Source organism: Chitinophaga arvensicola (assembly GCF_900110835.1).
Taxonomy (GTDB): domain Bacteria; phylum Bacteroidota; class Bacteroidia; order Chitinophagales; family Chitinophagaceae; genus Chitinophaga; species Chitinophaga arvensicola.
The window spans coordinates 3,594,268-3,709,610 of the sequence record NZ_FOJG01000001.1; the positions used below are offsets into that span (position 1 = coordinate 3,594,268).

Annotated in this window: 93 protein-coding genes and 1 pseudogene (1 of these 94 running past the window's edge); 55 read left to right on the forward strand and 39 right to left on the reverse strand. The window is 47.4% G+C overall.

Annotation, left to right across the window (positions count from 1 at the left end):
- The 4 genes from glgB to BMW79_RS33885 form a co-directional block, all read left to right on the forward strand.
- Positions 1 to 570: the final stretch of a 1,4-alpha-glucan branching protein GlgB gene (gene glgB, locus BMW79_RS14900; RefSeq protein ID WP_089896029.1), read on the forward strand. Its footprint begins 1,392 nt before the window's first position; 570 of the gene's 1,962 nt are visible here — the last part of the coding sequence; the start codon falls outside the window, past its left edge; its stop codon occupies positions 568 to 570.
- Between the two features lie 319 nt (positions 571 to 889).
- On the forward strand, positions 890 to 1,801 hold the full coding sequence (locus BMW79_RS14905; protein WP_089896030.1) for a DUF4382 domain-containing protein: 912 nt from the start codon (positions 890 to 892) through the stop codon (positions 1,799 to 1,801).
- 176 nt (positions 1,802 to 1,977) lie between these two features.
- Complete coding sequence (locus tag BMW79_RS14910; RefSeq protein WP_089896031.1) at positions 1,978 to 2,577, forward strand: toxin-antitoxin system YwqK family antitoxin; 600 nt, start codon at positions 1,978 to 1,980, stop codon at positions 2,575 to 2,577.
- 146 nt (positions 2,578 to 2,723) lie between these two features.
- The gene (locus BMW79_RS33885) at positions 2,724 to 2,879 is read left to right on the forward strand and encodes a hypothetical protein (protein WP_177192175.1); all 156 of its coding nucleotides are present in this window, start codon (positions 2,724 to 2,726) and stop codon (positions 2,877 to 2,879) included.
- A gap of 339 nt (positions 2,880 to 3,218) precedes the next feature.
- On the opposite strand, the gene BMW79_RS14915 is transcribed toward BMW79_RS33885, so the two are convergent.
- Both BMW79_RS14915 and BMW79_RS14920 read right to left on the reverse strand, forming a co-directional pair.
- Entirely contained in the window at positions 3,219 to 5,615 is a 2,397-nt protein-coding gene (locus BMW79_RS14915) for a glycoside hydrolase family 31 protein (RefSeq protein WP_089896032.1), read from the reverse strand.
- Positions 5,616 to 5,872: 257 nt separating this feature from the next.
- Positions 5,873 to 7,075 carry a WD40/YVTN/BNR-like repeat-containing protein gene (locus tag BMW79_RS14920; RefSeq protein WP_089896033.1) on the reverse strand — a complete coding sequence of 401 codons (1,203 nt, stop codon included), beginning with the start codon at positions 7,073 to 7,075 and terminating at the stop codon, positions 5,873 to 5,875.
- 145 nt (positions 7,076 to 7,220) lie between these two features.
- On the opposite strand from BMW79_RS14920, the gene BMW79_RS14925 reads away from it, so the two are divergent.
- Together BMW79_RS14925 and BMW79_RS14930 are read left to right on the forward strand one after the other, a co-directional pair.
- On the forward strand, positions 7,221 to 10,322 hold the full coding sequence (locus BMW79_RS14925; RefSeq protein ID WP_089896034.1) for a ligand-binding sensor domain-containing protein: 3,102 nt from the start codon (positions 7,221 to 7,223) through the stop codon (positions 10,320 to 10,322).
- Between the two features lie 47 nt (positions 10,323 to 10,369).
- Positions 10,370 to 11,038: a response regulator transcription factor gene (locus tag BMW79_RS14930; RefSeq protein ID WP_079468073.1), complete on the forward strand. Its 669-nt coding sequence runs from the start codon at positions 10,370 to 10,372 to the stop codon at positions 11,036 to 11,038.
- Between the two features lie 302 nt (positions 11,039 to 11,340).
- Here the strand turns inward: BMW79_RS14930 and BMW79_RS33890 are convergent, their stop codons facing one another.
- Positions 11,341 to 11,490: a hypothetical protein gene (locus tag BMW79_RS33890; RefSeq protein ID WP_177192176.1), complete on the reverse strand. Its 150-nt coding sequence runs from the start codon at positions 11,488 to 11,490 to the stop codon at positions 11,341 to 11,343.
- A gap of 336 nt (positions 11,491 to 11,826) precedes the next feature.
- Here BMW79_RS33890 and BMW79_RS14935 point away from each other — a divergent pair, with 336 nt between their 5' ends.
- Genes BMW79_RS14935 through BMW79_RS14950 form a run of 4 tightly spaced genes read left to right on the forward strand, consistent with a single transcriptional unit; the run spans position 11,827 to position 17,574 of the window.
- Positions 11,827 to 13,734 carry a DNA topoisomerase IV subunit B gene (locus BMW79_RS14935; protein WP_089896035.1) on the forward strand — a complete coding sequence of 636 codons (1,908 nt, stop codon included), beginning with the start codon at positions 11,827 to 11,829 and terminating at the stop codon, positions 13,732 to 13,734.
- Positions 13,735 to 13,742: 8 nt separating this feature from the next.
- Positions 13,743 to 14,618, forward strand: a complete 876-nt coding sequence (locus BMW79_RS14940) for a DUF1835 domain-containing protein (RefSeq protein ID WP_089896036.1) — start codon at positions 13,743 to 13,745, stop codon at positions 14,616 to 14,618.
- Positions 14,615 to 15,019, forward strand: coding sequence for a hypothetical protein (locus tag BMW79_RS14945; protein ID WP_089896037.1), 405 nt, complete (start codon positions 14,615 to 14,617; stop codon positions 15,017 to 15,019). Before BMW79_RS14940 ends, BMW79_RS14945 begins: the two co-directional genes overlap by 4 nt.
- A gap of 17 nt (positions 15,020 to 15,036) precedes the next feature.
- The gene (locus tag BMW79_RS14950) at positions 15,037 to 17,574 is read left to right on the forward strand and encodes a DNA gyrase/topoisomerase IV subunit A (protein WP_407641630.1); all 2,538 of its coding nucleotides are present in this window, start codon (positions 15,037 to 15,039) and stop codon (positions 17,572 to 17,574) included.
- 71 nt (positions 17,575 to 17,645) lie between these two features.
- On the opposite strand, the gene BMW79_RS14955 is transcribed toward BMW79_RS14950, so the two are convergent.
- The 12 genes from BMW79_RS14955 to BMW79_RS15010 form a co-directional block, all read right to left on the reverse strand.
- The gene (locus BMW79_RS14955; protein WP_089896039.1) at positions 17,646 to 18,071 is read right to left on the reverse strand and encodes a hypothetical protein; all 426 of its coding nucleotides are present in this window, start codon (positions 18,069 to 18,071) and stop codon (positions 17,646 to 17,648) included.
- A gap of 10 nt (positions 18,072 to 18,081) precedes the next feature.
- A complete protein-coding gene (locus BMW79_RS14960; RefSeq protein WP_089896040.1) occupies positions 18,082 to 18,453 on the reverse strand; it encodes a VOC family protein in 372 nt (123 codons plus the stop codon).
- 91 nt (positions 18,454 to 18,544) lie between these two features.
- On the reverse strand, positions 18,545 to 18,928 hold the full coding sequence (locus BMW79_RS14965) for a cupin domain-containing protein (protein WP_089896041.1): 384 nt from the start codon (positions 18,926 to 18,928) through the stop codon (positions 18,545 to 18,547).
- Positions 18,929 to 18,933: 5 nt separating this feature from the next.
- Positions 18,934 to 19,911: a hypothetical protein gene (locus tag BMW79_RS14970; protein ID WP_089896042.1), complete on the reverse strand. Its 978-nt coding sequence runs from the start codon at positions 19,909 to 19,911 to the stop codon at positions 18,934 to 18,936.
- A gap of 26 nt (positions 19,912 to 19,937) precedes the next feature.
- A complete protein-coding gene (locus BMW79_RS14975) occupies positions 19,938 to 20,459 on the reverse strand; it encodes a D-glycero-alpha-D-manno-heptose-1,7-bisphosphate 7-phosphatase (protein ID WP_089896043.1) in 522 nt (173 codons plus the stop codon).
- Complete coding sequence (locus BMW79_RS14980) at positions 20,456 to 21,154, reverse strand: nucleotidyltransferase family protein (protein WP_089896044.1); 699 nt, start codon at positions 21,152 to 21,154, stop codon at positions 20,456 to 20,458. Before BMW79_RS14980 ends, BMW79_RS14975 begins: the two co-directional genes overlap by 4 nt.
- Complete coding sequence (locus tag BMW79_RS14985) at positions 21,151 to 21,729, reverse strand: D-sedoheptulose-7-phosphate isomerase (protein ID WP_089896045.1); 579 nt, start codon at positions 21,727 to 21,729, stop codon at positions 21,151 to 21,153. Before BMW79_RS14985 ends, BMW79_RS14980 begins: the two co-directional genes overlap by 4 nt.
- Positions 21,730 to 21,756: 27 nt before the next feature.
- Positions 21,757 to 22,782 (reverse strand): GHMP family kinase ATP-binding protein, encoded by a 1,026-nt coding sequence (locus BMW79_RS14990; protein ID WP_089896046.1) that lies wholly within the window; start codon positions 22,780 to 22,782, stop codon positions 21,757 to 21,759.
- Positions 22,783 to 22,850: 68 nt separating this feature from the next.
- Complete coding sequence (locus tag BMW79_RS14995) at positions 22,851 to 23,987, reverse strand: glycosyltransferase (RefSeq protein WP_089896047.1); 1,137 nt, start codon at positions 23,985 to 23,987, stop codon at positions 22,851 to 22,853.
- A gap of 31 nt (positions 23,988 to 24,018) precedes the next feature.
- The gene (locus BMW79_RS15000; RefSeq protein ID WP_089896049.1) at positions 24,019 to 25,017 is read right to left on the reverse strand and encodes a glycosyltransferase family 2 protein; all 999 of its coding nucleotides are present in this window, start codon (positions 25,015 to 25,017) and stop codon (positions 24,019 to 24,021) included.
- Between the two features lie 18 nt (positions 25,018 to 25,035).
- Entirely contained in the window at positions 25,036 to 25,572 is a 537-nt protein-coding gene (locus tag BMW79_RS15005) for a DUF4199 domain-containing protein (RefSeq protein WP_089896051.1), read from the reverse strand.
- A gap of 12 nt (positions 25,573 to 25,584) precedes the next feature.
- Entirely contained in the window at positions 25,585 to 26,850 is a 1,266-nt protein-coding gene (locus BMW79_RS15010) for a dihydroorotase (RefSeq protein ID WP_089896053.1), read from the reverse strand.
- A gap of 152 nt (positions 26,851 to 27,002) precedes the next feature.
- Here BMW79_RS15010 and BMW79_RS15015 point away from each other — a divergent pair, with 152 nt between their 5' ends.
- The 3 genes from BMW79_RS15015 (at position 27,003) to BMW79_RS15025 (ending at position 31,492) form a co-directional block, all read left to right on the forward strand.
- Complete coding sequence (locus BMW79_RS15015) at positions 27,003 to 27,950, forward strand: hypothetical protein (protein ID WP_089896054.1); 948 nt, start codon at positions 27,003 to 27,005, stop codon at positions 27,948 to 27,950.
- 29 nt (positions 27,951 to 27,979) lie between these two features.
- Positions 27,980 to 30,148, forward strand: coding sequence for a S9 family peptidase (locus tag BMW79_RS15020; RefSeq protein ID WP_177192177.1), 2,169 nt, complete (start codon positions 27,980 to 27,982; stop codon positions 30,146 to 30,148).
- Positions 30,149 to 30,262: 114 nt separating this feature from the next.
- Positions 30,263 to 31,492, forward strand: a complete 1,230-nt coding sequence (locus BMW79_RS15025; RefSeq protein WP_089896055.1) for an alkaline phosphatase family protein — start codon at positions 30,263 to 30,265, stop codon at positions 31,490 to 31,492.
- Between the two features lie 211 nt (positions 31,493 to 31,703).
- Here the strand turns inward: BMW79_RS15025 and BMW79_RS15030 are convergent, their stop codons facing one another.
- Positions 31,704 to 32,729 (reverse strand): LacI family DNA-binding transcriptional regulator, encoded by a 1,026-nt coding sequence (locus BMW79_RS15030; protein ID WP_089896057.1) that lies wholly within the window; start codon positions 32,727 to 32,729, stop codon positions 31,704 to 31,706.
- Positions 32,730 to 32,998: 269 nt separating this feature from the next.
- Here BMW79_RS15030 and BMW79_RS15035 point away from each other — a divergent pair, with 269 nt between their 5' ends.
- Complete coding sequence (locus BMW79_RS15035; protein ID WP_089896059.1) at positions 32,999 to 33,859, forward strand: OmpA/MotB family protein; 861 nt, start codon at positions 32,999 to 33,001, stop codon at positions 33,857 to 33,859.
- Positions 33,860 to 33,980: 121 nt separating this feature from the next.
- Positions 33,981 to 34,889: a DsbA family protein gene (locus tag BMW79_RS15040; protein ID WP_089896061.1), complete on the forward strand. Its 909-nt coding sequence runs from the start codon at positions 33,981 to 33,983 to the stop codon at positions 34,887 to 34,889.
- A 19-nt stretch (positions 34,890 to 34,908) separates the two neighbouring features.
- Here the strand turns inward: BMW79_RS15040 and BMW79_RS15045 are convergent, their stop codons facing one another.
- Complete coding sequence (locus BMW79_RS15045) at positions 34,909 to 37,611, reverse strand: TonB-dependent receptor domain-containing protein (RefSeq protein WP_089896063.1); 2,703 nt, start codon at positions 37,609 to 37,611, stop codon at positions 34,909 to 34,911.
- A gap of 228 nt (positions 37,612 to 37,839) precedes the next feature.
- Here BMW79_RS15045 and BMW79_RS15050 point away from each other — a divergent pair, with 228 nt between their 5' ends.
- Positions 37,840 to 38,352 carry a DinB family protein gene (locus BMW79_RS15050; RefSeq protein WP_089896065.1) on the forward strand — a complete coding sequence of 171 codons (513 nt, stop codon included), beginning with the start codon at positions 37,840 to 37,842 and terminating at the stop codon, positions 38,350 to 38,352.
- Positions 38,353 to 38,380: 28 nt separating this feature from the next.
- Here the strand turns inward: BMW79_RS15050 and egtD are convergent, their stop codons facing one another.
- Genes egtD through BMW79_RS15075 form a run of 5 tightly spaced genes read right to left on the reverse strand, consistent with a single transcriptional unit; the run spans position 38,381 to position 44,527 of the window.
- The gene (egtD, locus tag BMW79_RS15055; RefSeq protein ID WP_089896067.1) at positions 38,381 to 39,370 is read right to left on the reverse strand and encodes an L-histidine N(alpha)-methyltransferase; all 990 of its coding nucleotides are present in this window, start codon (positions 39,368 to 39,370) and stop codon (positions 38,381 to 38,383) included.
- Positions 39,371 to 39,420: 50 nt separating this feature from the next.
- The gene (gene egtB, locus BMW79_RS15060; protein ID WP_089896069.1) at positions 39,421 to 40,572 is read right to left on the reverse strand and encodes an ergothioneine biosynthesis protein EgtB; all 1,152 of its coding nucleotides are present in this window, start codon (positions 40,570 to 40,572) and stop codon (positions 39,421 to 39,423) included.
- A gap of 12 nt (positions 40,573 to 40,584) precedes the next feature.
- Entirely contained in the window at positions 40,585 to 42,153 is a 1,569-nt protein-coding gene (locus BMW79_RS15065) for an ABC transporter permease/substrate-binding protein (RefSeq protein WP_089896071.1), read from the reverse strand.
- A 9-nt stretch (positions 42,154 to 42,162) separates the two neighbouring features.
- Positions 42,163 to 43,104 carry an ABC transporter ATP-binding protein gene (locus tag BMW79_RS15070; RefSeq protein ID WP_089896072.1) on the reverse strand — a complete coding sequence of 314 codons (942 nt, stop codon included), beginning with the start codon at positions 43,102 to 43,104 and terminating at the stop codon, positions 42,163 to 42,165.
- A 34-nt stretch (positions 43,105 to 43,138) separates the two neighbouring features.
- Positions 43,139 to 44,527 carry a mercuric reductase gene (locus BMW79_RS15075; RefSeq protein WP_089896075.1) on the reverse strand — a complete coding sequence of 463 codons (1,389 nt, stop codon included), beginning with the start codon at positions 44,525 to 44,527 and terminating at the stop codon, positions 43,139 to 43,141.
- Between the two features lie 153 nt (positions 44,528 to 44,680).
- Between BMW79_RS15075 and dusB the strand changes: the two genes are divergently transcribed.
- Together dusB and BMW79_RS15085 are read left to right on the forward strand one after the other, a co-directional pair.
- The gene (dusB, locus tag BMW79_RS15080; protein WP_089896077.1) at positions 44,681 to 45,718 is read left to right on the forward strand and encodes a tRNA dihydrouridine synthase DusB; all 1,038 of its coding nucleotides are present in this window, start codon (positions 44,681 to 44,683) and stop codon (positions 45,716 to 45,718) included.
- 67 nt (positions 45,719 to 45,785) lie between these two features.
- Positions 45,786 to 46,385, forward strand: coding sequence for a nuclear transport factor 2 family protein (locus tag BMW79_RS15085; protein WP_089896079.1), 600 nt, complete (start codon positions 45,786 to 45,788; stop codon positions 46,383 to 46,385).
- A gap of 175 nt (positions 46,386 to 46,560) precedes the next feature.
- Here the strand turns inward: BMW79_RS15085 and fusA are convergent, their stop codons facing one another.
- Positions 46,561 to 48,636 (reverse strand): elongation factor G, encoded by a 2,076-nt coding sequence (gene fusA, locus BMW79_RS15090; RefSeq protein ID WP_089896081.1) that lies wholly within the window; start codon positions 48,634 to 48,636, stop codon positions 46,561 to 46,563.
- 651 nt (positions 48,637 to 49,287) lie between these two features.
- Between fusA and BMW79_RS15095 the strand changes: the two genes are divergently transcribed.
- From BMW79_RS15095 to BMW79_RS34390, 3 genes and pseudogenes are all read left to right on the forward strand, one after another.
- Positions 49,288 to 50,121, forward strand: a complete 834-nt coding sequence (locus BMW79_RS15095; protein ID WP_089896083.1) for an aldo/keto reductase — start codon at positions 49,288 to 49,290, stop codon at positions 50,119 to 50,121.
- A gap of 297 nt (positions 50,122 to 50,418) precedes the next feature.
- Positions 50,419 to 52,473 (forward strand): annotated as a pseudogene (locus BMW79_RS15100) (glycoside hydrolase family 2 TIM barrel-domain containing protein); the annotation flags it as partial.
- A complete protein-coding gene (locus tag BMW79_RS34390) occupies positions 52,474 to 52,854 on the forward strand; it encodes a hypothetical protein (RefSeq protein ID WP_407641631.1) in 381 nt (126 codons plus the stop codon).
- A gap of 27 nt (positions 52,855 to 52,881) precedes the next feature.
- On the opposite strand, the gene BMW79_RS15105 is transcribed toward BMW79_RS34390, so the two are convergent.
- The gene (locus tag BMW79_RS15105) at positions 52,882 to 54,000 is read right to left on the reverse strand and encodes an aminotransferase class V-fold PLP-dependent enzyme (protein WP_089896088.1); all 1,119 of its coding nucleotides are present in this window, start codon (positions 53,998 to 54,000) and stop codon (positions 52,882 to 52,884) included.
- Positions 54,001 to 54,131: 131 nt separating this feature from the next.
- On the opposite strand from BMW79_RS15105, the gene BMW79_RS15110 reads away from it, so the two are divergent.
- Complete coding sequence (locus tag BMW79_RS15110) at positions 54,132 to 56,279, forward strand: glycoside hydrolase family 3 N-terminal domain-containing protein (protein WP_089896092.1); 2,148 nt, start codon at positions 54,132 to 54,134, stop codon at positions 56,277 to 56,279.
- A 37-nt stretch (positions 56,280 to 56,316) separates the two neighbouring features.
- Here BMW79_RS15110 and BMW79_RS15115 read toward each other — a convergent pair whose 3' ends face one another.
- Both BMW79_RS15115 and BMW79_RS15120 read right to left on the reverse strand, forming a co-directional pair.
- On the reverse strand, positions 56,317 to 57,549 hold the full coding sequence (locus tag BMW79_RS15115) for a cation:proton antiporter (protein WP_089896094.1): 1,233 nt from the start codon (positions 57,547 to 57,549) through the stop codon (positions 56,317 to 56,319).
- 118 nt (positions 57,550 to 57,667) lie between these two features.
- Positions 57,668 to 58,012: a TfoX/Sxy family protein gene (locus BMW79_RS15120; RefSeq protein WP_089896096.1), complete on the reverse strand. Its 345-nt coding sequence runs from the start codon at positions 58,010 to 58,012 to the stop codon at positions 57,668 to 57,670.
- Positions 58,013 to 58,149: 137 nt separating this feature from the next.
- On the opposite strand from BMW79_RS15120, the gene BMW79_RS15125 reads away from it, so the two are divergent.
- Entirely contained in the window at positions 58,150 to 58,722 is a 573-nt protein-coding gene (locus tag BMW79_RS15125) for a Crp/Fnr family transcriptional regulator (protein WP_089896098.1), read from the forward strand.
- A gap of 70 nt (positions 58,723 to 58,792) precedes the next feature.
- Complete coding sequence (locus tag BMW79_RS15130) at positions 58,793 to 59,518, forward strand: SDR family oxidoreductase (RefSeq protein WP_089896100.1); 726 nt, start codon at positions 58,793 to 58,795, stop codon at positions 59,516 to 59,518.
- Here BMW79_RS15130 and BMW79_RS15135 read toward each other — a convergent pair.
- Together BMW79_RS15135 and BMW79_RS15140 are read right to left on the reverse strand one after the other, a co-directional pair.
- Entirely contained in the window at positions 59,515 to 60,753 is a 1,239-nt protein-coding gene (locus tag BMW79_RS15135) for a multidrug effflux MFS transporter (protein WP_245752499.1), read from the reverse strand. The two genes, BMW79_RS15130 and BMW79_RS15135, sit on opposite strands and share 4 nt — an antisense overlap.
- A 91-nt stretch (positions 60,754 to 60,844) precedes the next feature.
- Positions 60,845 to 63,703: a triple tyrosine motif-containing protein gene (locus BMW79_RS15140; RefSeq protein ID WP_089896103.1), complete on the reverse strand. Its 2,859-nt coding sequence runs from the start codon at positions 63,701 to 63,703 to the stop codon at positions 60,845 to 60,847.
- Between the two features lie 182 nt (positions 63,704 to 63,885).
- Here BMW79_RS15140 and BMW79_RS15145 point away from each other — a divergent pair, with 182 nt between their 5' ends.
- From BMW79_RS15145 to BMW79_RS15155, 3 genes are all read left to right on the forward strand, one after another.
- Positions 63,886 to 65,634, forward strand: coding sequence for a cellulase family glycosylhydrolase (locus BMW79_RS15145; RefSeq protein ID WP_089896105.1), 1,749 nt, complete (start codon positions 63,886 to 63,888; stop codon positions 65,632 to 65,634).
- A 181-nt stretch (positions 65,635 to 65,815) separates the two neighbouring features.
- The gene (locus BMW79_RS15150) at positions 65,816 to 67,033 is read left to right on the forward strand and encodes a family 16 glycosylhydrolase (RefSeq protein ID WP_089896902.1); all 1,218 of its coding nucleotides are present in this window, start codon (positions 65,816 to 65,818) and stop codon (positions 67,031 to 67,033) included.
- Between the two features lie 224 nt (positions 67,034 to 67,257).
- The gene (locus BMW79_RS15155; RefSeq protein ID WP_177192179.1) at positions 67,258 to 70,791 is read left to right on the forward strand and encodes a T9SS type B sorting domain-containing protein; all 3,534 of its coding nucleotides are present in this window, start codon (positions 67,258 to 67,260) and stop codon (positions 70,789 to 70,791) included.
- On the opposite strand, the gene BMW79_RS15160 is transcribed toward BMW79_RS15155, so the two are convergent.
- A complete protein-coding gene (locus BMW79_RS15160; protein ID WP_089896109.1) occupies positions 70,788 to 71,459 on the reverse strand; it encodes an MgtC/SapB family protein in 672 nt (223 codons plus the stop codon). The two genes, BMW79_RS15155 and BMW79_RS15160, sit on opposite strands and share 4 nt — an antisense overlap.
- A 95-nt stretch (positions 71,460 to 71,554) precedes the next feature.
- Here BMW79_RS15160 and BMW79_RS15165 point away from each other — a divergent pair, with 95 nt between their 5' ends.
- A complete protein-coding gene (locus BMW79_RS15165) occupies positions 71,555 to 72,466 on the forward strand; it encodes a BPSS1187 family protein (RefSeq protein WP_143059165.1) in 912 nt (303 codons plus the stop codon).
- A gap of 68 nt (positions 72,467 to 72,534) precedes the next feature.
- Here BMW79_RS15165 and BMW79_RS15170 read toward each other — a convergent pair whose 3' ends face one another.
- Positions 72,535 to 74,037, reverse strand: a complete 1,503-nt coding sequence (locus BMW79_RS15170; RefSeq protein WP_089896113.1) for a succinate CoA transferase — start codon at positions 74,035 to 74,037, stop codon at positions 72,535 to 72,537.
- A 176-nt stretch (positions 74,038 to 74,213) separates the two neighbouring features.
- Here BMW79_RS15170 and BMW79_RS15175 point away from each other — a divergent pair, with 176 nt between their 5' ends.
- The 3 genes from BMW79_RS15175 to BMW79_RS15185 all read left to right on the forward strand — a co-directional run bounded on the left by BMW79_RS15175 (position 74,214) and on the right by BMW79_RS15185 (position 77,344).
- Complete coding sequence (locus BMW79_RS15175; RefSeq protein WP_089896115.1) at positions 74,214 to 74,630, forward strand: hypothetical protein; 417 nt, start codon at positions 74,214 to 74,216, stop codon at positions 74,628 to 74,630.
- Between the two features lie 79 nt (positions 74,631 to 74,709).
- On the forward strand, positions 74,710 to 76,131 hold the full coding sequence (locus BMW79_RS15180) for a DNA/RNA non-specific endonuclease (RefSeq protein ID WP_089896117.1): 1,422 nt from the start codon (positions 74,710 to 74,712) through the stop codon (positions 76,129 to 76,131).
- Between the two features lie 403 nt (positions 76,132 to 76,534).
- The gene (locus BMW79_RS15185) at positions 76,535 to 77,344 is read left to right on the forward strand and encodes a glycosyltransferase family 2 protein (RefSeq protein WP_089896119.1); all 810 of its coding nucleotides are present in this window, start codon (positions 76,535 to 76,537) and stop codon (positions 77,342 to 77,344) included.
- Positions 77,345 to 77,431: 87 nt separating this feature from the next.
- Here BMW79_RS15185 and BMW79_RS15190 read toward each other — a convergent pair whose 3' ends face one another.
- The 5 genes from BMW79_RS15190 to BMW79_RS15210 form a co-directional block, all read right to left on the reverse strand.
- The gene (locus tag BMW79_RS15190) at positions 77,432 to 80,071 is read right to left on the reverse strand and encodes a right-handed parallel beta-helix repeat-containing protein (RefSeq protein ID WP_089896121.1); all 2,640 of its coding nucleotides are present in this window, start codon (positions 80,069 to 80,071) and stop codon (positions 77,432 to 77,434) included.
- Positions 80,072 to 80,227: 156 nt separating this feature from the next.
- Positions 80,228 to 82,048 carry an ABC transporter ATP-binding protein gene (locus BMW79_RS15195; protein WP_089896123.1) on the reverse strand — a complete coding sequence of 607 codons (1,821 nt, stop codon included), beginning with the start codon at positions 82,046 to 82,048 and terminating at the stop codon, positions 80,228 to 80,230.
- Between the two features lie 246 nt (positions 82,049 to 82,294).
- A complete protein-coding gene (locus BMW79_RS15200) occupies positions 82,295 to 83,833 on the reverse strand; it encodes a sulfatase family protein (protein ID WP_089896125.1) in 1,539 nt (512 codons plus the stop codon).
- Positions 83,834 to 83,860: 27 nt separating this feature from the next.
- The gene (locus BMW79_RS15205) at positions 83,861 to 85,324 is read right to left on the reverse strand and encodes a RagB/SusD family nutrient uptake outer membrane protein (protein WP_089896127.1); all 1,464 of its coding nucleotides are present in this window, start codon (positions 85,322 to 85,324) and stop codon (positions 83,861 to 83,863) included.
- Positions 85,325 to 85,344: 20 nt separating this feature from the next.
- Entirely contained in the window at positions 85,345 to 88,386 is a 3,042-nt protein-coding gene (locus BMW79_RS15210; protein WP_089896129.1) for a SusC/RagA family TonB-linked outer membrane protein, read from the reverse strand.
- Between the two features lie 358 nt (positions 88,387 to 88,744).
- Between BMW79_RS15210 and BMW79_RS15215 the strand changes: the two genes are divergently transcribed.
- The 4 genes from BMW79_RS15215 to BMW79_RS15230 all read left to right on the forward strand — a co-directional run bounded on the left by BMW79_RS15215 (position 88,745) and on the right by BMW79_RS15230 (position 90,483).
- On the forward strand, positions 88,745 to 89,203 hold the full coding sequence (locus BMW79_RS15215; protein WP_143059166.1) for a hypothetical protein: 459 nt from the start codon (positions 88,745 to 88,747) through the stop codon (positions 89,201 to 89,203).
- Positions 89,197 to 89,355 carry a CPCC family cysteine-rich protein gene (locus BMW79_RS34395; RefSeq protein WP_089896133.1) on the forward strand — a complete coding sequence of 53 codons (159 nt, stop codon included), beginning with the start codon at positions 89,197 to 89,199 and terminating at the stop codon, positions 89,353 to 89,355. Before BMW79_RS15215 ends, BMW79_RS34395 begins: the two co-directional genes overlap by 7 nt.
- Positions 89,356 to 89,465: 110 nt before the next feature.
- Positions 89,466 to 89,861: a hypothetical protein gene (locus BMW79_RS15225; RefSeq protein WP_089896135.1), complete on the forward strand. Its 396-nt coding sequence runs from the start codon at positions 89,466 to 89,468 to the stop codon at positions 89,859 to 89,861.
- Positions 89,862 to 89,913: 52 nt separating this feature from the next.
- Entirely contained in the window at positions 89,914 to 90,483 is a 570-nt protein-coding gene (locus BMW79_RS15230) for a hypothetical protein (RefSeq protein ID WP_089896137.1), read from the forward strand.
- 42 nt (positions 90,484 to 90,525) lie between these two features.
- Here BMW79_RS15230 and BMW79_RS15235 read toward each other — a convergent pair whose 3' ends face one another.
- On the reverse strand, positions 90,526 to 91,128 hold the full coding sequence (locus BMW79_RS15235; RefSeq protein WP_245752501.1) for a DUF1349 domain-containing protein: 603 nt from the start codon (positions 91,126 to 91,128) through the stop codon (positions 90,526 to 90,528).
- A gap of 131 nt (positions 91,129 to 91,259) precedes the next feature.
- Between BMW79_RS15235 and BMW79_RS15240 the strand changes: the two genes are divergently transcribed.
- The 4 genes from BMW79_RS15240 to BMW79_RS15255 all read left to right on the forward strand — a co-directional run bounded on the left by BMW79_RS15240 (position 91,260) and on the right by BMW79_RS15255 (position 94,956).
- Positions 91,260 to 91,919 carry a PIG-L deacetylase family protein gene (locus tag BMW79_RS15240; RefSeq protein WP_089896139.1) on the forward strand — a complete coding sequence of 220 codons (660 nt, stop codon included), beginning with the start codon at positions 91,260 to 91,262 and terminating at the stop codon, positions 91,917 to 91,919.
- On the forward strand, positions 91,916 to 93,061 hold the full coding sequence (locus BMW79_RS15245; RefSeq protein WP_089896141.1) for a glycosyltransferase family 4 protein: 1,146 nt from the start codon (positions 91,916 to 91,918) through the stop codon (positions 93,059 to 93,061). The genes BMW79_RS15240 and BMW79_RS15245 overlap by 4 nt, the downstream gene beginning before the upstream one ends.
- A gap of 2 nt (positions 93,062 to 93,063) precedes the next feature.
- Complete coding sequence (locus BMW79_RS15250) at positions 93,064 to 94,248, forward strand: glycoside hydrolase 100 family protein (protein ID WP_089896143.1); 1,185 nt, start codon at positions 93,064 to 93,066, stop codon at positions 94,246 to 94,248.
- 87 nt (positions 94,249 to 94,335) lie between these two features.
- The gene (locus BMW79_RS15255; protein ID WP_089896146.1) at positions 94,336 to 94,956 is read left to right on the forward strand and encodes a hypothetical protein; all 621 of its coding nucleotides are present in this window, start codon (positions 94,336 to 94,338) and stop codon (positions 94,954 to 94,956) included.
- Positions 94,957 to 95,000: 44 nt separating this feature from the next.
- Here the strand turns inward: BMW79_RS15255 and BMW79_RS15260 are convergent, their stop codons facing one another.
- On the reverse strand, positions 95,001 to 96,266 hold the full coding sequence (locus BMW79_RS15260) for a hypothetical protein (protein ID WP_245752503.1): 1,266 nt from the start codon (positions 96,264 to 96,266) through the stop codon (positions 95,001 to 95,003).
- 114 nt (positions 96,267 to 96,380) lie between these two features.
- Between BMW79_RS15260 and BMW79_RS15265 the strand changes: the two genes are divergently transcribed.
- Positions 96,381 to 96,929: a GNAT family N-acetyltransferase gene (locus BMW79_RS15265; RefSeq protein ID WP_089896148.1), complete on the forward strand. Its 549-nt coding sequence runs from the start codon at positions 96,381 to 96,383 to the stop codon at positions 96,927 to 96,929.
- 93 nt (positions 96,930 to 97,022) lie between these two features.
- On the opposite strand, the gene BMW79_RS34245 is transcribed toward BMW79_RS15265, so the two are convergent.
- Entirely contained in the window at positions 97,023 to 97,364 is a 342-nt protein-coding gene (locus tag BMW79_RS34245; protein ID WP_089896150.1) for a hypothetical protein, read from the reverse strand.
- 194 nt (positions 97,365 to 97,558) lie between these two features.
- Here BMW79_RS34245 and BMW79_RS15275 point away from each other — a divergent pair, with 194 nt between their 5' ends.
- The 15 genes from BMW79_RS15275 (at position 97,559) to BMW79_RS15345 (ending at position 114,488) form a co-directional block, all read left to right on the forward strand.
- Complete coding sequence (locus BMW79_RS15275; RefSeq protein ID WP_089896153.1) at positions 97,559 to 98,698, forward strand: NAD(P)/FAD-dependent oxidoreductase; 1,140 nt, start codon at positions 97,559 to 97,561, stop codon at positions 98,696 to 98,698.
- Complete coding sequence (locus BMW79_RS15280) at positions 98,689 to 99,399, forward strand: methyltransferase domain-containing protein (RefSeq protein WP_089896155.1); 711 nt, start codon at positions 98,689 to 98,691, stop codon at positions 99,397 to 99,399. The genes BMW79_RS15275 and BMW79_RS15280 overlap by 10 nt, the downstream gene beginning before the upstream one ends.
- Positions 99,396 to 100,448 carry a type III polyketide synthase gene (locus tag BMW79_RS15285; RefSeq protein ID WP_089896157.1) on the forward strand — a complete coding sequence of 351 codons (1,053 nt, stop codon included), beginning with the start codon at positions 99,396 to 99,398 and terminating at the stop codon, positions 100,446 to 100,448. Before BMW79_RS15280 ends, BMW79_RS15285 begins: the two co-directional genes overlap by 4 nt.
- Positions 100,442 to 101,218: an SDR family oxidoreductase gene (locus BMW79_RS15290; protein WP_089896159.1), complete on the forward strand. Its 777-nt coding sequence runs from the start codon at positions 100,442 to 100,444 to the stop codon at positions 101,216 to 101,218. Before BMW79_RS15285 ends, BMW79_RS15290 begins: the two co-directional genes overlap by 7 nt.
- Before the next feature lie 3 nt (positions 101,219 to 101,221).
- Positions 101,222 to 101,668: a 3-hydroxyacyl-ACP dehydratase FabZ family protein gene (locus BMW79_RS15295; protein ID WP_089896161.1), complete on the forward strand. Its 447-nt coding sequence runs from the start codon at positions 101,222 to 101,224 to the stop codon at positions 101,666 to 101,668.
- Entirely contained in the window at positions 101,661 to 102,932 is a 1,272-nt protein-coding gene (locus BMW79_RS15300) for a beta-ketoacyl-[acyl-carrier-protein] synthase family protein (RefSeq protein WP_089896163.1), read from the forward strand. The genes BMW79_RS15295 and BMW79_RS15300 overlap by 8 nt, the downstream gene beginning before the upstream one ends.
- A 10-nt stretch (positions 102,933 to 102,942) precedes the next feature.
- Positions 102,943 to 103,197 carry an acyl carrier protein gene (locus BMW79_RS15305; RefSeq protein ID WP_089896164.1) on the forward strand — a complete coding sequence of 85 codons (255 nt, stop codon included), beginning with the start codon at positions 102,943 to 102,945 and terminating at the stop codon, positions 103,195 to 103,197.
- Positions 103,194 to 103,736: a 4'-phosphopantetheinyl transferase family protein gene (locus tag BMW79_RS15310; RefSeq protein ID WP_089896166.1), complete on the forward strand. Its 543-nt coding sequence runs from the start codon at positions 103,194 to 103,196 to the stop codon at positions 103,734 to 103,736. Before BMW79_RS15305 ends, BMW79_RS15310 begins: the two co-directional genes overlap by 4 nt.
- Positions 103,737 to 103,994: 258 nt before the next feature.
- Positions 103,995 to 106,313, forward strand: a complete 2,319-nt coding sequence (locus BMW79_RS15315; RefSeq protein WP_089896167.1) for a PSD1 and planctomycete cytochrome C domain-containing protein — start codon at positions 103,995 to 103,997, stop codon at positions 106,311 to 106,313.
- An 11-nt stretch (positions 106,314 to 106,324) separates the two neighbouring features.
- A complete protein-coding gene (locus tag BMW79_RS15320; RefSeq protein ID WP_089896170.1) occupies positions 106,325 to 107,779 on the forward strand; it encodes a DUF1501 domain-containing protein in 1,455 nt (484 codons plus the stop codon).
- Positions 107,780 to 107,793: 14 nt separating this feature from the next.
- Positions 107,794 to 108,819, forward strand: coding sequence for an NHL repeat-containing protein (locus tag BMW79_RS15325; RefSeq protein ID WP_089896172.1), 1,026 nt, complete (start codon positions 107,794 to 107,796; stop codon positions 108,817 to 108,819).
- Complete coding sequence (locus tag BMW79_RS15330) at positions 108,819 to 110,993, forward strand: FN3 associated domain-containing protein (RefSeq protein ID WP_089896174.1); 2,175 nt, start codon at positions 108,819 to 108,821, stop codon at positions 110,991 to 110,993. The genes BMW79_RS15325 and BMW79_RS15330 overlap by 1 nt, the downstream gene beginning before the upstream one ends.
- 49 nt (positions 110,994 to 111,042) lie before the next feature.
- Positions 111,043 to 112,452: an aminotransferase-like domain-containing protein gene (locus tag BMW79_RS15335; protein ID WP_089896176.1), complete on the forward strand. Its 1,410-nt coding sequence runs from the start codon at positions 111,043 to 111,045 to the stop codon at positions 112,450 to 112,452.
- A gap of 90 nt (positions 112,453 to 112,542) precedes the next feature.
- Positions 112,543 to 112,992, forward strand: a complete 450-nt coding sequence (locus BMW79_RS15340; protein ID WP_089896178.1) for a hypothetical protein — start codon at positions 112,543 to 112,545, stop codon at positions 112,990 to 112,992.
- A 71-nt stretch (positions 112,993 to 113,063) separates the two neighbouring features.
- Positions 113,064 to 114,488, forward strand: coding sequence for a GDSL-type esterase/lipase family protein (locus BMW79_RS15345; protein ID WP_089896180.1), 1,425 nt, complete (start codon positions 113,064 to 113,066; stop codon positions 114,486 to 114,488).
- Positions 114,489 to 114,520: 32 nt separating this feature from the next.
- On the opposite strand, the gene BMW79_RS15350 is transcribed toward BMW79_RS15345, so the two are convergent.
- Positions 114,521 to 115,051, reverse strand: coding sequence for a hypothetical protein (locus BMW79_RS15350; protein WP_089896182.1), 531 nt, complete (start codon positions 115,049 to 115,051; stop codon positions 114,521 to 114,523).
- Between the last annotated feature and the right edge of the window lie 292 nt (positions 115,052 to 115,343).

Sequence of the window (115,343 nt, forward strand, 5' to 3'; positions counted from 1 at the left end):
CAACGATTTGCCAATCTGCGTTTGTTGTATAGTTATATGTATACCCATCCCGGTACCAAGTTGCTGTTTATGGGAGATGAGTTTGGGCAAACGTCCGAATGGAATTTCCGTGGGGAGCTGGACTGGCACCTCATGCAACATGCCACCCATAAGGGATTAAAGGCCTTTGTAAAAGATCTCAATGAATTTTATAAGGGTTCTACTGCGTTATATGAACAACAGTTTGATGCGGCAGGCTTTGAGTGGATTACTGTCAACGACTATGATAATTGTGTGCTGGCTTATGTGCGGAAGGGAAAAGCAGCGGGAGATATTTTGCTGGTAGTATTGAATATGACGCCGGTGGCCAGGGAGAACTACCTGGTAGGATTGCCGGTAGCCGGCCAATGGGAAGAAGTATTGAATAGTGATGCACCGGAATATTATGGAAGTGGAGTGGTGAACACCGGTATTATATCTACCGTAAAACAGACCTATAACGGTAGGGACTATACGATTTCCCTGCGTTTGCCGCCTTTGGGAGCTACCTTGTTAAAGCTCCGGCAACCAGATAGTAGTAAGCGCAGTTGACTTTTGACAGGAAAGGAATAGTTGATTTAAAATAAAAATTAAGGGAGATGTAAGCAGATATACCTGCTTTCATCTCCCTTAATTTTTTAACGTGAAAAAAAATAAGACATACAGTATCAAGATAATCAACGTCTTTAAAAAAGGTGCTTAAAAAATCCGTTTCCCGATTAAACCTTCCGGGTATTTCTCTATCTATTAACAGCCTGATCAAGATAACAATAAGGGGAGCGGGTGGTACGTTTTAAGTGGTATCGGAGATTCAACCAGGTCAGTTTCAAAAGTCCATATTTTTTATTTAGTTACATAAAACCGTTCTTTTATGAAAAACGTTCACCTCAAGCCGGGGCATGGTTTGGTGATGGCCGCACTAATGGCTGTTGCATTCCTGGGAGCCTGTAAAAAGGACAACTCCGCTTCCAATCAGCCGATACCGGAGAACAAACAAAAAGTAAGTCTTTATCTATCAGATGATCCGGGGTATTTCGACAAAGTATTACTGGACATCCGTAGCGTAGAAGTGCTGGTGGATACCTGTGGTAAAACGGATGATGAGAGCTGGTCCGACAGAGACCGTTGCTGGTGGGATGAAGACCACAGCCACGACCGGAACAGTGGCAAAGATACCTGCCAGTTATGGGATTCATTGGGTATCAAGCCGGGTGTGTACGATCTGCTGACGCTCCGTAACGGCGCAGATACATTACTGGCTGGTGGCGTTGTGAACAAGGGAACGATGGAGCGCATCCGTATCACCATCGGGGACAACAATTCCCTGGTAAAAGATGGCGTCACCTACCCGGTAAAATCAATTTCCGGACAATCTAAAATCATTGTAAGGGTGCGGCACTCAGAATGGGACGAATTGAGTAGCGACAACCTGCAGCTATGGCTGGACTTTGACGTGCAGCGTTCCATTATTAAGACCTGGAACGGAAAATTCATCCTGAAACCCTACATTAATGTATTTACCATTCTGAAAATGGGCAGTATTTCCGGCACAGTAACGCCATGGGATGCTTATCCGGTGATTTCCATCTATAACAATACTAATGACACGCTTTATGCACTGCCGTGGAGAAACGGAGATTTCAAGGTGCGTGGTTTAAAGGTGGGCGACAACTGGAACGTATTTGTAAATGCCTCCAATGGCTACCAGGACACCACGATTACCGGTGTGAAAGTAGAGCGGGGCAAGGATACCAAGGTGGGTAATATTAAGCTGCATAAGTAGCTCACATCATACAACTTTGATAACCCTTATTTGCTAATTTTTGGTTTAAAAGATTTGGGAAGATGAGGACGGTGTGAGCCGTTTTTGTCTTCCCAAATTATTTTCCTTCCTGGCAGAATAGGAAGAGAAGCAAAATTATATATGCAAAATATCTAAATTGTGTGAAAATAGGATCTATGAAAAGACTATTGTTTTTAAACTTCTTATTGCTATTGGTGTGGAGCCACAGTTTTTCCCAGGGGAAGCCCAATCAGCGTGATGGCCAAAACCGCAAGCAGGGGCGTTGGATAGAAGAGGTAGGAGAAGTGCGTGGAGAACCTGGTTATACCTGGGAAGGCGTTTATAAGAACGACCGTAAAGAAGGCGTCTGGAAAAAGACCTCCGCCATTGGTAATTTACTGGCAGAGGAAACTTACCGGAATAATGTGCTGGATGGATATTGCAAGTATTATTTTCCGAATGGAAAACTGAACGAAGAGGGGGCTTTCCTGGCAACAGAAATAGCGGGGCAGCGGGATACCATCCTGATAATAGATCCGGTAACGAATGCAGAAACGCCGACAGAGATTGTACGGTTGGGTAATTCTGTGCGTAACGGGGTATGGAAACTGTATGATGAGGAAACGGGAAAGATGGTAAAGGAATATTACAAACGCGGTGAAACCGTTACTGCTGGCGAAATTGGAGATACTACCACTGAGGCGGCGCCGGCAACCAGGCCCGCACCATTGCAATTGCCGCATGAAAATACCGGCAAGCATAAAAAGAAAGGTTGAGAAAATGAACAGGCTTCAAAGCTAAAATGAACAAAAAGATTTGTCCATTTTAGCTTTTTTTGTGTACTTTCATTAAAGGATGTGATCTTATAGAACCCGTAAGACGCCAATAATTTCTTATTGTAAAATCCTTTTAACTTGTTTGTATGAAAAGCCTTACTATCAACCACGCAGAAAATTCACAAGAATTACATGGAATGGACTATACCACGGACAAGATGGAAATCCTGTTCAGGGCTGTTTTTGTGTTCCTGGTATTTTGTGCGTTGACATCAATTATTTTCCTGTCTGTTTTCTATTAAGCATAAACAATCATATGGCGTTGTCGTCATCAACGAAGAAGGCTCAAAGATGATTAATTCATCTCTGAGCCTTCTCAATTTTGTACCTGTTTGCTAAATTGATTTTTTAAGATAAAACCTTTACCCAGTAGGGGTTTGGCAGAACAGGATCATTATTTTCCTTTCAAACTTTCTTAACTCAATGTTAATAAGTTATTCATTTTGTTCATTGTGCTTTGACATTTTGTACAATGATATTAAGCATCTAATTTTGATATCTCTAAAGTTGGCATAGGTTATGAAACCGGCGCGAGATCTCTATCTGAAGTGCCTTTTCTTTTTACCACTTTAGCAAATGCTTTACTTCATTATAATTTCTTCAAAGTTTCTTGGTACTACAAATGAAATAGTATTATCTGTTTGCAGATTGGCGGCAGTTAAGACGATTGCTTGTCCGTCTACCAGCAGGGTAGCAGGCTTGAACGGCAGTCCGTGTACTGTTACGCGGTAATTTTTATATGAAGATTCGTAGTTGACAAAAAACTGTTTTTTCAGATACAGTTGTTGTGCCGTAGACCGTTGCTTGAAGCGGATCACATTGTACTGGCCATTTTTGTAGCCATAATGATCACCGGCATCTTCATATAGCACGCTTTTCACTTCTTCTTCCCCGAAGTATACATGAAGCAGCATTTCCGTTACCGGTGTTTGCTGGGTGTATTGCATGGCAGGGTATTCCGGTAGCACGGCGCCGGCTTTTACAAACAGCGGCATTTCATCCAGCGGTGTTTTCACCGTAACGTTACTGGCGCCGGTAAATGCCTGGTCATTGAAGAAGTAGTACCATTTGCCTGCGGGCAGGTATACCGATTTTTCCTGCATGCCTTTTTCGCTCACGTGACTGATCAGCAGCGAATCGCCGAACATAAACTCGTGGTTACAGTTGTAGGTGGCAGGATCCTTCTGTGCCACAAAAGCCAATGGGCGCAACATAGGCGTACCATGTGCGGAATATTGCCAGAAGGTGGTATACAGGTAAGGCAGCAGTTTATATCTTAAGGTGATAAACTTATTGACTACTTTTTCATAATCGGCGCCAAAGCTCCATGGCTCCTGGTTAAAGCCGGTTTCATTACTGGCGGAATGGGTACGCATCAGCGGATGAAACACTGCCAGCTGGATCCAGCGGGTATAGAGTTCTCCGTCTGGTTCACCGATAAAGCCGCCGATATCGCTGCCGGTAAAGGAGATGCCGGAAACGGATAAGCGCTGGCATTGCACACTGGCCAGCCAGAGATGTTCCCAGCTGGATACGTTGTCGCCCGTCCATACAGAAGACCAGCGTTGTACACCGGAGTAGCAGGAGCGGGTGATGAGGAAAGAGCGTTGTGGCATCAGGTATTTTTTCATACCGGCAGCCGTGGCCTTACTCATCAGGTGACCATATACGTTGTGTGCCTTGCGGTGACTTACTTCTTCTCCATCATAATCGTGGCGCACATCTTCCGGGAAAGTACCCATTTCGAATACGGCTGGTTCGTTCATATCGTTCCACACGCCGCGAACGCCCGTTTCTGCCAGGCTTTTGCAAAGGCCGGCCCACCAATCGCGTACTTCGGGGTTGGTGAAATCGGGGAACACGCATTTACCCGGCCATACATCTCCTTCCATGAGCGCACCATCGGCACGTTTACAGAAGTAATTATTTTTGATGCCTTCCTGGTAAACGGCGTAATCGGTATCGACTTTAATACCCGGATCAATGATCACCACCACTTTAAATCCTTCTGCCGCCAGTTCCTTGATCAGGCCAGCCGGATCGGGGAACCATTCCTTGTTCCAGGTAAAGCAGCGGAAGCCTTCCATATAGTCGATGTCGAGATAGATCACATCGCAGGGGATCTGGCGTGTCCGGAATTCTTTAGCGATTTCCTTTACCCGGGTATCCGGATAATAGCTCCAGCGGCACTGGTGGTATCCCAAAGCCCAGAGGGGCGGGAGTTCCGGGGTACCGGTAATTTTTGTATAGGATTCAGCCACTTCCAGCAGGTCGGGGCCGTAAATAAAATAGTAGTTCATTTCACCGCCACGGGCCCAGAAACTGCATGCATCTTCCCTTTCCTTACCAAAATCGAAGATGGTGCGGAAGGTGTTGTCGAAGAAGATACCGTAGCCGATACCGTGATGCAGGCCATAGTAGAAGGGAATATTGCGGTACAAAGGATCGGTTCCTTTCTGATAACCGTAGGCATCTGTACCGTAGTTTTCGAGGCGTTTGCCCCGGAGGTTCAGTTCTGTCGGTTTATCCCCCAGACCGTAAAAGCATTCTCCTTCCTGTACTAACTTGCTGCAATACTGTATTTTACCACCTTTCAGCAGGTAGTGCTGCCAGTGATAACCCATTTCATCCTGGTTAATCACTTTGCCTTCCTTATCAGAAATAGTAATGCGGAGATTGTCGCGGGCAATAAATACCCGTAGTTCGTGGGTGTATATTTCAAAAGTTTCTTCCCATTCCTTAATGCCAAAAGCGATCGGTGATTCTTCGAGTGTATCGCTGGTTGCGTATGAAAAATCTCTCTGGAAAGAGCCTTCAGCTGCGTATCTGAAGCGGATGATCTTGTCGGCGATTACCCTCACCTCCAGGATTGTTTCCGTTGTATAAAAACAAAAATAATTTCCTTCCTTTTTCCATTCCCTGATGCTATCCGGGTAGTGTTTTGCGCCGTATTTACTTGACGAGGTTTCAACTTGCATAATCTCTTTTTCTGGATACATGGTAATACATTACCATGGTCTTAAATTACATAAAAATTCAGAGTACTTATAGTCCTTTTACGTTGGATGCTTGTTTTTCTGCGTTTACCCTTTAAAATAGCAGCTTTGCAAAAAATACCCGCTAATAAATAAATTACTTATTAACTTCATATCAATAAATTTACTTTTTGCTTTAACCTATTTTAGTGGGTGCACCTTTCCAGGAGCACCTTTTTGTTGGCCGTGAACTCATCCCCCTACTTTTCCTCCAACAGTCCTGTATTCACACCATGTGTTGCCGGGCCTTTGTGTTCCGGATCCAGTACAGCAATATTTTTACCTGCCAGGAATACGCGGTGTCCTTTTCTTGCTTTTACAGCCACGTTGAATCCGTTGCCGATTTTTTGCCAGTTCATGCCGCCGTCTATAGAAATATCCGTGCCGGAAGTACCGGTGGCGACCAGATGGCTGTTATTGATCCAGGCTACGCACGACTTGTAGCCGCCTGGCGGCGTAACCGGCGCAAACCAGTTGCGGCCTCCGTTGGTCGTTATCATACAGTTCCCTGCTCTGGCAGTGTCCTGTTTATAATCGCCTCCTACTGCGATACCTTGGCGGGTATCCAGGAAAGCGATGGAAAAAACACCCCTAGTTGCGCTGCCCTGCACCACAGGAATCGTATAGGCCTGCCAGTTATTTCCGTTTTTAAGCGTCTGTTTGTTGCTTTGTTGCTGACTATCGTTGTGCTTGCGCGAGCTACTTTTAAAAAGCCGGGCTACACTGCCGCCGGTCGCAAAATAAACGTTATTTCCGGGAAGTGCCACCACACTGGTACCGCTGGCGGCAAAAATGGCTTCTCCTTCGTTGGCATCGGGCAATGTTGAAATGGGGTCGGGTTCCCAGCTGCGGCCGCCGTTATGTGTGCGAATGACAGTAAATTGATGCGCCAGCGGGTCGCCGATAGCAATACCTTCTTTATCATTAAAAAACTGCATGGCGTCGAAGAAGATGCCCTGGCGGTCATCCCGGAATACCTGGGTCCAGGAAGTTCCCCCATCTACGGTTAAAAAAATCAGGGCAGGCTCCCCGGCGTTCAGTACAATGGCTTTACGCGCATCAAAAGCATAGAGAGAGCGCCAGTCGCAGCTATCGCAGCCGGGTACGATATGCCATTGCCAGTGTTCTCCGCCATCGGTACTGATACCCACCTGGCCACCGGTGCCGGAAGCCCATACAATATTATCTGTTACCGCGCTGAGTCCCCGGATACTTTTCACCGGGGTAACAGCAATTGTTCTTACTTCATAGGGCGCCGGCGGCTGTTGCGCTCCGGCCGGCAGAAAAAGAAATAACAATGCAGCGAAAAGCAGGTAGCAGATACCCCTGCGTCCGTTAGGGGCGAAAGGCCACTGCCATGTGTTTAAGGCGAACCGTACGATCGTTGCGTTGGCTGTTGTCATAGAGTATATTATTTAAATCCAATCTGTTATCAGCAAGAAAATTACAAAATTGCTACAAAGTGTGACACAGATTTATATATTTGCAAAATACCTAACCTGCTTACTCATTAACAATAATCAAGTGCATCAACCGCATCGCTTAAAAATGTTTATCCTATGCTGCATAACGGGATTGCTTCCCGGGTTGCTCCGTGCACAGGATAAGCCATACATTTTTGACAGCTACAGTGTTAATGAGGGACTTTCACAAAGCACCGTCTTTGATATTACCCGCGATGACCAGGGATTTATGTGGATTGCCACCCGCGATGGTGTAAACCGTTTCGATGGCTATACCTTTAATGAATACCGCTATAAACCCAGTTCGCTCTATAAAGCAGGAGAGGGCAAAGGGGAACTGGTTCCCAGGGGCTCTACCGGCAACCGCGCTGTGATCAACCGCTTCGATCTGAAAGGATACAAAGGTTTTTCTTTTTACAAAGATAGTCGCTCGCAACTGCTGCTCGCCCATAACAACGGCATCAGTGTATACGATAAATACCGGAACAATTTCGCCGGTGTGTTTGAAGATACGGTGTATGTAAATGCACAGGAGCGCGACAATAATGCGAAATTTATTATCCTGGGAGAAGATACCGCTGCCAACAACCTCTGGGTATGGCGGCCTATGAAAGGATTGTACGTACTGGATAATACCACCTATAATAAACGCCGGATCATTCTGTACCCGCCGCAGTTTACACAGAGAGGCATCCTGCCTACCGTAGCCATGAAAGATGGGAATACGATCTGGATGAACGGAGACCAGGGAGAACTGTACTCACTGAATATTAAAAACCTCCGGATCTCAACGTATTGTTTACCAGGTGTAGGCAGCAAACCATTACTCCGCAACCTGAACAAGGATTCCATGATCATTGTGAGTGCGGGGCATATTACCATCTTCAATAAACAACGTAATAAATTCAGTGACCTGGCCTTTGATATCAAGAATGAAAAGGGAGAACCTTTTATTCCTGCTGTGTCGGAAGTCGATCAGTTTGGCAATGTGTGGATAGGTGGCAGCGACGGTGTGATCATTTACAGTATTGCACGGAATGAGATTCTGCGGCATATTGTGAGCTTCAACACTTTTGAAACACGGTCATTCAATGATGTATCCTGTCTGTATCGCGACCAGTCCGACAATATGTGGGTAGGGACCGATGGAGATGGCATGAAAAAATATTCGCCTCACAAGAAAGTCTTTAACCTGTACCGGTCTCCCTATATTACCCACAACATGGTGCAGGCGGTTTACAAACATGACGATGGTAAACTGTATGTAGGGCTTATGCGGGACGGACTGAATATTTATGAAGACGGAGGCAAGTTCCTGGAGCGTATTTCGAATGAATTATATCCGGGAAAATTTCCGGGCAACGACCTTGGCGCCATTTGCCGGGAGAACGGCGACCAGCTCTGGCTTCATTTTGCAGGGATGCATATCGGGTTGTTCAATGTAGAAACGAAGTCATTCCTCGATCTGACGGGGAAAGTAACTGCGTTGGGTTTACCCACACAAAAGGATCCGTTTCCGTTCCTGTTCAAGCGTACCAATGGCCAGTTATATTTCAACTATGGCAGCTACCTGCTGATGTTTGATGACACCAATAAAGGCTACGATGTAGCGGTGGTGCATAATTTTACCGATGAAGTACTGACTACTTTTTATGAAGATTATATGGGTAACCAGTACGTGGGTACGAAATCAGGATTATATGCTAAAAGTGTAGCAGATTCCCGGTGGAAGAGTTACTATCTTCCTGCCGGCTCTACGGTAAAATCTATTAATAAGAATGCGCATAAAGAGTTGCTGGTGGCCACCAACAAGGGATTATTCATTATGGATGATGCCGGCAGAATCAAGCAGCATTACAATAGTTACGACAATCCCAAACTGATCAATGATTACATGTATGGGGTGTTGCTGGACGATAAAGACAGAATTTGGGTAAGCCACAATAAGGGGTTATCGCAGATTAATCCGTTAACAGGAGAGATCACCACGTACAACTATGAAGATGGATTGCAATCCAATGAGTTCAATACCGGTGCTTTTTACAAATCAATTGACGGGGAATTATTTTTCGGAGGGATCCGTGGCGTGAATGGTTTTTATCCGAAGAACTTCCGGGATAACCTGTCGAATGCCAAGGTGATTATCCGGAGGATGGAAGTGCTGGATAAGCCTTATGAATCAGATACGGCCATTTCCCTGCTGAAGAAAGTGGAACTGCCATATAACCAGAATACGATAGCGATAGAATTTGTGCCACTGGAATATACCAATCCGTTGAAGAACAAAGTGCAGTACAAGCTGGAAGGAGCGGATGAAGACTGGGTACAGGCGGGTACTTTCCGCATGGCGAGGTATACGAATCTACATCCCGGGAGTTATATTTTTAAACTGCGGGGATCGAATAATGATGATATCTGGAGTACGGCGCCTACCACGCTGGAGATCGTAATCCGGATTCCATTCTGGCAGTCGCTGTGGTTCCGCTTTTTGCTACTGTTGTTGTTGCTGGGTATTGCGTACTACTTCTCTACTTTATACCTGGATTATAAGATACGGCATGAGAAGCTGAAGCTGGAGAAAGAGCAGGCGGTAGACCAGGAGCGGGCGCGTATTTCAAGTGATATGCATGACGATCTTGGATCGGGATTATCGACCATCCGTTTATTGAGCGAGGTGGCGAAGCGTAAAATCCAGGATCCCACTCAGACGCGGGAAATAGAGCGTATTTCTGAAACGGCAGGAGAGATGGTAGACAAAATGAGTGAGATCATCTGGGCGATGAGTTCATCGAATGATTCGCTGGCTAACCTGATCGCCTATATGAGAAGTTTTGCGGCAGAGTTTTTAGAGCATGCGCATATTACACATCAGTTTTATATTCCGGAAACGATCCCTAATATCAAGCTGAGTGGGGGAACGAGAAGGAATATCTACCTGGCAGTGAAAGAATCGCTGCATAATGTGGTGAAGCATGCAAAGGCCACCGAGGTAATTGTAGAAGTAAAGATGCATAAGAATATGACGATCATGATAAAGGACAATGGAAAGGGATTTGACCAGGAGAAAGTAAGATTATTCGGAAATGGTTTAAAAAATATTCAAAAGAGGATGATATCTGTAGGGGGAAATGCGGATATCAGCTCGAACAATGGAACAATAGTTTTTCTCGATATCCCACTAAATTAACATACATTTGTTTTTAATAACATTTAAGTGTTATAATTCCTTTAAACATGACGGTATACTCAAAGAAGAAGTCCCAGGATAACATGGACACTATCACTATTGCGATAGTAGAAGATAATCATGATATCCGCACGGCTATGGAATTGCTGATTAATGGTTCTGACGGTTATGCCTGTGTTGGGACATTCAATAATGCTGAAACGGCGGTGGAGCAGATACCTCAGCTGATGCCCAATGTGGTGCTGATGGATTTTAACCTGCCGGGCGGCATGAATGGTATTGAATGTATTGCGCAGTTGAAACGGGAGCATCCCGATATGCAGTTTATGATGCTGACAGTATATGAAGATGATGATAAGATCTTTATGGCGCTGGAGGCCGGTGCGAGTGGTTATATTCTCAAGAAAACATCTCCCGGTGAATTACTCGAAGCGATCCGTGATCTGTATGATGGCGGTTCTCCGATGAGTTCGCAAATAGCCAGAAGGGTAGTGGCGTTTTTCCAGAAGCAGGCGAAACCAAATCCGGCGCTGGAAGCCCTGACTACGCGTGAGAAAGAAATCCTGGATCAATTATCCAAAGGATACCTGTACAAAGAAATTGCGAGCAATCTTTTTATCAGTATTGAAACGGTAAGACGTCACGTGCACAATATCTATGAGAAATTGCACGTACGCAGCCGTACAGATGCTGTCAACAAATATTACAACCGATAGTCAGATAATTCAGGGATTTTATTGTTTCATGTTATATGGAGCAACAAAATCCCTGAATGCTTTTATCAGCGGTGTCCGGCTTTAGGCTTGAACACCAGGTGTACAGACAATACCACAGCGGCAATCAACAGACAGGCGAGTTTAAATAATAAACCAGTTTTCATAGGATAGGGATTATACGGTTAATAGGTAATATGGTTAAGTCTGAGACATAACTCTCCCTGATGGCTATTGCCAGGCTGATGTGACCAGTTGTGAATATTGTAATAAAGCCGGTTGTTGTAATTATATAGATGTGTTGATCATCGCATCATCTGCCATGAATCAAATTTCCGGATAAGGCGCAGGAATTTATTTCCGATGCTGTTATCCTGTTCTTTTTTAATGAAGTAGGTTGCGACCAGCGCCACCAGAATAACTGCAGTAAGCAGTAAGAGAAATAGTATTTTCATAAGGACATAGGTTAGGATATCTCAAAAAAGTTGACTTATGTAAATATAACGATATTTTTGATATAAGGTTTCTTTCACATTAACTTTTTTTATACCATTTTCATGTGATCACCCCGAAAATACCCTTTACCACGCTTCCAGTCCTCGAAATATAAAATTTAACAGTCTTAATACATTGATAATAAATATTGTAAGCATAGTGTATAACTTATACTTGGGATGATTCCCTGAATCCTTTATTTTTGCCAGCAATCACTTTTTGCTAAAAGATTTAGTATCCTTGCAGAAGATTGAATTACCTACGAAACAATAGTATTTAGGAAATTATAATATATTATGGCAAACACGGACAAAACGGATAACAAAGATCTATTTGCTTCCTATACGGAAGACTCCATACGGTCGCTGGACTGGCGGGAGCATATCCGCCTCCGGCCTGGTATGTATATCGGTAAACTGGGAGATGGATCGAGTATGGATGATGGTATTTACATCCTGCTCAAAGAGGTAACGGATAACTGTATTGACGAGCATACCATGGGCTTTGGCAAACAGGTGGATATCAAGGTAACAGAACATCATGTCACGGTCCGGGATTTTGGTCGTGGTATTCCTTTGGGGAAAGTGGTGGATGTAGTGAGCAAGATCAATACCGGCGCCAAATACGACAGCAAGGCCTTTCAGAAGTCTGTAGGTTTGAACGGGGTGGGTACGAAGGCCGTAAACGCTTTGTCCAGCTATTTCAAAGTGCAATCAGTGCGTGATGGCCGCATGAAAGTGGCGGAGTTTGAAAGAGGCGTCTTAATAAAAGAGCATAAAGAAACGGCTACCACGGAACCTAATGGTACCCTGGTAACATTTACACCGGATGATACGGTATTTAAGAACTATCGTTTTATCCCGGAATTCCTGGAGAACCAGATCTGGAACTATTGCTTCCTGAATGCGGGCCTCACCGTCAGCTTCAACGGCAAAAAATATATCTCCAAGAATGGTTTGCTGGACCTGCTCCAACGCAAAACCAACGAAGAAGACCTGCGCTACCCTATCATTCACCTGAAGGGAGAAGATATTGAAGTGGCGATCACCCACGAAAGCCAGTATGGAGAAGAATACTATTCCTTTGTAAACGGTCAGCATACCACCCAGGGTGGTACGCACCTGGCGGCCTTCCGCGAGGCTTTTGTGAAAACGGTGCGCGACTTCTACAAGAAAGATTACGAAGCAACAGATATCCGTGCATCCATTTGCGCAGCGGTGTCTATCAGGGTACAGGAGCCGGTGTTTGAATCGCAGACAAAGACCAAACTGGGTTCCCAGGTGGTATTTGAAGGCGGTCCATCTGTAAAGGCGTTTGTACTGGAATTCCTTTCCAAGCACCTGGATGATTACCTGCACCGTAACCCGGCTATCGCCGAAGCGTTGAAGAAACGTATTGAGCAGAGTGAGCGTGAACGTAAAGAACTGGCAGGTATCAAGAAACTGGCCAACGAAAGAGCAAAGAAAGCGAACCTGCATAACCGCAAGCTGCGCGACTGCCGTCTGCACCTGAATGATGAACTGACCGGAAAAGACAAGGCAGAACAGGAAGCACGACGCTTGGATACCACCGTATTCATTACGGAAGGTGATTCCGCGAGCGGCTCCATCACCAAATCCCGCAATGTGGAAACACAGGCCGTGTTCAGTTTGCGTGGTAAACCGCTGAACAGTTTCGGTCTTACCAAGAAGGTGGTATACGAAAATGAAGAGTTCAATCTCCTGCAACATGCGCTGAATATCGAAGAAGGACTGGAAGGCCTGCGCTACAACAACATTGTGGTGGCTACCGATGCCGATGTGGATGGGATGCACATCCGTTTGCTGCTGCTGACTTTCTTCCTGCAGTTTTTCCCCGACCTGGTGAAAAACGGACACGTGTATATCCTGGAAACGCCGCTGTTCAGGGTACGTAACAAGCAGCAAACCATTTACTGCTATAACGAAGACGAGAAACAGAAAGCAGTAAAGAAACTGGGCAACAAACCGGAGATAACCCGGTTTAAAGGATTGGGAGAAATTTCCCCGGATGAGTTTGGCCGTTTTATCGGAGAAGATATCCGCATAGAGCCGATCATTTTATCGAAAGATATTCATATCCAGAAGTTACTGGAATACTATATGGGTAAAAACACCCAGACCCGCCAGGAGTTTATCATCAACAACCTGCGGTATGAAAAGGATTTAGTTGAAGAAACAGTATAGGAAGGCATATGGGCTTAATACACATTGTTTTTGGTCAGGCTTCAATCCCCGTGTTGGCAGAAGCGGTGGCGATGGATGAAAAAATGAGTGGAGAAATCCTTTGTTTTGAAGACGACCTGTCTGTAGGACCGTTATTTATCCTGGACACCCCTGAAGGCCGTAACGGCCGCCGGTTGTTCTGGCAACAGCTGGCCGGTATTGAACCGGTGGCGTCAGCCGCTGATGAAGAAGTACCAGTGGCGCCCGTGAATGAAGAAACGGATGATGCCGACCGTTTCAAATCCCTGAAAGTACAGTTAAAAGCAGATCCTGAACAGGAAGTCTGGATATGGGCCGGGCAGAATGCCCGCGACGTATGCGGTTACTACTGGCTGGTGAGTCAGCTGTATGATTTTGCAGGCCGCATTCATATCATCTATCTCAATAACCTGCCTTTCCTGAATGAGAAAGGCGCCGTATTTTATCCTACGCACCTGCACCAGATTCTGCCAAAGGAATTTCTGAAAGCAAAAAAGCTGGCGCGCGCTATTTCACTGGCAGAGTACGAGCTGGACGGAGATGAGTGGCATCGCCTGATGAATGAAAACGCTGGTATCCGTTTACTGGAAGGCGGTAAAAAGATAAAAGGAGAGCCTACTTTATTTTATGATAAGGAGCTGCAGGCACAGAGCGGAAAAGAATTTGTGAAAGCATGGAGAGTGGTGCAGCAGGTAACCGGTAAGCTGAAATACCCGGTGATGGACCAGTTCCTCGGATGGCGGCTGAAAGAGCTGATCCGCGAAGGTAAACTGGAGAGTAAAGGAGAGTTGAAAACGATCCGCGATTTTGAAGTAAAGCAACCGGGAGAAAATATCACCACCACTGAAAACCCCACTACCGTATGATCACCGTAACACCATTGGAGCTGATGGGCGCAGATGACCGGGGCAGCGGTTATTTCTGGAACTGCAACCGCACAGGCGATTTTCTCGTTTGCTACCGCAATGCCGGCAGCAGCAGCGGTCAGCATTACCATGAAGGCAAAAGCGACAACAAGAATCCGGAAGTCCTGTACCTGTTTACCGGCAAGGCCGCCATTCACTGGTGTCCGCTGGGTGGACAGGAAATTGTGACCACGGAAATAACAGCACCGGCAAGAGTAGAAGTGCCGGTGAACATATGGCATCAGTTAGTGGCAATCACGGATTGCTGCTTTATTGAGCTGAACTCCCTGGAAGATGTACAGCGTGATAGCATACGCATCTGGCGGGAGGATTTTGAAAAAATGATTAACGTAAAACCGTAAGTGTACTATACATGGACATGGAAAATAAAACACCAGACGAATCTCTGCACAATGTCATCCACGTGGGGGGCATGTATGAGAGCTGGTTCCTGGATTACGCCTCTTATGTGATCCTGGAGCGGGCGGTGCCCAGCGTGGAAGATGGGTTGAAACCCGTACAGCGTCGTATCCTGCACGCCATGAAAGAAATGGACGATGGCCGTTTTAATAAAGTGGCTAACGTTATCGGGCAAACGATGCAGTATCACCCACATGGAGATGCTTCTATCAGTGATGCCATTGTTAACCTCGGACAGAAAGACCTGCTTATTGAAACCCAGGGTAACTGGGGCGATGTGAGAACCGGTGATGACGCCGCAGCCGCCAGGTATATTGAGGCGCGCCTGTCGAAGTTTGCACTGGACGTGGCTTTCAATCCTAAAACAACTTCCTGGCAGCTCAGTTACGATGGCCGTAAGAACGAACCACTGGCTTTACCCATGAAGTTCCCGCTGCTGCTGGCACAGGGAGCGGAAGGTATCGCAGTAGGCTTGTCTACCAAAATATTACCGCATAATTTCTGCGAGCTGATAGATGCTTCCGTAAAATATCTGCGTGGTAAAAAGTTTGAACTGTTCCCGGACTTCGCTACCGGCGGTATGATCGATGTAGCCAACTACAATGATGGCAAACGCGGTGGTAAGGTAAGGGTACGGGCACATATTGAAGAGAAAGATAAAAAGACGCTGCTGATCAAGGATGTACCTTATGGTATCACCACTACGCAGCTGATGGAGTCGATCGTAAAAGCCAACGACAATAGTAAAATCAAGATCAAAAAGGTAGTGGATAACACCGCTGCAGAAGTAGAGATTGAAGTGCAACTGGCGCCCGGCATTTCTCCGGATATTACCATCGATGCCCTGTACGCCTTCACGGATTGCGAGATCTCTATTTCTCCGAATGCCTGCGTTATTGTAAGTGATAAACCGCAATTCCTCACCGCATCCGATCTGCTGAAAGCTTCTGCCGACTACACCAAAGACCTGCTGAAACAGGAACTGGAAATTAAGCTGGCGGAATTACAGGAGAAATGGCATTATACTTCCCTCGAAAAACTCTTCTTCGAAAAAGGGATCTATAAGGAACTGGAACAGAAGCATAAGGACTGGGAAACCGTACTGAATGCGATTGATAAAGGATTTACACCGTATAAGAAACAATTGAAACGCGAAATTACCCGCGAGGATATTGTGAAATTAACGGAGAAGCCTGTACGCCGTATTTACCGCCTGGATATCAATGAACTGAACGAACAGATCAAAGGTATTGAAGCGGATATCAAGGAAGTGAAAAACAACCTGGCCAACCTCACGGATTACACCGTAGCTTACTACGATAACCTGTTGAAGAAGTATGGCAAAGGCCGCGAGCGTAAAACCATTATCAAAACTTTTGATACCATCCAGGTGGCATCCGTAGCGATTGCCAACACCAAAATATATGTAAACCGTGCAGATGGTTTCATTGGTACTTCCCTGAAGAAAGATGAGTTTGTAGCAGATTGTTCTGATCTCGACAATATCATCATCTTCCGTCGCGATGGTAAAATGCTGGTGACAAAAGTAGCCGATAAAACCTTTGTGGGTAAGGATATTATTCACGTGGATATTTTCCGTAAGAATGATGAACGTACTACCTACAACATGATTTATGTGGAAGGTAAAACGGGTGTGAGCTATGCCAAACGTTTCAATGTAACGGGTGTTACCCGCGACAAGGAATACGACCTGGCGCATAAAGGTGAGAAAAATTCCAAAGTGCAGTATTTCTCTGCCAATCCAAACGGAGAAGCAGAAGTGGTGACGATCAAGCTGAGCCCGAACTGTAGCGCACGTAACAAGGAGTTTGACCTGTTCTTCGAAACCATTGCTATCAAAGGACGTAGTTCCATGGGTAACGTGGTGACCAAGTACCCGATCCGTGGCGTGAAATTCAAAGAGAAAGGCGTATCTACACTTGCCGGACAGAAGATCTGGTATGATACCGAAACCGGTCGTCTGAACACAGAAGAACGTGGTGTTTACATCGGTGCTTTTGAAGGAGAAGACAAGATCTTTGTCGCCTTTAAGAACGGTACCTATGAACTCACTAATTACGATCTCACCAATCGTTATGAATCCGGTGATGTGGTGTACATTGAGAAGTTTAATCCGGAAAAAACGGTGACGGCGATCTACTTTGATGCAGACAAGAAACAGTTTAACGTTAAACGTTTCCGCATTGAAACGCAAACGCTGAATAATAAATTCACTTTCATCAAGGAAGGAGCAGCCAATTACCTGGAAATGGTGACCACGCATACGCAGCCGATTGTATTGCTGAAAACGGGTAAGAAACGCAGTCCGGAAGAAGAGGAAATAGACCTCTCCGAATTTGTGGAAATAACCGGTTGGAAAGCAGTAGGAACAAGGATTGCGGGCGAAGACCTGATCAGTGCGGAATTGTTGTCTGAAGATGAAGATCCGGATCCGAATGAAGAAGGACCAGCAGGCGGACAGGGCGAATTGTTCTAGCCGGTTGTTTAAAACGATACCAAAAAAGCGGATAGCATATGCTATCCGCTTTTTTTATTTAAGAGAGATGATTATATTTTCCCTCCCATATTCCTGATCATTTTTTCAAGGAAGTTGATCGCAGCAAGATACTCTTCTGTGCTGATGCCTTCCATTACTTTTTCCTTGTTCTTCAATTGCAGCGCTTCAATGGCGATGTATTCCTGTTTCCCGGTATCAGTAAAGGAATAATGATTTGCGGAGAACTGTATCCAGTTACGGACGATCAGTGATTCCAGCAGTTCATCCAGTTCTTTTTCTGAGAGAAAGCGGTTTACCTGGTGGTAGTACAGCTCTTTACTGATTTTTCCGTGCGTATCTATATTTTTCAATACCTGCCAGTGAAACCTGTTGATCTGGTAGGTTTCAAAAGCATTATTGGTGAAATGTGTAATAAGGCTGTCCGCTTCTTTGAGATACCAGCCAATGGGAAGCTTTTCAGCTATTTCGGATTGCATGAGTGTTGTTTTAATCTTTGATGGGGGTGGTAATTTCAATCATAATGGCATCAAATGTAAAGTAGAAACCGAATGTTTTGCGCATGATCTGTGGCTCCTGGTCCAGTTGGATACCTCCGCTTTTCAGTCGCTCCCAGGTGGCTTTTACAGCAGCTTCATCTTCCAGGTAAAATCCGATATGGAAAGTATCCGGGTAGGTGTGGTTGCCTTTTTCGTTCATTTTCTGGTGCATCAGCACCAGGATGAATCCATCAGGACCGTGTAAAACGGACAGCGTATCGTTCAGCTTCGGATCCACACAGGTAAAGTCGAAATAGGTTTCGAATAAAGCGCGGGTGGAGGGGATGTCCTTTACAGAGAGGTTCAGGTGATTGAGTTGCATGATAAATGAATGTTCGCTCGTTTATGATGCAAAGGTAAAAGAATGATTGTTCTTTTAAGAAAAAAATTTAAAAAGCAGGTAAAAAAGTGGTTTATGCCGGTAAATCAGGAATAAAAACCGGGCTACTATTGGTATCGAAAGGCAGATAGATCCGTTCCCATTCGTTTCCATCAACAATTTCCCAGGTATGACCGGGGCCTTCGGTATCTTCGGCGATGAGGATAATACCTGGTTCGATAATAAAGGTATCGCCATTGGTAACGGCAAATTTCAGCGTCCCTTTGAGGGTTACCACGTACTGCCGCCTCGGGGCAGGATGCGGAACATTTTCGAGGGTACCGGTGCCGGTTTGTCCAAAGAAGTAACCGACTTCTATTTGCCGGTGGGTTTCAATTCTCCCGGTTTCAAAAGAACATTCTGTTTCATTGATATTGAATAGCCTGATAGCCCTGATGTAAGTTGATCCGTTATCCATATGCTTTATTGTTTCTTCTTTTGCGTTGCTGGCTTCTTCGGTGCTTGTTGTTCGTAGTCTTCGGCCGACTTCGGCTGGGTCATACTTTTCTTTTTCTGATCCAGTGGTTGGGGGGTAGGAGCGCCTTTTCCCATAGGAATGGCATCATGGAAGATCTTATTCACATGCATCCATTTACCCGCCAGCCATTTAAAGCCTTCGTAGTCCATATCGGATACGTAGGTGAATTTCTTCGCCGGCTCATTGGTTTCTGAAATGAGGTGATCATATACGATCATATTCAGCTCTTTGTTATAATTGAGCGTAGCGGTGCTTTCCTTCTTATATTCAATGATAAAGCGGTTGCGCGTGGGTTTGGGCGTACTGTCTTCTGCGAAGCTGAAAAATGGACCGCCAAACACCGGTGTGCCGTTTTTAAAGGTCAGCATTTCCACTATTTTCTTCTGACTGCGTGGGTTATTGGCGTCCCAGCCAAAGAGGGTATAAAACTCCTGGTTGAAGTAATGGCGGTGTACGATATTATAGTACAGGCAGCCATACCAGGACTTATTATCTGTAATGGTATCTGTATTGGTCATGTAGTCAGACGCATCGAACAGGGGGAATAGCTTGAGCTGTCCATCAGGCGTATTCATCTGGATAGCCCCAAAATGCCGGTAAAAGCCGTTTTCACGTTCCAGTGCCCAGGTGAAAATGCGGAAGGCGCTGTCCTGAGGGTATTGAATGGACACCGTTTTCAGGGAATCAAAGGAAAAACGGAAAGAGTATTTTGTTTTCAGCGTTCTGACCAGCAAGGGAATAAACTCATCTATGGCCCGTTCCCGGCCATCATCACCTTTACCGTTGAAGATGTCCTGGCTGAGCTGTTGCAGGGTATCCTGGCTGCTTTTCAGGTGTTTCAGCCCGGCAGCATCCGGTTGCTGGGCAAAAGCCAGCACAGAGATGATCATCAGGAAAAGTGACAGTAATGATTTTTTTACCATGTCTATTATACGGTTCCGGCTGTGAATTATTGTATAGCCTGTGCAAACTGCAGCAGGTTTTGATATCGCTGGTCAATCAGCGGATGCGGAAAAGCGGTTTCCGGACGGGTAGAAGGAATAAAGATCGTTTGCATGCCCAGGTTCTTTCCGAACTGCATATCGCTCAATGTATTGCCTACCATTACGGAGCTACTGAAATCGATATCCGGAAAATCCTGTTTTGCCTGCATCCCCATGCCAGTTGCCGGTTTTCGGCAAGGACTGCTGTTATCTACATCCGGGCAAAAATAAATGGCGTCAATTCTGCCGCCATGTCCTTCAATCTGTTGCTTCATCTGCGTATGTATTTCCTGCAAACCTGCTGTGGTAAGCAGGCCACGGCCAATACAGCGTTGATTGGTGATCACAATAATGCGGTCGAAACGTTTCGCCAGGATAGGCATTGCTGTCAACACCCCATCGCTGAATTGAAACATATCCGGTCGGAGTACATACCCATCACGGATTTCATCGTTGATTACACCATCTCTGTCGAGGAATAAGGTCATGATACCAGTACTTTTTTTGCTGCTTCGTAATCTTCCGGAATACCGATATCGATGAAATAGGTATCGCTGATATAGCCGTACAATTTTCCTGCGCGTACGCCTGGTTCCAGCACGGCTGTCTCAAAAGAAAATTTTTCCGGTAAAGCCAGGCTTTTCAGAAAGCCGGCAGAAGTGCGGTAAATACCTCCATTGATGAGGCCTTCTTCGCAGAATTGTTTTTCATGAAAAGCGGTGATGCGCTGTTCTGATTCATCCAGCTGGATGCTGCCATAGCGGTCGAACTGTTGCATCGGTTTTAAGGCCAGCGACAGCGGACTTTGATGTGCCTGGTGGAAGTTATTGAATGCGGCAAGATCCACATCAAAATAAGTATCCCCATTCACAATAAACACCTCGTTGCCCTTCAATGCCGGTAGTGCATGAAGAATACCGCCGCCGGTACCCAGAGGCTCCGGTTCTACGGTAAAGGATACACGTAAAGGCAGTTCTATGCTGTTACACCAGCTGATCACCTGCTCAGACAGATAACCCAGCGATAGCACTGCATGATGAATGCCTTGTTTATGCAGGTATTGCAGTAAGTAATACAGAAAAGGATGTTCGCCCAGCGGCGCCATGCATTTAGGCTTATCGGCCACTACACTTCTCAGACGTGTGCCGAGTCCACCGGCAAGTACGATACATTCACGTGTCATGCGCCAAACAGGTTGTTTTCCACTATTTCACAAATGATATGTCCTACGGTGATATGTGCTTCCTGTATGCGGGGCGTATCGGCAGATGGAATATTGATCAGGTAATCGCTGCCTTCTTTCATTTTGCCGCCGGTGCTGCCGGTCATGCTTACGATGATCATACCTTGCTCCCGGGCCACTTTCATGGCTTCGAGGATATTGGCGGAATTACCGGAAGTGGAAATAGCCACCAGTACATCGCCGGAACGACCAATACCCCTCAGGATGCGGGCATATACCTGGTCGTATCCATAGTCATTGCCAACTGCCGTCATATACGAGGTATTGCAGTGTAGTGCTTCCGCATACAGTGGGAGGCGGTCTTTATAAAACCGGCCGGAAAATTCTGCTGCGAGGTGCTGTGCATCTGCTGCACTCCCGCCGTTGCCGCAAAAGAGGATTTTATGATCTGTTTGCAGACTGTGGGTAATGGTATCTGCTACTATTTTAATCGTATTTAACAATGGTTCATCCTGGCAGATCGCTTCTTTGACGTTGATGCTTTCCCGGATTTTATTGACGATGAATTGTTTCATGTTGCAGGCTTTTTGATAGTTGTCCCCTTAAATACTCCACGTTTGAATACCGTGATTGGTAAAGGTATAGCGTTTTACATCGCCACCAAAACCGCTCAAGGCATCTACTACGGCAAAGCGGGTATTTTTAGGGCAATAGAAGATCATAAAACCACCGCCACCGGCGCCTGAAATCTTACCTCCGCTGGCGCCGGCTTTGCGGGCAGCTTCGTAAATTTCATCCAGTTGCGGGTTGGTGATACCCTTGGCCATTCTCTTTTTATGCTCAAAACCGTAATTCAGGATTTCACCGATTTTATCGATGGTACCCCGGAGCAATGCCTCCTTCATCATCACCGCCTGTTCTTTCAGTTGGTGCATGGCTTCGATGGAGTCATCTTTTTTATCGGTTACATTTTTTTGCTGTTCGGAAATAATGCTGGAAGATAAGCGGCTGGTAGAAGTATAAAACAATACCAGGTTATTTTCCAGTTCGTGCAGGTTTACTTCTTTGATGCGGAGCGGGTTTACAATTACTTTATCGCCTTTGTAAAACTCCATGAAATTTACACCACCAAACGTAGCGGCGTATTGGTCCTGTTTACCACCTGCCTGTTGAAGATCTTCCCTTTCAATGGAATAAGCCAGGTGCGCCAGGTCGTATTCTCCCAGCGGAAGTTTCAGCCATTCCGCAAAAGCGCCCAGTACAGCTACTACCAGGGTAGAAGAGGTACCCAGGCCAGATCCTGCGGGAGCATCCACAAAGGTGGTGAGTTTAAAACCGGTAGCCGGCAAGGTGCCATAATCTTTCTGTACCCGGTTGATCACGCCTTTCAGGATATCCAGTTTGCCATCTAACGGTAAGGGGTAAACGGCATCATACACGGCGCTTTCTCTTCTGTCGGCACATTCAAAAATAATCTGTCCGTTCTGCAGCGGCTCTATGGAGGCGCGTGCATACAGGGAGATAGTGGCATTGAGGATAGCGCCACCGTATAAATCCGAGTACGGACTTACATCTGTGCCACCACCGGCAAGGCCTATACGTAAAGGTGCTTTACTTCTGTAAATCATGCTAGCTTTCGTTTTAGCAGATGAATGATACGTCTGGTTTTATAACGCCAAACGGGAATGGTGTCGTGCTAATTGCCGGCAGCCAGTGTTTTTATTTCATTGGCAAGCCTGGACCAGGAGTATTGCAGCTTCTCTTTGCGGAGGGCTTCCACCATATCGGCCTCCCGGTTGTCAACGAAGTATTTTTCGATGGCAGCTGCAATAGAAGCCGGGTCGGGAGTTGCCTGAAAACCCACTACACCATCCGGCACCATTTCTACAAGTCCGCCTACATTGGTTACCACCATGGGTTTCTCAAAATGATAGGCGATCTGCGAAATGCCGCTCTGGGTAGCGCTTTTATAAGGCTGTACCACCAGGTCGGCGGCACAGAAGTAATTTTTTACGGCTTCGTTTGGAATGAAGTCGGTGTGCATCAGCACCCGGTCGCCCAGTTGCAGCGTTTGCAGCAGTTCCAGGTAAGGGGCGGCATCTTCATAATATTCACCCGCTACAATGGCGTGTACATCCAGTTTTTTCAGGCGTTCATCTGCCATGGCCTGTAATAACAGGTCCAGACCTTTGTACTGGCGGATGAAGCCAAAGAAAAGGATATATTTTTTATTTGGATCCAGCTTCAGTTGGGCACGGGCAGCGCTTTTGGTAATGAGCGCACCGTAGTTGTCGTAGATCGGGTGGGGGATGAGCGATGCTTTTTTATTGGGCTCAAACACCCGCAGATCATTGAGTACCGACTGGCTCATGGCTACAAAGGCATCCACCGGCTTCAGGAAATATTTTGTGAAAGCTACGTCACCGGGTCTTTTTTCATGCGGCACTACGTTGTCCAGTACGGCAATTACTTTGGTGTGCTTACGCTTGCCCAGCCGGAGGAGGGAGCCCAGCGCCGGTCCCATGATCGGGAGCCAGTATTTGGTGATGATGATATCCGGATTCATTTTCCGGATCTTTCTGCCTGTTACCAACCAGTTCAACGGGTTCACGGAATTAATGAGCCGTTTTATTTTCAGGTGGGTGGGCGCAGGATCGGTAGAGAACTGGCTTTTACCCGGGAAAAAGAGTTTGGGGTATTGAACAGTAAAGGTCCATATTTCCACCTCATCTGTTTGCTGGAGTTCTTCTGCCAGTCGCTCGTTATAAGCAGCCAGCCCACCCCGGAAGGGGTAGGCTGTACCTAAAATAAGTATTTTCTTCTTGTTAGCCATAGTGTCAGATTACGAATAGAGGATGAATGGATCAGCGTCTGCGGTCGTGACGGTATGCGAGCTGTAATTCATCTTCTGTCACGTTATTGGTATGGTCCATCCGTTCTTCTACCAGGTAGGAGTTACGTTCGGTGGCGTTACGGGTCACCAGTTCACCGATAAAGCCGGTCAGGAATAACTGGGAACCAATGATCATGCAGAGCAGTCCGAAATAGAATAACGGGCGGTCTGTCATGTTCACTTTATCAAAGAATATTTTTGCCAGCGCCAGGTAAGCGGCCACTACAAAACCTACAAAGAAGGAGAGGGAGCCGAGGGCGCCAAACAGGTGCATGGGGCGTTTGCCGAATTTGCCGATAAACATGATGGTCGCCAGATCGAGGAAGCCGTTGATAAAGCGTTCCAGTCCGAATTTGGTGACACCATATTTGCGGGCACGGTGTTCTACTACTTTTTCGCCGATTTTACGGAAGCCGTTCCATTTGGCGATAACAGGAATATAGCGGTGCATTTCACCGTATACTTCTATGGATTTTACCACCTTTTTACGATAGGCTTTCAAACCGCAGTTCATATCGTGCAGTTTTACGCCGCTCATACGGGTAGTGGTGTAGTTATATAATTTAGAAGGCAGGTTTTTGGTGAAGGCGTTATCGTAACGTTTCTTTTTCCAGCCGCTGACGAGGTCGAATTTTTCTTCCACGATCATACGGTACAGTTCAGGTATTTCGTCGGGACTGTCCTGCAGATCTGCGTCCATAGTGATGACCACATCGCCCTGTGCCGCATTGAAGCCTTCGTTGAGGGCCGCTGATTTGCCGTAGTTGCGCTGAAATTTGATCCCTTTGATATGGGGATTCTGTGCAGCCAGTTGCTGGATAACGGCCCAGGAATCGTCGGTACTGCCGTCATCCACCATCCATACCTCGTAGGTAAAATTGTGGGCGTCCATCACTTTCGCGATCCACGCGGCGAGTTCCGGTAAGGATTCTTCTTCGTTTTTTAAAGGAACGATTACGGATATGTTCATCTTAATAGAATAGTATAATTATTGTGCCCTTACAGGCGCTTTTTTACGGACAATCACTGCCAGTACAGCAGATACCATGAAAAATTTTATCAGGTTTCTCAGGTAATCGATGAAAGCAGAAGAGATGGTGACACGATAGTCTGCCTCTTTCAGGTCTTTCAGCTGTTTATCTATTTCATACTGCGGCGCTTTCATCTTCTGCAATAACCATGCAGTATCTTCCATCAGGTGTTGTTTGGACAGTTCCAGCAGGTGGTTATCTGCGACATAGGAAAAAGCGACATAGTTATACACGGCCATCATCAGCGAACTGATCACAAAGGTGGTAAAGATCGGTTTAATGGCATCTTTAAAACCGATATATCCACCCAGCTGTTTCTTCTTTTCAAGTCCGGCCAGTATGCCCAGTGCTGCCCAGACAACGAACTGCAGGAACTTTAATTTAAGCGAAAAAAGATAATCAGGACCGGCTACCCAGATCAGCACATTCCAGAGGATCATGGCCAATCCTACTATAATACCCCATTTTAAACCGGGATTTGAATTTTGTTGCATACGTACACGCTACTAGTTATTAATATGAAATACAGGTCCATTCACTGTGGCATGTACTTTTCCTTTCAGTTGTGCGCCAATATACGCTGAATTTTTGGACCGGGAGGCGATATGGGCTTTGGTAAATTCCCAGGTAACTTCCGGATCAAAGATCGTAAGATTGGCGGCGGCGCCTTCCTGCAGGGCAGGTTGAGGCAGTCCGAATATTTTGCGGGGCTGGATTGTCAGCAGGTTAATCAGCTGTTCCAGCGGCAGTTGCGGCAGGTATTGACGGATCACACCAAAAGTGCTTTCCAGTCCGATCATCCCGTTTTTGGCATATTCAAATTCCACTTGTTTGGCATCCCAGTCCTGCGGCAGGTGATGGGTAGCGATACAGTCGACAGTGCCATGTAAAACGGCTTCCTGCAATGCTTTCACATCGTCTGCACTGCGCAGCGGCGGATTTACCTTCAGGTGGGTATCGTAATCAATGAGTTGTGCATCCGTTAAAGACAGGTGGTAAGGCGTTACGGAACAGGTTACCTTGATGCCTTCCGCTTTGGCGGCGGCGATCAGTTCCACTGATTTACGGGTGCTGATACCGGTAAAGTGGATCCGCGAATCGGTATATTTTGCCAGTTCCAGGTCGCGCTGAATAATGAGTTCCTCTGCCAGTGCGGGTTTTCCGGGCATACCCAGCTGGGTGGAATAAATACCTTCGTGCATGAGTCCATGCGCAGAAATGCTCTGGTCGTCCGGCAGCTGGATCAGCGTGCCATCAAATGCTTTGATGTATTGCAATGCTTTGAGCATGAGTCCGGGCGACTGCAACGGTTTCAGTCCGTCAGAAAAAGCCACGGCGCCTGCCTGCTGCATCTCATACATTTCTGCCAGGCCGGTGCCTTCCAGGTTTTTAGTGGCTGCGCCAATTGGCAAAACAGTAGCCGCCGAATGGCGGGATCTGCTCAGTACGTATTCGATCTGCGGTTTCGTATGCAGGGCGGGCTGCGTGTTGGGTACTACCATTACAGTGGTGTAGCCACCGGTGGCAGCAGCTCTGATACCGCTTTGCAGGTCTTCCTTATGTTCCTGGCCCGGATCGCAGAAATGTGCGAAAACATCCATCCAGCCGGCGGAAACATGCAGGTTATTACCTGAAATAACCGTAGCTCGGGCGTCTTCCAGGTTATCTCCTACCTGTTGAATGATCCCGTTCTGAATGGAAATGTCTTTTTGCTGCCCGTGCAAGGGTGAGGAAGGTGCTATAATCTTTACGTTCTTGAGTAGTATGTGCATGCTTTACGTTCTATAACCGGTCCGAAAATACAGGGGCAAATGTAACATAAAACTGTTAATTGTTGAAAGCGAGCTTCCCCCGTTTCCAGGAGCGCCGTTCAGGTTGGTATGATAATTGAAAATGCAGGGGTAGCAGATCAAAATAACTTCCGATGATTGACTATCTTTCTAACCTTGTAGCACGGATATGCGACCGCACAGAACAATTGCATAATGGCCAGACAACCAGCTGGCAGGCGCTCCGGGAAGCAGAACAACTGGCAAATCACGCTTATATACCCTTACTCTACCAATATATTACGCAGGAGCCGGATAAAGATAAGCGTCGCGCTGCCTGTTTTATTATCACACAGCTTTCCAGGAATACCAACGACCCGGAAGTAATCCGGTTTTTACTGGACCGCCTCCGGATGGAGCAGGATGCCGATATGATCACGTCCATGCAACAGGACCTGGAACGCGGACTGGCCATCCCCAGCTATATTAACCTGGAACCTTTATTTAATAATACCCTTTCGTTAAATAACAACATTCGCCGTTCGGCCCTGCTGGCCCTCAGATGTTCCCATCATCCCGCTGTGGAAGACTGGGCCCTGAACCTGCTCAAACGTACGGTGAATGAATACGATATCTATTATATTACCCTGCTGCTGCATAAAGTAGGCACGCCGAAAAGTGTACCTGCCCTGCGCCGGCTGCTCGAATACCACCGCCAGGACGTGAAAAGCCTTGCTTTTGCCGCCATTGCGGATATTGAAAAAGAGAAGGAAGCCATGTTCTATGCCCGCTGCCTCATGCGCGGACAACTGAAATTTGAGGCCATGGAAGCCATTTACAAGTATGCCGATGAAACCGCCATTCCATCCGTAACGGCCCGTATCACGGAATTGTTATCCAAAAGACGGAGCAGCGCCCGCATGACTATAGAAACCGTGAAGAACGGATTTACAGACCTGATGCTGGGCATGGAATTCCTGTTCCGCTTCCGCACAGCTAAGTCAGATGTGAAAAAAACGTTCTCCTGGATCACCGAAAAAAGAGCCGATTACCTGTTGCCCGAAGAAAGAGAGTGGGTGAGAAAGCATTTAGTTAGCGCCTAAAGCCTTAATTTAGCTCCCCAAAAAGAGAGATGAAGAAAGCTTTCCTATTGCTTTTGACAGGATGGATGATGATCGGGGGGCAATATACCTACGCCCAGCAACGTCAGTACACCATGGCGGAAGCAACGAATGGACTCCGGCAGCAACTGGCCCCGGAAAGGTTACGACAATTTGAATGGATTCCCGGAGAAAACGCCTACACCAGCGTAATAACCAGCAACGGCAGCTATGCCTGGGTAAAAGTAACCCTCCCTGCCGGTAAAGCAGATACCCTGCTCACTTTATCCCGGTTAAACGACCAGTTATTTTCTTCCAGACCTTTACGCGGATTACCGCCACTGCGCTGGATCAACGCCAACAGCGCCTGGTTTGCCATCGGCAACGCCCTGTACAAAGGCCAGCTTGAAAATGGCGCTATGCAGTTCAGCAGCTGGTGCGAATTACCCGCTGATGCAGAAAACATCACCGTTAATAAAGAAAGCGGCCAGATTGCCTGGACGGAAAAAAATAATCTTTTCATCCGCACTACCAGCGGCACCGTACAAGCAGTGACCAACGACGTGGATATCAATATCGTAAACGGTAAAAGTGTACACCGCGAAGAATTCGGTATCGATAAAGGCATCTTCTTTTCTCCCAAAGGCGATCAGCTGGCCTTTTACCGAATGGATCAACGCATGGTGAATGACTATCCGATCATCGACTGGTCTGTAACCCCCGCACATAATACCAATATCAAATACCCGATGGCTGGCGGCAAATCACATGAAGTGACGCTCGGTATTTATCAGCCATCTACCCAAAAAACGATTTTCCTGAAAACAGCCGGTCCCGCAGATCATTACCTGACCTGCGTTACCTGGGCGCCGGATCAGCAATCGGTATACGTGGCCCTGCTGAACCGCGAACAGAATCACCTGTGGCTGAACCAATACAGCGCCACCACCGGTGAACTGATCAAAACACTGTTTGAAGAAACAGATGCGAAATATGTACATCCTACCCATCCACTCACCTTTGTACCGGGCAGCCCCGATCAGTTTGTATGGTGGAGCGAAAAAAGCGGCTACAATCATCTGTATCTCTATAATACCAACGGCCAGCAGCTGCGTGCTATCACTGCAGGCGACTGGGTAGTGAATGAACTGCTGGGCTTTAATACCAAACAAAATGAGATCCTTTTCACGGCAGCCAAAGAAGGTCCGATGGAAAAACATCTCTATAAAATAAATTACAAGCAAAAAAGCGCTGCAGCAGTACGCCTGGATAAGGCCGCCGGCTGGCACGAAGCACAAGTGAGCACCGATGGTAATTATGCATTGGATGCATACAGTTCCGGTACTACACCCTATACCGCCCGTGTAACCGCAACTTCCGGAAAATTTGAAAAAGAAATTCTGGCTGCCACTGATCCGCTGAAAGATTTTCAACGTCCGCAGATCAAACAGGTAACGCTGAAAGCAGATGATGGTACACCACTGTATGGTAAACTGATCCTGCCCGTGAATTTTGATTCCACCAAAACCTACCCGGTAATTGTATACCTGTACAACGGTCCCAATGTACAGCTGATCCGCAATACATTCCCGTATAGCGGTAACCTCTGGTACGAATACATGGCCCAGCATGGCTATGTGATCTTTACGATGGATGGCCGTGGCAGTGATAACCGTGGAAAGGCTTTTGAACAGGCTACTTTCCGCCAGTTAGGCACCGTGGAAATGAATGATCAGCTGCAGGGCGTGGCTTACCTCAAATCATTGCCATATATCAACCAGCAGAAAATGGGCGTGCATGGCTGGAGCTTTGGCGGCTTCATGACCACTTCGCTGATGCTGCGTCATCCGGGTGTATTTCAGGCAGCTGTTGCCGGTGGGCCGGTGATCGACTGGAGCATGTATGAAATCATGTACACCGAGCGCTATATGGATACGCCACAGGAAAACCCGGAAGGCTATGCCACGGCTAACCTGCTCACTAAAACAAAAAATCTGCAGGGACACCTGATGCTGATCCATGGTACCAACGATGACGTAGTGGTATGGCAGCATTCCCTCGACTTCCTGAAAGCCTGTGTGGACAACGAAGTACAGGTCGATTATTTCGTATATCCGGGACATTTACACAATGTACTTGGCAAAGACAGGGTACACCTGATGCAGAAGATTACTGATTACTTTGATGCACACCTGAAATAGGTCGTATCTTTTGATAAGCGGAGCGAAGATCGTAGCGAAAAATTAATATTCGCTGTTATCTTCGCTTTGTTATTTTATGCTACTTGCGATCAGTTCATTAAAAATAGTCCGACAATGAAGTTTTTATTCCTCGCTATGGGCCTTTTCACTACCACCGCAGTGATGGCACAGCCAAAGAAACACAAGGTATTATTTATTATTGCAGATGGTATTCCGGCAGATGTGATCGAGTCACAACCTACGCCCAATCTGAAACGTATTGCAAAGGAAGGTGGCTATTGCCGCGCATACGTAGGCGGGGAGAAAGGTGGTTATTCACAGACGCCCACTATTTCGGCTGTAGGGTACAACAGCTTGCTGACCAGTACCTGGGTGAACAAGCACAATGTATGGGACAATGATATTGCTGCACAGAATTATTCCTACCCCAGTATTTTCCGCTTTTTTAAATCCGCTTATCCGGAGAAGACTACCGCCGTATTTTCTACCTGGCTCGATAACCGCACCAAGTTGCTCGGTGATGGATTACCGCAAACCGGCGGATTGCGTATCGATCACGCGGTAGATGGACTGGAACACGATACAGTACAGTTTCCCCACGATAAAGACAGCTGGTATACGCACCTGATCGATGAAGCGGTGGTAGCCAAAGCGGCTGATTACGTGAAGAGTGATGCTCCCGATCTTACCTGGGTATACCTGGAATACAGTGATGATATGGGACACCGCTATGGTACCGGTGAAAGACTGGATACAGCCGTAAGGATGACCGACGATATGGTGGGAAAAATCTGGGATGCGATGGAATATCGCCGCAAAAATTTCAATGAAGACTGGCAGATCTATATCACCACGGATCATGGTCGTGATGCCCATGGCGGACATAATCATGGCGGGCAATCAGACCGGGAGCGCACCACCTGGATCGTGACCAATGCGAAAGGCCTGAACAGCTATTTTAAAACCGCGCAGCCGGGCATCGTTGATATCGCTCCATCCATCGCAAGATTTATGAACATCACAATCCCGGTAGATAATGCAAGAGAGCTGGATGGAGTACCGCTGACCGGCGCTATCTCTCTGGCACAGCCTACGGCGAAACTGGAAAAAGAAACCTTGCAGCTGGGCTGGAAAGCCTATGATAAGAAAGGTAACGTGAAAATATGGGTTACCACTACCAATCACTATAAAGAAGGCGGAAAGGATGAATACCGTTTACTGGCGACAGTACCGGTGTCGAAAGAAAGTGCCACTGTCAATGTGAGCGCACTGCCTTCTTCCTTTTATAAGATTGTGCTGGAAGGACCGTTGAACAGTGTGAACAGGTGGGTGGTACAACAATAGGCAAAAACACCGGAAAAGAGGCTTTACGCAAACGCTTGCGCTGATAACGCAAGCGTTTGCGTACATGAAATGTTAAAAAAATCATGTAGAATCGTTGTAGCAATTAATACGAAAGTGAACTAAGCTGGAAAAGCAGCAATTATAGACAGCGAACAATGAAGTCGAATAACCAGCCACGGTCAATACTGTGGCTAGGTTATCGATAAATATTTTAACGGTGATGAATCACCAGTTGTGACTCCATAATGGTGCGTTGATAATCATTCAGCGCATGTTCCCCATTCAGCAGTGATAATAACATATTGGTAGCCGCCTGCCCCTGTTCATACGGGAACTGCTCCACAGATGCAGCAGGAGGAAAAGCCGTATACCCGCTTACCGGTGTATTGGCGTAAGATACAAAAGTTATATCCTTATTTATTTCCAATTTTTGTTTCAGGGCATATTGTACGGCGTCCATGGCTACGTAGTCGTTGAACGTAACGATGGCGGTTACTTTGCGTTTGAGCGACAAGAGGTATTTCATAGCAGCTTCCGTACCTGCGGTGGTGAGATCGGCATTGACGATCAGTTTGGGATCGTATTTCAGGCGGTGTTTCTGCAACGCCCTGATATAGCCGGTGCCGCGTTCTTTGCTGGCTACCATGGTTTCCGGCCCGTTGATCATGCCAATAATGCGGTGGCCCTGTTTCAGCAGGAAATCCACTGCCTGTACCGTACCTGATTCCAGGTTGCAGGAAACGGAATGCATATTGGGCAGATCCGGTATGCGGTCAAAGAAAACCACGGGAATACGGGCCTGCTGCAGCATTTCAAAATGCTCGTAATTACTGGTATTTTTTCCGATAGATACAATACAGCCATCTACCCGGTGTTGCTTCATACTCTGGATAATCTGTTTTTCGCGCGCTTCATCATCGTGCGATTGTCCCAGCAATACCGTATAGTTATTACTGTAAGCGGTATCCTCTATACCACTGATGGCGCTGGCGAAGAATGCTTCCGATAATTCGGGCAACAGGATGCCGATGGTGAATGTTTTGCCCTGCTGAAAATAGATGGCAGTCTGGTTGCGTTCATAATTCAGTTCTGCGGCCAGTTCTTTCACCCTTTGCTTGGTTCTTAAACCAATACTATGGTGATCATGTAATGCTCTTGACACCGTGGATACAGAGATGTTCAGCCTTTTTGCAATTTCCTTTATTGTTGGTTGACCCGAAGAAACCACTTTTCTCATACTGACAGCAATTAATAGAAAATAGATACAGCATATACTCTGCCGGACAAGTTACTTAGATATTGGAAAACATTAACTTTTTTTTATGAATAATACATTTTTAATAAAGCAGTTAGATCCATCCGGACCAGCTTTAATAAAATTCTAACACTGTTGTAACGAACTGAACGATGCTTCGGCCTGTTATTTGCTATAAACGGATACCTTTCCATTGTATCCCCGACTATTTATATATACTTATTTGTTAGATTATTAAAATGTATCATTTTATGAAAATAGCACAACTAGCCTTGCCGGTCGCTTTAGTAACCATTTTAGCGTCCTGTTCTGCACCTCGTAAATTAAGGGAATCACAAGCAAGGAATGCACAGCTGGATAGCCTCTACAGGGCAACCTATGGTAAACTGAGAACCTGTGAGGAAGATGCTGCCCGCGCTGCCGCTTCGTACAAAGAAAAAGTAACGAATTTGACAGAACAGCAGGATCAGCTGAAAACCAACAATAGCCAGATGCTGGATCACCTGAAAGAATTGTCAGTTATTTCCAGTTCACAGGCAGAAAGTATCAAGAAATCACTCGATAATATCGGCGCAAAGGATGCCTATATTAAAGACCTCCAATCTGCCATTGCCCGTAAGGACTCCCTGAACATGCAACTGGTGATGAACCTGAAAGGCGCCATCGGTAATATGGACGACAAGGATATTAATATCAAGGTAGATAAGGGTGTTGTATATATTGATATCTCCGATAAACTGCTGTTTAAAAGCGGTAGCTACGATATCAACGAAAGAGCGAAAGAAGTACTCGGCAAAGTGGCCAAGGTGCTGATTGCGCAGCCTGACATCGAGTTCATGGTAGAAGGTCATACCGATAACGTACCATACCGTCCTAACGTATTGCTGGATAACTGGGATCTGAGTGTGAAGAGAGCTACTTCCGTAGTACGCATTCTGCAGAACCAGTATAACATTCCGCCTGCACGTATGACTGCTGCCGGTAGAAGTGAATACCTGCCGGTTGCTTCCAACGATACACCGGAAGGAAAAGCGGCCAACCGCAGAACCAGGATCGTTATCCTGCCACAGCTGGATCAGTTCTTCAAATTACTGGAGAAACCAGCGAACTAAGTTTTCATTTCCATTATATAAAAGCTATTACAGCGGATGAGCGGGCAATTATTTGCTTTGATCATCCGCTGTAATAGCTTTATTCTTTATGTATATTTGCCATCTTCAATAAGAATGTGTTATGAACGAACCTATGTTTTGTGATCCGGTGAGCGGCGTATGTGAAATCCCGGGTACTGCTGTTAAGGACGCGCCGGTAGTAAGCGCGCTGCCTGTTTCTGAAAAACCCCTTCAGCTGGTTTATTTTACGGATCCGATCTGCTCTACCTGCTGGGGAATAGAGCCGCAATGGCGTAAGCTGAAACTGGAATATGGCCATGTACTGGACATCCATTATCACATGGGTGGTTTGCTCCCTTCCTGGGAAGTGTATAGCTCCGGTGGTATCAGCGGCCCTAAAGATGTAGCGCACCATTGGGATGAAGTAAGTCTGCATTACCAGATGCCCATTGATGGCAATGTATGGTTAGAAGATCCGTTGCCGTCTTCCTATCCTCCCTCTATCTGGTTTAAAGCAGCCCAGCAGCAGGATCCTCATAAGGCAGTCATCTTCTTAAGAAAGATGAGAGAAGGGCTGTTTATGGGTAAACAAAATATCTGCAAGCCGGAACCAGTATTGAGGGCGGCTGCGTACGCCGGACTGGATATATTACAACTGGAAAAGGATTTTAATACAGCAGCACCCGGTTTATTTGAAGCAGATCTGGCAATGGGTAAACAATGGGGTGTCCGTGGTTTTCCTTCTATCTTTTTTATAGATAAAGATAGCCGCTCGGAGTTTGTATATGGTGCGAAACCATATACCGTGTTTACCACAGCCCTGAAAAAATTATTGCCCGATGCAGTGGCGCGTACCTATGCGAGAGATCTGGCGCTGTTTTCCTATTTCCCTACGCTGACAACGAAGGAATTTGCTGTTTTAAATGAGTGTGCTTTTGAGGAGGCAGAGCGGCAGCTACTGGCTTACGAGGCAGAGGGCCGTTTGCAGGTAAAACGTATTGCAAGTGGTGCGTTATGGTCAGTAGTGTAAGATAGGAGCATTGGTAACTTTACTGTGGTAGTTTTGGCACCGCTGGTTTTTTGCCAAAGAAATAGGTGACACTGCCCATAAAGTATTGTGTAAGTACAGTATTGCGTTGTTGTTCTATGAAGGTAGTAGATTGAGAGGTAAGCAGCGATTGATTCTTTTTGGTCAGGTCATAGGCATAGAGTTTTGCCTGCAGGCTTTTTCTTCGCAGAAATGTTTTGGAGATCCAGCTGTTGACTACTACAAATTGCTGGTGCTGGCTGGTGTTGTTGGCGTATAATGCAGAACTGCCCAGGGAAATATCTCCCGGAAGGAAGATCTTGGCGGTCAGTGATACATTGTACATGTTATAGTCGGATACTTTGTTGTTCAGTATGGAATAACGGCTGCTGATGTATAACATGCTCACAAATCCTTCCAGTTCCAGCAGTTGTTTATAGGCCCAGGAAGCGTTCAGCATCTGGGTGATACTCAGATCCGAGGTGCTGGCTCTCACCCGGTTGATCAGGGAATTGGCCTTGTTAAAGTAGCAGGACAACGAATAATTCACGGTGAGGCCTGACTTTGAAAATCGTTTTCCCACTGTAAAATCCTGGTTGAAATTATAGTTCCCGTCAATATTGATAGGTTGGGTGATTTGTCGCCCGGCAGAATCGGAATATACGGATTGTGCAATTGCATCATTAGGCAGATCCAGTCCGAAATTGGTACCGAAGGTGATCCCTTTTACACTGAAAGAGCGGTAGCCTATACCGGCTGAATTATAAATAGTTGGTTTCAGATCCGGGTTTCCCAGTTGCACATACAGCGGATTACGGGTCGATACCACAGGGACCAGCAGCATACCGGTGCTGGGAATCCGTGTTTCCCGGTTAATCCGGAAGTCAAAGCTGCGGTAATTATCTATTTTGTAATAAAGATTCAGGTTAGGGGAGATGTAGTTTATTTTTTGCCGGAAATCATTGCCGGCAGTATAATTTTTACTTTTTGAATCAGTGGTGTTATAGGAAACATTGAGTTGTCCCTGCAGTTTGGTTTTGTTAAGAAACAGGCCGGTGCTGATGGACTGTTCTGTAAGATTATTTTTGAAATTGTACGTCAGTTCTTTATTGACAATATCATAGCCCTTTTTCTCATTATCAAAATTGAAAGCGTCCTGGTTATTGTTTGTCTGATTGCTGCTGATCTTGTAAGCTACATTCATGAACAGGGTGGGCATCAGCGGGTATTGGTAACTCAGTCGTCCTGTTAATCTCCTGATATTGAGTTTTGACTTTACCAGTTGATTGATGGTGTCTTCCATTTGTGCTGCGGGCAGCCGGTTTAAGGTATTATTTTTTTGATCATCCCTCGTATTGTTCTGTTCAATGTTAAAGGATGCACTCAGGCTCCCCCAGGAAGGATTGAACTGGTGATTGTACTGCGTAAGCAGGTTAATGGTATTATTTCTTCTTTCTTCCTGATTGGTGGTATTTCCTGCATTGATGGTATCATTTTTTTTCCCGCCGAGGGAAATATAGTCATTGCTGGAATGGAAGTTATTATGTTGTGTGGATCCCATCACATCAAACGACAGGAAGTTCTTGTCGTTCGGCTGTACGGTGATATTGGCAAACACATTGTTCATGTTAGCTGTTGCATCCGAGTTGGTATTACTGTTGTAGCGGAAATTACTATCCGGGAGAATATTGTCGCGTTGTAGTGACTGGTCATTATTGGTGTTGTGGCTCATGTGCATGAAGTTCGCATTGAGCTTTATTTTTTTCGACAGATCGGTGGCGAGGTTGGCGTTAAGGCTATTCTTTTTGGAAATGCCGCCCATCATACTTTCTGCCCTGTTCAGGTTTTCGTCGGTGGAGGAGGGGCCACGGGAGGAATTGACGTTGTTGATATATCCCATTACCACCGCCTGTTTGTTGTCTCTGAACATATTGGCGTTACCGGCGGCCGTATATCTTTTATCGGTGCCATAACCAGCACCGGCTGTGCCGTTCACTCCTTTTTTGTATTCCTTTTTAACAGTGATGTTAATCACCTTTTCATTTTTGTTGCCTTCAACTAAACCATCTGCTCTTTTCCGGTCTATCACCTGTATCTTATCTACCAGGTCTGCAAGCAGGGTTTGCGTTATTTTTTTGGTATCACTATTCCCGTTGCTGTTGTCCTGGAATAGCGGACGCCCGTTTACCAGGATCGTTTTAATGGGAACACCCTGAAACGAGAGGTTACCTTCTGCATCGATGGTGATACCGGGTAATTTGTTCAGCAGGCTTTTCACGCTGGCATTTTCGGTAGTCTGAAAATCTCCTGCGGAAAATTCTACCGTATCTTTCCGGATACTGAAAATGGATTTCGTGACCTTTACATTGATGCTGTTTAAATTGATCGGGTTACGTGCAAGCCCTGAGTATTTAAGATCTATTAGTAAACTTTTGGTTTTTTCTGTTATAGCGATATAATTAGTAACGGCGGTATAGCCCATAAAAGTAATGGTGAGACTATAGTTACCCACCGGTACTTTTTTTATCAGAAAATCACCTGATTCATCTGCTGTGGTTTGTGCAGTGAGAATTGATTTCTCAATCGTATAAAGTAATATCGTGGCGCCGGCCATCGGTTTCCTGGTATCTTTATCATAAGCGTGACCCCTGATTTCCCGCTGCGCCATAAGCGTAAGCGATATACCGAATATAAGTGTGGTTAACGTTATGACGTATCTGTACATTGGACGTGGTTAATTCAATGCAATGTTAACCAGCGAAAAATGGTAAAGTGTTAATCAAGATCAAACCGTAACAGAATGATATAACTATTATTAAATCGTAAAACAAGATGAGGTGATTAACAAATGATTAACGAGGCACGATGCTTGATTCTTATTTCGATATGGATGTTTTTTTGAAGAGAATCGAACCATCTTTTTGAAATATTTGTTTATGCAAAATACTATTTTATGAATACAGACACATTAGTTGCATCACTGAAGGACATGCTGCTGAAACCCAATGCACACGTGACTTTTGCAGATGCCGTAAAGAAATTGCCGGAAGAATTAAGGGGCGTGGTCCCACCAGATATGCCCTATAGCATCTGGCAGTTAGTAGAACATATCCGGCTCACACAATATGATATCCTGGATTTTTCCCGGAACCCGGATTATAAGGAAATGGAATGGCCGAAAGACTACTGGCCAAAAGAAACTGCACCAGAGAATGATGCTGCCTGGAAACATAGTGTGGAGCAGGTAAACAAAGACCTGCATACCTTTATCAGTTTGCTGGAAAAGAGTAAAGACCTGTTTGCGCCTTTTCCGCATGGCGATGGTCAGCATTTATTCCGCGAAGCGGTGTTGTTGCTCGATCACACCAGCTATCACACTGGTGAGATCGTAGCGGTACGCCGGATGTATTCCGCGAAGCGGTGTTGTTGCTCGATCACACCAGCTATCACACTGGTGAGATCGTAGCGGTACGCCGGATGTTGAAGGCCTGGCATTAAATACATTTCCACAAACAGTCGGTAAACCAGTGTTTACGGTCGAAGAAACGGGCTACTGGCTTAAAGCCTGCATAGGCGGCCAGTTGGTCGGTTTCTTCGAGACTGTACTTCTGCGAAATTTCCATATAAATGGATTCATTCTCCGCAAAGTGAATCGTTTGCTGTTCACCAATATGTACTACCTGTTTTTCCAGGCTGATGAGATAGCTTTTGCACGCGCCTGTTACCGGATCGTAAGTAGGAAAGTGTTCAAATTTTGTTACATCAAAATCGGCCTGCAATTCCCGGTTGATCCGGTGCAGGAGATTGAAGTTAAAATCGCGGGTAATGCCCGAAGCATCGTTATATGCATTGAGAATTACCTGTGGATGCTTTTTCAGATCGAAGCCGGTCAGCAGCAGATCACCTGGCTGCAGATATTTCCTTAACTGCTGGCAGAAGCTGCGGGCAGCACCTACACTGAAGTTGCCGATGTTGGCCCCCATAAAAAGTATTACCTTCTTTTTACTGGTGTAGTTATTGGCCTGCTGCAGCATGTGAAAATATTCCCCGTTTAAACCATGCAACTGTAATCCCGGCACCTGTGCCGGTAAATTCTTTTCCAGCTGACTGATCACATTGGCGGAAATATCTATCGGGAAATACGTATAATCTACACCGTTATCTATCAGCGCCTGTAGTAAATGAACGGATTTGGTGGCATCACCGGCGCCCAGTTCCACGAGGTCGAAATCACCTGCATATAACTGCAATGCCTTCACTATCTGGGACGATTGCTGACGGATAATTTCCATCTCACATCCGGTCAGGTAATATTCATGACATTGCATGATCTGCTGAAAAAGTGCATCTCCGGCGGCATCGTAGAAATATTTGGGGTCCAGGTATTTCTGTGACGCGCTGAGGCCCTGCACCACATCACGATAAAATGTATCGGTAGCGGGTTTGCGCTTGCTTGGGGCAAACACAGTTGGAATTACAGTCATAAATAAATTTTGATGTACTGAACTTGAATTACTTCATAACGGTTGCTCAATCATCCTGCCAATCTTATTCCGGTAAACTGCCATCTTAACGACGGATGGAAAAAGTTACGGTAAGTGATACGGCTGTGGTTGGGTGAGGTGACTTCAGAGCCGCCCCTAAGCACCATCTGGCTGATCATGAATTTTCCGTTATATTCTCCGATCGCTCCCGGTGCTTTGGCAAATCCGGGGTAGGGAAGATAGGCACTTTCGCACCACTCCCAGCGTTGTCCCCACGAAAGTTGTGGCGCTGCCGCCTCCCATTCAAATTCAGTGGGCAACCGCTGCCCCTTCCAGGCCGCATATGCTGCTGCTTCGTAATAGCTGATATGATTCACCGGCGCATCCGGCATCAGCGGCCTGAGGCCTTGCCAGGTGTAATGCACCCATTGCCCGTCTATGTTGTACCAATACATAGGCGTGGTTACCTGGTTGTTCTTTACCCAATCCCATCCTTCTGCATGCCAGTACCGGAAATCCTGGTAGCCGCCAGCCTGGATAAAATCCAGGTATTCCGTATTGGTTACCAGCGCTGTACTGATCCGGTATTCCGGCAGGTATACGGCATGTCTGCCCAGTTCATTATCGAAACAGAAACCATCTCCCGAAAAGCCGATATCGTACATACCCGCACGTATATTTAACCATGCCGGGCCGGTATTGTTCACTGGCGTCAGATCTTTATGCTGAGGATCATATGCCGGGAACAACGGATTATGTCCGAGGATATATTTAATATCCGTATACAGCAATTCCTGGTGCTGCTCTTCATGATTCAGTCCAAGGATAAACAGCTCCGTCAGTTTTCTGGAAAGCGGTGTTTCCAGGAACGCCATCATGGCTTCATCCACATGTTTGCGGTAACGCATGATATCCTCCACGGCTGGCCGGCTGAGGTTGCCCCGGTTGGTACGGATCACGCGGGCGCCCACTGATTCGTAATAACTGTTGAATACATAGTTATACTGCGGATCAAACACCGTATAACCTTTGGCGTTAGGCGCGAGTATGAATGTTTCAAAAAACCAGGTGGTATGTCCGAGATGCCATTTCGGTGGACTTACATCCACCACAGGCTGTACTACATAATCTTCCGTTTTCAGCGGGGCACAGATCTGTTCACTCCTCCGCCTGACTGTTTCGTATTGTTCTTTCAGTAACATAATTACAGGTGCTTACTGTTGATTCACATATTTTGTAAAACCGGAAATACTGTTGATGTGCAGCTGTGTGGCTGCTGTTCTCCGCATCATCAATGCGTAGGTGTTATTAAATCCGATGGGTTTGAGCCATTTGATATGGTATTGTTTTTCAAATTCGCTATTCACATAGTCATATACTTTCCGGCTGTCGCTGATGATACTGTCTGTGATGTGCTGCGGTGTTTGCAGGATCACAAGTAAGCCGGTACCGGTATATTCCGGGTATAGATCTATCTGATTATTTACCAACGCATCAAATACTATTTTTGTTCCGCCCAGTCCTGTTTTGGTGACGGCGGCAAGATCCGTATGTCCTTCAATGAGCATTTTGTACATGGCTGCCAGGATATATCCGTCACCGAAAATCTTGGAGCCGATGCGGATACTGCCTTTGCTGCCGTTACCGGCTGGTTTGAAAAGCTGGTGTGCTACCAGGAAATCCTTTGCCACCTTCTCCGGATTCTGTTTCAGGTAATCGACCCGGTAATTCAGGTCTGTCATAATGCTATCATTAATTGTACCAGACAGCAGGTTGAGTGCCGGCTCCAACTCCGGGTATTTTTTCAGCGTTTCATCACGCACGATTGGGGCAGCGTAGTAAGGTGGAAATATATGTTTGTCATCTTCCAGTACCACCAGGTCAAATGCCTTTACCCTGCCATCGGTGCTGCTGCCGCTGATCACATCCAGCTTCTTCTCATAGGCGGCTTTATACATAATCATATCACTGATCACCAGGGTCCGGATATTCAGTCCATACACAGATTTCAAGCCTAGGTTGCCATCTTTCCGCCCCATAAATTCCGGGGTAAATCCTGCCAGCATTTTACCATTGTAGGTATCCGGGAGAAGATAAAAAGAAGATAATACCAAAAAAATAACGGGCAGGGCAACAATTGTTTTCCTTGCTTTGCGGATATTAATGTGCTGTATGAGCGACAGGAGCCAGTCGAACAGCAATGCCAGCAACGCCGCCGGTATAGCACCAGCCAGCATCATATTGGTATTATTGAGTGCAATACCGCCAAAGATAAATTCTCCCAGTCCGCCGGCAGCAATATAAGCCGCTAATGTAGCTACGCCCACATTAATCACCGTGGCTGTCCTGATTCCTGCCAGTATCACCGGCATGGCCAGTGGCAGTTGTACTTTCAGCAGCATTTGCCGGCGGCTCATGCCCATTCCGGTAGCGGCCTCTGTTACATTGGGATCTACGCCGTTGATACCTGTAAAAGTATTGCGGATGATAGGGAGCAGCGCATACAGGAACAATGCTACTATAGCCGGTTTCGGGCCAATACCCAGCAAAGGGATCATGAAGCCGAGCAATGCAATACTGGGAATGGTTTGCATAACACCTGCAATGCCCAGCACGGGCGCAGCCAGCCGTTTTCTCCGGGTAATCAGGATTCCTGCCGGAACGCCGATGGCCACTGCCAGCAGCACCGATATAAAAGTGAGACCGGTATGCGTCAGGGTTTGTTCCAGTAATTTACCGGATTGTTGTTGTATAAAATCAAAAAAGGTTTCTGTCGGTTCCATGCCCTTGTGTTAATTTTTATAGGCCGCGATGGCGGCCATCAATCCGTTCCCGTCGATCAGTTTTTGTTCCTGTTCATATACCACACTCACCGGTTGTGTTGTAATAGCTTCTAATGCCTCCCAGCAGGTACTTTGCGCAGTAAGTTGTTTACTTACCGGTGAAGTTGCTGCCGGCAGCCAGTTCCACAGATCACGGATATGCAGCGACTTCAATTCCAGTTGCAACCGTTGCGGGTCCAGGAAGGAGCTGACAAATGTATTGGCGGGGCGGAACAGGAGATCGGCCGCAGTACCCAGTTGCTGGATCTTTCCTTCATTCATGAGACAGATCCGGGTGCCCAGTTCAAATGCTTCTTCTACATCATGGGTAACAAGAATAATCGTGCGGTGACTGATTTCATCCAGGGCTTTGAATTCTCTGCGTACGCTGATGCGCGTGAGTGGATCCAGTGCGCCAAAGGGTTCGTCCATGAGCAGCACCGGCGGATCTGCCGCCAGCGCACGCGCCAGTCCTACCCGTTGCTGCTGTCCGCCGCTGAGCTGCTGCGGATAAGTATCTGCGTAGGTAGCAGCGGGCAAACGAAGTTTATCCATGAGCGTAGTGGTACGTTCGCGGATGCGGTTTTTGTCCCACTGCAGGAGAGAGGGCACCAGGCCGATGTTTTCACTGACGGTGTAATGGGGAAACAGCCCGGTATTCTGCAATACATAACCGATGCTGCGCCGGAGTATTTCCGGTGGCAGTGATTGTATTTCTTTTCCGTTGATGTAAACATGTCCGCTGTCTGCTTCCAGCAGCCGGTTGATCATGCGGAGGGTAGTGGTTTTGCCACATCCGCTGGTGCCGAGTAATACCAGCGTTTCACCTTCCTTTACTTCAAAGGAAATATCATCTACTGCCGTTTTTTTTTCCGGTCCGAAATATTTGGAAACGTGCTCCAGTTTAATCATCCGTTATCAATCATATTGTGGAAAAATTTGCTCACTATGAAGCGGGCTTTTCCAGGGTCATAAATAGGTTGTTCAATGATTCTGCATAGAGCGGATGCGCAAATACCATTTCACGGATCTGTGTGGCAGTGATACCGCCCAGCATGGCCATTTGCAATACCGACATGATTTCTCCGCCTTCGGGGCCGATGATGGCGGCGCCGAGTATCGCGTTGGTGTGTTCATGCACGAGTGCTTTCATAAAGCCTCTCGTTTGCCCGGTTTCTATGGCCCTTGCTACTTTATCCATACTCAGGCAGGCCACTTTAAATGGAATGCCTTCCTGCAGCGCTTCTTTTTCTGTGATGCCGATGCGTCCGAGTTGCGGATCAGTGAACATGCAATACGGTACCTGCCGGTTGCGGGTAGATACGTTGGCTTTTTCAAAAAGGTTTTTATAGATAATCAGGTGATCGTTGTAGGAGATATGGGTAAACTGCGGACCGCCTTTTACGTCGCCCAGCGCATAGATGCCGGGTTCTGTTGTTTCCAGCTGATCATTTACCTGGATATATCCTTTTTCATCTGTCAGTATCCTGGTATTTTTCAGGTCCAGCGCCGCCGTATTCGGCGTACGTCCGGTGGCTACCAGCAGGTGTGTGCCTGTGAGGGTATCTTTGCCGCCGCCGGCAGTAATGTCGATGCTGATCTTTTTGCCGTTGCGGTAAACACGGGTAGCCTGTGCGCCGGTATGGATCTGCATATCTTCCGATTCCAGCATTTTCTTGATGACGGCTGCCACATCTGTATCTTCTTTTGATACAAGCTGGGAACCGGTTTCAATGACGGTAACGTGACTGCCTAAACGCTGATACATTTGTCCCAGTTCAAGCGCAATATAGCTGCCGCCGAGAATAAGTAATTCTTTCGGAACCGTAATTTCGTCCAGTATGGTGGTGGAGGTGAGATAGGGGACCTCTTCCAGGCCAGGAATGGATGGTATATGCGGACTGGTACCGGTATTGATAAAAATATGCGGCGCCGTCAGTATTTCTTCCTCTCCTTTGAACCCGGTTACTTTGATGGTTTTATTACCGGTGAAGGAAGCGGTGCCCATAAAAACGGTTACCTTATCTGATGCCAGGCCTTTTTGTGTGCCGCCACGGAATTCGGATACGATATTATTTTTCCGGGCTACAATAAAAGGGAGATCTACAAACATGCTGTGACTGTGTACGCCCCAGTGTTTGCTGTGAAAAACGGTATGTGCCACCTTCGCGCAGGCGATCATGGCTTTGGTTGGGGTGCAGCCATCGTTAATGCAGGTGCCGCCGAGAAAGCGTTGTTCAATCAGTGCGGTTTTCCATCCTTTTTCTTCCATTTTCTTTGCCAGCGGGTTTCCACCCTGGCCGGAGCCGATTACAATTGCGTCAAAATTTTGCATACGGATAGCTTTTAGGGTGCGGGCGCCAAAGATTATACCAATGAAAAGTAACGAAATTTTATGAATAAAAGGGAGCGCGCGACTTAGGCACTGTGGTGGTCTGCTCTCGCAATAATTCTTTATCTTTGCGGCTTCTGCGAAAAAATATTGATTTTGGTAAAGATTGACAACATAACGCTTCCTGATTTTCCTTTGTTGCTGGCGCCTATGGAGGATGTAAGTGATCCTCCGTTCCGGGCGGTGTGTAAAGACGCCGGAGCAGACCTCATGTATACGGAATTTATCTCCAGTGAGGGCCTGATCCGTGATGCGATCAAATGCCGGAGAAAACTGGATATTTTCGAATATGAGCGCCCCGTGGGCATCCAGATCTTTGGTGGCGATGAAGATAGCCTGGCGATGGCAGCTAGAATTGTGGATGTAACCAATCCCGATCTGCTCGACATCAACTTTGGCTGTCCGGTAAAAAAGGTGGCAGGAAGAGGAGCAGGTGCTGGTGTGCTGAAAGATCTTGACCTGATGGTAAGGCTCACCGAAGCCTGTGTAAAGGCAACGAAGCTGCCGGTAACGGTGAAAACCAGGCTGGGCTGGGATGAAGACTCCAAAAACATTGAAGAAGTAGCAGAACGCCTGCAGGATGTGGGGATCAAAGCCCTCGCGATCCATGGCCGCACCAGGAGCCAGATGTATAAAGGTCAGGCCGACTGGGACCTGATTGGTAAAGTGAAGAACAATCCGCGCATTCATATTCCTATTTTTGGTAACGGCGATATCAATAGCCCGCAGAAGGCATTGGAATACAAGAACCGTTACGGGGTGGATGGGATCATGATCGGCCGCGCCGTGATTGGCTATCCCTGGCTGTTCAGAGAGATCAAGCATTATGTAAAAACCGGCGAAATCATGGCAGGACCCACCCTGGAAGAACGTATCGCCGTGAGTAAGAAACATCTCCGCCTGTCGGTAGAGTGGAAAGGCCCGGTACAGGGCATCAACGAAATGCGGGGTTGCTATGCCAATTACCTGAAAGGCCTGCCGGATATCAAACAATTCCGCAGCCGTCTCGTTACCCTGAAAACGGTAGAAGAAGTAGAAGCCGTGCTGGATGAAATTGAAGCTTATTACAAAGGCATTGAACTGGCCAATACGCCTATTGAACTCATCGATTACCACCAGAACTGTCCGTTATAAACAGAGAATTTTATGATATAATAAAACTAATTATGCGTTTGTTTTGTTATATCATAAAATTCAACCAATGCTCAGATACCTTCCTGTTGCCGCTGCGGTAGTTTCCTGCACCCTATGGCTTTTTTCCTGTCAGACTGCTTCCAAAGAAAAACCTGTGTCAGACAGCACGGTCGCTGCTGCTTTGCCAGATAGTACCGGTCTCCGTGATTTACGATACCATGATCAACAACAGATAGAGCGGGTGATCTATGGGTTCTGTGAACACTTTGATAACGGCGACCTACACAAATGTGTGGAATTCATGGACGACAATATCCGTGGAGAAGTAGACGGTGTAAAGCTGAAAGGGAAGACCAACTGGACCGCCAAAATAGATTCCCTTCTCATGAGTACCCGTAATACCCATTATCAACCCCGGCACCTGATTTCCAATATGCAGTTTTATCCCGGTATAAACGATACGGTGCGGGTAACCATGTATGCCAGTACTTTATGGACAGACCTTACCAACGGACAGATCCAGTTGATGCAGGTGGGATACTATAAAGGAAAGGTGGTACGCAAGGATGGCAAATGGTTGATTACGGTACTGAATTCACTGCCGGACAGCAGGCTGGTGAAACAGTTTTACCAGGACGTACAGGGAGCGGAAGAAATCTTACGATAACATGCTTTATACCGGAAAATAACAGATGCTTCCACCTTAGATAACAGCTATTTTATAGTTACGGGTTATAAGGCGCCGAATTATATTTTATATAGGGCTTAACTAGGGCTAGGCACTTAGAAATAAGCCAATGGTACTATAAAACAGGCCGCCTCACCGGGCGGCCTGTTTAGTTCTATTTTGTGAGTACACCATGGGAGATGCTTTCAGGCACTGCCTGGTACTGGTCGAACGTCAGCGAAGCAGATGCTCTTCCGGACGACAGGGTGCGTAATACCGTGATGTAACCGAATAACTCGGACAAGGGCACCATGGCTGTGATGGTTTGCACGACGCCATCCATCTCCATCTGTTTAATCACCCCACGACGCCTGTTCAGATCGCCGGTTAAGGTGCCGGTAAACTCTTCCGGCAGGGTAACGGTTACTTTCATCCAGGGTTCCAGCAAACGGGGCGCTGCTTTGGCGGCCACATTTTTGAAACCGATGATGGCGGCGTGTTCAAAGTCGAGTGCATGTGAATCATTGCTGTGGATAGATCCATCCAGCAATCTTACCCGCATCGACTTCACGGGATAACCCGCCAGGGCGCCATTGTGCATGGCCGACTCAAAGCCTTTACTGATCGCAGGGATGAATTCTTTTGGAATCGCACCGCCTTTGATTTCGTTAATGAATTCAAGTCCGTTGGCCTGTTCATCGCCCGGAGATAATTCAAAGTGGATGTCCGCAAAGTTACCGGAGCCACCATTTTGCTTTTTATACACTTCGTGATGGGTAACGGCTTTGGTAAAGATTTCCTTATACGCAATCTGCGGTTGTCCTTTGTTGATTTCCAGGTGATATTGGGTAGCCAGCTTTTCCAGCACCACTTCCAGGTGAAGTTCACCCATTCCTTTCAGGATCGTTTGGCCGGTAGCGTTATCTACGGCCACACTGAGGGTAGGATCTTCTTCGAGTAATCTGCCCAGTGCATCACCGAGTTTGTCGTTGTCTTTGGCAGATTTTGCCTCTATGGCGTATCCTATCATCGGTTCCGGGAAGCTGATTTTTTCCAGCAACACCGGGTGATCCGGATGAGAAAGGGAATCGCCCGTTTTCACCTCTTTTAATCCTACTACAGCACCGATATCACCGGCACCGATTTCTTCCACGGTTTCATACTTATCGGACATGATGCGCATTAAACGGCTGATCCTCACTTTACGGCCGGTACGGCTGTTGCGGAGCGTATCGCCACTGCGTAAAACGCCTGCGTATACACGTACTAACGTTAACCTGCCTACGTAGTCATCTGTGATGATCTTAAAGGCCAGTGCAGCCAGTGGTGCGCTTTCATTGGCAGGAATCATCATCGTTGCTTCCGTTTCCGGATCAACGGCTTTGATATCGCCAATATCCGAAGGCGCAGGGAGATAGTCGGCCACCGCATCCAGCAAGGGTTGTATCCCTTTATTTTTGTACGCGGAGCCAGTCAGCACAGGTACCGCTTCCATGCGGATAGTAGCGCCTCTTAAGGCACTGCGTATATCCGATGCCGTGATACTGTCCGGTGATGTCGTATACTTATTCAACAGGGACTCATCCAGGAGGGAGAGTTCTTCCAATAAGTAACGACGGGCTTCCAGTGCTTCCTTCAGTAATGCTGTTGGAATGTCTGTAGTATCATAGGTTTTACCGTCTGCCGTATTCCATACCAGTGCTTTCATGGTGATGAGATCTATTACACCGGTAAAATCATCTTCCGCACCAATGGGCAATTGGATGGGCAACGCATTAGCGTTCAGCCGTTCACGTATTTCCTGCACTACCCGGCGGAAATCCGCACCCTGCCTGTCCATTTTGTTGATAAACGCCATGCGCGGGATCTGGTAATGATTCGCCTGATGCCATACCGTTTCTGACTGTGGCTGTACACCGGAGCGGGCGCAAAATACCGCTATGGCGCTGTCCAGCACACGCAGGGAGCGTTCTACTTCTGCGGTGAAATCAACGTGACCGGGTGTATCAATAATATTGATCTGCCAGGCATGATCCTGGTGTTTCCAGTACGTGGTAATCGCTGCAGAGGAAATGGTGATACCTCTTTTTTCTTCCTGTGGATCGCTGTCCATCACAGTATTGCCTTCATCTACATTACCCAGCTTATGTGTAAACCCGGTGAAGTAAAGCATGCGTTCTGTGAGCGTGGTTTTACCTGCATCGACATGAGCCATGATACCTATATTTCTAAAATCCGCTAAGCGTTTCATATATATTGCTATTTAAAAAGGGGAATTAAAAAAGGCCACTCATCTGGTAATGAGAGGCCTTTCGCTTGAAGCAACAGGATGCCTGCATTACCGGACCAGCCGTGTAAAGAACAATGCTTTAATAATAAATTTCCTGTTGGTGTTCATACTGATAAATGTTGTTTACTGATAAATTCCGGGGATGGTGGGGGAAGCAAATAAAAAGGCCTCTTCGGATGAAGAGGCCCCTTGAAAAGAATTCAGGAGTTATATATAACCTCTCATATCCGGGATGGATTTGCCTCCCCGTCTTGAATTAAGACGATGCGTGTACTTGCAATTACCGCTCTGATAACGGTAGCTGCGTGACTGCATGCGGCATATGTGAGATACTTTTTCATTTGTTTTGAAATTTGCAACGCAAAGATAGTGCTTTTATATTAAAAAATCTAATTCGTACGGAAGGATACAACAGGTCCTTTTTCTCTTATTTGTACAAAAAAATCTATAATATTTACCAGAACCGCCGGTTGGTTCCGTCGTAATTTTGCTTCTCGCAAATGAAGCGGAAGGTGTAGTATAGGGATGACCTTCCTTGCATATTATTATACGACCGGTTGAACAAAGCTGCTCCGCCGGCGTTTCAAACAATAAAATAAAAACCTCAATGATATGAATATCACAGACATTAACGGTACCGTACAACTCGCCAATGGTGTACAGATGCCTTACTTCGGATTAGGCGTTTTTAAAACAAAAGAAGGACAGGAAGTGATAGACTCCGTTACCTACGCACTGGATGCCGGTTACCGTCATATAGATACCGCTGCTATCTACGGCAATGAAGAAGGTGTGGGTATCGCCATCGAAAAGAATGCCACTGCCAGGAAGGATATCTTCCTGACCACGAAAGTATGGAATGCCGATCAGGGCTACGACAGCACGCTGAAAGCGTTTGATACTTCCCTGGCAAAACTGAAAACCGATTACCTGGATCTCTACCTGATTCACTGGCCGGTAAAAGGTAAATACAAGGAAACCTGGCGCGCACTGGAAAAACTGTATGCAGATGGCCGTGTAAAAGCTATTGGTGTCAGCAATTTCCTGCAACATCACCTGGAAGACCTGTTCCAGTCGGCCAATGTGATTCCGATGGTAGATCAGCTGGAATTCCATCCTTACCTCGTACAACAGCCGCTGCTGGACTTCTGCCGGCAGAACAACGTGCAGTACGAAGCCTGGAGCCCGCTGATGCAGGGCAAGGCGTTCGACGTGCCATTACTGAAAGAACTGGCAGCGAAGTACAACGTATCTGTAGCACAGCTGGTACTGAGATGGGATCTGCAGAAAGAAGTGGTGACCATTCCCAAAAGCATTAAGCAGGATCGCGTTATTTCCAACGCACAGCTGTTCAATTTCGAGATCAGCAAAGAGGATGTGCAGAAAATTGATGCACTGGATCGCGGAGAACGGGTAGGACCTGATCCTGATAATTTCGACTTCTAGGAGAATAAAAAAATATAACGGTGGTTTCAAAAGCAATTTTTGAAGCCACCGTTTTGCGTTAATCCTATTGTATACTATGTAATACCCTTTAAAATATTACATGATGTCATACTGACATTTATTATTAAAACCCCTTTCGGGAGATAATTTTTCCCTGCACTATTCCGCAAAAACAATATATTTATCACCTGCGCACCCTTGCCTGATTCCACGAACGTATGGTTACGGTATGCAAATAAGAATTCCACCACGATACAAATGGAGGGTTACTGACCTCACTTAAACTTTATGCAACGTATGGCCAGGTATTATGTATTGATAACAGTTATATGCTTTTTTACCTTATCTGCAATCGCACAATCTGTTTCATCAGAGCGCCGTGGCTTCAATCACGACTGGCGGTTCGCTATGGGAGATGTGAAAGATGCGGAACTGCCGGGGTTTGATGACCGGAACTGGAAGATGCTGGATATACCGCACGACTGGAGCATTGCAGATTTGCCTGATCAGTCGGATCATGATGTGACAGGTCCTTTTCACCGTAGGAGCATGGGTGGCACGTCTACCGGGTATACGGTAGGCGGACATGCCTGGTACCGGAAAACATTCGTGCTTCCGGAGGGCGATAAAGGCAAGTTAGTATCGGTACTTTTTGATGGTATTTATATGAACAGCGATCTTTGGATCAATGGACATCATCTCGGTAATCACCCTTACGGTTACACGCCGGTATATTACGACCTTACGCCTTACCTGAATCCCGCCGGTGTACCCAATGTATTGGCGGTACAGGTGAAAAATGAGGGTCGCAACAGCCGGTGGTACACCGGTTCCGGTATTTACCGTAATGCGTGGCTCCATGTAACAGACCCGGTACGTCTGCCGCAATGGGGCGTATTTGTAACCACGCCACAGGTGAGTCCGAAAGCCGCCGTGGTCAGTATAGCCGCTGCCGCTAGCAATGCTTTATCTGTAACGGCTACCGGTAAAGCGGAGATCCGTATCCTGGATGCCAACGGGAAACTTTTACAAAAAATAACAGCTCCTTTCAACATACCGGCAGGAGACACAACTGCCATACAACGCAGCATCCGCATCGCTAATCCCCGGCTATGGTCGCCGGATAGTCCGGTACAATACAGCGCGGTGGTGGCCATTTACCGTGATGGGAAACTAACAGGGGAAACCATCACCCGGTTTGGTATCCGGTCCATTCACTTTGACGCCGCAAATGGATTCCTGCTGAACGGGAAGCGCCTGCTGCTGAAAGGAGGTTCTGTTCACCACGACAACGGCATTATCGGCGCAGCAGCCATTAACAGGGCGGAAATCAGGAAGGTGGAGTTGCTGAAGGCTAACGGGTTCAATGCCGTGCGTACCAGTCATAATCCCCCCTCAGCGGCCTTCCTGGATGCCTGCGACAGTCTCGGCCTGCTGGTGATCAATGAAGCATTTGATATGTGGCAGCGGCCAAAGAATGCACAGGATTATCATTTGTATTTTAATGACCACTGGCAAAAGGATCTCCGGTCTGTTGTACTACGGGATCGCAATCATCCTTCGGTTTTACTCTGGAGCATCGGTAATGAGATCAATGAGCGGGCCGATTCATCAGGGTTGCTACTCACCCGTCAGCTGCGGGAGGAAGTCAGAAAGTGGGACACCACCCGGCCTGTTACGGCGGGCATCTGTGATTTCAGCGATTTCCCGGAGGGGCAGCGGCATTGGGATGAAACTGCTGCAGCCTTTGATATACTGGATGTGGCAGGCTATAATTACCAGTTGAAAACCTATAAGAGCGACCATGAGAAATATCCCACCCGCGTGGTGGTGGGCACGGAGTCCTTTCCCTTGCAGCGGTTCGACAACTGGCAGGCGGTGGAACAATATCCCTGGATAACGGGCGATTTTGTGTGGACAGCCATGGATTATATCGGAGAAACCGCCATTGGTCATACTGTGATGGATAACGAAAAAGATGGTGGCGCATTGGAGTGGCCATGGTTTAATGGCAATTGCGGGGATATTGATCTTATTGGAGGAAAGAAGCCGCAGGCCTATTACAGGGATGTGATCTGGAACCGCAGCAAAATAGCCATGGCAGTACATGCCCCGATTCCCAAAGGACTGACGGAAGTGGTGAGCAAATGGGGCTGGCCCGATGAAAGGCAGAGCTGGAGCTGGCCGGGGCAGGAAGGCACGCTGCTGGATGTAAACGTGTATTCCCGTTACCCGGTAGTAAGACTTGAACTGAACGGACAGCTTATCGGAGAAAAAAGCTCTTCTCCGGAAACCCGGCTCACTGCCAGTTTCAAGGTACCTTATCAGCCCGGTGTGTTGAAAGTAATAGCGATGGAAGATGGTGTGAGAAAGGATTCCACTATACTTCAAACTGCAGGAAAGCCGGCCCGGATCCGCTTAACGGCCGACCGGGAAAGTATCCGGGCGCAGCGTGATGATCTGGCCTACATCCGGGCAGAAGTAACAGATGAAAAAGGTGTACTTATTACAGATCCGGTAACACTGAATTTTACAGTAAGCGGCAACATCGACCTGATGGCCACCGGCAATGCCAATCCGAAGGAGATGCGGAGCTTTACACAACCGAATTGTACTACTTACCAGGGGAGTTGCCTGATTGTGCTGCGTCCCACGGGGAAGGCGGGTGAGGCAACGTTGAAAGCTACTGCTACTCATCTCCCTGAAAGTAACATCAGCATCCGCATGAAATAAATACAAACGGATAACCTGCGTCTGCTTTTACCCTTCGCGCAGTGCGGAAAACAATAAATCAATATCGGCGCGGTTGTTATAAAAATTAAGTGCTATCGTGAGTTTTCCGTTTTTATATCTTGCCTGGATATTTTTTTGTTCCACTTTTTTGTACTGTTCCGGGGTAACTTCCATTACCTGTATTGCAGAACGATGATCCGGTGCATAGCTGGTGAGGAGGCGGATATGATTGGCGGCGGCCTGTTCGTGCAGGTAGGCGATCAGTTGCTGTACATATGCGGATATATCGGGAATGCCTATACGTTGCAGATATTGCAGGGCTTCTCCCAATAATAGTATATTCATGTACGGTAGTGTACCTGGTTCCAGCACCCTGGCATCTTTTTTCGGTGTGAAGCGGGTATAGTCGTTTACGCTCTGGAAATCTGCACTTTCATAATCCACGCTGCACCAGCTGATCACCTGGGGAGGGTATTGATCCAGGATACGCTGCGATACATACATGGCCCCGCTGCCGTAACCGGAGGTCACCCATTTATAGCCATGGAAAATAAGTATATCGATATGGCAGGCCTGTACGTCAATATCAGTTACACCAAAAGATTGCGTAGCGTCCACTACATGAATTAATCCGTGTGCTTTACATAATTCACCAATAGCCTGCAGGTTTTGCCGGAAGCCGGTTCTGAACATCACGTGACTGGTGATCAGTATCCGGGTGGCCGGGGTAATCTTTGCTTCAATATCTGCTATGCTGATTTCCCCTGCATGACTGTCTACCAGGTGTACGGTATGACCGCTATGCATCCAGCCCACAAAGCTGGTGGGAAATTCATCTCTCATGGTGATGATTTCATAGCTGGCGGGAAACATTCCATATAACAGAGACATTCCCTGCGCTGTGTTGGTGATGAAAGCAATTTCGCTGGCCTGCGCGCGGATCATCCCTGCCAGCAGGCTTCTTACGTCATTTGCCTGGTTGTCCCACGCCGGTAATACGCCTCGTCCTTTTTCGCTGAGTTCCGTAAAAAGAGCAGTGGCTTTTTTTACAAGCGGCGTACCTACAGGGCCGCCTCCATTTGTGAAAAAATAAGTGCCGGTGTCAAATACCGGATAGTCGGCCCGAACCCTGTCCCATGTATTCATACTATTTTATTAATTGCTGTACGATAATAAACAAAAATAAATCATTGTGGGATATGGGCAGAAGATTCTGTTGTTTATGAGATAACTTGCGGGAAGAGCAGATTTTATTACCGCAAAACTGAGGTTTTAGCATGAGAAGGATACCTTTTTTTTTGATGGCTTTGCTGGCTGTTTTTCAGTCATCAGCGCAGCAACCCCCGCTTTTCAGAACTACCGGCGCGCCACTGAATGAACGGGTCAATGACCTGTTGCATACACTTACCCTGCAGGAGAAAATTTCATTGCTGGGATATAACAGCCCGGCCATAGAGCGTTTGCAGATACCCGCTTATAACTGGTGGAATGAAGCCTTGCATGGCATTGCCAGGGGCGGCGAGGCAACAGTTTATCCGCAGGCCATTGGCCTGTCGGCCACTTTTAATGCCCCGCTCGCGAAAGAAGTGGCCAATACCATTTCCACTGAGGCGCGGGCCAAGTATAACCTGGCGATACAACAGCATCGTCATGTGCAATACCTGGGACTGAATTTCTGGACCCCGAATATCAATATCTTCCGGGATCCCCGTTGGGGGCGCGGGCAGGAAACCTATGGGGAAGATCCTTACCTGACGGCTACCATGGCAGGGGCTTTTGTGCAGGGTTTGCAGGGGACTGTACCGGGTATGCTGAAAACAGCGGCCTGCGCAAAGCATTTTGCGGTACACAGCGGACCGGAGGCCGATCGGCACAGCTTCAATGCGATCATCGATGAAAAGGACCTGCGGGAAACCTATCTCTATGCGTTTAAAAAACTGGTGGACGGTAAGGTGGAATCGATTATGTGTGCTTACAACCGGGTGAACAGTGAGCCTTGTTGCACCGGCAATACCCTGTTGCAGGACATCCTGCGGCATGAATGGAAGTTTGGCGGCCAGGTAGTGACCGACTGCTGGGCGCTGGATGATATCTGGCTGCGGCATAAAGCGATTCCTACCCGCGAAGAAGTGGCTGCGGCGGCCGTGAAGGCCGGCGTAAACCTCGATTGCGCCAATATCCTGCAAGACGATGTGATGAAGGCGATAGACAAGGGCTGGCTGACCGCTGCCAACGTGGACAGTGCACTCAGCGCCACGCTGCGTACCCGCATCCGGCTGGGCTTATTCGATACCCCTGCGGCAAGCCCCTACGGTGGCTATGGCGCCGATAGCGTCAATAATGGATATCATGCCCGGCTGGCCCGCGAAGCGGCCCGGGAGAGTATGGTATTACTGAAAAACGATGGCATACTGCCTTTACAGGCAGATAAATACGCGTCGATGCTGGTAACCGGCTCCAATTCCGCTTCCATTGAAGCGCTGATGGGCAACTATCATGGCGTTTCCGGTGATATGGTGACGTTTACCGCCGGTCTGGCTAAAGCTGCCGGCCCGGGAATGGCCATGCAATACGACCAGGGATGCGATTTTACAGACACGCTGCATTTTGGCGGTATCTGGGCTTCACAAAACTGTGATGTAACGGTAGCAGTGATTGGTTTAACACCTTTGCTGGAAGGAGAAGAGGGAGACGCTTTCCTGTCGCCCTCCGGTGGCGATAAAAATACGTTGAGCCTGCCCCGTTCCCAGATCCTGTTTATGAAGAAGCTGCGTGAAGCACATAAGAAGCCCATTATCGCAGTGATTACCGCCGGAAGCGCTGTAGACGTAGCCGCTATCGCTCCCTACGCAGATGCGGTGATCCTGGCCTGGTACCCGGGTGAACAGGGTGGCAATGCCCTCGCGGATATCATCTTCGGAAAATATTCGCCCGCAGGGCGACTGCCGGTTACTTTTTATCAATCCCTGCAGGACCTGCCGGACTACAAGGATTATAGCATGAAGAACCGCACCTATCGTTATTTCAAAGGGAAAGTAGATTATCCTTTTGGCTACGGTCTCAGTTATACGAAATTTGATTATACCTGGCATACGGCCCCTGTAAAGGAATATCGTAGTAAAGATACTATTCGTGTATCCGTTGACGTGAAAAATGCCGGTGCGTTTGATGGAGATGAAGTAGTGCAGGCCTATATCACTTACCCGGATATGGAACGTATGCCTGTAAAAGAATTGAAAGCGTTTGCCCGCGTTCAAACCGTGAAAGGGCAGGCATCTGCTGTACAGCTGGAGATTCCTGTGACAGAGTTACAGAAGTGGGACCTGCAACAGCACACCTGGAAATTATACAAAGGTGTTTATAAGATCAATATCGGCGGGAGTTCCGACAACTTCCTGCTGTCGCAGGATTTTCGCATAAAATAAAAAAATACGGAGGAGGGTTTTCCTCCTCCGTAAAATACTATACCATACGATCCACTACTTTCTTTAGTGTGAGCCCCTGTACAATGATAGAGAACAGCACCACGAAGTAACTCGCCGAAAGAATGATTTCTTTATAGTCCGAATCCGGTAAAGACAAGGCCAGTGCAACAGAGATGCCCCCGCGTAATCCCGCCCATACCAGGATGGTGATGCTTTTATAATCTGTTTTCAGTGAACGTCTTAATACCACCGCAGGAATGGTAATACTCAATGCGCGTGCTACCAGTACAAAGATGGTGGCTACCAGACCGGTGAACCAGTAATTCTTTAAAAATGGCATCAGTACGATCTGTAATCCTATCATCACAAAAAGGATGGTATTCAATAGTTCATCTATCAGGCTCCAGATGTTATGGAAATAGTGTTGTATCTCTTCCGCATTCTTAGTACCCAGAGACGTATTGCCAAGGATCAGACCTGCAGAAACGGCCGCCAGTGGAATAGATACGTGCAGCATGGCGCCCACTACAGAAATGACCATCACCATAGACAGCGACACCATAACAATAATGTTGAAGTCGTCGACCCGTTTCATGGTACGATAGGCCACGATGGCGGATACTACGCCCAGCAGGATGCCACCGAATACTTCCTGTGAAAACAGGGCCACCGCATGTGAAAGGGAAACGTGCGTGTCTGCTTGTCCTGCTACTTCTTTCAGGATCACGAACAACAGGATACCGGTACCATCGTTGAGTAAAGACTCACCACCAATAATAGTTTCAAGGGCAGGTGGGACTTTTGATTTTTTCAGGATGGAGAGCACAGCCACCGGATCGGTGGGTGAAATCAGTGCCCCGAACAGGAGGCAATACACCAGGGGGATATCAATATTCATCAGCTCCGTAGCCCAGTACAGGAGGAATCCAAATATAAAAGTAGAGCCTATTACCCCCACGGTACTCAGTACCAGTACGGGATATCGTTGTGCTTTCAGTTTATTGAAATCAAAATGAAGGGCGCTGGCAAAGAGCAGGAAGCCTAACATGATATCGAGCAGGGTGCCTGTAAAATCGATACCATTGGTGACGTCTTTGATAAAGGTGAATGCGTCCGGAAATATTTTGCCGGTCAGGGAAATTAATAACGATAAAATCAATGAAACCACGATCACGCCTATGGTTCCGGGCAGTTTGATAAATCGGTTATTGATGTAAGAGATTAATGCACTAATGGTAATTAAAGCCGTAATCAGCGTAAAAGTGTTCATAAGTAATCGAATAATGCCGGTTAAAAAATCAGATTCCTAAATTGTGCTACAGTTATTTCAGGGGGCTTTAAAGATAGAAAAAAATGCGGCAAATCATCGTCTGATGAGCATTATGAGATTATTTTTTTTTGGAGGGCTTCGCTATTGCGTTGAAATCTAATGCCATTTTAATCCAGTGCTGTAGTTGTTTTTTAGTATGCAGTTCGGCTTCATCGATATAAATAAATCCTTTCATCAGCCTGCCGCCATGTACCATCGGTTCCGCTCCGGTGGCTGATTCCAGTATCTCTTCGGATTTGTCGGGATCAATACGTACCATGATTTTATCTGGACGGACCCCTACACACATTTTATCGTGTACCATAAAGCAAAGGCCACCGAACATTTTTTTTTCGGTGATGGCGTCTGTAGCAGCGGAAAGAATTTCACGGACACGATCGGCGAGTTTTTCATTATATGCCATCGGAAATATTTTTTGGGAGATGTTAAAGATACGATTTCATTTATTGTCCGTATATTTTTTGCATGGCTTCCCGGAGCAGCATAGATATTCTTAAAAAGCTTTAATTGTAATATCATTGCAGTATAATTTAAAAAGTTATGGAGGCGTTCCGTCATTTTCTGGAGTCGTTTCATCCGGTGCCAGCGGAAGACTGGCAGCTGTTGTCTGCCGGCTTGTCCGTTTCTCCCGTTAAAGAGGGAGCAGTGTTATTGCGGGAGGGTAAAATTGCCCGGGAGCTGTACTTTATTTGCGACGGAATATTACGGCTGGTAAAGCGTACACCGGAAGGGGAGGATATCACAATGTTCTTCCTGAAGGAAAATAAATGCGCTGTTGTGCTGGATAGTTTTTCACAGGAAATACCTTCCCAATATAGCCTGGAAGCCGCCTGCGATGCAATGGTGATTGCTTTGCGGAAAGACTATCTGCTCCGGCTATACGAAGAAATACCTTACCTGAGATCACTGGTAGATAGTATTACACAACAGGGTTTACTGGAGAAAATCCATACACGGAATGCTTACATGGGGCTGGATGCTACCCGGCGTTACCAGCATTTCCTGGAGCAGGAGCCGGATATTGTAGCCCGTGTACCTTTGAGCGACATCGCCTCTTTCCTGGGTATTACGCAGCAATCGCTCAGCCGTATCCGCAAAAATCTTCACACCTGATGTTTTTTACCATTTGGTAAATGGGTACTCCTGTGCAGTGTCGAATTTTGTGTTCATAAAAATAAGCAAGATGAACACAGATCTGACAGGAAAAAAAGTACTGGTACTGGGCGGTTCGGCCGGTATCGGTTTTGCCACCGCGCAGGCAGCAGCCCGGGTGGGAGCCGACGTAGTGATTGTATCCAGTAACCAGCAAAGAGTAACACAGGCACTCAGTACCCTGCCCGCTACTGCACAGGGTTTTGCACTGGACCTGCGGGATGAGGCCGCACTCCGTGATTTCTTCGAAAACATAACTGCCTTTGATCACCTGGTATTTACGGCTGGTGGTCCTTTCCCCTTCGGCGAATTAGCCACTGTTACCAACGCCGCTATGCTGGATGGCCTGCAGCTGCGGTTCCTGGCTGCTATGAATGCAGTAAAATACGGTAGTAGAAAAATAAAGCCCGGCGGGTCGGTAGTACTCACCACCGGTATCGCCAGCGAAAGGCCCCAGAAGGGCTGGGTAGCGGGTGCCTGTATCTGTGGGGCCATGGAAGGTTTTACCCGTGCTATGGCGGTAGAACTGGCCCCTATCAGGGTCAACGCGGTTTCTCCGGGAGTCGTAAAAACAGATTTGTGGGCCAATATGCCGGCAGCCGACCGGGAAGCGATGTATGAGCAGGTAGCGGGCCTTCTCCCGGTAGGCCGTGCAGGCGAACCGGAAGATATAGCGCAAACGTACCTGTACCTGATGCAGAACGGATTCAGCACCGGACAGGTAGTGATTATTGACGGCGGCGCCGTACTGGTTTAATGGGCCATCACGCCCGCCGACGGATCAGCAGCCACCGCAGTTTTTATCTGCCGGCGGCAGATCAGTAAAATCAAGAGGGCCAGCAACGAAGTACCGCACATGGTAACCGCCATTGGGGTTGCCGTGTGCGTATTGTATAAACTTACTACCGTGGAAGCCAGAGAGCCTAAGCCCATCTGGATAGCCCCCATCAGCGAAGAAGCACTGCCCGCATTTTTGCTGAAAGGCGCCAGCGACAAGGCCGAGGTATTAGGATTGATAAAGCCCAGGCAGCACAGATAGATAAACAGCAATACGATGATACCGGGTAAAGACAGGAGATTATTCCAGGCGCAGGCAATAAATACCAGTCCCGTCAGCGTCTGGCAAACCAATGCTACCGGCACTATCTGCTGACTGGTAAAGCGTTTCAGCATCAGGCTGTTGACCTGACTGGAGCCAATCAATCCGATCGACAACCCCGCAAAGATCCATCCGTATGCCTTATCGCTTAGCTTGTAAATATCCATAAACACCTGCGGAGAGGCAGATACATAGGCAAACAGCCCGGAGAAAGACACGGCGCCCGCAAAGGTGTAAGTATAAAACTGGGGCTCCGTTACCACCGACAGGAAATTACTGATGATCGGACCGGGTTTCAGCGACATGCTGGTATCCGGTTTATAACTTTCGGGCAACCAAAGGATCGTGGCCAGCAGGATCAGCGCGCCGATGATGCCCAATACCAGGAATACGGCGTGCCAGCTAAAAGCGCTGGTCACATAACTGCCAGCGGTAGGGGCAATCATGGGAGAAGTACCTACCACCAGCATCAGCAGGGCGAATACTTTTGCATTGTCCTTTACCGGAAACAGATCGCGCACCATAGCTACGGACGCCACTGCGGCCGCACAACTGCCTATGGCCTGCACAAAACGCAGGATGATCAGGCTGTTGAGGGTGGACACATACATACAGCCGATGGAAGAAATTACATACAGTACAAGACCGATATACAACGGTTTCTTCCTGCCAAAACGGTCCAGCAGCGGACCATACAGCAGCTGTCCGGCTGAAATGCCAATAAAAAAACTGGAAAGGGAAAGCGCCACCCGTGTCGGGTCTACGCCAAGATCCTTGCCTATAGCCGGAAAGCCGGGCAGGTACATGTCAATCGAAAAAGGTCCTAATGCCGTAAGTGTACCTAAAATCAGAATAAGTGAGAAATATTTAGATCTCGAAAGTTCGTTCGCCAAAGTGATGGGTCGTTTAAAAATATGCATCGCAAAAGTACGTAGAAAACTGCGGTATCTTCCGGCGTACAAATGAACAAAATGTAAACACCCTTTATCCTGCTGTGATAGACAGCAGGAAATCATATAATCCTGTTTCCCCGGCAATATTGAGTTTCTTGCGCAGGCGGTAGCGGCTGGTTTCCACGCCACGTACGGAAATACCCATTGATTGTGCTATTTCTTTTGTCGTAAGATTGATACGCAGATAAGCACAAAGCTTCAGATCGGTGGTCGTCAGATCCGGGTACAGCTTTTTAAGCGTACGCAGGAAGTTATTATGCACATCATCAAAATGCTGAGCGAATTGCGCCCAGTCTTCTTCATTATTTTCTGCTTCTTCAAATAAGCGCATCACCTTTTTAAAAGAAGGCAATACGTCCGGGTCATTGTTTTTTTTCACGCTCTGCAACAGTTCTTCCCGGATATTGGAGATCAGTTTGCCTTTTTGCACCAGGTGCATGGTGGCAGTGGCCAGTTCTTTGTTTTTGTGTTGCACATCCGATTCCAGCTTTTCGTTGAGTAACTGTATCAGTTGTTTTTCATTTCTTTCCAGTTCCAGCTGGTGCTGGAAAATAAGATGTTGTTGCTCCTGCTCGTGCTGGTCTTTCTGCGCAGCGAATTTTTTTCGCTGACGCCGGTAGAGGTACCAGATCAGTGCAGCCAGTATCAGTGCATACACTGCGCGGGCCGTATAGGTCTGGTACCAGGCAGGCAAAATCGTAAACGCGTAAGTGGCTGCGCCGGAAATATTGCCCAGGTTATCTTTTGCCTTTACGGAGAAAACATAATCGCCATAAGGCAGGTTGGTATATTCCTTTTCTGTTTTGGCTGTCCATTCTCCGGGTTGTTTATCAAAGCCACCCAGTTGGTAGCTGTAGGTAATGTGATGGCCCTGTTCGGCTGGTGGCGCGGTGAATTCAAAATGAAAACTGTTGTATGCGTGGGGTAAGATCACCGGCTGTTGAGGCCCAGCTGTGGCATAGCCGCCATACAGCAGGGTATCTTTTTTGCTGGTGGCTTTTATTTGTCCCAGCAGTACCGATAGCCCGGCATCATGGCGGGCATATTTTTTATAGTTGAGATGATAGATGCCTTTGTCGCCCCCGAAGAAAATATTCTCTTCGTTGTAAGGGTAAATGAATTCAAATCCGCCCACAATTTTTCCGGTGAGTTCCGGGAACCAGGTCAGTGTTTTTTGATGCGGGTCCAGTACACCGGGCTTTTTGTCGGCTACCAGCCATATTTTACCGGTGCTGTCTTCCGAGAGATATTGTACCGCGAGATGTTGTAAGGGTGCAAACAATCCCTTCGCTGGCATAAAGCGTTGTGTGGCGTCGTCAAATTCGTAGATGCCCTGCATGGTAGCTACCATCATCCGTTGCTGTACATGAAATACATAGTTATTATTGGTGGCAGGCAGGCCATCTTTTTGGGTAAACAGCCGGTAATGAAGGGCGGTATCATTTTTCAGCGTGAACAGGTATACGCCGCGATAGGGGTGTGATGACCAGATCCGTTGCTGTTGATCTACCGCCAGGAAGCGCAGGGATTCATACAAACCGGACAGGTGCCTTGTAACGGAAACGGCGCCGCCCTGGTAGCGGATACTGGCCAGTCCGTTGTAACAGCCGGTGAGGATCTGGTTGGAAAGCGGCAGGTAAGCCCAGCAGCCCAGGTCTTTCAGCACGGGCGTAGCCTGGTTGCCACGTATATCGAAGGTGCCGTCCTGGTGCGCCATCAGCAGGTGCCCGTTTACATCAGAAAGATTCCATACCTGTCCCCGGGTATTGGCCACGGGTTGAAATTCCCCTTTGGAATAGCTGAGATCCGGAACCGGGTCCAGTGGCGTATGGTACAGTCCATCCGAGGTGCCGATATACAGTTGCCGGTCAAATACTTTTGCGGCGTAGGTGGTCAGTGAATTATGGCGGGCGGGCAGGATCTGTTTGATGGCGGTATTGTACCGCAGCTGATCGATGCCATTGTCCAGCGCCAGCCAGATATTATGCCGGGGATCGGAAAATAAGCGGAGTACATTATTGTTCTGCAGGCCTTCGTCCATGCTGAACTGCTGGATCACTTTACCATCAGCGGCATTGATCATATAACAGCCTTTGGAAAAGGTGCCGATGGCCAGCTGGCCGTTATTCAGTGCGATGGCGCAATAGATACGGCTGCTGCGGAAAATGGGGTCTGCGGCAGTGGGCAGTGGTATCAGCCGGCCGCCGGCTATGCGGAAAAGACCATCCTTTTGTGTGGCCACCAGCAGGGTATCATTTTTTTCTTCCAGGAAAGCGGTGATGAGGATCGCTTTACCGCTGGTACCTGCGCAAACAGGTTGCCAGCGGCCGTTTTCCAGTCGTAGTAAACCCTGTTGCAGGTCCTGTGCATAGATGCCATGGGCGGTGCTGCCCATCATCTTCCATTCTGCCGGTGCCGGATATACTTTCATCTGCTGATCGCGCCAGGCAAATATTTTATTGTTGCTTTTGAAAAACACACTGTTATCATACAGCGCAATATTCCAGATGTCGGCAAACTCTGTTTGTCCGGCCGGGATATTTTTTTTGAGAGAGGTGTACCGCAGGATACCGCTTTCATCGGGCAGATAATACCCGAAGTCGTCCTGTGCGCCTACATAGATCTTTCCATCCGGCGCCACCTTTACGGCGCGTAACCGGGTATTATTGGGCACAGGATACAGCTTCCAGTAATTACCATTGAAGGTGAGCAGTCCTTCATTGTTGGCAAAATACAGGATACCTTTTGAGTCGATGTCAATATCCCAGGTCTGGCCGTTTCCCTGGTACTGTGCTTTTGTAAAATTGACGATAGCCGGCAGGCCGATGGTATTCTGGGCTAATAATATTTTTCCGTGGAATAAAAGTGCCAGTAACAGCAAATGCTTCATCGAAAAGCGTTTTGCTAAAAGTAATTTTTTTTTGTTGATGTAGGTAAGAAGTAATCAAGATGGACTAATAATCAATTGTTTAATCCCGGTTGAAGTAGAAATGACGTACCCCCGGAAATGAAATTCTGCTATTAAATGCAGAACTTGTCGCCCATTATTATTTCTTCAAAAGACACATTTACATGCAACTATCCCAGCTAAAATTCCACGTACTGGCATTCACTTTTTTCCTGGCCGCATTATCTGCTAACGGGCAGGGGTATCTGAAAACAAAAGGACATATTATTGTTAATGAGAAAAATGAGAAGGTCATCCTGCGCGGAATGGGACTCGGTGGCTGGATGCTGCAGGAGGGATACATGTTCCGCCTGGGTAATATCGGGCAGCAATATAAAATCCGGGCAAAGATCCAGGAACTGATAGGGCCGGAAAAAACACAGGAATTCTATGACGCATGGCTGACCAGTCATACCAATAAGCTGGATATAGATTCCATGGCGGCCTGGGGATTTAACTCCGTGCGCCTGCCCATGCACTTCGATCTATACACATTGCCGGTAGACCAGGAGCCGGTAGCCGGGCAGCATACCTGGCTGGAGAAAGGGTTTGCACTGACCGATTCCCTGTTAAACTGGTGCAAAGCGCATCACATGTATCTTATCCTTGATCTGCATGCTACGCCGGGTGGACAGGGGAACGATCTGCCTATTTCCGACAGGCATCCCGAAAAGCCATCTCTCTGGGAAAGCGAAGCAAACCGCGATAAAACCATTGCCTTATGGCGCAAACTGGCAGAACGCTACGCCAACGAGCCATGGATAGGTGGTTACGATATCATCAATGAACCCAACTGGGGCTTCGAAGATCCGGAAGATAAAAGGGGGACCAAAGAAACAAAGAATATTCCCCTGAAAAAGCTGATGGTAGACATCACCAAAGCAATCAGGGAAGTCGATAAAAAACATATCATCATTATAGAAGGCAATGGCTTCGGTAACAATTATCATGGCATCCTGCCCGCCTGGGATGATAACATGGTGATCAGTTTTCATAAATACGGCAACTTCACGGATGCCGGATCTATCCGTAATTTCCTCGACCTCCGTGAGCAATATAATCTCCCTTTATGGCTCGGCGAATCCGGTGAGAATTCCAATAACTGGTTTACCAATACTATCCGGATGGTGGAAAGTAACGACATTGGCTGGGCATGGTGGCAGCTGAAAAAGATCGGCATCAATAACCCGCTGGAAATAAAAGTAACACCAGGCTACCAGGCTATTCTGGACTACTGGAGCGGTAAAGGCCCTGCACCGGCTCCGGCGGAAGCTTACCGCGCATTAATGGAGTTTGTGGGCAATACCAGACTGGAAAATAATATCTATCATAAAGATGTAACAGATGCGATGTTCCGGCAGGTGGTGTCCGATAAGCCCATTCCTTTTACTCCTCATGTTATTAAAGATAAAGCTGTGATCCGTGCGGTAGATTATGACCTGGGCAGAAACGGGATTGCCTACAACGACCTGGATACTGCCAGTTATCATTATACTCCGGGTGTAAATACACAGGGTAACCGTGGTTACGCTTATCGCAATGATGGCGTAGACATCCGCCGGGAGGATAATGGATTTGTGGTATTTCATATTGAAAACGGAGAGTGGCTGCAGTATACCGCCCAGGTAGCAGCAGCAGGCAATTACACGCTCCAGGTAAAAGTAAAGGCAGACACCGACAGTACCGGAGCGCGGTTGAATATCAGCAGCAATGGAAAAGTGCTGGCCGGTAATGTAGCAGTGCCTTCCGGAGATAAGGAATGGCAGGTGATCACCCTGAAAAACATCCGTTTGTCCAAAGGAGAAAACAGGCTCCGGGTGGAATTTGTGCAGGGGGGATGTGTGTTCAGTGAAATAGCTTTTGAACGGAAATAAACCTCTTTTTGAAACGGTTGCCAGGAGAAAATCAGCCTGGCAGCCGTTAGTAGTACTTTTGACGTAGCCCTGAATTTTGTTAGCCCGGATACAAGCACCATATTTACGCCACAAGATAAAAATACCTCCACGTTGATCCATTAACCCTCATTTGTTCACCTTTTTATTAATTGTAAATTCCATGAAAGAAAAATTGATCTCCTTCAGCGTAGGTTCCTTCCTGTTAGTGGCTATGCTGAGCGCCTGTTCAAAAGAGGCGAAAAAAACCAATAATCTGCAATCTCTGGATGCCAGACCTGCTGCTGCGGCAGTGCAGGCGGCAGCAGCTTCTTACCAGCTGATCTGGTCCGACGAATTTGACGGTAGTAGTGTAAATACTTCCAAATGGTCGTTTGAAACCGGCCCGGGTGTTAATAACGAAAAACAATATTACCAGGCGTCCAATGCCAGTGTGAGTAATGGCAACCTGGTGATTACCGCCCGCAAACAAAGTGTAAACGGCTGGCCTTACACCTCCGCCCGTATGAACACGGCCGGACATTTTACCACCCAGTATGGTCGCATTGAAGCACGTATCAAACTGGCGTCCGGGCAGGGATTGTGGCCGGCATTCTGGATGCTGGGCAACAACATCGGTTCCGTAGGCTGGCCCAAATGCGGAGAGATAGATATTATGGAGCAGGTAAACACGAGCAGCACTATTTATGGTACCATTCACTGGGATGCCAATGGCCATGTATCCTATGGTGGTAATACCAGCACCACTATTACCGATTATCACGTGTATGCGGTAGAGTGGGATGCCAGCTCCATCCGCTGGTACCTGGATGGCAATCAGTTTGCCACCGCCAATATCCAGAACAACATCAACAGCACCGAGGAATTTCACAACCAGTTTTTTATTATCCTGAACATGGCGGTGGGCGGTGATTTTCCTGGTCAAACCATCGACGAAAGCAAGCTGCCGGCCAATATGTATGTGGACTATGTAAGGGTCTATTCCATTACGAATGGCGGCGGTACAGCGCCTGTTGGCAGCACTATTACCCTCAAAGGGTTTAATAATGCCTTTGTAAGCGGCGAAAACGGTACCCAGGCAATGACCTGTAACCGTGCTACCGCGCAGGCCTGGGAGCAGTTCACCGTAGAAGACGCCGGTGGCGGTAAAGTGGCCCTGAAAAGCCAGGGCAAATATGTATCCTCAGAAAACGGAGTGAGTGCCATTACCTGTAACCGCACCACGATAGGCGACTGGGAGAAATTCGACTGGATCGTTAATACAGACGGATCTATTGCACTCCGTGGAAATAATGGCCGGTATGTGTCGAGCGAAAACGGCACCCAGGCAATGACCTGTAATCGTACGACGGTTTCAGGCTGGGAAGCATTCCGGTATTGATTTTTTTAAGGTTGATGGATCTGGGCCGGCCGTTTTTACGGCAGGCCCTTTTTGCATATGGTAGTATGTATGGACATAATAATTTCATTGATTAGGAAAAATGACTATATATTTGTGCTACTTTAATTTATCTGTCGTCGATGCATTTGCCAGCTTTGAAAAACCTGCGTGTCCTGTTATTACTATGTCTTTTTTTTCCGGTGATCCTAAAAGCACAGGAGGGAATGCCTGTCACAGTGCGGGCCTGCGGCAGTGATCTACTACAGCAATTATGGCGGAAAGACGCCTCTTACCTGGCACGTGAACAGGCCATCAATAAAGCTATCTTACAAAGACAATATATTACCGCACCGGGTGCCGCGATCCATGCGCCAGCAGTGGTGACCTTGCCTGTAGTGTTTCACATTATCAGTGAAGATCCGGCTGCCTACCCGGATGCAGAAATACTGGAGGGGCTAAAACAGTTAAATGACGCTTATGCTGCTACCGGCGCATTTGCGGGCGGGCGAACAGATACGAAGATCCAGTTTTGTCTGGCTAAAACAGCCCCCGACGGTGGCCGTACTACCGGTATCGTACGTACGCATTCTTATCTCGCTGATTTTGATAATGAAATGGAAGGCGCCGATCTGACGGCACTTGGTAAATGGGACGGTTCCCGTTACATCAATATCTGGGTTGTAAAAGATATCAAATCGGAATACATGCAGGATTTCGAATGTGGCGTCTGGACCCGTCTCAAAATGGGTGGGTACGCCGGCGCCGGTGGCGATATTGTGGTGGCGGGCGTAGGACCGGATCTGCTGGCACATGAGATGGGACACTATCTCAGCCTTGCACATACGTTTGCCAACCGGGATTGTAAGAACGACGACTGTATGGTGGATGGTGATATGGTGTGTGATACGCCTCCGGAGAAAACCATTACTGGTGGCTACTCCTGTGCCGTTCCCCAGAACTCCTGCAGTACAGATACGTTATCCGGTTTTACGGTAGATGTGCCGGATCTTCCGGACAATTTTATGGATTACGGTCAGGGTACCGGATGTATCCTGTCGTTTACCGCCGGGCAAGCCACCCGTATGCATAGCTTTATTGCGGTGGCCTTACCGGGTATGCTCAGTTCCACGGTCTGTAATGATCCCTGCACAGATAATATCATCGCCGCTTTCAAACGGGATATCGATTACCCTGTGGTGGGCGATGTGGTCACTTTTACGAGTACCGGTACCGGTGGAAATAAATATGAATGGCTGGTGGATGGTGTGTTACAAGGCAATGGCGCCACTTTCCAGTTGACCGTTACAGAGAAAAAGAATTACATTATTAGTTTACGTGTAACCAATACCGTTACCGGCTGTATGGCTACAGGTACTGATGCGGTGTCTGTGAGTTGCGGTGTGGTAGCGCGTTTCTGGCCCAGCAAAAGGAAGATTGCCTCCAAAGATGGCATCGCCCTGGAGGGGATCGACTTCAACAACCGTTCCCGCAATGCCACCAGCTGGAGTTGGCTCATCAGTAATGATAAAGGGATGGCAGAGCAGGAGGTGAGTACCACTGAGCAACTAAACTATGTTTTTAAGATACCTGCCAATTATAAAGTTCGTTTAGCCGCCACTGATGGTCATTGTTTTGATACTACCAACGCGGTAAAAATCATGGTAGACGATCCCACCGCCGATGGCGCCACCTACGTTACGAAAATTGAATGTTATCAGCAGACGAAAGTCCGCATCACAATGTATATGCACAACTTCGGGTATGAAACCATCCCTAAAAACACGCCCGTGTCTTTTTATGATGGCGATCCCCGCAAACCCGGCACCAAAAAGGTAGGCGGCGTATGGTTGTTAACAGAAGACATCAAGGGTAAATGTTCCACCGGCTGGTTATCTGCTATTGTAGATGCAGGTAGGGCCGGTATAGATACTATTGCAGTGGTGCTGAATGACGACGGCACCAGCGCACCATTCGTGCTGCCGAATACCACCCTTATTGAAAGCAATTACAACAACAATATCAGTGTAAAGAATGGCTTCAAATTCAAGGTAACCCTGAATCCGGCGGATTACATCCTTACACCGGAAGACGAAGTGATTTTAACACCGGGCGGTGTGAACGGTACTGTTCAAACTGCAAAATGGACCGGTAGTTATCTCAGTTGCCTGAACTGCGTGGAACCTACGTTTACCGCGCCTTACCGCAAGGATACGGTGACCACGGCAAAGGTGCTGGCTTATTCTGAAAATGCCTGCTACGATAGTACCGTTGCTACCCTGCATATCCCGGTGATTGACGATTACACGGTAACGCTGAAAAATGTAGACTGCGCCAAAGGTGATAGTCTGCATGTAGATTTCTCCCTCTGTAATGCATATACGAAAGGAAATATTCCTGCAAAATTGCCGGTAGCCTTCTACGACCGCGCTCCGGCAGATCCGGCAGCCCGGCTTTTAGGCAACGGATTTTCCACGCCGCTGCAAAGTACCGGCGCCTGTACGGATTACGGGTACTATATTAAAAATACTACCACCGGCGTTGTACATGCTATCGTGAATAAAGATGCAAAGGTATTGCCGCCGGAAACGGGGCTGAATGAAGCCAGCTATACCAATAACACGACCCTGTGGAATTATACTCGGCCGGTGGTGTCGGTGTTTCCAAAGGATACATTGGTGATGAGAAAAGCTTCTTTTCCTTTGTATTATCAGCTGACTGCTTTCACGCCGGCGAATATATTATGGCAGAACGATAACGCCTATACGCTGAGTTGTTATAATTGCCCGGAACCCCAGGCCGTGATGAAAGACAGCGCCTTTGTGGGAGTACAGCTGACCAATAAATATGGTTGTGTGATAAAGGATCAGCAGTATGTGCACACCTATCCGCCGGATTTTACCATTAATTTGCTGCAATCGGAGTGTTTTGATAATCAGCATACGCTTGTGAAGTTCAGGATCTGTACCTCGAATGGATACGACAGCATTCACGCAAAAATGCCCGTATCTTTTTATAACGGCGATCCCTGGAGTGAAGGCACTACGTTATTGTCGCCCGTATATTACACGCCGGTTACAGCTGGTACCTGCCAGGATTTCACTTATGTGATAGCTGCGCCGAACAGTAATGAAATTACAGCGGTGGTGAACAGGAAAAATGATTTCGTGATCAACGAAACCAACTATGCGAACAATCTCTCCCGGATGGATTATGCTCCCTTTAAAGTAGACCTGGGCATGACTTCCATCACTTTGCCCCGCACGCGTACCACGTCTTTCAACGCAAAAGTAACCGGGGGGACTGCTGCGGCCTACCGCTGGTACCCGGTATCGGGATTATCCTGCAGTACCTGCGCTTCGCCGGTGGCCGCCTTCGTTACCTCTTCCATGAAGTATACGGTAGAGGCTACGAATCAGTATTATTGCACGGACACTGCCAGTATCCAGGTGCTCACCTATGCGGGCGTTGGCGTTACCATGCCTACGGCTTTTACGCCTAACGGCGACGGGCAGAATGACTGGTTTTATGTAATTGGTAATCTGGATATAAAGCTGGTAAGGAATTTCAGTGTTTATAACCGTCTTGGCAATAAAGTATTTGAGGCGAACAATACACCGGCCAATGATCGCAGCTACGGATGGGATGGAAGTATAAAAGGCCAGATGGCAGGAATGGGCGCCTACGTTTATTTCGCCACCGTGGAATACCTGGATGGCAGAACTGAGCTGGTGAAAGGTACGATTACGCTTATCCGTTAGGCATTCCAGGACACTTCCTTTACACCGGTATCTGTCTGTATTTCGCCAATGAGCTTACCTACAACGGCTTTGTCCATACTTCTGAAACGGACGGTAATGATGAAGAAGCTGTCTGTTTGTTCGATATTACAGGTGGTAATGTTCAGGGAGGGGTTCTGAAAAAGCTTATCGGCCACTTCAATAGATTTACTTCTTTCAAAGGTGATGATACGGATCGTTTTCTGTTCAAAACGGCTGAGGAATTTTTTTTCTACCGGTTGTAATAGCCAGAGGATAATAATGGCAATGGAAGTGGCTATAAAGGCGGCAAAGTACATGCCGCCGCCGGTGGCTAATCCGATGGCAGCTACGGTCCATAATCCGGCGGCAGTGGTGAGACCGCGTATCACGCCTTCTTTCAGGAAAAGGATTGTTCCTGCACCGATAAAACCTATACCGCTGATTACCTGCGCGGCCACCCTGGAAGGATCCAGCACAACGTTGGGTTGCCCGAGCACATCTGCAAATCCATAAGCCGACACCATCATCGTTAAAGCTGCACCTACAGATACCATCATATGCGTTCTTAATCCGGCGGCCCAGTCCTTCCGTTCTCTTTCCAGACCGATGATGCCTCCAAAAAACGCTGCCAGTGCCAATCGTAGTAATATTTCTGTCCAGGGTATCATCTTACTAATTTACGAAATTAATGGCGGGATGCACACACTTTACGTGTAGTCGTGCTGTTAAAGAATCTCAAAAATTGTATCTTAACAGGCATTCAATGATACTTCTTCTCATGATAAAAGGAAATGTGTACCTGTTGCTGGCATCACTGCTGCTGGCAGGAAGCGCCCAGTCGCAGATAAAATTCCAGACTGTAGCGCCCGGCGAAACCCAGGCGGGGTTGACTACCGTGCATACACCACACCTGGTGGTAACGCCGGCTGCGGAAAACAACCGGCACCAGCTGCTGGTCATGATTCCTGGTACCGGCGGCAGTGCCACGGGTTTGCGGACATTCGACAGCACTTTTGCGGCGATGGGATATTATGTGGTGTCGCTGGACTATGTAAATAACGTGATCACAACGGTATGCTCCAAAAGTGAAGACAGTGCCTGCTTTGATCATTTCCGGCAGGAGATTATGTTTGGTACGGATGTGAGTGATAAGGTAGTGGTAGATTCTGCCAACAGTTTAGTGAATCGTTTAACAAAGCTACTGTTGTATCAGGCAGCAAACGATAAGGCCTGGGCAGGGTTTGTACGTAAAGGAAAGGTGCGCTGGGACAAGGTGATTGCTGCCGGTCATTCGCAGGGAGCAGGGCATGCCGCCTATTTTGGCAAGCAGTTTCCTTTGCGCGGCGTGTTGATGTTTTCCGGGCCGCAGGATTACCTGCAAAATTTTAATGCCCCTGCGCATTGGCAGCGGGAGCGGAGTCGTACGCCGGTGAAGCGGTATTATGCTTTTCTGCATAATGCGGATCCGTTTAATTATCAGTACCAGGTAGCGGATGTGAGTGTTATCAATCACCAGGCAGTAACTGATACTACGATGGTGCAGCCGGGGCAGGCAGTGCATTCCACGCGGAGTATCCTGGTAACGGATATTGATCGTAAAGACCGTCATGGATCCACGCTGCTTACGGATTTTGTGGGTGTATGGAAATATATGATCAGCAACGCTACAAAATAAAAAAAAGAAAGCCGGTCCCCAGTGAAGGGCCGGCTTCTTTTTGTCATCACACTAATCACACTATCATACTACACAGGAATTGTTCTAAGCATGGTTCCGTTTTCCTTAAAGCGTGCATGCCAGCTAAGGGCCTCCTGTAAAAGATGAGGTGTTTGTCCTCCTGCTTTACAGGCTTCGGTAAAGTAATCGTTCAATTCGTCGCGATAGCTGGCGTGTGCGCAATTATTTATGATCAGTTTTGCGCGTTCCCGTGGTGCGAGCCCACGCAGATCGGCTATTCCGTTCTCTGTTACAAAAATATCCACATCGTGTTCTGTGTTATCGATATGCGAAGCCATGGGCACTATGTGCGAAATGGCGCCGCCTTTTGACGATGATGGTGAGACAAATACGCTGAGGTATGCATTGCGGGCAAAATCGTTGGACCCGCCAATTCCATTCATCATATGTGTACCGCCGATATGGGTGGAATTTACGTTGCCGTATATATCGCACTCGATGGCGGTATTGATACTGATTACGCCCAGGCGGCGGATGACTTCTGCTGCATTGCTGATGTCCTGCGGCCTCAGTACAATATGTGGTTTGTACCTGTCAAAATCGCTGAACACGCGGTTATAGCAATCCTGTGATACCGTAATGGAAGAGGCAGATGCCAGGTTCAGTTTACCGGCGTCTATCAGGTGGAAGGCGCTGTCCTGTATTACTTCGGAATACATGGTCAGATCATGGAAGTTGCCGTCCATAAAGCCTTCCATCACAGCATTGGCTACTTTGCCAATGCCGGATTGCAAGGGTCTGAGGGAAGGAAGGAGACGTCCTTTCTTTATTTCCTGTTCAAAGAACTGCAGCAGATGCCCGGCAATGGCGCGTGTTTTATCATCGCGTTCATTGATTTGCGCGGGGCTGTCAGTTGTTTCCGTGAGAACGATGGCTACTATTTTCTCCGGATCTACTGCAATGGCGTTAGTGCCTATGCGTGTACCGGCGTTGGTGATCGGTATGATTTTTTTATCGGGCCAGCTGCCGGTGGAAAATATATCATGTACGCCCAGTAAAGAGAGGGGCACCGATAGATTGATTTCCACGATAATTTTGCTGGCGGCAGCAATAAAAGCCGGTGAGTTACCCACGGAAGTGGTGGGAACAATGCTGCCGTCTTCATTGATCTGCAACGCTTCTATGATGGCGATGTCTACTGCCGGAATAATTTTTTCGTTGATGATTTCTGCGCTTTCTCCCAGGTGCTGATCCATGAACAGTACTTCACCGGTATTAATACCGTGGCGGAGTACGGGATCTACCTGGAACGGCATTCTTTTATGTAACACATGTGCGGTGGTGAGCAGGCCATCGGTACCGTGGCCGAGGGAGGCGCCGGTAATGAGCGTGATCTGAAGCGGGTGGGCAGCTGCGCGTGTTGCCAGTGCTTTCAGGACGGCTTTGCTGTCGCCTGCCTTGGTGAAGCCACTGGAAGCAACGACCATTTTATCCCTGAATAAACTGGCTGCTTCTTCCGCAGTCCGGATCCTGCTTTCAAGCCCTGTTCTTTTAATTCTTTCTTTGTACATGGTCCGTGGAAATCGCCGTTGTGATTTGCGATAACAAAAATACGATGGTTCATAGTGGCCGATATGCGTTTTTGAGCCAAACCTTTGTTTGATCCGGCCAAAGTGGTTTACAGTGGGAAATGCTTATATTTAGAAGAGAGTCAGCACTCCATTCACCACAATTAAATCCCCTCATTATGAAGCGAATCGTCCTTGCTTTTTCATGTGTATGTTTTTTAGGAACAGCCACCGTACAGGCGCAGAGTATCCTTGATCAGGCGAAAAAAACAGCCGGCAGTGTGCAGAATCCCTTAGCGAATTCGGGTAGTGTGGCCAACAGCATATTGGGCCAGCTTACCCCGGCATTGTCGCTTACAAATGCGCAGCAACCGAAGGTGCTCGACCTGGTAACGGGTTTTCTGAAAAAGAAGGCAAGTATCCTGCCTTTGCAGCAGTCTAACCCCAGTGGCTATACGTCACAGTTCAGCGGTCTGAAAAATGGATTGTTTTCCAAGCTGAAAACGCTGCTTACGCTCAGTCAGTATACCAAGCTGCTGGGGTTGAAACCAAAGACGAATGACGCCACCAACGTTTTGTCGCAACTCTTTTATTAAGTGCTTTTAAAAAACAGGGAGGGCCGCCGGTCTTCTCTGTTTTTTATTCTTTATCTTCGCGGCCGTTCGTTACTACGCTATGCCAAAGAAGAAAAAGAAGAACCAACAGCACAAAGGATTCAGTAGTTTAGCCATTGTCGTTATACTCCTCATTGCAGGATTTGCAGTGACCACGTGCTCCCGGAAAATTACCGGTGATAAAGGGAAAACCCCTGCGAAGAAATCATCTCACAAGAAAACTAATAAACCGCGGACCAGTACTTTCCTGCTGGCAGAAGATTTTGAATCGGGATCCAAAACCAATTACAATAATGCAGAGGTGGAATTATCCAGCGGAACCTGGAAATTCAAAGATGCTGTAACCGGTGGTCTTGCCGAAGATCATAAAACCGGTACGCAGGCGTTGCGTATCCGGGATAACGGTATGGCCGGAATGAAATTCGATATTGCCGTAAAAGGTACGGTAACGGTTACACTGAAATATGCGGCCTATGGTACCGATAAAAGTGGTACGTGGGAATTGTGGGCATCCGGCAATCGCGGACAAAGTTATTTTCGTGTAGGGGAGGCGGTTAGTGTAAGTTCCGCTACCCTGAAAGCGGCCACGTTTACGGTGAACAGTACGGGGACTATCCGTTTTGAGATCCGGAAAACGGATGCCGGCAACACCCGTATCAATTTTGATGGGTTCCGGGTAACGGCCGGAGGAAAAGAACCGCCGGCGCCGCCCGCAGGTAAACCAGCAGGTGGCGATGATGATAATATGTTGCTGGGTAATCCCAGTGATGCCAGCGCCGCCCTGGCGATGGCCAATAATTACCTGATGGATAAGGAATATTATAAGATGTCCTATAACCGCGACCGGGGAACGCCCAACTGGGTGTCCTGGCATGTATCCCGTAAAGACCTGGGTAAAATGTCGAGGGCAAATGATTTCCGGCCAGACGCAGATATTCCGGACACCTGGTACCAGGTGTCTCACACCAGCTACATCGGAAGTGGTTTTGACAGAGGGCATAACTGTCCTTCGGGCGACCGTACCGCTACCCGGGCAGCCAATGAAGCCACCTTTCTTATGACCAATATGATTCCGCAGGCGCCTAACCATAACCAGCATCTCTGGAAAAACCTGGAAGACTATACCCGGGACCTGGTGATGGATGGCAACGAGGTGTATGTGATCATGGGGAATTATGGCAGTGGGGGTACAGGAAGTAAAGGACCGGCAAAGGCGATAGACCGTAATAAGATTATTGTGCCGGAACATATCTGGAAAGTTTTAGTAGTATTGCCAGAGGGGAACAATGATATTCAGCGTATTAATAAGAATACCCGCATCATAGCGGTGAATACGCCGAATAAAAATGATGTGAATACCAGGTGGAGTGCTTATCTGACTTCAATAGAGGAGATAGAAAAAGCGACCAGGTATAAATTATTGGATAAGGTGCCTGCTACCGTCAGGCAGGAATTAATAAAAAAAGTAGATGCGGGACAATAGGCAATGTATCGTTAAAAAAAATATTATGTTGTTATGGTAATTAAATTATAAATTGCATAAAATTATTATGTTTTTGTAGTTTGTGTCCAGATATGCAGAAAAAATCATGATAAGTTCCTTTGACAACCAGATTGGCATAATTTTATTGAAAGTACCGTAGCAACATGTAACTTATTGGAACCTTGAAGCGTTATTACTAATACGAAGCTAACTTAAAGTATAACTGACCGATTATTAACAGAATTGAACCTACACTTTTCTTGATTATATGCACGTATAGCAAGATGGAAACTGTGCACACAACGAAAAGGGGATAGCGCAAAATAATGAAGATGATATGGCGTTATATGAAGAAAGCTAAGCAATATGAGCTTTTTAAACATTAATTTTATATCTAATTAATATGGGTGAAAGAGTGTCGGTGGCCTTGCTTGTAACAACATACAACTGGCCGGAAGCATTGAAGCTGGTGCTGGATAGTGTACTGGTGCAAACCGTCCTCCCTGACGAAGTCATCATTGCTGATGATGGCTCCGGAGAGGCTACCAGGGAAGTGGTGGAAGCTTTCAGAAGAAAGACCAATATTCCGGTCAAGCACTTCTGGCATCCTGATGAAGGTTTCCGTAAGACGATTATCATCAATCAGGCCATTACCGGTACTTCTTCTGACTATATAATTCAGATTGACGGAGATATTGTGATGCATGAACTTTTCATCAAGGATCATATCAGCGAAGCAGAGAAGGGATATTTCATCCGTGGCAGCCGCGTATTACTGCAGGAAGAGATTACCCGGAGATATTTGAATAACGGACAATTTGAAAGAGTGTCCTCTTTTAGCAAAGATGTCAGAAACCGGATCAATTCACTGCGGATTCCCTTCCTGGCACCCTTGCTGATCAAGAAAAGTCAGCGTTCAAGGAACTGGATCGGTTGTAACTGTGCTTTCTGGAGAACTGATTTTATGAGAGTAAACGGTTATAATAATGAATTGAAGGGCTGGGGGCATGAAGATATAGAGCTGGCTGCCCGTTTTATTAATTCCGGATTGTTTCAGAAAAAAGTGAAATTAAAGGCCGTATGCTATCACCTGCATCATCCTTTTAACTCCAGGGTACACGAAAATATCAATTACCGGGTTTATCTCGACACTTTGAACCAGGGGATTGCTTATTGTTCCAACGGTTACCGTCACCATTTAACTGCCGAATAAATCAGTCAAATTATAAAATGAATAAGCCGTCCTGCTATTAGTGGGACGGCTTATTCATTTTTATGGGTAATCAATGGAAGTTATTGATCAGCTGGTGGTGGCGCCGGCAGCTTTCCACGCTATCGTTCCCATACAAGTGGTAATATCACCATGGTTGTTTGCTTCGGAAGCATTGCTGAGTTCCAGTCTTACAGGCGCAGAAAGGTCAATGCCGGTAATTGTTGTGAGCGTCACAGCGTTACCTTCCAGGTGACTCCTCAGCTGGAGGCTATCTGGCCCGGTTCTGATAATCAACAGTTTTAATAACCAGTCACCTGTTCCAGGTGTAAACGGCCCTATAAGGGTATTACCTACAGTGATGGATATTTTTTTAGTGTTTGCGTTGCTGGCCACTTTCCCCGCAAATTCAGCTATTATCTTTTCGCCATTACCGGATAGTATGTTCTCCGGGAGGAGATAGGAATATAGTGAAGCAGGGGTATTTGTCTTTGCGGCCATAACAGGTTGCGCCGTATAGAACTCCTCTAAGAGCAGCGCGCCTCCTGTGGCAGCAGGCAATTGGCCGGCGGGTATTTTACCCGAAGCGTCGAGTGTGGCGAGGCCATTGGCTGCTGCCGGAACATAATTTTCCAGCGATGGAGTAATTATTGAAGTGATTCCCGTCAGGTTAGTCAGCAAAGCGCTTGTCCAGCCGGCATCCCATGTTGCAGCACCACCTGTATAAGAGGTCATGACAGACTGCACCCAGATTTTAGGCCTGCTCCATTGTGTAGTGATATCGCCGATCAGGATACAACAGTTTTGGCCATCATATGCTAAACGCACCAGGCTGGAGAAAGGATTCCGGCCAGTAACTTTCGCGCTGCCTGATGTCCATCCGGAGCCAGCGGAGGTGTTCATACCTGTCACTGTGATGTCGAAATGCTGTCCTGTGCCCTGGTTATAATTATTCCCACTTAATCGTACAGACATAATCGTATTATTCCACCCAAATGGAAGGGTTATTTTCACCGCTCCTGTTACGCTGCTGCTGTTATCCAGGAAAAAGGCGTCTCCGGGTTGGAGGATTTCCCTTAATCCGTTTGCATTTGTTTTGAAAACATGGTCAATACCCCTGTCAGTTTTATTACCGGTAGCTGTAATGTTTTGTAGCGTAAAGCCATCTTTTGAACCAGCCACCAGGTCGTTGTCTATTTCAGCGCCATTAATGAAAGTGTAGTTTGCGCCATCCAAATCCTTGATGGTGTTGTTTCTTAGTTTAATGCCTTTTGTTTGGTCATTAATGTAAATGCCATATCGCTGGATTTTTTCGACGCTATCATTTACTACTGTATTGCCAAACAGCCCGCAATTGGAGGACCCGAATGATACATAGATAGCATAGGAGGCATTAGTAACCACCTTATTACCGTTATTGACAAACATATTTTCTGAGATAATGGCATTTTCCAGTGTCCGGGCCAACGTATTATCTCCGCATTGGATGCAGTGATATGCGCCTGCAGTGCTGGTACCGTTGTCTTTGAAAAAGTTGTTGGAGATATTAATATGCTTGCCGTATGCCTGTATGCTTGTTTGCGTATTATTCAGGAACTGGTTGTGCGAAACATCGATCCCGTAATTGAAATCAGTTTGCTGGCTGACATTACGTGCGATACTGATACCAGTGGCATTCGCTTCTATGATATTATCACAGATAATGAGGTTTTTCCCGCCGTTTCCCCAGTTTTCGACAGGGAACTGTGAAACATTGGCTTTAATATCCATCGCTTTAACACCGCTATTGAGCAGGTGATTGGACGATATGATGACCCGGTCGCCGGAGGCAAAAAGATCGATGGCATCTCTCACAAAACCTTTAATGTAATTATTGGAGATGACCAGGTGGGTACATTTTTTTACTGTTTTAATACCATCTCCGCCTGTATTTTCATCGGTACCTTTTCCATTGGTGATCCTGTTGTTGGTGATGCGGATATTGCTGATGATATCTCCTGTAATGGTAACATCGATGTTGCCTACAATGATGCCATCTTTTACCTTGTCAATGATATTTTCCGAGAAAATTACATTACTGATGGAACTGTTGGGAGCGCAGCGCAGCCAGAATGCACGCATGGCATCTGTGAGGCTGCAATCTTTGATAACAATATTGTCGCCGGAGGTAATTTCAATGAGCCCGTTGGTGACAGTGCTGCAGGGGGCAGTAAAGGAAAGCCCTTTAATGGTGATATTGGAGCCCCCTCCGTTGATGATAGCGGTGGGGCTGCTCCCCTTTTTTTTGAGAACTGTATTTTCCCTGTTTTCTCCGATAAGATTTATTCCTGCCAGGTTGCTCCCGATAGCGGCGGTATCTTCAAACAGATAGGTGCCCCGGGGGAAGTAAAGGTCACGGTAGCCGGCACTTATGGCTTTGTTGATGAAGGTGCTGTCGTAGACTATTACGTTGTTATTGTCTTTATCTACGTAGGGAACGCCTTCTCCTGTGGCGCCAAACCATTTTACATTAATGGGCTCTCCGTCCAATAGTCTTTTCCAACGGCCGGTTGTGAAAGCTTCGGCTTTGATAATAGTGCCATCGTTGGCGGTTTCCACACTGGCTGGATCCCAGTAGAATTGCCCGCCGCCTCCCGGTTTATCGCTGTGGTACTGTACCAGGTGGACCAGGCTCTTGTCTGTAGGTGGAGTTGGGTAGGCCTTCATCTGGGTAAGATAGTCAAATGTCATTTATTGAGGTTTTATAAACGGATATGGTTAACGATTCAAACTTACCAGCCTGCCACGCATTGAACTTACGTACCGGAAAAACATATATATGCGCATGCTGCAAATAAGAGAGGCCACCTTTGGAGGCGGCCTTTCCGGATATATTATATGATCAGCTTATTGCTGAAACGTCTGCATTTCGATGAGGCGTTTATAGATACCGTTGTTGTTCAATAGTTCCATATGGGAGCCCTGTTCTGCCACCTGGCCGTTATCCAGTACAATAATCAGGTCTGCATTCTGAATGGTGCTCAGGCGGTGGGCAATCACCAGCGAAGTACGGTTCTTCATCAGGTTATTTAAGGCATCCTGTACCATTTTCTCAGACTCTGTATCCAATGCGGAAGTAGCTTCGTCCAGCAGCATCAGCGGTGGATTGGAAAGTACGGCACGGGCAATACAGATACGCTGCCGCTGACCACCGGAAAGTTTGGAACCTTTATCCCCGATATTGGTTTGGTAGCCATTCTCCGTTTTCTGGATAAAATCATGTGCATTGGCAATCCTGGCAGCAGCTTCTACCTGTTCGGGGGTCGCATCAGGTTTGGCAAATGCGATATTATTGAAGATGGTATCGTTGAAGAGAATGGATTCCTGGTTCACTACGCCCATTAATGCCCGTAAGGACTCTACGGTGACAGATTTCAGGTTTTTACCATCTATGAGTACACTGCCCGATTGCGGGTCCATAAAGCGGGGGATCAGGTCCATCAGCGTGGATTTACCACCGCCGGAAGGGCCAACGAGCGCCACTGTGGAGCCTTTGGGTATAGTAAGATGAATATTATTCAGTACTTTCTTTTCACCGTAAGCAAAAGACACCCCATCAAAACGGATGGCATCGGTAAATCCGTCCAGTGTGATCGCATCGGGTGCGTTGGTAATGGCAGGTTGCTGGTCTATCAGTTCCAGTACGCGATCGCCGGCGGCAATGCCTGAGTGGATACTGCTGAAAGCCGTGGAAATGGCTTTCGCCGGCCGCATGATCTGGGAGAAAAGCGCGATATATACGATAAAAGTAGATCCATCCATACTTCCCTCATTCTTAAGGATCAAAGAACCGCCATAGTACACTATGCCCGCTACCATCAATACGCCCAGGGTTTCAGACACCGGCGAGGCCAGTTGTTGTCTTTTGGCCATGGACCGGGAAATCTTTGAATACTTCCGGTTCTGATTATCGAAACGGCGGGTAATGAAGCCTACCGCATTAAATGCCTTGATGATCCGGATCCCGTTCAGCGCCTCGTCGAGGTAACTGATCATCATACCATAAGTTTGGTGGGAGGCGGTGGCCTGTTCCTTCAACCGCTTTACGATCCTGGCGATGATCAGTCCCGCTACGGGAATTACCATCATAGAGATCAGCGTCAGTTTAAAGGAGATGAGGAATAACATCACCAGGAAAGAGAGCAGGGTAGCCGGCTCCTTAAATAATACCTGCAGTGTGCCGGTAACGGTATATTGCACCACCTGCACATCAGAAGCTATTTTCGAGATAATATCTCCCTTACGCTCATTACTGAAATAGCCCAGGTGGAGGTTCATTACATTGTTAAATACGGTACGACGGAGGTTCAGCAAGGTCTGGATGCGTAAACTTTCCATGGTTCTGTCTGCAAAATACCGGAACAAATTGCCCAGTAAAACGGAGGTAGCAATACAGGCGCACACAAATTTCAGGCTTTCGAGTTTGCCGTAGGTGGTGGAAATAAAGGTGGTATAATGCTTAAATACGGCGAAGATGTCAAAGTAACTGGCCGGCATCGGTGCAATGACCTGGTCCGGATTTTTACTGAATAAGGTATCGAGCAGGGGTGCCAGCAGTGCAAGGTTTAGCGTGCTGAATATGACAGACAACAGGGTGCAGATAATATAAGGAATCGCAAATTTATTAATTGGTTTCGCAAATGATAAAAGTCGGAAGTATGTCTTCATATTTAATTATAATCGTAAATGATTGGACCGTGCATAAAAAAAACCGCATCGTTGCTGATGCGGTTCCTTAAGTTTCAATTTCCTTTTTATCAATAACTTAAAGAATATTTTTCGGACGCACATTCAAGCCTGCAGATCATCAGTAAAAACTGCAATCAGGGCTCAAAAATAGCCCTTTTGGCTTAATTGTCAAAAGATTTGGTCCTGTCCGTAATATATTCCGTTATAGATGACGATCCTTCGTTTTTATGGTTGTGCCAGTATTTTCAGCGCGTCGGTATCTTTATACTGGATCATTAACTGTTTCAGGTGTTCTTTTAAGGTGGCAGTCAGTTGCTCATAGCCTTTCTGACCATACAGGTTATTGACTTCCTGCGGATCTTTTTTCAGATCATACAGTTCCCAGCTGTTTGATTCTCCATAAAAGCGCACCAGTGTATATTGTTCGGTACGGATACCGAAATGCGGATACACGTGGTGAGGTTGCGGAAATTCATAATAGTGATAATAGGCTTCTTTTCTCCAGGACACCTTTTTGTTATCCGCTTTCAGCAACGGCAGAAAAGAAGTGCCCTGTATATCTGCGGGTACTTTTACGCCGGCGATGTTTAAGAAGGTAGGCGCCCAGTCGATGTTCAGCATCAGCTGGTCAATGGAAGTGCCTGGTTTTACCACGCCCGGGTATTTGATCACAAAGGGGGTGCGAAGCGATTCTTCATAGATAAAGCGTTTGTCGAACCAGCCATGTTCGCCCATATAGAAACCCTGATCGGAGGCATACACCACTACGGTGTTTTTGGAAAGACCTGATTTATCAAGGTAATCCAGGATCTGGCCGATGTTACGATCCAGCGATCTGGCGGTGGCCAGGTAATCTTTCAGGTAGCGTTGGTATTTCCATTCCACCAGTGCGTCGCCGCTCAGTTTTTGTTCATCGAATTCTTTGCTGATCTTATTTTCGTAATAATCGATATATGCTTTTTTCTGTTCGGGCGTAAACCTGCCATAGATACCTTTTTCGTAGTTGGCATGTACTTTCAGGTCTTCTTTCAGCCGCATTGTTTTATCGATGGTCATGTCCTGGTTTTGCGCGGCCAGGCGGTTTTTGTAGTCGTCTTTGAACGTAGCAGGCAATGGGAAGGTTTTATCATCATAGGCGCCGAGGTCCTGGATATCCGGTAACCATTCGCGGTGGGTGGCTTTTTCGCCCACTACCAGGAAGAAAGGTTTGGATGTATCGCGTTTTTCAATCCAGTTGAGCGACAGATCTGTGATGATATTGGTGACATATCCTTCTACGCGTGTGGTATCATTTGGACCGATGAGATCCGGATTATAGTATTGGCCCTGGCTGTTGAGGATACGCCAGAAGTCGAACCCCTTGGGCAGGTTGCCGAGGTGCCATTTTCCGATCCAGGCTGTCTGGTAGCCGCTTTGCTGCAATAGCGCGGGAAACAGCTGTTGTTCCACATCGAATTTTTTCTCATTCAGCGTATAGCCGTTAATGTGACTATACTTGCCGGTGAGCAGGGTAGCGCGGCTTGGCCCACAGATAGAGTTGGTGACCAGTGCGTTTTTGAAGATAGCACCCTGGTTAGCGATACGGTCGATATTGGGTGTTTTGACCAGTTTGCTGCCATAGGCGCTGATAGCCTGGTAGGCATGGTCGTCCGAGAAAATGAAAATAATATTGGGTCGTTGTTGCTGTGCATAGCTGCCGGAAGCAGCGAGCAGCAGCAGGCATGCCCATGATTTTTTAAGATAGTTTGTGGCAAAGAATTTCATGTTCCTATTTTTATCTCCTGAAAAAAACTACTGTGGGTAACCAGTATTTTGTGTTAATGATTTGTTCACGTCTCTTTCCCGCTGGGGGATTGGGAACAAGATATGATAATCCTGAATCATTTTATTGCCTTTTGCTTTTAGTGTGCTGACGAGTTTCCCGGTGCGGACCAGGTCGAACCAGCGTTGGTCTTCAAACCCGAATTCCCAGCGGCGTTCGTTGAGGATGGCATCGCGGAAAGCCTGCTGGTCCAGCCCGGCGAGGTCCGTTTGTGCGTTGGCGGTAGCAGTGGGTTTACCGTAGGCGCGTCTTCTTACTTTGTTCACTGCTTCAAATGCTTCGGTGGTTGGACCGCTGATTTCGTTGAGCGCTTCGCCGTAAGTAAGGAGCATGTCGGCATACCGGATCACGTGATAATTGAGGGTACCTTCTCCCAGGGTAGTGATGGCAGCGGGATCGAAGTATTTGAACCAGTGAGGGCGGAATTTCGCGAGGCCTGCGCCGGCATCATATTGGGTAAAGAAGGTACGGTCCCTGCGCAGATCGCCGGGTTGAAAGCTGTCGTAGAATTCCTGTGTGGGTACATCTGCGCTGTTGCCTCCCACGGTGCCGCCGCCCGGTAAAGCAATGGTGGCGCGTGGAAGATAGAGTGCCAGTCCGAAGCCATTACCACTGCCGGTATTGCCTTTACATTGCACAGAAAACAGCACTTCCTTGTTGAACCGGTTCTGTGGTGTGAAAATATCAAAGTAGCTGTCGAGCAAGCCGTAGCCGGTTATATCCAGTGCCGCTTTTGCCTTATCCCTGGCTTTCGGGAAATCCCTGAGGGTGAGGTATACTTTTGCCAGCAGGCCGGTGGCAGATGCTTTGGTGGCTCGTCCCAGGTTGGCGTTGGAATTAACGGCATCCAGGTTTTGTTCGCCGAATTCCAGGTCACTGATGATCTGTTTGTATACCTCTGCTGTAGCGGTTCTGGGTACATTTACATTATTCAGTGAGGTGGTCTGATGCACGATCAAAGGTACATCGCCAAATAAACGGACCAGGTTAAAGTACAGCAAAGCTCTTATAAACCGGGCTTCTCCGAGGAGGCGATTTTTTTTGGTATCGTTGAATGCAATCCCGGGAATTTTATCGATAGCGGTGTTGGCATTGGCAATGCCTTTGTAGAGTGCCGGGTAGAGTGTGTAGATACGGTCGTTTACCGGACCAAAGGTATAATCTTTCAGGGCAAAGATGTTGGAGTTAGCTACGCCTTGTCCGCATTCTGCATTATCGGTGGGCAATTCCGCCAACAGGTAAATGCCACGGAAGTAGATATCCCACTGGTTGTTGAGCACATCATAAGCGGCGGTGATGGCGGCATCTGCATCGGCTTCTGTTTTATAGAAGTTGCCTTCCACCATGATTGATTTTGGATTTTCTTCCAGGAATTTCTGGCAGGAAGAGAATGCGGTGGTTACTAACAGTAACGGGTATATTAATTTTTTCATCTTCATTTTTTGATTGTTGGTTAAAGTCCCAGGTTGATGCCTACCATGTAGGTTTTGGCACTAGGATAGGCATCAGAGTCGATGCCACGGAGGATGTTATCCTGTCCGCTCTGGTTGGTTTCCGGATCATACCCGGTATAGTGTGTGATGGTAAACAGGTTCTGTGCAGCTACGTATACACGTAACCGTTCCAGGTGTGCAGCCTGCAACCATTTGCGGGGAAGATTGTATCCCAGTGAAAGGTTGCCCAGTCTGAAATAGGAGCCATCTTCCAGTTGTGCGTCGGAGAAGAGGAAGGAGCGGTTCAGGCTGGCGCGTGGAATACTGTTGCTGGGATTGGTGGGCGTCCATCTGTCTTTTACCCTGGCAGAGCTGTTCTTCTGACCGGTTGGGAGGTCCAGTTCCGCGCGGGTACTGTTCAGGATGGTGTTGCCATATACCCAGTTGAAGGAGGCGCTGAGATCGAAATTATTCCAGGCGAAATCATGGGTCATACCACCGAAGAATTTGGGCTGTGCATTGCCGATATACTGGCGGTCTTTCGCATCCAGTTTTCCATCGGCCAGCACGTCTTTATACCTGCGGTCGCCTGGTTTGGCGGTTGGTTGTGCACTGCCGGCAATATCATCTTTCAATTGAAAAATACCATCGCTTACATAGCCATAGAAGGCATTCAGCGGCTGGCCCGGACGGATCACTATAGGATCTGATATTTTCAGATAGCCGTTTATTTCACCAGTGAGGATTTGCTCTATGGGACCAAGGCTCAGTACTTTATTCCTGTTGGCGGAGATGTTGAAAGTTGTATTCCATCTGAGTTTACGATCTGTGATCAGCGCCGATACCGCCAGTTCCAATCCTTTGTTCTCTACGCTGCCGATATTTTGCAGGGCAGAAGTGAAGCCGGTAGACCAGGGTACATTTACCCAGAGCAGCATATCGGTGGTTTTCTTGTAATAGGCGTCGGCAGTAACGGTGAGGCGCCCACGAAAAAAGGAAGCGTCCAGTCCGATATCCGATTGGGAGGTGGTTTCCCACTTCAGGTCTTTGTTGGGAATATTGCCCGGGGCATATCCTTTCACCACGTTGTCGCCGATGATATAGCTCATGTTGCTGAGGCCGGCGAGCGACTGATAACTATTGATTTCCTGGTTACCGGTTTTACCATAACTACCACGTAATTTCAGTTCATGAAAAACGTTCAGGTCTTTGATAAACTCTTCTTCAGACAGTTTCCAGGCCACGGATCCGGAGGGGAAATAGCCGTACTTGTTGTTGGCGCCGAATTTTGAGGAACCGTCTGCGCGGGCGGTGAGGGTCAGGAGGTATTTGTTGTTCCAGGCGTAGTTGATCCTGCCGATAAACGAAGCGAGGCTCCAGGTATTTACGTTGGTAACAGGTGTATTTACAATCGCGCCGGAGCCAAGGTTGTCAGCACCCAGCAGGTCGTTCACAAATCCGGAAGCCGACGAAGTAACAATATCGCGCTGGTATTGCTGTACGGTAAAACCAGCCAAAGCGGTAAGGCTATGTTTTGCGATCTGTTTTTTGTAGGTCAGTGTATTTTCGTTCAGCAGGGAGGTAGCGTTGGCAGAGGAAGCAGATCCTATACCCTGGAGGCTGTATCCGCGCAAGGTGGTACGGGGAGCGTAATACTTTTCTTTTGTACTGAGGATGTCTGCGCCTATGCTGGTTCTGAATTCGAGACCGGCGAGTATTTTATAGCTGGCGTAGATATTACCCAGTACGCGGTTGTTGACACTGTTATTGGTCAGTTCTTTTGCGGTAGCAACCGGGTTGCCCATTGGAATGCCCCGGTCGTTTTCCAGTACATAAGTGCCATCTGCCTTATATACAGGAAGTATAGGAGAGAAGGCCAATGCGGAGCCGATGACGCCTATGGTACCTTCGCCGCCGCCGGTGGCGCTCAGGGCCTGGTTGGCATTGGTTCTGGCGATGGTGAGATTACTACCAAAGGAAAGCCGGGTAGTGGCCTGCCGCTCAAAGTTAAACCGCGTACTGTATCTCGAGAAATCAGAATTAATAATAATACCCTGTTGGTTATAGTAGTTGAGCGATACGGCATACTTTGTTCTGGCGTCGCCACCGGAAGCGGCTAACTGGTAGTTCTGCAGTGGTGCTTTGCGCAATACTTCATGCTGCCAGTCGGTGCCCTTGCCGAAAGCAGCAATCTGTTGTGGCGTAAATACCGTGGTGCCGTTGGCGTCATTGACGAGTTGTGCAAATTCGGTGGCATTCAGTAACGGCAATTTCTTTGCTGCTTCCTGGGTGCCATAATAGGTATTGAATTCGATTTTAGTAGCGCCTGTTTCCCCTTTCTTCGTGGTAACGAGCACCACGCCATTGGCGCCCCTGGCGCCATAGATAGCGGCAGCGGAGGCGTCTTTCAATACCTCAATGGATACGATGTCATTGGGATTGATGAGTGACAAGGCGTTGAGTTTGGGACCAGCGGAAGCACCGGCGCCGCTGTTGTCATTGTACACGGGAAATCCATCGATAACATACAGTGGCTCACTGCCGGTATTCACGGAGTTATTACCACGGATACGGATGGTGGAAACGCCGCCAGGCTGATTGGAAGCAGCCGTTACCTGCACACCGGCAGCGCGGCCACGGAGGCCGTTGTCCAGGGATACGGACGGCGTTTTCCTGAATTGTTCGGCGGAAATGGAAGTCACGGATCCGGTCAGATCGCTTTTTTTCTGGGTACCATAACCCACCACTACTACTTCTCCAAGTGCAGTGGCATCTTCTTCCAGCTGGATGGCTATTTTCGTACGTCCGTTTACGGGAACCTGCAGCAATTGATAACCGATACCGGAAATGAGTAAGGTATCCTGTGGGGTAGCCGCCAGTGTGTATTGCCCGGAACCATTTGTGATGGCGCCCTTTCCGGTGTGCTTTACTTTAATGCTGATACCTGGTAAAGGCTCCAGTCTGGCGGATCTGATGGTACCGCTGATGGTAGGGGACTGTTGGCCAAAGCTCCATAGGGGCATAGCAATGCCAAGCCCTATAAGCGCAACGATTTGTTTCATATGTTGATAAATTGAATTTCTACAGACAATAAGGATGCTGCAGCAACGGATTGCTATTTTTTCTTTCGTTCACGATAAGATGTTGCAGTGACTACTTATTCATTTTAGTTGACAATGTTGAATGTTGCGCTACAGGTAAGTATTGGTGGGTTATTTACCTAAGTGATGGCAAAGATATTTTTATTATCCTACAAATCCTATAGACTATTAAATTTTTTTAGGAAGAGGGATGTTTATGTTTTAAAATATAATTTTAGGCTTTACTGGATACTAGTAGGGCATTTGTTTTTAATCGTCAACACGACAAGTTTATAGCAACTGTAGGTATTTATAAACGAAATGTAATAGTAAAATGGATATGCAGACGACTAAATGGATATTGGATAGAGAGACAGCGATTGCGAGTCTCCGTGACACCAGATTATGTCTGTTGACATATCCGATGTTGATTTACCCGAACAAGCTTTTTGACGAACTGGAGAAACTCAGTCACAAAACAATTTCACGGAAACAGATACCTGATTGGGCTACCTTTGTGAAAGAGGATAGAGATATGACCAGTGCCGCATTTTATAAGGTCTTTTTTGACCAGATGGATCCAGCGGAACTTGTGCTGTTGGTTACCGACGAAGGCCATGAGAAAGGCTGTTTTTTTAAATTCTATATTCATGAGTTTATGGATTTTAGTGAGTGGTACGAAGCATATTTTAATCGCGACATCTTTCAGTTTAGCGATTACGTTGCGTTATTTCCCGGGCTGCATAAAATGAAGGTGACAGACGATGAAGGAGGGGTTAGTGAGATTGATATATGGTAATATGTATTTATGATATCTGTGCGGTTTGTTTTTGGGAAGATGATGGTATCTCAGAGAAAGATAAGTATAGTTACCCCAACAGAATGAGCTTAAAGGAAGCGAGGTTGAATTTTAAAGAAGTTGGTGCAATGCATGCTATGTTTTTTGGATAGACTAGACCCGGAAAGACTGTTTCAGTATGCACTCAAAGGATGACAAAGTATTTTTGACAATAAGACAGTGACTATGAAATGGTCATTTTTCAAAATCGCATTTAATAAACATGATTGAAAAATTTGCTTTTCAGAAAGGGGGAGTTGGTGTAGCTGTAATTTTGAATGCGGTAGAAATCAGGGATCCCGTGATATCCGACACTGATCTGTTGGTAAGTGATGGGATTTATGTACGGTTTAGTGCTTCTTCGATTTTTTTAACACCGCATAACATTGAGGAATACTTATTTAGGGCGATCAGGGAACAGGCGGATAGTATTCAGGACTCATCAGGCAGTAACATCTGTTTTGATATTCTGGAGGTCATGTCCACGATGGATGCTTTTAAGGATGAAGCGCTGTATGTTGTGATGAGGGCGTGGCTATCCAGATACTATGATCTTGCTTTACCACCGATACTAGTAGAAGTGGATTTTGAAAGCAGGAGATTTTTGTTTGATATCTGAATAATTTTTAGCGTGGTCTTTTGCGTTGTTTATTATTTAAATGCTTATAATAATGCATGTTCAATTTAATCTCCAAACGTTAGGCTATATCGTTGCCGAATTTGAAACAAAAGCCGGAAAGATAAAGATAGGTCATAGCTCAACGTATGGAGACCAATTCCAGGAACTTCTGAATAAGATTTTTCATATTTATCAATTGGAGAGAAGATCTGAAACAGACTTTTTCCCTTGCTCTTTTGAAGTGATGTGGTATGATGATCGTGTTAACTATGAATGGCGGATTGAGTGTGATCATGCAGCATGCAAGCTACAGGTAAAGGTATTTGAATTGTCAACTTCTGATAAGAAATACAGACGGGAGCTGGTAAATGAAATAATCAGCCTGGATAGCTTGCTGGGAGATATTTTGCTGTCGTTGGAAAACTTATGGCACCGGTTTGGATTTATTGGTTATAAAACAAATTGGGAAGTTGGCAATTTTCCGATGTATGAATTGCTTACTTTAAAGGCGGATAGGTCAGGATGGAATATATTGCCGGAGAAAGCAAATGAAGAGGATGATTGGCGACAGAAAGTTGCAACAGAGAACGAAATAGATTTACTTTTATTTAAAAAGCCATAATATAAAAAAGTGCGGCCAGATGATGGCCGCACTTTTTTAATACTACTTCTCCGCCACCACTTTAAAATCCTCAAACACCACATCAAACGCTAACTTCCCCGGAGCTGCCGCCACAGGGCCTATCTGCACTTTTCCACCCGGAGGAAAATATGCCAGTCTCAGCATATCAAATTTCTTATTATCAAAAGAGTACTCAATCTGTACATAATCGCCTTTGCGCAGCAATTTCAGCCACATACTCTTTGGGCTGTCGTGGCGCGGTACTACCGACCAGTCGGATACTTCCCGGGTTACTACTGCACTTACATTCTGTACGCCGTCTACATATTCAATACCGGTTTTAATCCAGTTTTTGGCATCGGTACGGATCATCAGGCCTGCCTGATGGAACAGCTCTTTATAATGACCGGTAATTTTAACGGTAGCGGTAAAATCCCCTTCCTGTTCCTGGAAATAAAAAGGACCATTATCGCGGATAAAGCCATAGTGTGTTACCTGCCAGTAATCGGTACCGGGGTCAACGGTCACGTTTATCTTGTTCTTATCGGCCGACCATTTCTTAGGGGCATTATACCATTGCATAGTTTGTGCTTTTAATCCCATACTGAGCGCTATGAAAGCGGATATTGCTACAAGTCTTTTCATGATGTTTCCGTAAAAATTTGTGCTAAGATGATAAATATTCCCGGGAACTGGTAATTTTTAGTGATGGGTAGCTGGGCGGGATTTGTTAACTTTAGTAACCCTGTTTAACCTGCCCATCTAAAGTTATGATTATGAGTGAAGAAAACCCTGCCGTAAAGAAAAGCAAATCCGTGGCCGTTATCGTTGCCCATCCAGACGATGAAACTTTATGGTCCGGAGGTACAATATTGTTTCATCCGCAATGGAAGTGGACGGTCGTCAGTTTGTGCCGCGCAAAAGATACCGACAGAGCCCCTAAATTTTTCAAGGCATTACAGTTGTACGGGGCACAGGGGATAATGGGAGACCTGGATGATGGTCCTGAACAAACACCGTTACCTGATGAAGAGGTAGAAAACCAGCTTCTGGCATTATTACCGGTGCAACATTACGATCTTATTATCACCCATCATCCCAATGGCGAGTATACCCGCCACCTGCGTCATGAAGAAGTGAGCCGCGCCGTGATCCGGCTGTGGCAGCAACATAAAATTGAAATGGATGAACTCTGGGTATTTGCTTATGAAGACGGACTCAAGTCCTATTTCCCTGAGCCGATACCGGAGGCCACTATCTATCATGTATTGGATAAAGACATCTGGCAACGGAAGTATGAAGTGATGACCAACACATATGGTTTTACGGTGGATAGCTGGGAAGCAACAACAACACCGCTGGCAGAATCATTCTGGTGTTTCAGTAACCCGGAAGAAGCCCTGCAGTGGCTCCATAGTTTACCGTCTGAATTATGAAAGTACTTTTGTTATTCGATTATCCGCCGGCCCCCGGCGGACTGGCAACACAAGGGAACTTATTGTACCAGGGGCTATTGGAAATCGGGGTTAATGCCGTTGCCGTGCATTACGACTCGCCCCTGGAAAAGGAGTGGTACTACCACTGGTTTAAACCGGATGTAGTAGTGGGAGTAGGCTACTGGGGCTATTGCCCGCAACTCATCCTGCACCCGCAGCAATTCGGCGTACAACCGGTACCGTGGTTGGTGGCAGATGGTTATATTGCTAATTACCAGGAGGTGCTGAATAAATTACCACTCATCCTCGTCACCTCGCAATGGGTAAAGGAAATGTACATGCGTGACGGCATCAATGGAGCGAACATTGCGGTGCTGCCCGTAGGATGCAATACAGACAGATTTGTACCACTTCCTAAAAGTGATCCGAAGGTAATGGGGGTAAGAGCATCTATGGGTGTTGCACCGGATGAACTGATGCTGCTTACCATTGGCGGTGATGCCTGCTCAAAAGGCGCCAGGGAAGTGATGCAGGCGCTTGCGGAGTTGAAAGGCCAGGTACCGGACAAATGGAAATATATCTGTAAAGTATGGCCGCAGCAACGTACCAGTATTCAGAACCAGTATGACCTGGAGCTGGCAGCCGAACTGGGTTTGAGTGACCACGTACAATATATTACCAGTATCATTTCCCGGGAAGAAATGCCTTATCTCATCAATGCCTGCGATATTTATGCAGGCCCTTCCCGTCTCGAAGGATTTGGCATGCCACAGGTGGAAGCCGGCGCCTGTGAGAAACCCGTGATCGGTATTCAGGCCATGGGTATGCGTGATACGCTGGTACATGAAGAAACTGCATTGCTGGCAGGTGTGGCGGAAAAAATTGTAGTGAATGAAGTAGTGCTCGGCAAGGAATCAGGTTTCGAAACCAATCATAAAGTAATATTCACAACGCCCCGTACGGTAGATTACCGGGCGGACGTAAATGATATCCGGCAGTATCTGCAGCGTCTGATGACAGATGCCGCCTGCAGGGAAAGGTTGGGAAAAGCAGCAAGGCAGAGAGTTGTAGCAAAGTTTGATTACAGAATGGTAGCGAGGCAGTTTGTGCAGTTGATGTATGAAAAACTTAATATCCGTTGAACATGGACACTTCTTCCTGGTTAACTATCAACGCAGCCCGGGATGCCGCCCTGAAGGTATTGCTGCATAATGTGAATGGTCCCTTTCATGGACTTCCCCGCACCGCCGGCTGGGGATACCCGGAACCATACACGCGCGATCTGCTCATTTCTTTCTTCGGCATCGGTGTAAGCGGCAACGATATCCTCATTAACAGCATCCGGAAAGTACTCGAAACACTCGCGAAAAATCAAACCCCGCACGGGCATATTCCTTCGCTTGTGCATGATAAACAGGATCTCGGTGCGAGCGACAGTACACCTTTATTTCTGCTCGTAGCGGGGATGTACCGGCAACTCACCGGAGAGCATACCTTCCTGGAAGAAGCCGTGAACAATTCATTGCAGTGGATGGAATACCAAAGTCCTTCCGATCGTTACCTGGTAGCGCAACAGCCTACCAGCGACTGGCGCGATGAGCAATGGGTGCTGGGTTACGGCCTGTTTGTAAATACACTGGTATACAGCTACCTGCGTATGCTCGGTCGTCACGAACGGGCAGATAAAGTAAAGCAGGCCATGGGAAGATTTACTATTACAGGTGGGGTACAGCACCGGCATGTGCACGAAGGCCTTGTGGTGAAACATAAGCCTTATTACGCGATGTGGTCTTACAAAGTACTGAGCAGCGAACGGTTTGATCTGCTGGGCAACAGCCTGGCAATTCTATCCGGACTTGCAGCACCCACCAGGGCTGCGGAGATGATAGCCTGGGTGGAAGAAGAATGTGCGGCGTTGCAGAAAAGCGGCGACCTGGCCGTTTCTCTTCCTCCTAACTTCTTCCCCTATACGAAACCGGGCGACAACGACTGGCATGAAAGATATACCTTTTTTAATCTGCCCGGTGAATACCACAACGGTGGTATCTGGCCTTTCATCTGTGGCTTTTATGTGGCAGCGCTGGTAGCGGCGAAAAAGTACCGGCTGGCGGAAGAAAAACTACTGGAACTGACCAGGGTGATCACCATTACCAATTCCGGTACGGTCGACTACGGCTTCAACGAATGGCTGAAAGCGCAGGATGGCGCCGCAAAAGGGCAGGAGTGGCAAACCTGGAGTGCCGCCATGTACCTGTATGCTGTTAAATGTGTAGAAGAAAGACGTACCCCGTTTTTTGAAGAAATGCGTGCCCGCCTGCCGGTTGCTTGATAATTTTATGGGAGATAGCAGGGCAGGTTTGCACGAATGGTACTACCTTTACCCCGTAAATATCCCAACGTTTTAAAATTCATGAAGATGAGATCCTATACCTCTCTGCTGCTGATGGCAGTTTTGGCTACTACTTTCGTTGCCTGCGGCAAACTGGAAATGGCCACGCCGGATACCCCGCCCCCTGTAAATCCACCTACTACACCACCGGTTACCGGGGACAAAAAAATTGAAGGCACCTGGAATTTTGTGGGTGTGAAAGTAAACAGTACCAGCACTACGATAAATAACACGATGAAAGCCACTTTGCGCACAGATTACACCACCTTCAACAATAAAGGGGTTTGCAGCATTGACGGTAGCAACTTTAGTATTACGGGTTTGAGTTATTCCATTGATGCCATGTCCAGGGCAATTATGTATATGGACGGACAACTGGTAACAGATATGGATATTCCTTTCGTGATGACGATGGATCCCTATTCTGGAAAGGCGCCCTACAAACGGATCGGGACAGATTCTATTTACTTCAGCAAAGGGTTGCTGGAAATGCCTTCCAGCATGGGAGGAGTTGTAGAGGCACAGGCATCCGGAGGTAAAATATCCTGGCGCGGTGATACACTTGTTATCACCACTATGCTTAACCAGATGGTAGAGGGTTCGCTTGTGCAGGCAACAGCAGAAACGAAACTTGTAAAGAAGCCATAAGTAATATCACCGGTTACTTCAGGAGTAACCGGTGATGTCAATATTTATTTCCGCTGCTTGTCGGCTTTTTGCCAGATCGCTTTGATGGTAGCTTCATCATTCATACCATCCGGACAATGTTCCGATTTCGTATTCGCACGGTATTTTAATCTTGGCTTCTTCCAGCCTAAAGTCACTACACGGGTCACGGGCATTTGCAGGTGGCCGTTGCTGTCATGTGCGGTTACCCAATCCTGTGCATATTGTAACCACTCATGCCGGTACTGCTCCGGCTGCTGATAAAACCAGCTGATCTCATCAAAGCCCCATGGGTAAATGGTGGTGGTATCCGGTACACCGGGATGATTACTGATCCCGAAATTATCCAATTCCACGAGATAAGGCATCGACTTCGCTTTCCAGCCACTGGGTGAAATTCCGCCTTCACTTCTCCCGAAAAGGGCATCGGTAAAACCCATTTGCAGCACACCCTGCTGCGGATGTTCCGGCACCGATTTGATACGCAACGGGAATGAGTTAAAGTCCAGCAAACTTTTGCCATTCACCACCATCCCGCCGGAAGGCGTATGTGCATCCAGTAATACCCAATGATGGCGGGTATGGTCTTTAGCATAGTGCCGCAATTTTACAAGAAATGCCGTCCATTCGGTAAGTGCCGGATCCTCCATCCCTATCAGCGCAATCTGCCCCAGGTGTAAAGCTTCACAGCCCACTTCCATATAGGTGCCCGCCAGGAACATAAACCATAACTGTGTTTCGGTACGCGTAATATCCGGTACACTGTTGCCTTTGCTCCAGTGATCAACCAGTTTACCTTTCAGGTTCAGCATGTCGTCGTAGCGGAAATGACGTTCTTCAGCGGGTAAGCCCAATGCCTTGAATGTCCATGCCGGAATAGGAACGGTATTTACCTGCTGACTGATCTGTTCAAACAATGCCGCCTGGAAAATGACATCGGGGTCATTTTTATGCACTTCGGCAACGAGGCGTTTGGCATTATCGAGGTAGTCTTTGTTGGCCATTACAGATTCTCCGCCCCAACGGTAAATGGCTCTTCCGATGAATTTGGCGCCAATATTCCGGATCAGCCGGATATCGTCTTCCTTGTTGGGATACGGCGCATCGGAGGCGTAAGGGTCTACCGCCAGGAATTCGGTCATGGTAACGGCGTGATCCAGGTAGTTTTCCAGTAAGGGCCGGGAAATTCCTTTTTCGTTAAAGAAGGGGCGTTGTGCCCGGGCGGTCATTGCCCATAAACTAATGCCTGCAGCCAGCAGGGTTGCTGCCGGACGCTGAGTGAATACTGCCATGTCGTGGAATAAATTTGAAAACAAGATACTTTTTTTTACCTGCCGGCATAACATTTTTGGAGGAGTGGTTCAATTGTATATATATTGGGGACGTAAAACCACCACGCCAGCATTATGAGAGCATTGTCGGATAAATTCCCGCTTTTGTCAACATCGCGTCTTCACCTGATTGAAATTGAGCATGCCCATCAACCAGACCTGTTCTACCTGTTAACAGATAAGCGCGTGACCCGCTATTACCATGTGATGCCGTTGCAGGAAGTAGCGGATGTGCGGAAAGTAATTGATCTGCTGAAGCAACGGTTTCAAAGTAAACAGGGTATCCGCTGGGGTATTGCGCTGGATAACACAACAGAACTGATCGGCTTTATCGGTTTCAATAGCTTTGAGCCGGAAGATAGCGCGATGCTGGTGTTTGCGCTGGTACAGGAATACTGGGGGAAAGGGTATATGACCGAAGCGATTGAGGCGGTAGCCGCCTATGGTTTCTCCTCACTGGAACTGGCAAGTATCCGGGCAGATGTATTGCCCGGCAACGAGGCTTCGGAAAAAGTGCTGGTGAAAACAGGTTTCCACCATGAGGGACTTATACCACAGGGCATGAAATGGGAGGGAAAAGAATACGATGTAAACCGCTATGTACGCGCTTCACAGCAGCTGTAAGGGATCTTTATTGTCCACCTGCCGGGACATAACGATACAGTTCCGGGTATAGCGGAACAATAAAGATACTACAGGAAAATACGGAGAGCTGGGTTAGTCTTTCTTAGCAGCAGCTTTTTTGGGAGCAGTTTTCTTTGACGTTACTTTCTTGTCAGCAGCTTTTTTATCGGCGGCTTTGGGAGCTGTAGCTTTGGGAGAAGTGGCTTTTGGTGCGGCAGCTTTTTCGGCAGCAGCTTTCTTTTTAGGTTTGGCTGGTCCTTTGGGTCTGTCTGTTAACCCTGCTATCATCGCTTTAGCGGCTTTCTTTACATTGCGGTGAAACTTCTTTTCGCCGAGGAGTTCTTTTAAATCAGTCAATGCAGTCAATACTTCGGTCACTTTTAATCCGGCATTTTTTTTCAGATGTTTGCCGGTTGGCTTATTGGAATCAGTCATGGAGAATTAATTTATTTACAAAAACAATTATATTCAAAATTAACAATTATATAATATTGCCAATGTTAAGTTTTATAAAACCATGATTGCTAAAGAATATTCGGTTTGCCGCTGGTAAGTCAGGTATAAATTCATTATATTGAGATAGGCTTCTTCCATGTGTCGGAGTTTGTTATTGTTTTAACCATAGGGGTATGGGTTCAAGAGATGTCATTATTATAGGAGGAGGCTTGTCGGGCCTCACCAGCGCTATTCATTTATCGAAGGCTGGCTTGCATGTAACCGTAATTGAAAAAAGTAAGTACCCTTCGCACAAGGTATGCGGAGAGTATATATCCAACGAGGTACTACCTTATCTGCAATCACTGGGCGCCGATCCTGCGGTATTGCACCCTTCCCGGATCAACCGGTTAATTATTTCAGATCATTATGGCAAAACCCTGGAAACAATGCTTCCCCTGGGAGGTTTTGGGGTCAGCAGGTATACGTTCGACCAGTTTCTCATGCAGAAGGTGGTGGAAAACGGGGTGGAGTTAATTGAAGATACCGTTACCAATGTCGTCTTTGAAAACGACCGTTTCTTCATCGACACCAACAGCTACGGTGTGTTTTCTGCGCCGGTAGTATTGGGCGCCTATGGCAAAAGAGCCGCACTGGATGGAAAACTGGCCCGGGGATTCTTTAATGAGAAATCACCCTGGCTGGCCGTGAAATCACACTATCGCGGTAACTTCCCCGCAGATACAGTAGGGCTGCATAACTTCGATGGCGGCTATTGCGGCGTATCAAAGGTAGAAGATGATATTCTCAACATCTGCTATCTCGTAAGTTATGAAAGCTTCAAAAGCTTTAAACAGATAGAAGCCCACCGGGAGCAGGTGCTTTACCGTAATCAGCATCTGAAAGAGGTATTTGAAAACAGCACGCCGCTGTTTGATAAGCCTTTAACCATCAGCCAGGTGTCTTTTACCGAAAAAGAAAAAGTATTGCATCATATCCTGATGATCGGCGATACCGCCGGTCTTATTCACCCGCTCTGCGGCAATGGCATGGCCATGGCGATTCAGAGCGCGCAGATCGCGTCGGAAAAGGTGCTGGACTATTTTGCCGCGCCTACTAAAAACCGTTTGCTGATGGAGCAGGACTATACGAAATCCTGGAATAAAATGTTCAGCAGCCGTATGCGTACCGGCCGTGTGTTGTCGCGCCTGTTCCGCAATGAAAAGCTGTCTGCTACCATGATGAAAGGACTGATCCTGTTTCCCGGCCTCTTGCCGGGCATCATCAGGCGCACCCATGGGAAACCGTTAAAAGCAGTACCGGAATGCGTATAAATACCCGCTACCGGAGTATGGCCCCCGAAATTATGGACGATTTCAATATGGAAGGGGAACTGCTGACAGCCACGCTCGACAAAATAGCACAGATCAATTTTTTACTGGGAGGCAACCGGATCACCCGGAAAGGCGTATCTGACCTCATCAGGGATATCCCTGTTACACAGGAAATCAATATCGTGGATATTGGCTGCGGCAACGGAGATATGCTCCGGCATCTGTCGGATGCCTTTGCTGCACAACGCAACCTGAAACTGATCGGCATTGATGCCAACCTGGCTACGGTAACGCATGCACGGAATTTATCAAAAGATTATCCGCATATTCAGTATCATTGCCAGGACATTACCGAGCCCGCGTTCCGGGAGCAACGCTATGATATTATCTTATGCACGCTAACCCTGCATCATTTTAAAGAAGCAGAAATCCGGGAACTGATGTTACTGTTTTGTGAGCAGGCCCGCAAAGGAGTGGTGATCAACGATCTTCACCGGAGTATGCTGGCATACCGCCTGTTCCAGGCCATCTGCTTTGTATTCAACTTAAACAGGATGGTCCGGGAAGATGGGCTGGTATCCATTCTCCGGGGATTTAAAAGAAAAGAATTACAACATTTGTCGGCACAACTTCCTATTCATCAATATTCCCTCAAATGGAAATGGGCGTTCCGGTATCAATGGATAATCAATAAATTATGAGCGTTAAAATTCAGACCGTCACAAAAGCACTACCGCCTTATTCGAGAACAACCGACGAAATTATTCCCTTTTTATTACTATGGCTGCAAGGCCAGGAAGAGCGATTTATCCGGAAAGTGGTAAAGATATTTGAAGGCGCCGGCGTAGATAAACGTTATTCTATCATGGGACCGGAAGAAGTGTTTAACAACACCTCTTTTGAAGAGAAAAACAATCTCTATAAGAAAGAGATGATCACCCTGGGCCGTACCTGCCTAGAGAGCGCGCTCAACAAAGCCGGCCTGAAAGGAACGGATATCGATTATATCATTACCGTGAGTTGTACGGGCATCATGATTCCTTCCCTTGACGCTTACCTGATCAATGAACTGCAATTACGCCAGGATATTATTCGTTTACCCGTTACCGAAATGGGATGTGCTGCCGGTGTTTCCGGTATCATCTACGCCAAGAAAATGCTGGAAGCCAATCCGGGTAAAAGGGCCGCTGTAATAGCCGTGGAATCGCCCACCGCTACTTTTCAGCTGGATGATTTTTCTATGCCCAATATTGTGAGCGCCGCCATATTCGGTGATGGTGCCGCCTGTGCTATTTTATCTTCCCATGAACAGGACAGCGGTCCTGAAATCATTGCAGAAGAAATGTATCACTTCTATGATGCGGAATACCTGATGGGATTCCATCTTTCCAATACCGGTCTGAAAATGGTGCTGGACATAGATGTGCCGGAGAAAATAGAATCGCATTTCGGTGATATCGTGCATCCTTTTCTCGCAAAAAATAACCTGACTATCGAAGACATTGACCACCTGATCTTTCACCCCGGTGGAAAGAAGATCATTAATTTGGTGGAAGAGCTCTTCCGCAGCATGGGGAAAAAATTAGACGATACAAAAGAAGTATTGCGCGCTTACGGCAACATGTCCAGCGCTACGGTGTTATATGTACTGGAACGGTTTATGGAACAGTCGCTCCCCAAAGGAGATAAAGGATTGATGCTGAGTTTTGGTCCCGGCTTTTCTGCGCAAAGAATATTATTACAATGGTAAAAGAGTTTGCTCCTTACTGGGCATTGATTTTGGGTGGTAGTTCCGGACTGGGACTGGCGGCTGCACATAAACTGGCGGCGCATGGCATGAACATCTGTATTGTACATCGCAATACCCGCGTAGAGCTGGCTGGTATACAACAGCAGTTCGACGAAATAAAAGCGAAAGGTGTGCAGTTGCTGACCTTTAACACCGACATTCAACAACCGGAAAAACGCACCGAAGTGTTGGCTGCACTGAAAACCGCATTGGGTCCGGAAGGCCGTATCCGTTGCCTCCTGCACAGCATCGCCCGGGGCAATCTGAAAGCCCTGTCCGATTTGCAGACAGATGATTTTACCAATACGATCGGCAATATGGCCGTGAGTTTATACGACTGGACAGCAGCAGCGCTGCAAAGGCAACTGTTTGCCGCAGATGCACGTATCCTTTCTTTTACCAGTGATGGTAGTTATAAGGCCATGCAGCATTACGCAGCGGTATCAGCCGCGAAGGCTGCGCTGGAATCCATTACCCGGAGTATAGCGCTGGAATTTGCGCCGCAGGGCATCCGGGCCAATTGTATCCGGGCGGGTGTAACAGATACGGCGTCGCTGCGTAAAATTCCGGGCAGTGAAGCTTTGCTGGCCTATAGCAGGGAACGGAATCCTTTTAAACGCATCACTACACCGGAAGATGTGGCCAATGTAGTGTATCTGCTGTGCAAAGATGAAGCCGCCTGGATCAATGGCGCCATTATACCGGTGGATGGAGGAACGCATATTCATTAGCCCATGACAAAAAACGAAATTCTGCAGTTGTTGCCATATGCGCCTCCTTTTCTGTTTGTAGATACAATCGAAGAGATCGATGCGGAACAGGTAACCGGCACTTATACTTTCCGGCCAGATATGCCCTGTTACCAGGGTCATTTTAAAGGGCATCCCGTTACGCCGGGTGTGCTGCTTACTGAAGTAATGGCACAGGTAGGACTGGCTTGTCTGGGTATTTATTTATCGGGAGATGAGATAAAGGAACAGTTACCCGCTGTGGCCATGACGGCTTCCCAGGTTGATTTTTATTTGCCTGTTCTCCCCGGTGAAACGGTAAAGGCGCAGGCTACCAAAATATATTTCCGTTTTAATAAATTAAAATGCCGCGTGGCATTGTACAATACAGCCGGCGAAATAGTTTGTGAAGGTATTATTGAAGGCATGATCATCAAGCAAAAAAATGGGTAACAGGGTCGTCATAACAGGATTGGGCGTAGTAGCGCCAAATGGAACAGGCATCGCCGCTTTCCGCGAAGCGATCCAAAAAGGTATATCCGGTATCCGTTATGAGGAACAGCTGGCAGCCTTAAAATTCTCCTGCCAGATTGCAGGCCGCCCCATTGTTCCGGAAGTATTGCAACAACAATATTTCGATGAACTTGAATTGAAACAACTGAGCAGTTCCGGCATTATCTACGGCGTTATTGCCGGTATGCAGGCCTGGGCAGATGCGGGATTGCCGTTAACGGATACGCCCGACTGGGACAGCGGTACCGTGTTTGGTGCTGGTTCCTCCGGCGTAGATAAATTCCGGGAAGCGGTGTATAAGGTAGATGAATTACAGGTGCGCCGGTTGGGCAGCACCGCCGTTACGCAGACTATGGCCAGTGGCATCAGTGCTTTTCTCGGGGGGAAACTTGCACTGGGCAACCAGGTGACCACCAACTCTTCGGCCTGTACCACCGGTGCAGAAAGTGTGCTGATGGCTTATGAACGGATCAGAAGCGGCCAGGCCAAACGGATGCTGGCCGGTAGTACCGCCGACAGCGGCCCCTACATCTGGGGTGGCTTCGATGCCATGAAAGTAAGTACCTTCAAATATAACGAACGGCCGGAAGCGGCATCACGCCCCATGAGCGCCACCGCCAGCGGCATCGTTCCCGGCAGCGGCGCCGGCGCCCTGGTTCTCGAATCACTGGATAGTGCCCTGGAAAGAGGTGCTGCGATTTACGCCGAAGTACTGGGCGGCCATATCAATTCCGGCGGTCAGCGCAACGGCGGCAGCATGACGGCTCCCAACCCGGATGCCGTACAACGTTGCATCAGCGCCGCTATCCGCAACGCGGGCATTGCGGCTGCGGATATTGATCTGATCAATGGTCACCTCACCGCTACCGGCAAGGACGCAGAAGAAATCGAAAACTGGTGTATCGCCCTGCAACGTAAAGGAAATGACTTCCCGTATATCAATGCCCTCAAATCGATGGTGGGACATTGCCTGAGCGCCTCCGGCAGCATTGAACTGGTAGCAGTGGCGCTGCAATTGAAAGAAGGATTTATCTCACCCAATATCAACTGCGAAGACCTGCACCCGGATATTGCCGCGTTGGTAGCCAGAGAAAGAATTCCACAGCAACTATTGTATAAAGACATAAATTTAGTGGCAAAAGCAAGCTTTGGATTTGGAGATGTAAACGCCTGTATTATACTGCAAAAATACCTGCAACCTTAAACGAAATAACATGGACAAAGAAACATTCATTGAGCAATTAAGAGAAATAGTAAGGCCCTATGCAAAAAACCAGGAAGCACTGGCCGGCATCAATGCCAATACGGATTTTATCACGGATCTGAAAATCAACTCTGCTAACCTGGTAGATGTAGTACTCGACGTGGAAGAAAAATACGATATCGTGATCCAGAACGAAGAAATGGAACGCATGCTCAATGTACAGGCGGCCATGGATATCGTGGAGGCAAAGCTGAAAGAGAAATGATCGGTAACGATATCATAGATCTTCCTGCTGCTGCAAAGGAAAGCCGTATCGATAGAAAAGGCTTCCTGGAAAAGCTGTTCCTGCCGGAAGAAATACAATCGATCCAATGTGCCGCCGACCCAATGGCGGCCACCTGGCTTTTGTGGAGTTGCAAAGAAGCAGCCTATAAAATTGATCATCGCTATACAAAAGAAAGAAAGTATAACCCGCAATACTTTGCCTGCACACTGTTACAGCAGGAGGGGAGCATTGCGTCCGGAACGGTGACGTACGGCCGGCAGCGTTGTTACTTCCGCAGCCGCATTACGGAAAACTATATTCATACCTATGCGGCCATCACCCCCGCTTTACTGGATGAAATATCAGTAGCCATTTCATCCTCTCCTGATCTGCTGATACAACAATTACTCCCGCCCGACGAGTTTTTTTATAAAGATGAAGCTGGAATACCGTATATTCATCACCGTGACAATGATCAGCACACGCCCGTTTCCCTGAGTCATCATGGCCGGTATCTCGGACTGGTAAAAATGACTTGAAAGGCTGTAATAAGAATTTCTCACAGCTAATTTATATCTCCCGAAAACCGCTTTTTCCTCTTCTTCAAGATAATTTGTAGGTATGTATATACATAATGCTAAAATCCTACCATAATGTAGCAATATTGTATCATAACGGCGTTACTTTATGGCCGATATTTACCGTGAATAACAACCAGATAGCTATAGTAATCATTCACGGAAAAACACCGCGATCAACTTTGTAATTGCACAGTGCAACAATTAATTTAAGAAATTATGTTCCAACGTTGTGTCAGACTAACCCTCTGCTCTCTTGCATTTTTATCAGCGTGCAACAGTGGAGGTGCACCCGATAAACAGCAGGAAAAACTACCTGAAATAGTAGATTACAATTTCGATATCCGGCCTATCTTATCAGATAAGTGCTATGCCTGTCACGGTCCCGACGCCAATAAGCGGGAAGCCGGTCTGCGCCTCGATATCGCCGATAGTGCCTACAAAGCCCTGCGGGAAACACCCGGCGTCCACGCATTGGTACCCGGCAATCCTATGGCCTCCGCAGTATACCAGCGTATCAGCACTACGGATACCGCCCAGCGCATGCCGCCGCCCTCATCGAATATGAGTCTCAGCGCATACGAAGTAAAACTCATTGAAAAATGGATTAAGCAGGGCGCTCAATATAAACCGCACTGGGCATTTGCAGTACCTGTAACACCTGCATTGCCAAAAGTAAATAACAGCAAATGGGCGCGCAATGAAATAGACCAATTCGTATTGGCCCGCATGGAGGAGCATGGTCTGGAACCCAATCCCGCTGCAGACCAGGAACGATTGCTGAAACGTCTTTGCCTCGATCTCACCGGCTTGCCACCCTCTCCCGAAAGAATGGACCGCTTCGCAAAAGATACCAGCGAGCAGGGATATGAACGGATGGTAGATGAACTGTTGCAAGACAGCGCCTATGGTGAGAAAATGGCCGTTCACTGGATGGATGTAGCCCGCTATGCAGATTCACACGGTTACCAGGACGATAACTACCGGACCATGTGGCCCTGGCGCGACTGGGTGATCCATGCATTCAATGAAAATCTGTCTTACAAAGACTTTATCACCTGGCAACTTGCAGGAGACATGATGCCCGGTTCTACCCGCGAACAACTCCTGGCCTCGGGCTTCAACCGTAATCATAAAATTACAGAGGAAGGTGGTGTGATAGATGAAGAATACCGCATTGAATATGTAACAGACCGCACCAATACTTTTGGAAAAAGTTTGCTGGGTATCACCATCGAATGCGCCCACTGCCACGATCATAAATATGATCCGTTTTCACAGAAAGAATATTATGAGCTCTTCGCCTTCTTTAACAATGTAAAGGAAGTAGGCCTGCAATCTGTAGTGGGTGGTCCTGAAACATACGCCAAAACACCTTACATGGAGATCACAAAAGAAGATCTCAAAGGGGTACTCAGCTTTATCAATAAACAGGACACCAATAAACTCATCGTTTCCGTAATGGGCGAAAAAGATACTACCCGGAAAACGTATATCCTTGGCCGTGGTAACTACGACAACCCTACGCTGGAAGTACAGCCGGAAACACCACATGCAGTGCTGCCTTTCGATGTGAAACAATACCCGGCCAATCGCCTCGGCCTCGCTGGCTGGCTGTTTGATAAAAAAAATCCACTCACCGCCAGGGTGTTTGTAAACCAGCAGTGGCAGGAGATCTTTGGCAGGGGTATCGTGAAAAGTGTGGGTGATTTCGGAATGCAGGGAGATCTGCCTACCAACCCGGAACTGCTCGACTGGCTCGCGGTCGACTTCATGCAACACGGCTGGAATATCAAACGTCTTATGAAGCAACTGGTAATGACATCCACCTATCGTCAGTCCGCCACTATTTCAAAGGAGAAGCTGAAAGCCGATCCTGAAAATATATACCTTTCCCGTGGTCCGCGTTTCCGCCTGCCTGCAGAAGGCGTGCGCGACCTGGTGCTAAAAAGCAGCGGACTCCTGGTACCTGTTATTGGTGGTCCCAGCGTTAAACCTTATCAACCTAAAGGGCTATGGGAAATGGCTACTTCCGGCAGGGGACTGCTCGCCACCTACCGCCAGGATCATGGGGAAAGCCTGTACCGCAGAGGGTTGTATACCTTTATTAAACGCACGGTGCCGCCACCTTCTATGATGATCTTCGACGCCAGTAACCGTGATCAGTGTGAAGTAAAACGTGCCAATACCAATACGCCGTTGCAGGCACTCATTATGCTCAATGACCCTACCGTACTGGAAGCCTCCAGGGTACTGGCTTCGCGGCTGATGCAGCAAAACAATAACGTGGAAAAGAATATCCGCCAGGCATTCCGCCAGATTGTTTGCCGCACCCCGCAGGCGTCGGAAGTCGCCATGCTGCAGAAATATTATGAACAGCAACAACAGCACTATAAACAACAACCTGCCAGCGCCGTCAAACTGCTGGAACATGGCGAATATCCTATGGCGCAGCAGCTGGACAACGCCTCCTGGGCAGCCATGATGCAGGTAATCACCACTATTTATAACCTGGAAGAAACGCTTTCCAAAACGTAATAAACAGGACAATGAAAAACGAATTCATAGAACATCATCTGAATATGAACCGCCGGAAATTCCTGTCGCGGCTCAGTCTCGGCGTAGGCAGTCTGGCTCTTGGCTCGCTGCTTATCCCTGACATTTTTGGTAAAGGCGGTGCAGAGGAAGCGCCCTTTATTCCCGGTATCCCGCACTTTGCGCCGAAAGCCAAAAGAGTGATCTACCTGTTTCAGAATGGTGCGCCTTCCCAACTGGAAAGTTTCGACTATAAACCTAAACTACGGGAAATGATGGGGCAGGAACTGCCGCCTTCTATCCGCATGGGGCAACGTCTTACCGGCATGACTTCCGGGCAGACCTCCTTTCCGCTGGTGGGCTCCCACTTCGATTTTCAACAGTATGGCGAAGCCAGGGCCTGGATCAGTGACCTGTTTCCACATACTGCCAAAATAGTGGACGATATCTGTATTGTACGATCCATGTTTACAGAAGCGATCAACCATGATCCGGCACTTACCTTTTTCCAGACGGGCGCCCAGCAGGGCAACCGTGCCAGCTTCGGCTCCTGGATGAGTTACGGCCTGGGCAGCGAAAATAAAAACCTGCCCGCCTTCTGCGTACTGCTTTCGAGAGGTAAAGGCAACGGCCAGGGCGTATATTCCAAACTATGGTCCAATGGCTTTTTAGATAGCATCCACCAGGGGGTGCAGTTCAGCAGCGGGGAAAGTCCTGTGTTGTATCTCAATAACCCGGAAGGTATTGATATGGCCAACCGCCGCCAGATGCTGGATCAGCTGGCAGCTTTGAATGATCAGTCGTACAAGGAATTTGGTGATCCCGAAATCAACACCAAAATACAACAGTACGAAATGGCCTACCGTATGCAAACGGCGGTACCTGAACTGACGGATCTCTCCAAAGAATCAGATGATATCATTAAACTCTATGGACCCGATTGCCTGGTGCCCGGCACGTTTGCGGCCAACTGTCTTTTGTCCAGGAAGCTGTCTGAGAGCGGCGTACGCTTCATCCAGCTGTATCACCAGGGCTGGGATCAGCATGGCAACCTGCCCAATGAAATGGCCGGACAGGCAAAGGATGTAGACCGTGCGTCGGCGGCACTCATCACCGATCTCAAACAACGCGGCTTACTCGATGAAACCCTGGTGATCTGGGGCGGTGAATTTGGCAGAACGAATTTCTGCCAGGGTAAGATGACGGCTGATAACTATGGCCGGGATCACCATCCCCGCTGCTTCTCCATCTGGATGGCCGGTGGCGGAGTAAAGCCAGGTATCGTTTACGGGGAAACAGATGAATTCGGATATAATATTGTAAAAGATCCGGTACACGTGCATGATTTTCATGCCACCATCTTACACCTCATGGGACTGGATCACGAGAAACTCACTTTTAAACACCAGGGTCGCCGTTATAGGCTTACAGACGTTGCCGGAAAAGTAATACCGGGATTGATGGCCTGATAAAACATACTATTATGGAAAGAAGAAAATTCATACAAGCGTCGGCGTTAGTAACCGCCTCCTTTTATATTTCCCGCGACCTTTTTGCAAAACCCAAAGGTCCGGTGTATGGTCAGAATAATATGCGTTATGCCCTGGATACAAAGTGGGGAACGCTGGACAGTAGCCGCTATCCGGTAAAAGACTGTCATGAAATGGTACAGGATAAAAAAGGACGGATCATCCTGCTCACCAATGAAACAAAAAATAATATTCTCGTTTACAATACCTCCGGTAAACTGCTGGAAAACTGGGGCCACGAATTTCCCGGTGCGCATGGCCTCACGCTGACGAATGAAAACGGTACCGAATACCTGTTTATCACGGATACAGAAAAACACCAGGTGTACAAAACCACGATGGATGGAAAGATCCTGATGACGATCGATTATCCGAAAGAAACCGGTGTATACAAAGAACAGAAAGAATTTGTGCCTACGGAAACCACGGTAGCAGATAACGGCGATTTCTACATTGCAGATGGCTATGGGGCACAATACGTGATGCGCTATGACCGTAGTGGAAAATTACTCGGATATTTTGGGGGCAGAGGGGTAGGAGATGAGCACCTGGACAATGCCCACGGCATCTGCGTAGACCATCGCAAAGGCACGCCTACGCTTATTGTTACCGATAGAACGCGGAATTGCTTCAAACGCTTTAGTATGGATGGTCAGCTGCTGGAAGTGATTTCACTACCCGGCGCCTGCGTGTGCCGTGCGGTGATAAAAGGTGACCACCTGTATGCAGCGGTGTTACGCTCTCCCAACATGGACCTGAGTGGCAGCGGTTTTGTGACTATCCTGGATAAGGATAATAAAGTAGTATCCAATATTGGCGGTACTGCACCGGTGTACACCAATGGCCAGTTGCAACCGATGCAGCAGGCCGAAAAAATATTTGTACATCCGCACGATGTGTGCGTGGACAGGGATGAAAACATATACGTGGCGCAGTGGGCAGCGGGGAAAGTGTACCCTTATAAACTCAGGAGGGTATAATGACCGTGAAACAGCAAGCCGGGTGGCAAAGTACAAGCAGCAGCGTGTTATTTGCCGGCAATATTTTTATTCTCTTTTTACTGATCTTTAGCAGCCGGATAGTATTACCGCCCTGGCTGCAGGTATTGGGACGCATGCATCCTTTGCTGCTGCACTTTCCCATTGTATTGATTCTCATAGCGGGCATATTGACGTTTATACGTTTACGTGAGCCTGCCGCTGAAATATGGAAGCAGCAACTGGCCAGTGTGTTATTACTGGCCGGTGCGCTGAGTGCAGTCGTTACCGTTATCATGGGTTTATTCCTGTCTGGCGAAGAAGGCTATACCGGCAGCGGCACGCTGCAATGGCACAAATGGAGCGGGGTGATCATGTGCTGGCTTGCTTCCGGTTTATACTGGCTGAGCAACTCTGCCATGCAACGGCCACTGTTGCAAAAAAGTGGTCTGCTTGTTACCATGGTACTGCTCATTATTACCGGGCACTTAGGTGCAGATATCACGCATGGTGAAAACTTTGTGCTGGCCCCGGTAACACCCGCTTCTAAAAAAGCAGGGGTTCCTTTTGACCAGGCGCTGGTATACGATCATCTTGTAAAACCTATACTGGAAGAGAAGTGTATGAACTGCCACAACGCCGGCAAAGCAAAAGGGGAACTCGCCATGGACCTGCCGCAGCAATTGCTGAAAGGAGGGAAGAGTGGTAAGCTGTTTGTGGCGGGTCAGCCGGATGTGAGCCTGTTAATAGAAAGATTACACCTTCCGCTGGATGCAAAAAAACATATGCCACCAGCTGGCAAGCCACAGCTCACACCGGAGGAGACCAACCTCTTGTACTACTGGATCAAAGGCGGCGCCGACTTCAAAACGAAAGTAGCTGCGCTGCCGGCAAGGGATAGTCTGCGGTTACTTGCTACTGCCTTATTGCAACCGGCACCGGCTGCAGCGCCTGTGTACAACTTCGCTGCCGCTGATGAAAAGCTGGTGCAAAAACTCAACAACAACTATCGCGTGATTTACCCGGTGGCCCTCAATGCGGCGCCGTTAGTGGTGAATTGTTATAACAAGGACCAGTTCAACGCTAAAACCATAGAAGAACTGCTTCCACTGAAAAAGCAGATCATCGAAATGCACCTGCAGAAAATGCCGGTACAGGATGCTGATCTGAACACCATTGCACAATTCACAGAACTCCGGGTGCTGAATCTCAGCTTTACTAACTTAAAAGGACAAACGCTTTCTGCCCTGGCAAAACTGCTGCACCTGGAAAGTCTTTCTTTATCCGGTACATCCGTAACGGCGAAAGATTTACAAGTGCTGAAAACAGCGCCTTCCCTGAAGGAATTATATCTCTGGAATACCGCACTTTCCGCAACGGAACTGGATCAGTTACCTGCTTCTTTTAAACAGGTGGCTATCATCAAGGGATATACGGATGACGGTAAGCAGTTGTTGAAACTTAATCAGCCGCTCCTGTTAAATGCCGCGATGGTGTTTAGTAAAGACATGCAACTGCAATTGAAGCATCCGATAAAGGGCGTGGAAATCCGTTATACTACAGATGGATCGGCTCCGGATAGTTTGCAGTCGCCCGTGTTCAAAGACAGCCTGGCATTAAATGAAAGCACTACTATCCGCGCTATTGCCTCTAAAAAGGGTTGGTATGCCAGCGATCCGGTACAATTCAATTTTTATAAATCGGTGTACCGGCCCGACAGTGTAGTACTGATCACACAACCCGACGGTACCTATGCCGGTAACGGCGCCAAAACCTTATGCGATGGCCAGAAAGGAGGCCTTGACCAAGGGAATGGCAAATGGCTGGGGTATGTAAAAGAACCGATGACAGCCCTGTTGCTGTTTAAGCAACCGGTTCCGCTGCAATCAGTATCGGTAGGCATCTTAAGAAATATCAACGGATATATTTTCCCGCCTGCGCAACTGGAGATCTGGGGTGGTGTAGATGCACAGCATCTGAAACTGCTGAAGCGTGTGGTGCCTGCCCCGGGAAAAAAAGAAGATCCGGCTGCGTCCATGGAGGTAGCAGGTACTTTCCCGGTTACTCCGGTATCCTGCATAAAGCTGGTACTATCGCCGGTAGAGAAGCTACCGTTGTGGCATCCGGGTAAAGGAGGCAGGGGATGGGTATTCGCTGATGAGGTGTTATTGAATTAGCTGTTAAAATTCGCCTTACCTTTAACGGGTCACCGTAGCGAATAAACAGATGAAACGATATAAATACGAAGAAATAGCAGGGGATATAGAAAAGAAAATCGCCGGAGGCCAGTATTTACCTGGCCACCGGCTGCCTTCCGTGAGAACGCTGAAGGAAAAATACCAGACAAGCCTGAGTACCATTCAGAGTGCTTATGACGATTTATTGCTGAGAGGTCTGGTAGAGAGTATGCCCCGTTCCGGTTACTATGTGAGCACAAAGGTGCAGCCCACGGGCAAGCCTGCCACTACGATGATTGCGCGTGATCTGGTATTCCGGAACAACCTGGCGGTGATCACCTCGGAAAACCGCCAGCGCAGTGCGCTATCAGAATTCAATGTAGCCGCTCCCGGTGATCTGCTGCTCCCGCAGCAGTTACTCCTCAAAACCATGCAGCAGGTGATCCGTGAAAAGGGCGCCTCCCTGCTCAAATACTATCCTGCCAATGGACTGGCCGCTTTGCGGGAAAATATCACGCGGCGGGCCGCACATCACAATACCCATTTACGATCCGGTGAACTGCTCATTACAGATGGCGCCTTGCAGGCCGTATACATCGCCTTGTCGGCTGTATGTGCTCCCGGCGATGTGATTGCCGTTGAAAGTCCCTGCATTTTTTCTGTATTGGAAGTGATCCGCGTATTGCGGCTGAAAGTGGTGGAAATACCGGTATTGCCGCAAACCGGGTTTGACATCGCGGCTTTACAGGAAGCCTGCCACATACACGATTTCAAAGCGATTGTGGTGACGCCTAATTTCCATAATCCTACCGGTACACTGATGACAGATGAGCAGAAGCGTTTGTTGCTGCAGGTAGCGCAGGCAAATAATATTCCGCTGATTGAAAATGATATTTACGGAGAGTTGTATTTCCACGGACAACGCCCGTCCACCATCCGTACTTTCGATGAAAGCGGCCTGGTAATGACCTGTTCTTCCTTTGCAAAATCACTGGCGCCGGGTATCCGCCTGGGCTGGTTGTCGGCGGGAAGGTTTTTCCGCCAGGCGGAGCAGATCCGCTTTGCCATTGGCAGCAGTGTTTCACCAGTATACCAGGAAACCATGGATCGCATCCTGGAAGGCAGCGCTTATGAAAAGCATCTCCGGATATTCCGGCAACAACTGGCGGCGCAATGTAACCAGAGCAGGAAGCTGATCCGGGAAAGCTTCCCGGAGGGCACCAGGATGGGCAATCCGGCCGGTGGTTATCATCTCTGGGTACAACTGCCCGACACACTGGATATGAGCGCTTTTTACCGCTATTGTGAGGAAATAGGCGTGAGATTTACACCGGGGTCGGCATTTTCTTTTGCCAGCACCTATGATCATTGCCTCCGCCTGGTATTCGCAGACAAGTATACACCCGCCAAAATAGCGGCCATACGCAAGGCCGGCCGCTTTGCCGTGGAGCATAGCTAAACACTGTACCGCTTATATTTTCGTTTGCTGTATCCCGCTGCCACAAAGGGGTAAGGTACTTTCGTAGCTCATTATTTCAAACGACAGGACATGAGTACTACTATTATCACAAAGTTTGCGGTGGCATCAGATAAAATGATTGATGAGCTATTATATCTCACCTGCACCTGGGAACAGGAACATCCCGGGATAGCTATGGAAGGCCAATACTCCAGGAAAGTACTGGTGGATAGTATGAACAATTTCTCCAGTCAATGGCTGATCGTTTACGTAGGTGCAGATCCTGCCGGTTTTGCTTACCTGACAGACGCCGGCGCCCGTCCCGGATTCCTGGAAGGGAAACGGGTGGTACACCTCGCGGCTTTTGTTATACTAAAAGCTTATAGCGATACCGGCGCAGCGGCGTCCCTGCTGGAGAAGTGCCAGACAATCTACAAAGGCCGTGAAGCGATGTGGACCGAGCTTCCGGGCGACTATGCTTATCTTGAAACAAACGGTTTCTCCCGCAAAGACGAGTATCTTGTAAAAGAGGGATGGTAAAGGAATACGTGAAATAATGAACGGGAAATATTATCTTAATGCCCGCATTATTCTACGCATAAACTTTACGCATGAGGTTCAGTTATCTTATTTGGTTATCTATACTCCTTTACTATATTCCGGCATCTGCCGATGGACAGCAGAAAGTGAAAGTTGCTTGTATTGGCGCCAGTATCTGCGCGGGCGCCAGGTTGCCACATCTTGAAACGCAATCCTATCCCGCTCAGCTGGGACAGCTGCTGGGCCCTGGTTACGAAGTCACCAATTATGGCGTGAGCAGTACCACGATGTTGAAGAAAGGCGATTTTCCTTACTGGAAAACGCCACAGTATAAAGCCGCGTTGGCCAGTCAGCCTGATATTGTACTGATTGATCTGGGTGGCAACGACAGTAAACTGATTAACCGCGTGCACCTGGATGAATACGCATCCGATTACCAGGAGATGATACGGGCTTTTCAATCTTTGCCGTCGCATCCACGTATCCTGTTGTTGCAACCGATCGTTTCTTTTGTAAAAGATACTACGCAGATATGGGACCCGGTGATCACGCAACAGATCCTGCCTAAAGTCCGGCAGGTAGCGTACAACGAACATCTCGAACTGGTAAACCTGAACGCCCTGCTGATAGGTAAGCCCGGCCTGATGCCGGATGGTATTCATCCGGAACTGGAAGGCACCACCCTGATGGCTAAAACATTGTTTGAAGTTTTGCACCCGGTAAGGGATACTACTTTTGATATTATCTCAAAATTAACGGGCGATAAAAAGATCAGTTCTTTTTATGGTTACCGTTGCGCCGATTTTACATTCAACGGTCGTGAGGCAAAGGTAGTAGCGCCTGTGTTTACGGCTGCGGGACATCCCTGGATCTGGCGTGCCCGCTTCTGGGGACATGAGCCGCAAACCGACATTGCCCTGCTGGAAAGAGGCTATCATGTGGTGTACTGTGATGCGTCAGAATTATTCGGTAATAAGGAAGCCATACAATTGTGGAATGGTTACTATACGCTGCTTCGCAAAGCAGGTCTAGCGAAAAAGGCAGTGATGGAAGGTATGAGCAGGGGCGGGGTGTATGTGTACAACTGGGCGGCCGTTAATCCCGATAAGGTAGCAGCGGTATACGTTGATAATCCGGTGCTGGATCTTTGCAGCTGGCCGGGTAGTCAGGCGAAGGAAAAGTCCGGTAACCACGCTGAATGGGATGCTTTCAAAAAAGATTACGGTTTCACTTCCGACAGCGCCGCACTGGCCTTTAAAGGAAGTCCGCTTTATAAGGTAAAAGATATTGTAAAAGGAAAGTACCCGATGCTGCATGTGTTGGCCGATGCTGATGCCGTAGTGCCTCCGGCGGAGAATACCCTCCCTTTTGAAGAAAAGGTCAAAGCATTAAAGGGGGATATAACGGTGATGCATAAACCGGGTTTTGGACATCATCCGCATAGTTTTCCGGATCCCACTCCCATTGTGGATTTCATTCTGAAAGCGGTAAAATAAAAGAGGGGGTTCATCACCCCCTCTTTTTTGTTTTAATTTTTTACCAGCCATTCCAGCTTATACATGCCCCGGAACCGGTCGTACGTGAGTAACTCCGCGTCCCGTTTAAACAATGCATCCATCTGGTCTGCCAGGGTAGCGTGTTCCGGAAACGCCTGTTTTACGTTCCAGGCAGTCAGGGTTTGCAGCTTACCATTGTTGGCAGAGAAGAAAAACTTATACTTATCTTCCGGTCCTTCTTTTGGAGAAGTAGGTATTTTTCGTTTATACAGCAATAATTGCGGGTTTTTATTCAGTACCTGGTAACTATTATTGCCTTCTACCCTATATACGTCACCGTTAGCCAGCTGATAACCAAATATTTCATTTTTGTTGATATGAATATCCTGGCCATTGTGTTCCAATGTCACGTAACTCTTAGGCGCGAGTGTATGCAAATGGAGCCTGGGCGCCTTGCTGCTGTTATCTTTTGTGTAACTCAGCTGGTTAGCCAGGTAATCATCCATCGTACGATAAATGCCGGTGATCTTTTTTTGCGCGTCTGCTGCTAAATTGATGGTCATCAATAAGCAGATCATGTAAAAAATTCTGCTACAGTTTTGCATATGTCGAGGTATTTGTTTCGGTGTTATTATAAGATAGCAAAATTAACCGATAATTAATCAACCCGACATGATAATCGTCAGTTTTTATCTGCGGAAAAATGATATTGGTCAGGCTGTAATGGTCTACTGTGTTGACTAAGACGGGAATTTTATCATTACTTTAACTTGGAGAAGTTGTCATGAATAGTCATGAAGTAAGTTGTTATTCCACATGAATTGCTGCATCTTCGTTGAGTTTAGCTAATTAAAA

Coding starts and splice junctions, on each gene's coding strand:
- BMW79_RS14905 (WP_089896030.1), top strand. CDS start 890: ATGAAAAACGTTCACCTCAAGCCGGGGCATGGTTTGGTGATGGCCGCA.
- BMW79_RS14910 (WP_089896031.1), top strand. CDS start 1,978: ATGAAAAGACTATTGTTTTTAAACTTCTTATTGCTATTGGTGTGGAGC.
- BMW79_RS33885 (WP_177192175.1), top strand. CDS start 2,724: ATGAAAAGCCTTACTATCAACCACGCAGAAAATTCACAAGAATTACAT.
- BMW79_RS14915 (WP_089896032.1), bottom strand. CDS start 5,615: ATGCAAGTTGAAACCTCGTCAAGTAAATACGGCGCAAAACACTACCCG.
- BMW79_RS14920 (WP_089896033.1), bottom strand. CDS start 7,075: ATGACAACAGCCAACGCAACGATCGTACGGTTCGCCTTAAACACATGG.
- BMW79_RS14925 (WP_089896034.1), top strand. CDS start 7,221: ATGTTTATCCTATGCTGCATAACGGGATTGCTTCCCGGGTTGCTCCGT.
- BMW79_RS14930 (WP_079468073.1), top strand. CDS start 10,370: ATGACGGTATACTCAAAGAAGAAGTCCCAGGATAACATGGACACTATC.
- BMW79_RS33890 (WP_177192176.1), bottom strand. CDS start 11,490: ATGAAAATACTATTTCTCTTACTGCTTACTGCAGTTATTCTGGTGGCG.
- BMW79_RS14935 (WP_089896035.1), top strand. CDS start 11,827: ATGGCAAACACGGACAAAACGGATAACAAAGATCTATTTGCTTCCTAT.
- BMW79_RS14940 (WP_089896036.1), top strand. CDS start 13,743: ATGGGCTTAATACACATTGTTTTTGGTCAGGCTTCAATCCCCGTGTTG.
- BMW79_RS14945 (WP_089896037.1), top strand. CDS start 14,615: ATGATCACCGTAACACCATTGGAGCTGATGGGCGCAGATGACCGGGGC.
- BMW79_RS14950 (WP_407641630.1), top strand. CDS start 15,037: ATGGAAAATAAAACACCAGACGAATCTCTGCACAATGTCATCCACGTG.
- BMW79_RS14955 (WP_089896039.1), bottom strand. CDS start 18,071: ATGCAATCCGAAATAGCTGAAAAGCTTCCCATTGGCTGGTATCTCAAA.
- BMW79_RS14960 (WP_089896040.1), bottom strand. CDS start 18,453: ATGCAACTCAATCACCTGAACCTCTCTGTAAAGGACATCCCCTCCACC.
- BMW79_RS14965 (WP_089896041.1), bottom strand. CDS start 18,928: ATGGATAACGGATCAACTTACATCAGGGCTATCAGGCTATTCAATATC.
- BMW79_RS14970 (WP_089896042.1), bottom strand. CDS start 19,911: ATGGTAAAAAAATCATTACTGTCACTTTTCCTGATGATCATCTCTGTG.
- BMW79_RS14975 (WP_089896043.1), bottom strand. CDS start 20,459: ATGACCTTATTCCTCGACAGAGATGGTGTAATCAACGATGAAATCCGT.
- BMW79_RS14980 (WP_089896044.1), bottom strand. CDS start 21,154: ATGACACGTGAATGTATCGTACTTGCCGGTGGACTCGGCACACGTCTG.
- BMW79_RS14985 (WP_089896045.1), bottom strand. CDS start 21,729: ATGAAACAATTCATCGTCAATAAAATCCGGGAAAGCATCAACGTCAAA.
- BMW79_RS14990 (WP_089896046.1), bottom strand. CDS start 22,782: ATGATTTACAGAAGTAAAGCACCTTTACGTATAGGCCTTGCCGGTGGT.
- BMW79_RS14995 (WP_089896047.1), bottom strand. CDS start 23,987: ATGGCTAACAAGAAGAAAATACTTATTTTAGGTACAGCCTACCCCTTC.
- BMW79_RS15000 (WP_089896049.1), bottom strand. CDS start 25,017: ATGAACATATCCGTAATCGTTCCTTTAAAAAACGAAGAAGAATCCTTA.
- BMW79_RS15005 (WP_089896051.1), bottom strand. CDS start 25,572: ATGCAACAAAATTCAAATCCCGGTTTAAAATGGGGTATTATAGTAGGA.
- BMW79_RS15010 (WP_089896053.1), bottom strand. CDS start 26,850: ATGCACATACTACTCAAGAACGTAAAGATTATAGCACCTTCCTCACCC.
- BMW79_RS15015 (WP_089896054.1), top strand. CDS start 27,003: ATGATTGACTATCTTTCTAACCTTGTAGCACGGATATGCGACCGCACA.
- BMW79_RS15020 (WP_177192177.1), top strand. CDS start 27,980: ATGAAGAAAGCTTTCCTATTGCTTTTGACAGGATGGATGATGATCGGG.
- BMW79_RS15025 (WP_089896055.1), top strand. CDS start 30,263: ATGAAGTTTTTATTCCTCGCTATGGGCCTTTTCACTACCACCGCAGTG.
- BMW79_RS15030 (WP_089896057.1), bottom strand. CDS start 32,729: ATGAGAAAAGTGGTTTCTTCGGGTCAACCAACAATAAAGGAAATTGCA.
- BMW79_RS15035 (WP_089896059.1), top strand. CDS start 32,999: ATGAAAATAGCACAACTAGCCTTGCCGGTCGCTTTAGTAACCATTTTA.
- BMW79_RS15040 (WP_089896061.1), top strand. CDS start 33,981: ATGAACGAACCTATGTTTTGTGATCCGGTGAGCGGCGTATGTGAAATC.
- BMW79_RS15045 (WP_089896063.1), bottom strand. CDS start 37,611: ATGTACAGATACGTCATAACGTTAACCACACTTATATTCGGTATATCG.
- BMW79_RS15050 (WP_089896065.1), top strand. CDS start 37,840: ATGAATACAGACACATTAGTTGCATCACTGAAGGACATGCTGCTGAAA.
- egtD (WP_089896067.1), bottom strand. CDS start 39,370: ATGACTGTAATTCCAACTGTGTTTGCCCCAAGCAAGCGCAAACCCGCT.
- egtB (WP_089896069.1), bottom strand. CDS start 40,572: ATGTTACTGAAAGAACAATACGAAACAGTCAGGCGGAGGAGTGAACAG.
- BMW79_RS15065 (WP_089896071.1), bottom strand. CDS start 42,153: ATGGAACCGACAGAAACCTTTTTTGATTTTATACAACAACAATCCGGT.
- BMW79_RS15070 (WP_089896072.1), bottom strand. CDS start 43,104: ATGATTAAACTGGAGCACGTTTCCAAATATTTCGGACCGGAAAAAAAA.
- BMW79_RS15075 (WP_089896075.1), bottom strand. CDS start 44,527: ATGCAAAATTTTGACGCAATTGTAATCGGCTCCGGCCAGGGTGGAAAC.
- BMW79_RS15085 (WP_089896079.1), top strand. CDS start 45,786: ATGCTCAGATACCTTCCTGTTGCCGCTGCGGTAGTTTCCTGCACCCTA.
- fusA (WP_089896081.1), bottom strand. CDS start 48,636: ATGAAACGCTTAGCGGATTTTAGAAATATAGGTATCATGGCTCATGTC.
- BMW79_RS15095 (WP_089896083.1), top strand. CDS start 49,288: ATGAATATCACAGACATTAACGGTACCGTACAACTCGCCAATGGTGTA.
- BMW79_RS34390 (WP_407641631.1), top strand. CDS start 52,474: ATGGAAGATGGTGTGAGAAAGGATTCCACTATACTTCAAACTGCAGGA.
- BMW79_RS15105 (WP_089896088.1), bottom strand. CDS start 54,000: ATGAATACATGGGACAGGGTTCGGGCCGACTATCCGGTATTTGACACC.
- BMW79_RS15110 (WP_089896092.1), top strand. CDS start 54,132: ATGAGAAGGATACCTTTTTTTTTGATGGCTTTGCTGGCTGTTTTTCAG.
- BMW79_RS15115 (WP_089896094.1), bottom strand. CDS start 57,549: ATGAACACTTTTACGCTGATTACGGCTTTAATTACCATTAGTGCATTA.
- BMW79_RS15120 (WP_089896096.1), bottom strand. CDS start 58,012: ATGGCATATAATGAAAAACTCGCCGATCGTGTCCGTGAAATTCTTTCC.
- BMW79_RS15125 (WP_089896098.1), top strand. CDS start 58,150: ATGGAGGCGTTCCGTCATTTTCTGGAGTCGTTTCATCCGGTGCCAGCG.
- BMW79_RS15130 (WP_089896100.1), top strand. CDS start 58,793: ATGAACACAGATCTGACAGGAAAAAAAGTACTGGTACTGGGCGGTTCG.
- BMW79_RS15140 (WP_089896103.1), bottom strand. CDS start 63,703: ATGAAGCATTTGCTGTTACTGGCACTTTTATTCCACGGAAAAATATTA.
- BMW79_RS15145 (WP_089896105.1), top strand. CDS start 63,886: ATGCAACTATCCCAGCTAAAATTCCACGTACTGGCATTCACTTTTTTC.
- BMW79_RS15150 (WP_089896902.1), top strand. CDS start 65,816: ATGAAAGAAAAATTGATCTCCTTCAGCGTAGGTTCCTTCCTGTTAGTG.
- BMW79_RS15155 (WP_177192179.1), top strand. CDS start 67,258: ATGCCTGTCACAGTGCGGGCCTGCGGCAGTGATCTACTACAGCAATTA.
- BMW79_RS15160 (WP_089896109.1), bottom strand. CDS start 71,459: ATGATACCCTGGACAGAAATATTACTACGATTGGCACTGGCAGCGTTT.
- BMW79_RS15165 (WP_143059165.1), top strand. CDS start 71,555: ATGATACTTCTTCTCATGATAAAAGGAAATGTGTACCTGTTGCTGGCA.
- BMW79_RS15170 (WP_089896113.1), bottom strand. CDS start 74,037: ATGTACAAAGAAAGAATTAAAAGAACAGGGCTTGAAAGCAGGATCCGG.
- BMW79_RS15175 (WP_089896115.1), top strand. CDS start 74,214: ATGAAGCGAATCGTCCTTGCTTTTTCATGTGTATGTTTTTTAGGAACA.
- BMW79_RS15180 (WP_089896117.1), top strand. CDS start 74,710: ATGCCAAAGAAGAAAAAGAAGAACCAACAGCACAAAGGATTCAGTAGT.
- BMW79_RS15185 (WP_089896119.1), top strand. CDS start 76,535: ATGGGTGAAAGAGTGTCGGTGGCCTTGCTTGTAACAACATACAACTGG.
- BMW79_RS15190 (WP_089896121.1), bottom strand. CDS start 80,071: ATGACATTTGACTATCTTACCCAGATGAAGGCCTACCCAACTCCACCT.
- BMW79_RS15195 (WP_089896123.1), bottom strand. CDS start 82,048: ATGAAGACATACTTCCGACTTTTATCATTTGCGAAACCAATTAATAAA.
- BMW79_RS15200 (WP_089896125.1), bottom strand. CDS start 83,833: ATGAAATTCTTTGCCACAAACTATCTTAAAAAATCATGGGCATGCCTG.
- BMW79_RS15205 (WP_089896127.1), bottom strand. CDS start 85,324: ATGAAAAAATTAATATACCCGTTACTGTTAGTAACCACCGCATTCTCT.
- BMW79_RS15210 (WP_089896129.1), bottom strand. CDS start 88,386: ATGAAACAAATCGTTGCGCTTATAGGGCTTGGCATTGCTATGCCCCTA.
- BMW79_RS15215 (WP_143059166.1), top strand. CDS start 88,745: ATGCAGACGACTAAATGGATATTGGATAGAGAGACAGCGATTGCGAGT.
- BMW79_RS34395 (WP_089896133.1), top strand. CDS start 89,197: ATGGTAATATGTATTTATGATATCTGTGCGGTTTGTTTTTGGGAAGAT.
- BMW79_RS15225 (WP_089896135.1), top strand. CDS start 89,466: ATGATTGAAAAATTTGCTTTTCAGAAAGGGGGAGTTGGTGTAGCTGTA.
- BMW79_RS15230 (WP_089896137.1), top strand. CDS start 89,914: ATGCATGTTCAATTTAATCTCCAAACGTTAGGCTATATCGTTGCCGAA.
- BMW79_RS15235 (WP_245752501.1), bottom strand. CDS start 91,128: ATGAAAAGACTTGTAGCAATATCCGCTTTCATAGCGCTCAGTATGGGA.
- BMW79_RS15240 (WP_089896139.1), top strand. CDS start 91,260: ATGAGTGAAGAAAACCCTGCCGTAAAGAAAAGCAAATCCGTGGCCGTT.
- BMW79_RS15245 (WP_089896141.1), top strand. CDS start 91,916: ATGAAAGTACTTTTGTTATTCGATTATCCGCCGGCCCCCGGCGGACTG.
- BMW79_RS15250 (WP_089896143.1), top strand. CDS start 93,064: ATGGACACTTCTTCCTGGTTAACTATCAACGCAGCCCGGGATGCCGCC.
- BMW79_RS15255 (WP_089896146.1), top strand. CDS start 94,336: ATGAGATCCTATACCTCTCTGCTGCTGATGGCAGTTTTGGCTACTACT.
- BMW79_RS15260 (WP_245752503.1), bottom strand. CDS start 96,266: ATGGCAGTATTCACTCAGCGTCCGGCAGCAACCCTGCTGGCTGCAGGC.
- BMW79_RS15265 (WP_089896148.1), top strand. CDS start 96,381: ATGAGAGCATTGTCGGATAAATTCCCGCTTTTGTCAACATCGCGTCTT.
- BMW79_RS34245 (WP_089896150.1), bottom strand. CDS start 97,364: ATGACTGATTCCAATAAGCCAACCGGCAAACATCTGAAAAAAAATGCC.
- BMW79_RS15275 (WP_089896153.1), top strand. CDS start 97,559: ATGGGTTCAAGAGATGTCATTATTATAGGAGGAGGCTTGTCGGGCCTC.
- BMW79_RS15280 (WP_089896155.1), top strand. CDS start 98,689: ATGCGTATAAATACCCGCTACCGGAGTATGGCCCCCGAAATTATGGAC.
- BMW79_RS15285 (WP_089896157.1), top strand. CDS start 99,396: ATGAGCGTTAAAATTCAGACCGTCACAAAAGCACTACCGCCTTATTCG.
- BMW79_RS15290 (WP_089896159.1), top strand. CDS start 100,442: ATGGTAAAAGAGTTTGCTCCTTACTGGGCATTGATTTTGGGTGGTAGT.
- BMW79_RS15295 (WP_089896161.1), top strand. CDS start 101,222: ATGACAAAAAACGAAATTCTGCAGTTGTTGCCATATGCGCCTCCTTTT.
- BMW79_RS15300 (WP_089896163.1), top strand. CDS start 101,661: ATGGGTAACAGGGTCGTCATAACAGGATTGGGCGTAGTAGCGCCAAAT.
- BMW79_RS15305 (WP_089896164.1), top strand. CDS start 102,943: ATGGACAAAGAAACATTCATTGAGCAATTAAGAGAAATAGTAAGGCCC.
- BMW79_RS15310 (WP_089896166.1), top strand. CDS start 103,194: ATGATCGGTAACGATATCATAGATCTTCCTGCTGCTGCAAAGGAAAGC.
- BMW79_RS15315 (WP_089896167.1), top strand. CDS start 103,995: ATGTTCCAACGTTGTGTCAGACTAACCCTCTGCTCTCTTGCATTTTTA.
- BMW79_RS15320 (WP_089896170.1), top strand. CDS start 106,325: ATGAAAAACGAATTCATAGAACATCATCTGAATATGAACCGCCGGAAA.
- BMW79_RS15325 (WP_089896172.1), top strand. CDS start 107,794: ATGGAAAGAAGAAAATTCATACAAGCGTCGGCGTTAGTAACCGCCTCC.
- BMW79_RS15330 (WP_089896174.1), top strand. CDS start 108,819: ATGACCGTGAAACAGCAAGCCGGGTGGCAAAGTACAAGCAGCAGCGTG.
- BMW79_RS15335 (WP_089896176.1), top strand. CDS start 111,043: ATGAAACGATATAAATACGAAGAAATAGCAGGGGATATAGAAAAGAAA.
- BMW79_RS15340 (WP_089896178.1), top strand. CDS start 112,543: ATGAGTACTACTATTATCACAAAGTTTGCGGTGGCATCAGATAAAATG.
- BMW79_RS15345 (WP_089896180.1), top strand. CDS start 113,064: ATGAGGTTCAGTTATCTTATTTGGTTATCTATACTCCTTTACTATATT.
- BMW79_RS15350 (WP_089896182.1), bottom strand. CDS start 115,051: ATGACCATCAATTTAGCAGCAGACGCGCAAAAAAAGATCACCGGCATT.